The organism is Enterococcus sp. DIV2384, from assembly GCF_050534975.1.
GTDB lineage: Bacteria > Bacillota > Bacilli > Lactobacillales > Enterococcaceae > Enterococcus > Enterococcus faecalis.
The window spans coordinates 448,187-563,529 of sequence record NZ_CP172905.1 but is presented as its reverse complement, the minus strand read 5'-3'; the positions used below and the strand labels follow the sequence as shown (position 1 = coordinate 563,529).

Genomic DNA, 115,343 nt, shown 5'->3' with positions numbered 1-115,343 from the left:
GATTTCCTTGAGCTAAACCGTTCGCTAAACCTGACAAAATAAAAATTAACCAAGCAATCAAGACCATTACTAAGACTACAAGGACGTACCGTCCTTTTGAATACTTCATTTCATTAAATCCTAAAAACATGAATGGTTCACCTCTTTCTTCTTTTCGAAATAAACTATATCACTTATCAATCGATAAATCAATAATTATTTATCGATTGATAAGTGAATTTTACAAAAAAAATAGAGAAGTCTGTTTTTCAACAGGGCTTCTCTATTTTTTATTTGTGACTTTTCAGAACGCCATGTAGCATAAATTGAATAAATTTTTTGACATCGTCATCCACTGTTTTTCGCTGGTACGTTTTTTCAATACTTAATAATGCACTAACGTTATATAAAATAAACCGAGTTGCATCATCTACACTGATGCCCTCTTGTAAGCAATTGGTTTCAGGTTCACTTTCAAAAATAGCCGCAATATTATTGATATAGGTTTTTTTGAAAATTTGATACAGCGTACGATTGTAATCAGGGCCCATTTCTTGAAACATATCGTTCAACATTAAGAAAAGATTGGTCGGATGTTCATCTAACAAAACTTTGATTAATTGATAAAGTTTTTCTTCTACTGATGCATTTCCAGAAACAATTGGGACTAATTCTTCCTGAACACGGGACGTTAATTCTTCAATCACAGCTAAATACAGTTCTTTTTTATTTTTAAAATGGTGATAGAGATTCGGTTGGGTAATGTTCGCTTTTAAAGCAATTTCACGAGTGGAGGTATTTTTGAACCCCTTTGTCATGAATAATTCAGAAGCGACAGACAAAATAATTTGCCGTGTACGTTCTAAATCAGCTTTGCGTTTATTTGGCTTTTCCATGGTTTTCTCGCCCCCTGCTGCTTTTTATTTTAGCATATTCTCCGGCAAGAAACGAGAGACCTTTATACAAAAAACGAAAAATATACAATCAATGTGCCTACTATTTGGAGAAGAACCGCGCAATAATACCACCGCTGCAGATGTATCAGCCAGCCTTTTTCGCCCCCAAGATAAATCAACTACTGCAGTCCATAAAAAAACTATTAGCCAACAACCAAAAAAGCAGTGCCGATTTTGTCCATCGATTCTCTCTGAATACACTCAGTACAAATAAAGTATTTAGCACCAAAAACGTGCGCCGTAATTGCCGTACATTCCTCATTTTCCCCATTGATATATCTCCTTTTTCTATTTAGCATAGCAAAAAAAGAAGCAAATGAGAATGACTCATTTTGCTTCTTTTTCAACTTATTCAAAAACAAATTGATTTTTATAAAGTTCCGCATAGAATCCATCTTGTTCAACTAGTTCATGGTGGTTGCCTTCTTCAATGACTTCACCGTCTCGTAAAACAATAATCCGATCCGCATTTAGAATCGTTTTCAAACGATGGGCAATCACAAAACTGGTGCGCCCTTTAATTGCTTCGTCCATCGCTTTTTGGATTTTAGCTTCTGTTACTGTATCAACATTACTTGTTGCTTCATCCAAAATTAATAATTCTGGATTGGTAATAATCGTTCGTGCAATACTTACTAATTGCTTTTGCCCCGTACTGAAAAGGTTATTCTCTTCCGTAATCTCAGTATCATAGCCTTGCTCAAGATTTACAATAAATTCATGGATATTCGCTTGTTTCGCTGCTTGAACAATTTCTTCATCCGTGGCCTCTGGCTTACCAAAAGCAATATTCTCACGAATTGTTCCTGAAAATAGAACGGACTCTTGCAAAACAATGCCTACATGTGAACGCAAGCTATCTAAATCCATTTCACGAATGTCCACACCATCAAACGTCACGGCGCCTTCATTCACATCATAAAAGCGATTCATTAAATTCATAATCGTTGTTTTTCCTGAGCCTGTCGGTCCGACTAAAGCGACCATTTCACCTTTATCCACATGAATAGAAACATCTTTCAACACAGGCGTTTCTGGATTATAGCCAAAAACAACATGATTTAAAGCCACAGCTTTGTTAATCTCTTCTAATTTTTCGCCATTTTCGGGACGAATTTCATCTGGTTCATCAAACATCTCATTTAAACGACGAGCGCCTGTAACAGCTAATTGAATCATGCTATAACCTGAAGAAATTTGCATCAATGGTTGATAATATTGTTGGGAATATTGGACAAACATAACGACTAAACCTAGCGCAGCGGCACGATCAACAGAACCATTGATTGCTAACCAACCACCAAAGAAAATAACAATTGCCGTATTGACTAATGACATTCCTTGCATCATTGGGAAAAGTAATCCTGAATACACTTGACCTTTATACGTAGCTGCACGAACTTTTTCATTTTGCTCTAAAAAGCCGTCAATGGTTTCTTCTTGTAAGCCATTAGTGATAATCACACGTTGCCCACTAATTTTTTCATCCATATAGCCATTTAATTTACCCACTTCATCTTGCTGTAAATCGACATATTTGCGCGCCTTGCTAATCACAAAGACCGCAATTAAAATCGCAATCGGCGTAGAAGCAATTGTAGCCCATGCCAGTTCCACATTTTGACGGAACATCATGATTAAGACACCAACCAATAAGGCAATATTGGTTAACACTTGTAGCAACGCTTGGTTTAAACTGTTTTGTATGTTGTCTAAGTCACTAGTAAAACGACTTAAAATTTCACCATCTTGATGAGAATCAAAGAAACGAATCGTCAATTTTTCTAATTTGTTAAACAAACCAATCCGCATGCGGTTTGTCGATTTCCCCACGACTTGTGTAAAGAGAATACTATAAATGAAACTAGCGGCACTAGTTAAGACATAAAAAATGAGTAGTTTCCAAATGACAGAAACGAACGCACTTTTATCGTCTTTTCCTTGCATCACATTAACCGCATATTTCGCTAATTCCTGAATAGCTTCCCCAACGAATTGCGGCGCTTTGACTTGTAAATAAGTCGCTGCGAAAATTGCTAAGAAAATAAAGAGGAAAGAAACTTTGTAACGCTTTAAATAATGATAGAAAAATTTACTAGCTTTTATTAAATCAGTCATTAAGCTTCCTCCTTTCCTTTTTGAGTTTCATAAATTTCTTGATACACGGGGTTCGTAGCTGCTAATTCTTCATGCGTGCCTTCCCCGACTAAACGTCCATTATCCAATACTAAAATACGATCTGCATGGACAACAGAAGAAATTTTTTGGGCAATAACGATCGTGGTAGTCTCTTTTAACTCTTTATCCAACGCTTCTCGGACTAACCGCTCCGAACGAGCATCCAACGCGCTGGTACTATCATCTAAAATCAAAATTTTAGGTTCACCAATCACACCTCTTGTAATTGATAACCGTTGTTTTTGTCCACCAGAAAAGTTATTACTCCGTTCTTCGACGGGTGCATCATAACCTTCTGCTAATTTTTCAATAAATTCCTTGGCTTGGGCGATGCCTGAAGCCCGTTCCATATCCGCTTCAGAAGCGTCACGTTTACCATGGCGTAGATTTTGCGCAATCGTTCCAGAGAACAGGATTGCTTTTTGCAATACAAAGGAAACTGTTTTTCGTAAACTGTGTTCGTTCACTTCTCGTAAATCGACACCACCAACTTCAATCTTTCCTTCTGTCGGATCAAACAAACGTGGAATTAATTGTGCCAATGTAGATTTACCAGCGCCAGTTGCGCCCACAATCCCAATCATTTCACCTGGCTGAATAGAGAAAGAGATGTCTTTCAAGGTATCTTCTTCATCCCCAGGATAACGGAAAGATACGTGATCAAACTCAACACTACCAATTAACTCTTGTTCTGGGACTTTTTTGTAGGTAACATCTGGTTCTGTTTCCATCACTTCTTTAATCCGCTTAATGGAAACAGCGGCACGAGAAGTCATCATCATCATCATTCCGCCGATAATAATCGCCATCATGATTTGCATTAAATAGTTCATAAAGGAAGCGACACCACCGATTAAAGTTGGATCATCCTTGACTAAGTTACTCACAAAGAAAATCGAGCCTACAACGGCTAAGTTCGCCACCAACATAAACGCTGGAATCATCACAGCAAATAAGCTACCTACGATTAAGTTATGGGTGGTTAATTCTTCACTCACTTTTGTAAAACGTGACAATTGATTTTTTTCTTGAACAAATGATTTGACGACACGAATGCCTAACAAATTTTCTTTTGCGATACCATTAATCTTATCAATCAAGTTTTGAATAATCATGAAATGCTTGCCCATTTGCGAAAAGGACAGCATAGAAATCAAAATAACTGCGATGACAAGTGCAACAATCACCCACCATAGTTGTGGCAAGGTTAGCATCGCTAAAATAAAACTCCCGATAAATAAAAAAGGAATTCTAAAAAGTGTCTGCAACGCAATCATAATGACATTTTGAATTTGAGTAACGTCATTTGTTAAACGAACAACTAAGTTACCTGCTGAAAATTTTTCGATATTGCCAAATGAAAAGGTTTGGATTTTGCGGAAAGTTGCTTCACGAATGTCAGCACTGACACCTTGGGCAACTTTGGCAGAAAAAATTGTATTAATAACCCCTGCAACGAGTCCTAATCCTGCAATGGCAATTAATTGAATCCCTAAGTTTTTCATTTTGTCGCTATCGTCATTCATAATTGCTTCCAACACTTGTTGTAACAATTTTGGTTGCCAAAGTGCTGAGACAACCATTACGATCACCGCCAACAAGGCAATAACTACCGAGCCTTTGTATTTTTTGGCGTGTTGAATAATAAGGTCCATCTTATCCCTACTTTCTTAAAATAGTTCCCTGCTTCTTCAGTGTTGGTCTGCGAATTCTTCCCCATTACAAAAAAATCAATTTGCTCATTGACTTCACCAATTTAACACTGTAAAATAAGGCCGATTCATAATTTACCATTTTTAGTGGTAAAATACAAGCGAACAAGTTAATTTTTCACAAGTTTTTCCTATCATAAAGTGTACCTTCTTTTTGATAAACTTACGAAGATAACGTTTAATAGGAGCTAAAATCATGGAACCGAAATTATCAAAAGACACGATTATTGCAGCCGCATTTTCTTTGTTAGAAAAAAGTCCCACTTTAGAACAACTTTCTATGCGTAAAGTCGCCAAACAGCTTGGTGTACAGGCGCCCGCAATTTATTGGTATTTTAAAAATAAGCAAGCCTTACTTCAAAGTATGGCTGAAGCGATTGAAGAGCACTTTCAAGAACCTGCATTATGTGGTGAATGGTATTCTGACTTACTGGCCTTCATGGAAAACTATTATGATCTCTATCAACAATTTCCCTGTGCCGTAGCTATCGAAATCCAAACCGTCCCTGCCTATCCCCAACGATTACGCCATTTGAATCAAATGATGGGCATTTTAAGAGAAGCAGGTTTTTCACCAGAAATGACTCATTTAGCAGTAACGTCTTTACAACATCTTTTATTTGGGATGATTATGGACGCAACGGAGGAAAAACAGCTCGTTTCGCAAGTGTTGAACGGAGATGACTATTTAAAAGAACAAGTGTTGCACATGAAACAATATGTCTCCGACAATGAGTTAACGTACATGGAGGAAAGCATTCAATTTCGACACTCCATCCACCAAAAATCCGCCTTTATTCAAGCCGTTAAAACCTACTTAGATGGGTTGCAAGCAGACAACACCTCTTCATCTAAATAAAAAAAGCCCTTGGTCCGTCAGTCATTTCGACTGACGGACCAAGGGCTAACTTTTAAAATAAATATTGAAAACTACTTTGTCTATTTTGGTATTGGTAGCCAAGCCAAGGCTTTTTGAATCCATTCATCCCAGAACACCCAGTCATGTTCTCCTGGTCCAGTTTCAAAAGTGTAACTTGCCTGTGCCTGTTCCAACGCTTGAGCCATCTGTTGATTAGCAGAAAGTAACATATCTTGCTCCCCACAACAAAGGTAAAATTGGGGCATTTCTGTTTGGCTTTCTACTAATTGTTGTAATAAATACAGCGGATCGTGAATGGAACCTTCAATTTGATCTAACGGGCCAAAAATACCTTCCCAATAGCTTCGCTTACGGACTTTTAATAATTCCCCAAAACTAGTGGATGATAAACTAACTGCCCCAGACAAAGAAGCAACGGCTGCAAAAGATTCTGGTTTCGCTAATCCTAATTTCAAGGCGCCATAACCACCCATTGACAAACCAGCGGCAAAGGTTTTTTCTCGTTTTGTACTTAACTGTGGAAAGAGTTGATGACAAATTTTCGGTAATTCTTCTGAGATAAACGTCCAATAGTTCATATCGTATTGTGTGTCCGTATACCAAGCTAAATCCGTGGACGGCATAATGACAGCAATCCCCAAATCAGCGACATACCGCTCAATAGAGGTTCTGCGAGCCCAGACACTGTGATTCCCTCCCATCCCATGTAATAAATACAACACGGGAATATCTGTCAATGCTGCTTGGGTACTTGTGCCCACTTTTTTTACCGTTTCTTGTGGTAAAATTACGTTCACATTCACTTCCATTTCCAATACATTTGAATAAATATTTGCTTGTAAAAAGGCCATCTACTTTTCCCTCCAATACTCTTTCTATTAGTGTACCACTAAACCTTCGCTCGTTGCGCTTTTGCGAAAATATTTAACAAAAGAGCGACAACAACTAAGCCCGCACCGACTAAGTAAACATTATGCAGACCTGCATAGAGGATACCGCGTAATGGTTTTAACAACGCAGCTGGAATTAAATTTGCAGTATGTGGATTCACTAATTGATTCATGACATCTGCATCGACGTTTAACGCGCTCGCTTCCAATTTTGCAAACATTCCTGCGTTTAAAATCACACCAAAAATTGACACCATCACAGTCTGCCCAATTGTACGCACCAACGTATTAAACGATGTTGCAACCCCCATTTTTTCAGGCTCCACTGTACTTTGTGCGGTGACCGTAGTCGTTGTGATAGTAATCCCAAAACCAACTCCTAAGACAGAAGACACTACAAAGAAAAGCCAAAACGGAACGGCCATTGGCATTACCACTAAAAAGATGGCCCCGACTAATAGAATCGATAACCCAATCGTTAAGACTTTTTTCATAGCATATTTTTCCATGAAGCTACTTGCTATAAATGATCCAGCCATCCAAAGTAACGACATAGGCGCTAAAACTAAGCCACCAATTCCTGCACTTTTTCCTAAGACACCTTGCATCCACATCGGAATGTAGACATCAATCCCCATTAAGAAACCGCTAATAAGCGCTGCAATAAGATTTACTAAAACAAACGTTGGTTGATTAAATAAATGCAAATCAATCACTGGGTCTTGCGCGCGTTTTTCTATCATCACAAATGCTACAAAAAAGAGCACACTCAAACTCAAACAACCAAATGTTACTAATGTAAAACCATTATCGCTAATCATTTGAAAACCTAGCAATAACGTTAGCAGCACTGCCATCAAAGTAACGCTGCCCAAAATATCCATTGGCATCTTGGTCCGTTCCCGCTTTGGTTCAACTAAGAAAATACTAATCAAGCCCAATAAAACAAGTCCAATAGGAACATTAATGAAGAAAATCCAATGCCAACCGACTGTATCTACAATAAAACCACCTGCTAACGGACCAAAAATACTAGCAATTCCCCAGGCGGCACTGTTTAAACCTAAAATTTTCGCTCGCTTGTCCAATGTATACATATCGGCAATAATCGTTAACGCAACTGGTAAAATTGCGCCTGCCCCCACACCTTGAATTGCGCGGGCAATAATTAAAGTCAACATATCTTGAGCAAAGCCACACAACGAGGAGCCCAAAATAAAAATGATAATGCCAATCATGAAGACAGGTTTACGACCAATTTTATCCGCAAGTTTCCCATAAATCGGTGTTAACATCGCATTCGTTAATAAATAAATTGAAAATACCCAGTTCATAATTTCCATGCCATGTAACGAGCCGACAATCGTTGGCATCGCAGTAGACACAATGGTCCCTTCAATGGCTGTCATAAATGTTGCCACAAAAACACTCACCGTGACTAACTTAACATTTGTTTCTTTTGCCATTTGTTCACATCCTTTTCTATTCAATTGTCAATTTTCTAAATTGCTCCATAGCTATTCTATACAAAAAAGAACAAAATGTCTTAAAAAAATGCTTTTTCATAAAAAAATTATTACAAAAAAAAACAAGAAGTCAGCCAAGTATTGGCTGACTTCTTGTTTTTTTTATTTAATTATTCAGCTAAACTAGCTTTTAACGCTTCAACTTTATCTGTTTGTTCCCAAGGTAAATCAATATCTGTTCGACCAAAATGACCATAAGCCGCAGTTTGTTTATAAATTGGGCGACGTAAATCTAGCATTTCAATAATACCTGCTGGACGTAAATCAAAGTTTTTACGAACTGCTTCGATTAATTTACTTTCTGGAAGATCACTCGTACCAAACGTATTAATAGAAATAGACACTGGTTGCGCCACACCAATTGCATAAGCTAATTGGACTTCTACTTTTTTCGCCAAACCAGCAGCAACAATGTTTTTCGCGATATAACGCGCAGCATAACTAGCAGAGCGGTCAACTTTGGTTGCATCTTTTCCAGAAAAAGCACCGCCGCCATGACGAGCATAACCGCCATAAGTATCAACGATAATTTTACGACCAGTTAAGCCGGCATCTCCTTGAGGGCCACCGATTACAAAGCGACCAGTTGGGTTGATAAAGTATTTTGTTTCATCATCTAAAAGTTCATGAGGAATCACCTCATTGATTACTTGTTCTTTAATATCTTTTTCGATTTGTTCTAAGGTTGTTTCATCATCATGTTGTGTACTGATGACGATCGTATCCACACGTTGTGGTTGACCTTGATCATCATATTCCACTGTTACTTGAGATTTTGCATCAGGACGTAAGTAAGGTAAGACTTTTTCCTTCCGCAATTCTGCTAAACGGCGAACCAAACGATGACTTAACGCGATCGGTAATGGCATTAATTCCGGTGTTTCGTCAACAGCAAAACCAAACATTAAGCCTTGGTCACCAGCGCCAATATCGTCTTTTTCATCTTGATCACGCACTTCTAAGGCTGCGTCAACCCCTTGAGCGATATCAGGTGATTGCTCATCGATTGCTACAAGAACTGCGACAGTCTCTCCATCAAATCCATATTTTGCTCGTGTATAACCAATATCTTTCACAGTTTGACGAACAATTTTTTGGATATCTACATAAGCTGTTGTAGAAATTTCTCCAAATACTAGGACTAAACCAGTTGTTACGGATGTTTCACATGCCACGCGGGCCATCGGATCTTTCTCCAAAATCGCATCTAAAATTGCATCACTGACTTGGTCAGCTACCTTATCTGGATGTCCTTCTGAAACGGATTCTGATGTAAATAAATGTCTTTCTGTCATAATGTTATTCCCCCTAAATAGTTTCGGTTACAAGGCATCTTTAGTAAGTAACGACAATTACTTGCTAAATCCTTTCGGGAACTTGTAACAAAAACAGTATACCAGATATCTAAAAAAAAAGCTTAGGTTTTCAAGAAAATCATTAAATTACCTATATTTGCTTTTCCTATAACAAAAAACTTCCAGCCCCTTTCATCTGAGCTGGAAGTTTCTTGCTACTGTAAAATTTTCTCCGCGATAAAGTGTGTGTATTGCTCGCCACCTGCCACATTTGGATGAACTCGGTCATCATAAAACCAATCATCATGGGCGTTACTATAATTAAACCAGTCAATGACCGTTAAGTTATCGTATTTTTTGTCCATTTGACTAAGTAAACTATTCACTTGATTTTGCCATCTTCTAGTTGGGACGCGAACATTAATCCAATAAACTTTTCGATTACCTAACGCTTTCATAAATTCATCAAATTGTGCCTCTGTAAAAGGACCATTCGTACCTAAACTCACTAAAACAGTATTTTTAAGCATTTTCTTTTTGTCTAGTTCACCAATTAGTGAAATGCTACTATACAATTGACGGCCCACTTCCCCATCGATAATCATTTTAGGGAAAATATCTTGTAACCCGCTAGCACCATCTAGAATAACAGAATCACCAATAGTTGTGATTTCTAAATTCTGCGCTTTTTTTACTTGCTCTGGTGTGAGTTGTGTGGGTAGAACGTCTTGGCTTTCACTCGGTTTTGTACTACTTTCTGTGGACGTGCTACTATTTTTCGTGCCACTTTCTTGGACTTCTTTTTTACGTTCTTCAATTTTTTGCTGATTTTTCGCAATATTTTTTTCTAGTTGCTCTTGTTGCGCACTTTTAGCGTTTGCTGGAGCCACAATTAAACCGAATACTGCAATCACGCTAATCACTGTCATAAAGGCCATTGTCCCTTTTTCACGAAGGTCCCACGGTTTCCGTAAGAACTCAGTGAATTGAGTCCAGACATCCTTATAAGACAATCGTGTCAGTGGATGTTCGATAAAACGATAAGACAATTCGCTCACGACTAAAATTAATGCTATTTCAACCAATGAATGTAGAAAAACATGGTCCGATAAGGTCTTAATTTTGGCCTCATAAAAAATCATGATGGGGAATTGATACAAGTAAATGCCATAACTCCGTTTACCTATCCACGTAAAGACTGGATTCGTTAACCAACGATTCATATCTGCCCCTGGATGTGCAGTGACGGCCACTAAGACAGTGGCTGCCAAACTAATTAAAAACATGCCGCCATAATAAACAAAATTTGTATGATCTGATAATGTTAAAAAGGCTAATACTAAAAGAATTAAGGCACTTAAACCAGCGCCATTTAAGATTTTTTTAGAGGCTTCTGGAATTTCTTCTTTCAAACGTGTGCTTGGCCAAACATACGCCAATGCACTACCTAGTAAAATAGAAAAAACACGTGTGTCTGTTCCATAATAGACACGTGTAGGATCTGCGCCAGGAACATATAAAACGGCCATCAGCGTCACCGAAATTAAGGCGCCGATCAAAACTAAACTGAAAATTCGACCGCGCTTACGAACAAAGCGTTCCAGAAGAATAAAAAGTAATGGCCAAATCAAATAATTTTGCGCTTCAACTGCCAATGACCAAATATGTACAAATGGCGATTGTGTCGCAAATCCATCAAAATAAGAAAACCCTTTAAAAATTTGCCACCAGTTGTTGTAATAAAAAACACTACTAGCGACAACGCTGCGAATATTGTTTAATAAATCCTGCTGAAAGAGTGTAATATAACTAACTGCACTTAAAAGCATCACAATTAATGCTGGATACAGCCGTTTCATCCTTCGCACATAAAATCCTTTTAAATCAATGGTCTGATTTTCTGCCCATTCTTGCCGCAACAAGTCGTTAATAAGATAACCTGAAACAACAAAGAAAATCGGAACACCTAAGTAGCCACCTCGCATGACTTGGGGAAAAAGGTGATACAAAATCACGCCAATTACAGCGATCGTCCGAATGCCATCAAAACCTGTAATATAGCGTTTTTTCTTGCTATTTGCTGTCTGATTCATTTGTGCTTTCCAACTTTTCTATAAAATTATTCTTTTCCTTTATTTAAAGAAGCAAGTAACTTTAATATACGTTTTTTCCTAGGAAATGGCAAGCAAACTTTGTCTCCTTTAGGCTTTTTTTACAATTCAAAAAACCAACATTTTTTAAATTGTAAAAAAACAACCAAAGCTTATGAAAATCACTCATAAGCTTTGGTTGTTTACTCATATCGTTTTCGTTTAGATGAAGATGGAATCCCTAAGGCTTCACGATACTTTGCCACCGTTCGCCGGGATATTTCCATGCCTGAATCTTTTAATCGCTCGACTAATTTTTGATCAGATAACGGTTTACTTTTTACTTCTTCATCAATTAATTTTTGTAGTTGCTTTTTAACCATCGTTGTTGAGACATCCTCGCCATCTTCTTCTGATGAAAGAATACTTGTGGAGAAGAATGAGCGCAATTCAAAGACGCCAAACGTGGTTTCTAGATATTTTCCATTGACCGCACGACTAACTGTCGATTCATGAATAGACAAAGCATCCGCAATTTCTTTTAAAGTCATTGGTTTTAATGGCCGATCTGCTTCTAAAAAGAAGGCTTCTTGACGGCGCACAATTTCTTGCCCTACACGTAAAATTGTATCCCCCCGCTGATTCACTGCGCGCTCTAACCATTCAAATTCGTTTTTCTTATCCTTAATATATTCTTGGACTTCTTTGTCGTCAGTCTCTTGCATTCGTTTGAAATAATTTTCTTGAAAATTTAATGTCGGTCGACCAGCTTTGTTGGAAATCACCACTATTCGATCTTCCTTGATTCGGACAGTTAAATCTGGTCGAATATACAATTCCTCGGTCGCATCAAAAATATTCCCTGGCGCTGGCGATAACGTTTGTATATAATCAAAGATCAATTGAATTTCTGCTAATTCAATCCCGAATTTTTTAGCTAACGGGCCCCATTTACGACTCACTAAGGCATCAAACTCTTCCTCCAATAAAATATACGCTAAATTAGGCGCGGTATCGTCTCGTTCTGTTTGTAGCATCAAACATTCTTGTAAATTGCGTGCCCCCACACCTGCTGGATCTAGCTGTTGTAACAAAGTTAATGCATCTAGCATTTGAATGGCGCTTGCTTCGGTTTTTTCTGCCGCTTCTTCTAACGAAATCGTTAAATAACCATTCACGTCTATATATTCTACTAAAAACAAAACCAATGTTCGCAAGTATGTATCGCGGTAATTCAAATGAATTTGATCAATTAAAGACTCAAATAATGATAAATGATAGTCTGGAATTTGATTCATATAATTATTTTCTTCGTCTTGGTTGGTGTAAGAACGACTAGTTATCGGAAAATCTGTGGTGTACTGCGTATCTACTTGTAAATCAATCAATGGATTCTCTAGTGCTTTCGCTTCAACAAAGGCAGCGAGTTCTTCCGTGTTAAATTGTAAAATTTGAATGGATTGTTGAAGCTGTTGAGTCATGGCCAACTTCTGGACTTGTTTTTGTTGTTGGGACATTCGTTGCTCAAATTTCATTATTTTCGTCCTCCCTCTTGTAATTTTTGTCAATATCAGCTAAACTAGTATTCGTGCCGCGCCCTTAGTGTAGTGGATATCACGTAAGATTCCGGTTCTTGAGACGGGGGTTCGATTCCCTCAGGGCGCGTTATTTAAATATGTTGATTTATCAACGTTTCTGGACACTCTTTATTCATCTAAAGAGTGTTTTTTTCTTGTTTAGGAATGATTTTTCTATCCGTAGTTTTTTCAAATGTTGCTTGTGGCAAGCTCAATTGCACTTAACGCGACAACATTTGTTCTGCTTCAGCTACAAATCCAATAAGGTTAAAATTCCTCCGTTCCTATTGTAACGCATAACGTTTCCTTTTTCTATCAGCTAAACAAAGTATTACGACAAGTAAACACCTGCTTCTCTCTTAAAGATCCCTTTCTGATTATATAGTAAATTGCTTTTAATTTGTTAATTATTTTACCTAAAACTTAATACCCTAATTAAATAAAGAACCTGGGGCAAAAATCACTTTGGATTTTTATCCCAGGCTTAAAACCTGATAATTGGCGGGAACAGAACCGTTCAGCTCCGACCTCTAAAATACTTAATTAGAAATATACTACCAGCAATCACACCAATTATGATTACTAGCCAAAATAATCCACTTACAAGTAACAGCTCAGTTAAGGTCGTCTTCAGATTCTCCTCCTTTAAATGGCATCTGCTTTGTTTTGCTATGTAATTAATGACGAGATCAGACAACAGCTATCAAAAAAACGAACCAACACGTGGTCCGTTTTCATTCATTATTAAGCTTTTACGATGTTCGTTGCTTGTAAACCGCGTGGACCTTCTTCAGTATCAAAAGTTACTGCTTGGCCTTCGTCTAAAGTTTTAAATCCATCTGATTGAATAGCTGAAAAATGTGCAAATACATCATTGCCATCTTCACCTGTAATAAATCCAAAACCTTTGTCTGCGTTAAACCATTTTACTGTACCGTTGTTCATATATATTTCCTCCTAGTGCATAAAAATATGCAAGTTATTGCAAAAAATGTTGAGTGGCAAAAGGAGAAGTATAGTTTTTAAATATATAACTCAAATTACTTATCAAAATTGATTACTTAATTACTATAACATATTTATTAGAAATAAACAATGCCCACGACTTTCCCTTGGACTTTCTAAAATAATCAAAGATGCGCTTGACAAAGCCCTAGCAAAAAACACTCCTATTCTCTCTATTTCCAGTTAGTTTTATTTAACTTTAAATAATCACTACGCGCTAAATAATCAAATAGCGGAGCTAATCCTGGTGAAAAATTTACTTCCTCAAACCGCTTAATAAATTGTACGCCTTTAATTTTATTTGGTTCGTTCATCGTAACTTTTCCTTGGGCTTGTTTGGCAAAATAAAAATGTCCTTGCCAAACGATTGAATCAAAAACAAGTGGTCCAGTAAAAATTTCTTCAAGTTCAGTAATTTCCACTGCTAATTCTTCTTTCATTTCACGAATCGCACATTCCAGCGCTGATTCACCAAGTTCTTGTTTTCCGCCAGGGAAATTCCATGTGTCTGGCCGATCTTTTAAGATAAGAATTTCATCTGATTGATTTTTAAGAAGTACTCGCGAAAATTCTTTTTTCACTTCATTTAACCCTCTTCTTCATTTTTTATTGAGAAGCCACACTTGGCAACATAAAAATATAATGCAAAATACGATCCGCATACGACGGATTTTTTTCAAAGTCATTGACTTCTTCATTGACTAACTCCAAATCATCGGTAATCACTCCGGCAACGTCCATAAAGAGCATTTTACTTAATACCTCTGAGTCATTAACTGTCCAAGCATAAACTGCTTTTTTCTGTTGGTCAGCTTTTAAAATGAAGGTATCATTCAACGTAGTAGCTTCCATTGTATACAAATCAGCTTGTGTTTCTGGAAAAGTGAAATTATAGGGCAAAATAAAACTAACTTTTACTTTTGATTTGGCTTTTTTAAACGCTTTGATCACATTGTAGTCGAGAGATTGAACCTGATGGTTATTCTTTATCAAAGGACGTTCATATTTTTCAATAAAGTTAGAAAGAGCACCTTGACTATCTTGTTTAGACGTTTTAATTTCTACTAGTAATTTTTGTTTGGCTTGGTTTGCTTTCGCTAAATAATCATCAAAACTGGCAATTGGTGCTTCTTGGCCATTTTCTTTAACGGTCATTTTTGTTAATTCAGCCAACGTAAATTCTTGTGGCGTGCCATCAACGCCGGCGAGTTCTTGAAGGTTTGCATCATGCATCACAACAAATTGATGGTCTTTGGTTTCTTGAACATCAATTTCAATATAATCTGGTTTAAATTTAATGGTTCTTTCCATAGCAGGAATGGTATTTTGTACGCCATTACTATTGGTGACCCCTCGATGCGAAATAATCAAAGGTTTTGATTCTAATAGCCCTGTTAAGTAAACAGCGTTGAAAATTATATAGCCGCCAAAAATGGTGAATAGTCCTAGGCCCATTCCGATAGTCACTAATTTATTACGTTTCGTTTCTTTGTCAAAGGCAACTTTTGTCGTCGTTTCTACTTGAACATTTAATTGTGTATATAAGAAATTAATCAGTAATACTGAAAGCCAAGCATTAGAGACAAACTGTAAAAATTGGACAACGGTTAAATTTAAAATCCCACCTAGCAAGCTAATGGTATCGCTCAAGGTATCTAACTTCAACTGTAGAAGATAAAGTAACACATAAATAACATACGTTGAAACAAATACCGCGATCGTCACAAATGCAATATTACGAATAATGAACCATAATCGTTTGTTTGTCATTGACCAACTAGCCTTAACTGCCTCGCCCGCTTTTTTTCTCTCCAGAATCATTAATGGAAGCGTGTAAATGAAACGAATAGCTAAATACCAGACTAATAACCCAAAGGCCAGTAACCCAACCAAGTAAGGAATTCGTTGGGACAAAAATTCAACAATAAAATCTGGAATCACAAATTTCGTCAATAGATTACTTTGGAAAATCAGGTTACCAAAAGGGACAATGACAACAAAATAACCGAAAAAGAATAACCACGAACGGGCACCTTGCTTTTTAAGAACCTTAAAAGATGCCTTGGTAACTCCTTTAAAATGAAAGCGATGGTCTTGCCGTATTTGAAAAATCCCTAATAATAAAAAGGTAAACTGATAAAAAACTGCACCTAAAAAAAGTAACAACAAGAGAATTAATAACACCAGAGCAAGCGGCTTTTCTAACAGTAAATTCAGGTTATTAAACGAAAGATAAGGAATACCTTGAGTTTTTAGTGCGTTGGAAGTAGCCCAACTAAAAGCCCCACCCACCAATAATAATAAGACATTTAAAGTAAAAAATAACCATAAGTACTGCAAGATGTCTTTAAAAAATTGCCTTGTTCCATTTTTAAATGTTTGCCAAGCAGACATACAAACTCCTCCATTCTAAAAGTATCTGATTAAAGTTCTTCCATACGAATCCTAAATAAAACAACGGCAATCCAAATTGAAATAAATGATGGCAAAATAACAATAATGATTGCGACTGGCTCATCAATAGTTCCTTGTAACGTATTTTTTACTTCTGAAGAAATAATAAACTGATCAAAAATCACTTGATAAATAGTAACATAAATCAATACCCATTGAATATAATATTCAATTATTTTCATTAAAACGATGGGTAAAACAATTTTTTTCGTCGTTAAATTCAATAAAAAATATAACAAAAGACTCGTACTGATGATAACGACTATCCCTAAAAGAAATAACGACTCTAACCGCTGCCCTATTACGTTTGCAACGCCTATTGTTAATAATAAATACATAGCTACCGAAATTAAGATGCTCACACTTAGCATAACAGAAAACAAAAGTAATGCCTTAAGAAAAAGCCACTTATCAACTCTTTTATTTCCAATCAATAAACCTAAAAGAATCACCGACAAAAGTAAAATCAATTCAATCATTCGTTCCTCCTCCCAAAACAAATGAAAAAAAATTCATATGTTCGCGTTTATTTTATCAAACCAAAATGGATTTGTAAAACATTTCACATGTTATTTAATAAACGACTATTACTATAAAAAAGACAAGCCAAGTTTCCTTTATTTAGGAAACTTGGCTTGTCTTTTTATTCTTTTTACTTCATTATTTTTTGATAGTTTGCGAATAATTGATTCGCATCTCCTTCTCCATCAATTTTCTTGAGATGGCCGTTATCTATTTTAAACATAGATGGCACATGTAAAACTTTATTTTCTCGGATAAATGTTGACCATTCCTTCATGGTCTCTTTGTTGGTTAATTCTACATAGTAAACCTGTTTAGGTGCTTGTAATAGTTTCTCGAAATCCTGACAATCTGAACAGTTTTTCTTTTTTAAAACAACATAAAATGTTTCGCCAGAGTGTTTTTTTTTCTTGATACTCATTAAAACTTAATTCCTTTTTATGCGGAATAAATGTAAAACCTACCAACAAACTAAGTAACAAAATTAACAGACTGAACGAAATTTTTTTATTCATGTTTTTTCTTCCTTTTTAGTTTGTTTAATTTTTTCTTTTTTTATTTTTTGTTATGCCAAAGCTAATAGCCACTATAAGGACAATTAAACCTGCAATCATGTAAAGTGGATTTACTGTTGTATTAGTCATTGGTAAATGAATTCCTTTACTTGCTGATTTTCCAAAATTGACTGGGTTCGTTGGCGCTTGATGATTTGTAGGCGTCAACGGTTTCTTCGGTTTTAGCGGTTGTTTAGGTTCAGGTTTTTTTGGATCTTCTGGTGTTGGCGCAGGCGGCGTTACGGTTGGTTTGTTGGAGTGTAACACGTCTCCTTCATTGCCAAAGTTCAAGTCGGCTTGGTTGGGAATCCCACCTTGTTCAATATAAGGGGCTAATTCTTCGTCCGTTGCGTCAGCTTTAATTTTGGTTGTAATGGTCATGGTATAGGTATGTCCAGCTAAGTATGAGTAGCTGTCATCTTTTTTGTTCATAGTAAAGGTTACTTTGTTATTTTCTTGCGCTACTTTGCCGTTAGTTGTAACATCTTTGCCAGTTTCGTCAGTGACTTTCACGTCTGTAATGTCTAACACTTTATTAATTTCATCTACCATGCTGGCTTGGGTCCATGTGCTTGTTTCGTTGCCGAAAGCTGCTTTGACGTTCCATTTAAATTCTTGGTCGCGGTTGGTTAGATCTAAATGTTCTTGACCTTCGACGTCTTTAGTAATATTTGGATCAACTGGCGGTGGTGTTACGGTTGGTTTGTTGGAGTGTAACACGTCCCCTTCGTTGCCAAAGTTCAAGTCGGCTTGGTTGGGAATGCCACCTTGTTCAATATAAGGCGCTAATTCTTCGTCCGTTGCGTCAGCTTTAATTTTGGTTGTAATGGTCATGGTATAGGTATGTCCAGCTAAGTATGAGTAGCTGTCATCTTTTTTGTTCATAGTAAAGGTTACTTTGTTATTTTCTTGCGCTACTTTGCCATTGGCTGTAACATCTTTACCATTTTCATCAGTGACCTTCACGTCTGTAATGTCTAACACTTTATTAATGTCATCTACCATGCTGGTTTGGGTCCATGTGCTTGTTTCGTTGCCGAAAGCTGCTTTGACGTTCCATTTGAATGCTTGGTCGCGGTTGGTTAAATCTAAATGTTCTTGACCTTCTACATCTTTTGTAATCGTTGGATCAACTGGCGGTGGTGTTACGGTTGGTTTGTTGGAATGTAACACGTCACCTTCATTGCCAAAGTTTAAGTCCGCTTGGTTGGGAATCCCACCTTGTTCAATATAAGGGGCTAATTCTTCGTCCGTTGCGCTAGCTTTGATTTTAGTAGTAATGGTCATTGTGTACGTATGACCACTCAAATAGGCATAACTGTCTGCTTGTTTGTTCATTTCAAAAGTTACTCTGTTATTTTCTTGTGTTACTGTGCCATTGGCTGTAACATCTTTACCATTTTCATCAGTGACTTTCACGTCTGTAATGTCTAACACTTTATTAATGTCATCTACCATGCTGGCTTGGGTCCAAGTGCTTGTTTCGTTGCCGAAAGCTGCTTTGACGTTCCATTTAAATTCTTGGTCGCGGTTGGTTAGATCTAAATGTTCTTGACCTTCTACATCTTTTGTAATCGTTGGATCAACTGGCGGTGGTGTTACGGTTGGTTTGTTGGAGTGTAACACGTCCCCTTCGTTGCCAAAGTTTAAGTCCGCTTGGTTGGGAATCCCACCTTGTTCAATATAAGGGGCTAATTCTTCGTCCGTTGCGTCAGCTTTAATTTTGGTTGTAATGGTCATGCTATAGGTATGTCCAGCTAAGTATGAGTAGCTGTCATCTTTTTTGTTCATAGTAAAGGTTACTTTGTTATTTTCTTGTGTTACTTTGCCGTTAGTTGTAACATCTTTGCCAGTTTCGTCAGTGACTTTCACGTCTGTAATGTCTAACACTTTATTAATTTCATCTACCATGCTGGCTTGGGTCCATGTGCTTGTTTCGTTGCCGAAAGCTGCTTTGACGTTCCATTTGAATGCTTGGTCGCGGTTGGTTAAGTCTAAATGATCTTGACCTTCGACGTCTTTAGTAATATTTGGATCAACTGGCGGTGGTGTTACGGTTGGTTTGTTGGAATGTAACAAGTCTCCTTCATTGCCAAAGTTCAAGTCGGCTTGGTTGGGAACCCCACCTTGTTGGATATAAGGGGCTAATTCTTCGTCCGTTGTGCCGGCTTTAATTTTAGTTGTAATGGTCATTGTGTATGTGTGACCAGCTAGATAGGCATAACTGTCGTCTTGCTTATTTATTTTAAAAACAATGTTGTTGTTATCAGTAGTTAATGTTCCTTCAGCTGTTACATCTGTTCCATTTTCATCGGTGACAACGACTTTTTGAATATCTAACAATGAATTAATGTCATCTGTAATACTTGCTTGGGTCCAATCGTTTGTTTGATTACCAAAATCAGCTTTTACATGCCAATCAAAGGAATCATCCCGATTCGTTAAATCTAAATGTTCTTGATTTTCAATATCCTTAGTAATTTCTGGATCTTCTGGCGTCACATCACAGTCATGGGCATGGTCATTTTTAGGAATGGTTGCTTCAGGAAAGTCTTTAGCTACCTCACCTTGAGTCATTGATCCTGAGCTAACTACTGTATCGGCATCAATTGCTGTATTTTCTTTAACAGTATAATGAATGGTAATATTCCCCACATAGCCTGCTACACTGACAGCTGAAATGGTTTGTCCGTTAATTTGAACAGGCACATCATTTCCGGCATCATCCGTAGCCGTTGCTGATTGAATGTCAAATTGATCAGCAACTGTTAGCGAGGCATTAGCTGGCGCTGATTGTCCCACGCGATCTTGGACAATTTGTTTTAATTGTGCTGTAAAATCATCAATAGATTGGCTAGTAATAAAATCTTCTGGTGTGCTGGCACCTTTTTGTAGCTCTTGTTTTACAAAAGGACCAACTTCTGATTGGTATTTATCATAATAAGAATTAACTGAACTTAAAGAATCGACACTTTCCCAAAAGGCATTAATCATTTCATACCCTTCATTTGTAACTTCTTGATTCAACGCTAAAACTTCTTCTGCTGCACCTTGATAGTCATTACTATATTCCACAGATATATAATTGCTAGCTCCCCAAGTACCTAATTGATGATTTGGATCTGGATATTCATTAATTTTATCATTTGTATTGGTTTTGTGTAAGTAACCATCTAATCGAGTATTAGCAACTCCATCCGTTACTAACAAAAAATAAGTTTTTCGATTCGTTAAGTCACCATGTGTCGCATTATATTCATCTAAGGCTAATTTCATGCCTTGTGCAGTCGGTGTTCCACCATAAGTTCGAACATCTCCAAAATTTGACACAAATTGACTTTTATCAAATGTTAATGGTGTATTTACACGAACATTTAACTCTTTGTCTCCGTCATTGATTTTTGTCGTTCCATCAGGAAACATAAATTGGCGTCCACCACGATAAGAAGTAAGCATGACACGATCTTTGTCTGTTAAGCCTTGAACCACTTCATCAATCGCTGAGCGAACCATTGGAAAATTGTCTGAAAAGCTTCCGCTAGCATCTTCAACGACGACTAAATCGACTGGTTCCGTTTCCCCTGCAACGACTGGAAATGCAGCTTCCCCTTCTAATATTCGTTTACAATCGGCTAAGCTTTCATCTTGAACTTTCACCGTATTGGTCATTCCTTCTGTATCTCCTGCTTTAACCGCTCCTTCAGCTAAAGCCAATGTGGGACTGAAATTTCCCACAACTGTTCCAGCGACAATCACCATTGTCGATAATAATTTCGTTGCTTTCTTAAACATTTTAATCCTCCCTATTTTCTTTCGCTAGTGTTTGGGACACTTGCTTCTCTTTACTTCAACTACAGCTCCTTAAATCTTTCATCAAGTCGATGTGTCTCCTTGTTTTTGTGACACATCTCTTACTCAATTTCTGATTCTATCACCTTTATAGGCTAAAAATTGGCAGTATTCGGCTCTTGAAAACGTAAAATTTGTCTTTTAAAAATTAATGAAAAGACTATCTACTAACAAAGTTGGCTTTCACTTACTTTTTGACACCTGATTCCTTTTAAAAGTCTTTTTTTACACAAAAAAAGTAAAAGAACCTTTACAATCCTTTTACTTAATTGTTAGATGCTATTCATAATTTTCTTAGTTTTTTCTATAAGCTGAATAGTTTAGCCCGTTTATTTCAACAATATTTGACGTTAGTCAGCCGTTTCGTTATAGTTAAAGAAAAGGCTTTTTGGTAGGAGTGAATACGATGAATGAGTGGCCCCATCAGTTAATGATGCTTTTAACCCCACTTTTTGAGCTATGTATTTTAGGTCTGAATGTTTTTTCGATTATTGTTTTAGTTTGGGGTGTTTGTTTAGCAGGAAAAGATTTCATTAAAAGTGAACGACAAAATCAAAGCCGCTTTACCTTAACCAAAATGAATACGTTCATCAAAAACTTCCTTGGTAGCTACATTCTGTTAAGTTTAGAAATTTTAATTGCTGCTGATATTATTGAATCTATTGTCAAACCAACTTTTCAAGATATTTTGAAATTGGCAACCTTGGTGATCATCCGTACAGTTATTTCTTATTTCTTACATAAAGAAATTGAAGACACTATGACCGATATGGAACAACAAGAAAAAGAACCAGCTACCCCAAAAAATTAGCGGGTACGCTGGTTCTTTTTTTATTTAATCGCTTTAAAATAATGAAGTGGTTCGTTAGACAAACGCTGCATTTTACGTTTTTTATCTTCAATAATTGCTAAAATCTCGTCTGAAAAATTTTCTAAAATAACACGGCCACCTTTATAGGTGTGTCCACCCATTTCAGCAACTTCGCTGGCCGTTAAAATGACTTTACGATGCGCAATTTTTTTGAAAAATTCTTCAATTAAGTACGTCGGTAAGTAAAAATTATTTTGAGCAGAAAATGATTCCAAATAAATAAAATCATCGATGCTGATGAAACAATCATCCATCGATAAGTATTCAATTGATCTGTCTATATATAATTCACGCTTTTGTAAAATTTCTTTGACTTTTTTATTTAATAAATTCAATGATTCAATTTCTTTAACCAAATGTTCTAGTTCACGATAACGTACTTCTTTTCGCTCTTTGTAAGATGAATGTAAGGCGGCACTTGCTGTGACTATTAGCGCACCGACGATTACACCGACCATTCCGGCGATAAAAACAAACATATTTTTCCCCTCGCTCTTTTCTAATTTTCCATTTTAGTATAACATAATCCAAAAGTTTCGGATAAAAAATGACACAAAATTTTTCAAGCGACTTCGTTGACCTTTATTGACCAAAGAGGTATACTTTTCATAGGCATTCAAAGTGCTTTGTGATAGAATGACTTTAAAAGTTTCTTTATATAGGAGGATTTACTTATGAATTTAATTCCAACAGTTATTGAACAATCATCTCGCGGTGAACGTGCTTATGACATTTACTCTCGTTTATTAAAAGACCGCATCATTATGCTAAGCGGCCCTATCGATGATAATGTGGCAAACTCAGTGATTGCACAGTTATTATTCTTAGATGCCCAAGATTCAGAAAAAGACATTTACTTGTACATTAACTCTCCTGGTGGCAGCGTTTCTGCAGGCTTAGCGATTTTCGATACCATGAATTTCGTTAAAGCGGATGTCCAAACTATCGTATTAGGAATGGCGGCTTCTATGGGTAGCTTCTTATTAACAGCTGGTCAAAAAGGCAAACGTTTCGCTTTACCAAATGCGGAAATCATGATTCACCAACCACTTGGTGGCGCTCAAGGGCAAGCAACAGAAATTGAAATTGCTGCTCGTCACATTTTAGACACTCGTCAACGTTTAAATTCAATTTTAGCTGAACGAACTGGCCAACCTATTGAAGTGATTGAACGTGATACCGATCGTGATAACTATATGACTGCCGAACAAGCAAAAGAATATGGTTTAATCGATGAAGTAATGGAAAATAGTAGCGCCTTAAATTAAAAATAAAAAATGGAAACAGCGACAGTCGCTGTTTCCATTTTTTTATTTTTCAATGTATCCTCGTAATTCTTCTTCAGTAACACTTTCGTCAAAGATATGCTCACCAATGACGATCGTTGGCACAAATTGAATGTGCGCCGCATTGGCTTCAGCAATCACTGCGGAAACAAGCGTTGCATCTGTTTGTTCTTTTAAACCAAGATTTTTTTCAGCATACGTCGCTACTTCTTCTAAGGTTAAGTTTCCCCATTCATCTTGCGTAGCAAACATTTTATGCAATGCTGACAGTGCTTGTTCAGGCGCTGAATAGTCAATGTAGTGATGCATCACATTGCCGCGTTGTAAACTTTCTTTTTCTTTATCAAACAACTTAATGATACGTTCAACTTTACCACTTTTGACAGATTGTGCTAACAGTTCCTCAGACTCTTCAAACCATTTTCTGCAATAAGGACAGCGAACATTGATAAATTCTATCATTTTGACAGGGGCATTGCGCTCACCAATGTGAAGCCCTGTTTCTGTGTTAACTTTTGTTGCATCAATTACTGAAATATCCATAAAAAACCTCATCCTTTCAAACCTTTATTTCTCTTTTAGTATACCGTTTTTCAATAAAAAAATCATAAGACACGAATTCAAATTTTCTGAATTCGTGCCTCTGTTCACTTTTTTAACGATTAATCGAACGAGCCATTCTAGCAACAGTATGTCTTTTCCCGCGTATCGCATCAGAAAGCTCTTTAATATTTTCAATACCAACTAAGCCCATATTGGCATCGCCAATATGTTGAATATCTACGCCTAAAATTTTATTTCTAATGCCGATTGCTTGGATAACTTCAGGTTGAGCACTTTCTTGTGAAGTTCCAATGGCACTCATAACTAATTTTCCTTTTGAATGTGCAAAATCCACAACTTCTTTGACTTGTTGATCATCGATGCCCCAAACCGTACCGACTGCTGGGACTAAGACAATATCAGCGCCCGCTTCAATAAATTGTTCAGCTGATTTTAAACTGACCACTGGTTCATCTACGCCTGAACTGTGCATTTTTCCGGCAATAATGATGCCGTCAAAATGTTTTTTGGCTAAGGCCACGTTCTTAGCAATCAAGTCGTTGGTCACGCCAGTTCCTGGATTACCTGTCAATAAGATAAAATCCAAACCCAGTTCATTGGCTTTTTTGAAAGTAGCTGCTGATGCTTTTCTACCTGGTTCAATCGAAACTCTCGTTGAAGCTAAGTCTAAATTTTCATCAACAGGTTCGACATTCATGCCAATCGGTAAACCGACTAGTTCTTTCAAACGATGAACAACCTCATCATTAGGGACACATGTTTCCGCAGTATATTGCCCTTCATAAGCGGCTACTACAATCGGTTTATTAACATCGAAAACATTCAATAAAATCATGTCTGCGCCATATGCTTTTGACATTTCCGCACAAGTGATATCACCTGCTACGGATGGATGAACTACCACATTTTCCGATAAAATTACGCGCCCTTCGCTCGCTTTAATACTCTGAAACAGCTCTTCTTTTGACATCCGTTTGATTTCTGATGCATTTGCACTAATTAATCGTTGAACCATTTTGACCCCTCCAATAGTTTTTAATGTTTTAGTTAAAAACAGCAATAAGTAATCGCTTGCATTTTATTACATGCAACATTCGTGCCAACGTCGTTTCTTTAAACCACAGGTCAACACTACATTTCAGCGCTACACACTTTTTGCACACTTTATTTTTTTTACACGCTTAAAGAAAAAGTGAAGGATAGCACTTCAAACGGAAATGTTATTCTTCACTTCTGGAGCAGAAAAGTTACGCACTTTTTTCTCGTAATTTTTCTGCAAATTCATTAATTTTGCGAATACGATGATTAATACCTGACTTAGAAATAGCTCCTGAAGGAATCATTTCCCCTAGTTCTTTGAGACTAACTTCCGGATACTCTAACCGTAATTCTGCGATTTCCTGAAGTTTCTCCGGTAATGATGTCAGCCCTACTGTACTTTCAATAAATTGAATATTTTCAATTTGTTTTGAAGCCGCATCAATGGTTTTATTTAAATTCGCTGTTTCGCAATTTACTAAACGATTTACTGAATTCCGCATATCACGGACAATCCGGACATCTTCAAATTTCAACATAGAGTTCGTGGCACCAATTAACGTTAAAAAGTCGGCAATTTTTTCAGCACCTTTTAAATAACAAATATACCCATTTCGGCGTCCCAATGTTCGAGCGTTTAAGTCATAGTAATTCAACATCTTACAAATATCATTATTGTGTTCTTCATAAATTGAAAAAATTTCTAAATGATAGCGACTTGTTTCCGGATTATTAACTGAGCCAGAAGCCATGAAGGCCCCACGTAAATAGGAACGCATTTTTTGCGCGTTACCCATGATTTCATTTGACACATTGCCATTAAAAACGACCCCATCCATAATATCCAAATCAGCTAGAATTTTTTGTGTATCTTGTTTTAGACGCACAATGTAAACATTATTTTTCTTTAGTTTCATTTTTTTACGAACTAATAATTCTGCTTGTGCATGGTAATGATCTTTCAGCAATGAATACATTCGACGAGCAATTGCAGCATTTTCCGTTTGTACATTCAAGACAAACTGTTGATTAACTAAGCTAAGTGAGCCATTCATCCGAATTAATGCTGCTAATTCTGCTTTCGCGTGTTCTCGATGGACTTCTAAACCAGTTAACTCTTTTTTGACATCCGAGGCAAAAGACATCTAAGCTCCTCCTCTCTTGATTCTTTTGATTAATTAATATTTCGTTCCAAATACGATACGGAAAAGTTCTTCAACAACTTTTTCCCCATCATGAAAAACTCCGCCATCTCTTAATTCTAAAAAGTCTGTCGAAATGACTCGGCATCCTTCTTCACGTAATCCTTGAAAATCATGCTTTACTTGAACTAAATATTCATCATAAATTTCAGGATCCATGTAATTTTCTGGTACTTTTTCTGTGTTAACCAGCACTGTATCAACAAACTGCGCTTGTAGATGCTCGTTTAAGACACGAACATGATCTGCATCCGTAAAATGTTCCGTTTCCCCTTTTTGGGTCATGATGTTACAAATATAGACTACTTCCGCTGCCGTTTGTTTGATGGCTTCACCAATTTCTGTAATAACTAAATTAGGTAAAATACTTGTAAAAAGACTCCCCGGTCCTAACACGACCATGTCTGCTTCTTCAATTGCTTTGACGACTTTACGCGCAGCTCTTGGCTGTTCTTCTCCGTGTGTATTTGTTACAAACACATGGTCAATCGTCTTGCGATCCAGTGCAATTTTTGATTCTCCCACCGCCACTGAGCCATCTTTAAATACGGCATGTAACGTTAATGGCCGTTCTGATGATGGATAAATCCGTCCATCAACATGCATCATTTTTGAAAGCAATTGAATGGCTTCATACGTACTTCCTCTCATTTCTGAGACAGCAGCAATGATTAAATTACCGATTGCATGATTGGCAAAATGACTATCTGATTTATCAAAACGATATTGAAAAATATCTTCATATAATTGTGGCATATCTGACAGTGCCACTAAAACATTTCTTAAATCTCCCGGAGGTGTCATGTTATTAATAGATGAACGAAGCTCGCCACTACTACCGCCGTCATCAGCGACCGTTACGACGGCAGTAATATCAACACTTTGATTTCTTAAACTTTTTAAAATTACTGGCAAGCCTGTTCCACCACCAACAACCACGATCTTCGGTTTACGAATTCGATAGGTTTTCATTAAGAGCGATTAACCGTTTCTTTTCTTTTTAAGCGGTCGCGGTGGGTAATATTAACATGGTAATCTTCCTCTTTTAATTCAGCGCCAACACGTTCTGTCAATGCAACAGAGCGATGTTGTCCGCCAGTACAGCCAATTGCAATGGTGACGCTACTTTTACCTTCTTTTTTATATCCAGGTAAGACTGTTCGCAGTAAATCGATAAATTTTGTATAAAATTCATCTGTTTCTGGGAAGCCCATCACATAATCATAAACAGGTTGATCCATTCCAGTTAACGGCCGTAGTTCATCAATATAATGGGGATTAGGTAAAAAGCGAACATCCATGACGATATCTGCATCAATCGGCAACCCATATTTAAAGCCGAAGGACACCATTTCCACTCGAAATTCGTGTGTCTCTCTCGTTGCTAGTTCTTTATTCAAACGTTCCCGCAATTGACGAGGGGACAAGTCCGTAGTGTCAATGACCAACTGAGCATCCGCCTTGATTTCTTCCAGCATTGCACGTTCTTTACGAATACCTTCTGTCACTAAACCATCCATCGCCATTGGATGCGCACGCCGTGTCTCTTTATAACGAGAAACTAACTCTTCATCGGTGGCATCTAAAAATAAAATCGTTGTATCAATAAAATTAGTATTTTCAAGTTCGACTAACATATCCTGAATTTCTCTAAAGAAGGTCCGTGAACGTAAATCGATCACTAACGCAATCTTGGTAACTTTTCCAGATTCTTTAATTAATTCCCAAAATTTTGGGATTAAGCTTGGTGGTAAATTGTCGATACAGAAATAGCCCATGTCTTCAAAGCTTTGAACAGCGACTGTTTTTCCAGCGCCACTCATTCCTGTAATAATAACCAGTTGTAAATTTTCTGGCATATTCAACACTCCCTTCACTTGCATCACTATATTATAACACCCCGGGCGTATCAAAGAAAGCTTTTCAATCATTCTTATAAAGATTTCTATTCTTTCATAGAAAAACAGCATTGACAAAAATGTCAATGCTGTTTTAATTGCTGAATTATACTATATAACTCTGTGTTATTTTAATACAAACTTAATTTCTGTTTTATCAGTAAAATTAGCTTCAAACTCAAATTGTTTTACTTGTTCATTCACGGCTAACTTTTTCGTAATGTGTTCTTTAATTTGTTCATTTGTAGCTGTTTTGATTGACAATCCATCTAAAAGAGTCATGATTTTGTCTTGTGCTGCCTTACCTTCTAATTCTAAATCAGCAGATTCATCTTCATACGTTGCTTCAATTGTTCCGTTCGATTTTATTTCATAGGTGAACTCAATTTCATTTTCGTCGTATTCGATTTCTACGTCAATCTCTTGAAGACTGACAACAGTTGGTGTCGGTGTGGTTAGTTCATTGTCTGCTGTTTCATGGTCCCCACCAACTTCAGGAGTTACGGTTTCCCACTTAAAGGTACCAATTTTAGCTGTTGCTAGATAGGGATTATTAATGGTAATGACTTTCAATTGAAGGTCTGAATGGTTGGCGATATCTGTTAAAATCCCCAGAGCCTGATATGTATTTTGTGTAAAACGTGTCGCAATATTTTGCGCATCAATTGTGGAATAGCCTAATGTTTCCCAGGTGATTTGTTGCTTTAATTCCTGATGAACGGCTTGTACTGTCGCCGGCTCCAATTGAATGCCCGTTGCTTCTTTTAAGTCTTTCTTGGTAAAGCTCATTACTTTTTCATGGTCTGATTGTGAAATTAAGGTCGCTGCTTCCATTGTGTTACTATGTACAAAAGGTGTGATTCCGATAGCTAAGACCATTCCTGCTGTTAATAAACTTGTTGTTATTTTTTTGTTTTTCATTTAAGACTTCCCTTCGTGTTCATTGTTATTTTGTTAACAAACATAGTATATCTTTTAATTACACATTAAGTCAACATTTATTTTTAATTTTTATTAAAAAATATTTGTTATTTTATAATAAAAGAACCTTGTTTCCCATAAAAACAAGGTTCTTTATCTAATCATTAATGTTTATTTCAGAACACGTTTTAAATAATATCCTGTGTAACTGTCTTTGACTTTAGCAACTTCTTCTGGTGTTCCTGTCGCCACGATCGTCCCACCACCGTCGCCACCTTCTGGCCCTAGATCAATCACATGATCCGCAGATTTGATGACATCCAAGTTATGTTCAATCACTAAAACGGTATTGCCCGCTTCCACTAAACGCTCTAATACTAGAAGCAACCGCGCAATATCATCGGTATGCAAGCCTGTTGTTGGTTCATCCAGAATATAAAAGTTTTTCCCATTAGAATTTTTATGAAGTTCACTCGCTAGCTTCATCCGCTGTGCTTCCCCACCAGATAAAGTAGTTGCTGGCTGCCCCAATGTCACATAGCCTAAGCCTACATCCACAATTGTTTGCAATTTACGATGAATTTTAGGAATATGTTTGAAAAATTCTACGGCATCTTCCACCGTCATATCTAAAATATCAGAAATGTTTTTGCCTTTATAATGAACTTCTAACGTCTCAGAATTATAACGTTTGCCATGACAAACTTCGCAAGGCACATAGACATCAGGTAAAAAGTGCATTTCAATTTTGATGATACCATCCCCGCGACAAGCTTCACAACGGCCACCTTTGACGTTAAAACTAAAGCGACCTTTTTTATAGCCACGAACCTTGGCTTCATTTGTTTGGGCAAACAAATCGCGAATGTCATCAAAAACACTAGTATAAGTCGCTGGATTACTTCTTGGTGTTCGACCAATTGGACTTTGGTCAATGTCAACAATCTTTTCAATGGCTTCATAACCAGTGATGCTTTTGTGTTTCCCGGGTTTATTGGAATTACGATTTAATTTTTGGGCCAGCGCTTTTTTTAAAATTTGATTGACTAAAGTACTTTTCCCTGAACCTGAAACGCCTGTGACAGCAACAAATTCACCCAGCGGAAATTCAACACTGACATTTTTCAAATTATTTTCACTGGCACCAGTGACTTTGATCGCTTTGCCATTACCTTTGCGACGTTCTTTTGGCACAGGAATCACTTTTTTCCCAGAAAGATATTGTCCAGTCAATGAATGCGGATTTTTAGCAACCTCTTCCGGCGTACCAGCGGCTACAATTTCACCGCCCAGATGTCCAGCGCCAGGTCCCACATCAATCAAGTAATCCGAAGCCATCATTGTATCTTCATCATGTTCCACCACAATTAATGTATTGCCTAAGTCCCGCATTTTTTTCAATGAGTCAATCAAGCGGTCGTTATCTCGTTGATGCAAACCAATTGATGGTTCATCTAAAATGTAAAGGACGCCTGATAAGTTTGATCCAATTTGTGTTGCTAAGCGAATTCTTTGTGCTTCTCCGCCAGAAAGTGTACCAGCAGCTCGACTTAAGGTTAAGTAATCTAACCCGACATTTTTTAAGAAGGTTAACCGATCTTCGACTTCTTTTAAAATTGGCCGAGCAATCGTTGTTTCTTGTTCAGATAAAGACACACCTTCAAAAAATTGGACCGCATTTTTTATTGCTAATTCACTGACTTCACCAATGTGCGTGCCATTGATTTTTACAGCTAAAGCTTGCGGATTCAAACGATACCCTTGACAGCTTCGACAAGTCAATTCTGTCATGTATAACCGCATTTGATCTCGTGTAAAATCGCTATTTGTTTCATGATAACGTCGTTTAATATTTTTTAAAATCCCTTCAAATGGCACTTCCACATCACGAACACCACCAAAGTCATTTTCATAATGAAAATGAAAGTTTTTCTCGCCAGAACCATTTAAAATAATTTCTTGTTGGTCTGCAGGTAATTCTTCAAACGGCGTATCCATATCAATCCCAAAACTGGTGGCTGCTTGTTCCAACATTTGTGGATAATATTGGGAACTAATAGGGTTCCACGGAACAATGGCTCCTTCTCTCAAGGTTTTAGTGGGATCTGGAATCACTAAGTCTTTGTCCACTTCTAATTTAACACCTAAACCATCACAATCGGGACAAGCGCCAAATGGTGCATTAAATGAAAACAAGCGCGGTTCCAATTCACCGACTGTGAACCCACAATAAGGACAAGCATAATGTTCACTAAACAACATCTCTTCTTGACCAATCACATCAACAATTGCGTAACCTTCAGCTAAACGCAAAGCCGCTTCAAACGAATCAAACAAGCGAGAGCGAATACCTTCTTTCACAACGATACGGTCAATCACAATCGCAATATCATGTTTTTTATTTTTTTCAAGTTCTGGTGCCTCACTAACATCATAGGTTTCACCATCCACCCGCATTCTGACATACCCTTCACGTTGGATCATTTCAAACACTTTTTTATGTTGGCCTTTTTTCTTGACCACAACAGGCGCCAAAATTTGAATTTTTGTTCGCTCTGGTAGCTCTAAAACTTTATCAACCATCTGTTCAACAGACTGACTGGTAATTTCAATATGATCGTTAGGACAAATTGGATGACCTACCCGAGCAAATAACAATCGTAAATAATCATTGATTTCTGTGACCGTCCCCACCGTTGAGCGCGGGTTTTTACTTGTCGTCTTTTGATCAATTGAAATAGCTGGACTTAAACCATCGATGCTGTCAACATCTGGTTTATCCATCTGTCCCAAAAATTGTCGCGCATAAGCAGAGAGACTCTCTACATAACGTCGTTGCCCTTCTGCGTAAAGCGTATCAAACGCTAATGAACTTTTGCCAGAACCAGATAGTCCAGTTACAACAACCATTTTGTCACGAGGAATCGTGACATCAATATTTTTTAAGTTATGGGCGCGTGCACCATGAATCACAATTTTATCATTTGCCATATATGTTCTCCTTTTACTAAATCTCTTACGTCAAATCATTTCAAGTCATTCTATAGAGAAAAGATTAGTAAAAGATACGATGGTTCATCGTATCTTTTACTTAATCCGTTGGTTGACTTATTTGGCAGCTTTCAATTCAAGAATGGTATCTCGTAATGTGGCTGCAGTTTCGAAGTCTAACGCTTTGGCCGCATCTTTCATTTCTCTTTCAAGTTTCATTAATAAATCAGCTTTTTCTTGTCTTGATAAATCTTCATATGATTTATCCAATTGAACCACGGTTTCATCTTTATCAGCTGTTTTGGAAATAGAAATCAAATCACGAATTTCTTTAATAATTGTTTTTGGTTCAATACCATGTTCTTCATTATATGCTTCTTGGATTGCCCGACGTCGTGCCGTTTCATCCATAGCTCGTTGCATCGAATCGGTGATTTTATCTGCATACATAATGACTTTTCCTTCGGCGTTCCGGGCAGCCCGTCCCATCGTTTGCACTAATGAGCGTTCACTACGTAAGAAGCCTTCTTTATCCGCATCTAGAATCGCAATTAAGGAAACTTCTGGCACATCGATTCCTTCACGTAATAAGTTAATACCTATTAGAATATCAAATTCACCTAATCGTAAATCGCGAATAATCTCCGTTCTTTCCAGTGTTTTTATATCACTATGCAAATATTTAACTTTTAAGCCTAATTCTTTGAAATAGTCGGTTAAATCTTCGGCCATTTTCTTCGTTAAGGTTGTGACAAACACTCGCTGATCTTTTTCGATCCGTTCATGAATTTCGCCCACCAAGTCATCAATTTGACCCATAATTGGGCGGATTTCTACTTCTGGATCTAGTAAACCTGTTGGTCGAATGATTTGTTGAACAACAGTCTCTGTTTGTTCCATTTCATAAGGGCCTGGTGTTGCCGATACATAAACAATTTGGTTTACATGTTGTTCAAATTCTTCTAAACGAAGCGGTCGGTTATCAAGTGCACTTGGTAAACGGAAACCATAGTCCACTAACATTTGTTTCCGTGCTCGGTCGCCATTATACATTCCTCTAATTTGCGGCATTGTTACATGAGACTCATCGATTACAAGTAAGAAGTCATCTGGGAAAAAGTCCAACAGCGTATACGGCGGCTCTCCTTCTTGGCGACCGTCCATATGTCGAGAGTAATTCTCAATCCCTGACGTATAGCCCATCTCTCTCATCATCTCAATATCATAGTTGGTTCGCTGTTCCAAACGTTGAGCTTCCAATAATTTGTTTTCACTGCGAAGCACTTTCAAACGTGCCTCTAATTCTTCTTGGATCTGCGATATGGCATGTTCCATATGTTCTTCGTTCGTCACAAAGTGTGTTGCCGGAAAAATAGCTACATGCTCTGTTTCGCCGACAATTTCACCAGTTAACGCATCTACTTCACGAATTCGATCAATTTCGTCTCCGAAAAATTCAACACGTAGCGCATGCTCATCCCGTGAAGCTGGGAATATCTCAACCACATCACCGCGGACACGAAAACGCCCCCGTTGAAAATCAATATCATTTCGTTCGAATTGAATATCGACTAAGCTTTTTAGTAACTCATTACGATCCATTTCCATTCCCACACGTAATGAAACAACTTGTTGACTGTATTCCCGCGGATCCCCTAAACCAAAAATACAAGAAACTGACGCTACCACGATGACATCGTTTCGTTCCAATAAAGAACTTGTCGCTGAATGGCGTAGTTTATCAATTTCATCATTAATACTGGAATCTTTTTCAATATATGTATCACTTGAGGGTACATATGCTTCTGGTTGATAATAATCATAGTAACTGACAAAATACTCGACCGCATTATCTGGGAAAAATTCTTTAAATTCCCCGTATAATTGTCCAGCTAGTGTTTTATTATGTGCAATCACTAATGTTGGTTTGTTCACTTCTTGAATCACATTAGAGATTGTAAATGTTTTACCTGTTCCGGTCGCTCCAAGTAAAATTTGAGCTTTTTCTCCACCTTTGACACCGTCAACTAGTTCAGCAATAGCGGCTGGCTGATCTCCGGCAGGCTCATATTTAGAAGCCAAATGAAAGGTATTGGAAGTTTCTCTTTCGATCATTTATAACTCCCCCTCAAAGTGTTTAATTTCTCTTAAATTATCGGCCCATTCTGGCAGAATGTCCACTTATTAGTTTAACATACCGAACATATTTTCGCCACTTTTGCTGTTTCGGACTTCAACTGATCTTAATCTTTTGTTCTTGATTTCTATGTCATATTTTATAACATGAAATGTAAGGAAATTAGAGTTTTTTTCTCTTTTTAGCGTTCAAATACTTGTCAGCTTCCTATTTCTTACTATATAATTGTTCAATATGCAAAACTAGGAGGTATTTTATGAAAAGGAAACACTTTTTACTTTCTTTCTTTGTGATGATGGTAACTCTGCTAACATTCATTAGTGGCACTTCAGCACATGCAGAAGGAAAGAAATATACAATTGGAACGGATTTAACATTCGCCCCTTTTGAATTCCAAGACTCAAAAGGAAAATACATTGGTATTGACGTTGATTTATTAGATGCGATTGCCAAAGATCAAGATTTTGAAGTGGATTTAAAACCATTAGGCTTCGATAGTGCAGTCCAAGCGATTCAATCTAAACAAATTGATGGCATGATTGCTGGAATGAGTATTACGGATGAGCGAAAAAAATCCTTTGATTTTTCAGATCCATACTTCGATAGCGGTTTACAATTAGCGGTTAAAAAAGGAAACGACAAAATTAAATCATATGATGATTTAAAAGGCAAAACGGTTGCGGCTAAAGTTGGAACTGAAAGTGCCAACTTCCTTGAAAAAAATAAAGAGAAATATGACTACACCATCAAAAATTTTGACGATGCAACGGGTCTTTATAAAGCCTTAGAAAACGGCGAAGCGGATGCAATCGTTGATGATTATCCTGTATTGGGCTACGCAGTGAAAAATGGCCAAAAATTACAATTAGTTGGCGATAAAGAAACAGGCAGTTCTTATGGTTTCGCAGTGAAAAAAGGTCAAAACCCTGAATTAATCAAAAAGTTCAACGCTGGTTTGAAAAATCTTAAAGACAATGGTACTTATGATAAAATTTTAAACAACTACTTAGCGACAGGTGATGAAACAAACACACAAGACGCTGGCGAACAGATGAAAAAAATCACTCCTAAAAAAGAGAAATATGTGATTGCTAGTGATTCTACGTTTGCTCCGTTTGAGTTTCAAAATGCCCAAGGCGATTATGTCGGAATTGATGTAGATTTAGTCAAACGTGCAGCTGAATTGCAAGGTTTTACTGTTGAATTTAAATTTATTGGTTTTAGTTCTGCTGTCCAAGCTGTTGAATCTGGTCAAGCAGATGGGATGGTTGCAGGCATGACGATTACGGATGATCGTAAAAAAGCCTTCGACTTCTCTGTTCCTTACTTTGATAGCGGTATTCAAATTGCGGTCAAAAAAGGCAATGACAAAATTAAATCGTATGATGATTTAAAAGGCAAAAAAGTCGGCGTAAAAATTGGTACTGAAAGTGCTGATTTCTTAGAAAAAAATAAAAAGAAATATGATTACTCAATTAAGTATTTAGACACAACTGATGCATTATACAGTGCATTAGAAATTGGCGAAGTTGATGCCATGATGGATGATTATCCTGTCATTGGCTATGGGGTTGCGCAAAATCAACCACTAGCGACACCAATTCCTCGTGAAAAAGGTGGTTCTTACGGTTTTGCTGTCAAAAAAGGGCAAAATCCTGAACTACTTGAAATGTTTAACGAAGGCTTAAAAGAAATGAAACGTACAGGTGAATACGATAAAATTATCGGCACTTACGTGAAAGATGGCAACGAAGCCAAAGAAGAAACAGCTGACGAATCTACGTTTGTTGGCTTCATGCAAAACAACTGGAAACAATTGTTACACGGTTTATGGATGACGATTCTATTAACGTTGATTTCCTTCGTACTTGCTTTAATTGTCGGCGTTATTTTTGGGCTATTCAGCGTTTCACCAATCAAAGCATTACGTGTACTTTCAACTATTTATGTTGATTTAATTCGTGGAATTCCTTTAATGGTCTTAGCGTTCTTCATCTATTTCGGATTACCTGGTGTGCTGGGCTTTAATATCCCGGTCTTCATTGCTGGGATTATCACATTAACTTTAAATGCCAGTGCCTATATTTCTGAAATTGTGCGCGGCGGAATCAAAGCTGTTCCAGTTGGCCAAATGGAAGCTTCAAGAAGTTTAGGTCTTTCCTATAATCGGACAATGCAAAAAATTATTTTACCACAAGCGATTCGCATTATGATTCCTTCATTCATTAACCAATTTGTTATTTCATTGAAAGATACAACTATCCTTTCAGCAATTGGCTTAATCGAACTACTACAAACAGGAAAAATTATTGTTGCTCGGACATTACAAAGTACAATGGTTTACTTCGTTATTGCGTTAATCTACTTAATTTTAATTACTAGCTTAACTAAATTAGCGAAAAACCTTGAAAAGAAGGTGAACTAATATGACTGAAAAAATCTTAGTTGAACATTTAGTAAAAAAATATGGTGACAACACGGTCTTAAACGACATTAATGTTTCTATTAACGAAGGCGACGTAGTCTGCGTCATCGGTCCTTCTGGTTCTGGTAAAAGTACTTTTTTACGTTGCTTGAATCAATTAGAAGAAGCTTCTAGCGGAGACATTATTATTGATGGTGCGAACTTGACAGATAAAAATACGGACATCAACCAAGTCCGTCAACATATCGGCATGGTTTTCCAACATTTCAATTTGTTTCCACATTTATCTATTTTAGAAAATATTGTTTTAGCACCAACCGATTTAGGTCGCTTATCAAAAGACGAAGCGGAGAAAAAAGCGTTAGAACTTTTAGAACGTGTTGGGTTGGCAGATAAAAAAGATGCCTATCCAGATTCTTTATCTGGTGGTCAAAAACAACGTGTCGCAATTGCACGTGCGTTAGCGATGAATCCTGATATTATGCTTTTCGATGAGCCAACATCAGCTCTTGATCCAGAAATGGTTGGCGATGTTCTTGGTGTAATGAAAGATTTAGCAAAACAAGGAATGACAATGGTCATCGTTACTCACGAAATGGGCTTTGCAAAAGAAGTGGCTAATCGAGTAATGTTCATTGATGGCGGTAACTTCCTAGAAGATGGTTCGCCAGAGCAAGTCTTTGAAAATCCTCAAAACCCTCGAACAAAAGATTTCTTAGATAAAGTATTAAATATTTAAACAAAAGCACTTGGCGCGCGCTAGCGCCCAAGTGCTTTATTTTATGATTAAATTGTTTCCGTGACAGAGACAGATTGAACGTGCCCTTTTTCTTTTAAGAGATGGTGCAAGTTGGAATGCCAGAAATCTTCTTTGCCTACATAAGAAATCTTTGCTGTTACTGCCTCTTGTTCGGATTCCAAAGTCAATTCTACTAAGCGCTCCCCTTTTTCTAAAGAAGCTTGAAGTTGTTCATGCAGTCGGCTTTCTTTAATCATGGGTTCCTTCATTTTTACGATAAGCTGCAATCGTTTTAAAGGAGTTTTTCGTTTAAAATGGGCCAGAGCTAATACTAGCAAAGTTGCCACGAGATTGATAAACGCAATGGTTAAAAAGCCCATCCCAATGACTAAACCAATAATAGTAACATTCCACATCATTACTGCTGTCGTTAACCCAGAGACTTTCCTTTCTCTAAAAACGATAATCCCCGCACCGAGAAAGCCTACGCCACTAATCACTTGGGCGCCATATCGTGTAATATCCATAGAAATAATGGACGCCAAGGCGCTATTTTGTTTCACCACATCGACTAAAATATCCACCGATTGAATCTGTAAAATGGAAATCGTACAGGAGGCCAAACATAAAATGGCATTACTACTGATACCGAAGCCTTTTCTTTTAATACTTCTTTCTAACCCAATCAAAGCTCCAAAAACCACGGCTAGAGCCATCCGAATGACAACGTCGGTGAGAGAAAGTTCAATCATTTTTAAAGAATTCATCGCTTTCTCTCCTTTCTTGCAAGTGACTATTTGACTTATTTTGTATTAACTAATAAACGCAAGCCATTAAAAATGACCACTAAGGTACTTCCTTCATGAATAAGTACGCTAAATGCGATATTCGCAATACCTAAAAAGTTCAAGATAATTAACGTTGCTACCACTAACATTGAAAAAATAATATTTTGCTGCACAATTTTATTCAAGCGTTTTGAGACACGGTGAGCATAGCCTAATTTAGAAAGATCATTTTTCATCACTACCACGTCTGCAACATCGATAGCAATGTCTGTACCATCCCCCATCGCCACTCCGATGTCAGCATTCACTAAAGCGGGCGCATCGTTAATGCCATCACCAACCATCCCTGTCATTCCTACTTCGCGTTTTAATTGATCAACAATCGCTGATTTTTCCTCAGGTAAAACATTAGCAAAAACTTGGTCCACGCCTACTAAGCGACCAACTGCTTCACCCGTAAGTTTTGCATCTCCTGTAATCATTGTTGTTTCAATATTTTGTGACTTGAAATAGTGAATGGCGTTCATTGCTTCTTCATTAGGAACATCCATCAATGCCACTAAACCAATCACTTGTTCATTTTCGGCAAAGTACACTACCGTTTTGCCTTCACTCGCTAATTTCGTTGTTTGTTTCTCAATGATTGTTGGCACTTGTTCGAAACTAGATGGTTTACCAATTCTAAAAGTTGTGTCTGCAATGGTCGTTACTAAACCCACCCCGACAATATTTTCTACTTCTAAATTTAAAGCCGTTGTTTCTGCTTCAAAGCGATTAACAATCGCCGTCGCCAATGGATGATTGGATTTTTTCTCCATATTTGTTAAAACAGCTACTAATTCGTCTTGGCGATCTTCTAAGCCATCAACAAAAAGATAATCTGTGACCTCAGGTTTGCCTTTTGTTAGTGTGCCTGTTTTATCAAAAGCGAGTGCTTTCACTTCAGCTAAATTTGATAAGAATGAGCCACCTTTAAACAAAACGCCTTGTTTTGCTAAATTGGAAATTCCTGATAAAGTTGCCGGAACGGCACTCGCTGCTAATGCACAAGGGGAGGCAGCAATTAAGAAGACCAAGCCTCTGTAAAAACTTTCAGCCCAAGTCAATTGGAAAAGTAATGCGCCACCTAAAACAATTAGTGGAAAAACTGCTAAAACTAGTGTGACATATTTTGGTTCAAATCGTTTAATTTTGCTTGCAATTTCCGATTGATTTTCTTGTGATTGGTTCACGAGCTGTACGATTTTTGCAAAAACTGTTTCTGAACTATCTTTCGTTACTTCAACAACAATTGTGCCTGAACCGTTCATAGTACTACCAAAAACTGGGTCCCCACTATTTTTTTCTTTGGGAATACTTTCCCCATTAATAGATGATTCATCCACAGCGGTACTTCCTTCAATCACGACGCCATCTGTCGGAATTTGCGCACCATTGAGGACTTGCACGCGGTCACCAATCTTCAATTGTTCAACTGACACAGTTTGAATTGAGCCGTCGTCTGTTATCAGGCGAGCTTCTGTTGGATTTAAATTTAATAGTTTTGTAATTTCACGTTGGCTTTTGCCTTGGGCATAATCTTCAAGGAAATGCGCCGCCGCAAAAATCAAAATCAACAATGCTGATTCTTCAAAACTTCCCATTAATGCTGAACCAACTGCAGCTAAGGTCATTAACAAATGAATATTAGGCGAAAACTTTCGATTGTTTTTCGTATCCCGATACGTATCTCCAAAGCCTTCCCCAATAATATGATAACCAGCTAAAATAGCAGCTAACGAGAAAAGAATATTTTTCACTAAGAGCATGTTCCCTAAAAATAAACCGATAAAGAAAAGAGCCAATCCTGTAAAAAAGAGAATAACTGGAACGTTTTTACCTTTTTCTTCATGTGTGTGTGCACCTGTTTGTTTTGACATTGTTATGCGCCTCCTCATTAATGTTTTTATATTCATATGAATGTATATTCATATTATAAAACACTTGGGTGGTTTTGTAAAGACTTAAACACAAAGACAAGCGATGATTCTATTCGATAGGATCACCGCTTGTCTTTGTTGATTCTTTTTGTTGTTGATATTTTTCTTCTTGAATAGTCAATAATGATTGCGTTAAATTGACCCAATCAATCGAACGAGGTGGATCCAGCCAAACCATAACTTTACTCTGTTCTTCTTGATACAAGTTATTTAAATTGGTAATCACCACATCTGGTAAGGTATCTGATAACGGGTCAATAATTTCTACATTTAAATTCACATAGACGGATAAATTTTTTTTGATGAATTGGTTATACTCTTTTCCATAAGAAAAATCAATTAGGACCTTGGCTGGCTCTGCAATTAAATGAACCGGAACATGATTAATTAGCAACAATAGATAGTTAAAAAACAAACAGTGATTGGCTTTCGCAATTTTTTTATGTTTTGCTGTTAACCAACGAATATATTCAATTAAATAAAAATAAAATTCCGGATATGTTTGCTTAAAAAACTGTAAATCCATTTCAAAATCGTCAAACATATTAATCGGAAAGTAAATAACATTGAAATGAATAATTGCTAACCCTTCTTCTAGAGTATTCCTTGTTGACTCCTCTAAACAATTAAATGCTTTTTCAAAACTTCCAATGAAAACACGAGTTAGGCTTTCAATCGTAGGATCTTCGTGAATGACATATTTTTTCTCTAGTTTGCCATGCAAATACAAGAAAAAAACAATCGTATACGTTAATGATTTTGAGGCCAATGCCCATGCCACTTGCGATTTTTTTATTAGTTCCTCTGAAAATGTATTCAGTGCACGCGTATCGATCCCTTCCACCGCACGTCCTTCGTTGTTAATCATAATAGCTAAATAATGGAAAAAATTGCGTCGCTCATAGGTGGTGAAAGTATAGTTTAACTCAACAGACTGTAATACACGTTTCGCTTCATTATAAACTTTTACCGAATATAGTTCGGAAATTGGTTGATTGGAAAGCGTGAACAATTTATACAAAAAAAATGAAATTGCTTTTTGATTGCCGACAATTTCCCGTTTACTAAAATAGATCTGATACTCCTTTAAGGCTTTTTTTAGCCGCTGTAAGGTACTATACGCCACAGAGGTGCTGACATGATTACATTCAGCAAACTTTGTCAAACTATAATTTCCTCTAAAGTAAGACAACACTAATTTAAAAGAGAGCGATTCTGTTAAGTATTTCGTGAGCAAAAGTTTACTTGAATAGTTTCCATCAATTTCAAGTGTAACATCTACATCAGAAACGACTAAAGTTAAGCTGTCGCTTAACTTTAGATTGTCAATATCTGCTTTTAATTTTTCTAATGTTTTTTTGACTAAAAAATTCGACATTGATAATTCTTCGCGAAGTGCAATAAAAGTACCTGATAGCGTGGGACTTTCTTCTAAATGCCTTAGCAAGGAATAACTTCGTTGATCTTCTTTATTTAAAAAAATTTCATAATTCATCATTTATCAGTTCTTTCTCCCATAAATAGCCGTTCCTACTAATTCCCGTATGAAATTCAAGTAAAAAGTGTTTTGCCCCTCCGTTCCAGCACCGCCTGTGCTATTTGGTACAATGGTGATATGGCTAGCATCAAATAATTCATCCGTGAAAAATACTTGATGCTGACTTTTCTTGGAAGAAGGCCTTTCTTCATTTGTTTTTGGATTATTGGTTGTCACTTCTTTTTTACTAACGTCTTCGCTACTTTCTTCCGCTTGCGTTTCGCTAGTCATAGTACTTTCATTTGTTTCTTCCATTTTTTCTGGTGTGCCAGTATTCTCAATCGGATAAATTTCTTCTGTTGGATTGGTCGGATTATAAATTGGATTCCGTTCTTCTGCTGCTTGCACATTGGTTACTTGAAAAAACGAGAGTAACAATGTACTCCATAATAGTAAATGTTTGTATTTATCCATTTTTCTCACATATATTGCCAAATACTTTAGCTACATAACAAAACAAAAAATATAACTAGTAAAGTGGTATCAGACGATATTTAACAATACTCCTTCTTATTATTTCTTTTTTTGAGTTAGGTTTGTTGAATAAACTGCATGTTTGATAAGCAAAAACAAACAAAAACGTTGCCGATGATCAAATCAAAAATTAACTACTCTTTATATTTCTCTTTCGTTTTTTTCCTGTTTCTTTTTTCGCCAAATCAACCAGGCAATGATTAAAATCACTATCAATAATAGTAGTAAGCCAATCATCAAATATAAATTCGAATGATTTTCTTTTAAGGTGACATCTTTTTCATTTAATTCTTTGGCAACTTCACCATTAATTGTAAAGTCTTTTTCAAATTGCCATTGATTTCTAAAAGATATCGATTCATTGTTTATTGATTTTTTAAATGAGCCTGCAGCATCTTTATTCCCAACAACGGTCATAGACAAATGGTAATCTCCTGGCTTAAGTGGTTGCCCTTTTAGCGCAATGGGAACAGAAAAATTGGTATTTGGTGCAATTTGCATGTTTGCTTTTTCCTCTTTATATAAAACTTCTTCATGTCCCTTTTTGGTAATCTCTGCCGAAAAGGCAACTTGGTTAATATATGTTTTTTGATCATTTTGTAGATTGACTAAAATCACATTTCTAGCATTAATCTGTCCTGGTGAGACTTTTTTCAAAAGTAAATTCGGCTCAACCTTTTTTTTGTTTTGTTGCATCAATAATGCAACGACATACGAATATTCATTTTTAATGGATAACCCCTGACTCTTATCGTCTTGGCGTTTGCCTTCATCCGACGTTTCTTCTTTAAAAGTGATACCACTAGCTAACACTCCATCAAAGGGTGTATTAGGCATTTTGACGTTAATAGAAACCGTTTGTTCACTTTTCGGTTTTAAACGAACTGAGCTAGGGTATTGAACGTAGTCTTTTATATCAAACGCTAAACTTTGATCTTTTTTCCCCTTATTTTCACCATACTCCACGATTACATTTGAATTGGTAATGGCACTATTGATGGAAATACCTACCTTTACTTCTTTATCTGTATCATTGCGCAAGTTCACTTTCAACTCAGTTTCTTCATTTGGTGCTAGTAATAAATCAAAGTAAGTTTTTTCTTTATCTACTTGTTTTTCTGATGGAATAGGCGTAACCGCAAAATTAAATTCACTGGCAAAACCATTGCTAGGTACTAACGCTAAAAGAATTAGTAGTATCGGAAAAAAAAGAAATCGTTGTTTTTTTCTGTTCAAATTATTTACTCCTTTTCTATATGTAGTGAATAGCAGGTAACCATGTTCCCCGCTATTCTTCTTTTTAAAACTCGTTTAATTTCCTGGAGCGTCTGTCAACGTCCATGTTAATTTTGTGGCGTATTTTTCAGCGTATTTGGTTGTAGAACCTGGAACAGTTAACTCAATACTTTTAGCAGCTGTAGTTGCATCTGTTCCCCAATCAAATAAATAAGTTCCTGCACCGTTTCCTTTCGCTGCACTCATTACATCTGATTGACTACCATCTGAATTTAGCGTGATTGTGGCTGGGCCTGTTGGTTTGCCTGAATCTGAAGCAGTCACTACATTTCCGTTTTTAAACGTGATAGCTGCCCCAGTCAATTCTTTACCAGAAGTTGATTTAAATTGTCCTTCTTGTTTCACTTTTAATGACCAGCCAGCTTCGGTTCCACGGTTATCTGTTACTTGGACATAGTTAGGCCCTTCTTTGACTTCATCGGTTGCGCCTACTGTCTTGTATTTTTGGGTAGCAGCAAAATAAGTCTGATCCTTCGACGTGATTTTTTGAACACCGAAGTCTAGACTTGACGCATAATCAATTGACAACGGACCGTTTGTTCCTGGATTAGGACCTTCAGGATCTGTTGGGTCAATAGGATCAACTGGATTAGTTGGATCCGTTGGGTCAACCGGATTAGTTGGCTCTTCACTTGGTGTAAATTCTACGATACCATTAGATGTATAACTACCGCCATCTTCTGCAAAGGCTTGAGAAGTCATACCTAAGCTCCCTAAAATAAATGTGGATAAACATACTGTTGTTACTTTTTTCATTTTCTTTTCTCCATTCTTTTCTTTAATTTCCTGGCACATCTTCTAACGCCCAAGATAAACGAGCTTTAAATGTTCCAACTCTTTGATAAGCTACAGGAACATTGATTTGAATTCCTTGTTGTTTTGATTCATCAAGTAATGCTGTTAAATCTGTTTCACCTTTCTGATTACTTTCTAAAAGCGTAATTGCCTCATTTGTAATCTGAGAGCTTCCAGCAGTTGAAACGAAAGAAAAAACATCTGGCATTACAATTGAATCATTTGTTAACGGTTGCGTTTGCTTTAGTTGCAGGCGCCAATTATTTGCGTTACGTTCATCCACGACTTTGAGTCCTTCGGTGGGATGCCCAAGTTTAATTAGTGGTTGATTACGTATCTTTTCCGTACCAAAAGTAATCTGTTTTGGTGCCTCTTTAAAATATAGTTCCCCTAAACGATAGTAAAAATAAATATCTTTTGTTTCCTCTGTCATTGTTCCTTCCGCATTGCCCGAGTCTTTTGTAAAAACATAGCCAGAAATATCTAGGGGTTTTTCTTGATAGGGTGCACCAATTTTCCCTGTTACACTTTTAGGTGGAGCAATATCTTTACCTTCCGCGTCTTTATAAAAAACGGTTACTGTTTTTTCTGTTGGTTTAGGAATAGTAATCGTTACATTATTTGACTTTTGCAGTAAGGTTCCTTCTTCATAATAGTCAAAGTTCATAGTTAAAACTTTTTCGGGCGTATTATCTTGAAGGGTTGTTTTTAATTCAATAATCATGTCCTTCTTTAAAACTAGGTAGTCATTTAAAGCAATTGTTAAGTGATTCCCTGTTTGTGTCAGATCTTTGGCTGCTACCTTTTTACCATCAATCGTTAATGAATTTTCTTCATATGCTAATTCATCAGGTAAGTCAATGCTTACTTGCGGTTGACGATCTTCGATAAAGTCATTGTCAATATTCAACGTATTCCGTAGTCTCACCTGATCATTTTTCACTGCTTCAACAGCTGAGCTAAATTCCTGACCATTCACGCTAAGGGCTGCTTGTGACGTAACGTTGGTAGGAATTTGTGTCATTGCTAAAGCATTCTCTTGGTATTTGCCACCTGTGGATGATGTAAAGCCCCAATAAACCGTTGTTGCGCCAAATTGTGCATTTAAATCTGAAACTACATACGTATTCGTGCCCACACCTTCTAAATCATATGTTAATGCTTTGGCTGCGGCATTCCAATGAACAGTCAACATGCGCCAGGTTCCATTAGATAGATAGGTTGGCGCAACGGTGACACCTGAATGCTCCCCTGTATAGCTATTGTTATTAGCTTTCGGAGTGACAAAAGCTAAATGTCCATTTCCCTTATCTTGTGAAATTTCTCGGTCCATTCGGTTGGAACTACCAGTATTTTTATAGGTATCAAACTCAATCGATAAGGCATTTCTAACATAAGGTTGACCAGCTTTCGTGGAGTATGCACCGATTCCCATCCCAGGTGAACCAATGACTTCTTGAGGCGTTGTGGACATTCTAGGATCATTCGTTAAGGTAAAGGTCATACCATCACCAGCATTTGCATACTCGTTTCCTAAATACAAATAACTTTTAAAGGTAAAATCCGACAATAAACTGATTGGTTTTTTTGACCAAATAGCTCCTTTTTGTGATTTAACAGCTGGGTTTAGTTGTAATAACTTCCCACCTTCTAAAATACTTGTTGCATTTCCAATTGGCTCTTGAAATACCTTGTCGATTGGAATGATATTAGGATCATCAGGCAATGAAGTAGCGTATGGCGCAGCCAACATGCGCGGCTGTGGTTCAACTATCGCCGATTCCGTTGCACTGTTATCGTCATCCTTTTGTTGTTCGCTAGGTTCTAAAGTAGCCGTTGATTGGTCTGTTTCTGCTGGATGATTATCGGTTGTTGTTGTCGTTTCTAGGGAAGGTTCTTGCTCTAATGTTTCCGAGTGAGAAGGAGCGCTAGTTGCCTGATCATTGGCCGATTCCTCCACTATTTCCCGATTGACTTCGTTGATATTTGTCGAAGGATTACTAATCGCTTCGCTAGTAATAGGCGCAAGGATTAGTAAGAATAAACTACTTGCCAAAAAGACTAGGCTTTGTTTGTTTCGCATCTCTCTTCACCTCTACTTTTTAAATTCCTGGTACATCCGTCAACGTCCACAATAATTTTGTTTGATATTTCACGGCATCTTTAGGGGTTGACCCTGGTACTGATAGCGCAACATCTTTTGTAACATTAACATTGTGTACCGTATTGGTTTCATCGCGTTCTGCAACAACTTCTACTTTGCCCCAATAAGTAGCCCAGGTTCCTGCACCGGTTCCTTGCTTCGCAGCTGCCACTAGCGATGCGGTTCCTGGAACAAGGGCAATCTTATTTGTTGCCTCTGGTTTCACAACATTTTGCGCATTACTATTAACGGTCGGGTTAGCTAAAGAAATTTGCGCACCTGTCAACTGACTATTTAAAGTCGCCTTTGTTGCTTTAAATTGCTCCTTTTGCGTAACCGTTAAAGACCAACCACTATTGGTTCCTCTATTATCAGAAATTTGCACAAAATTTGGTGTTTCTTTTTGATTTTCTTGATATTGCTGTGCTCTTGCAAAATATACTTGGTCTTTATTCGAAATACGATTTTTCCCAAAGTCAAAACTTGAAGCATAATCAATAGACAGCGGTCCTTGGGTACCAGGATTGGGACCTTCTGGGTCTGTCGGATCAATTGGTTTGACTGGCTTTTCTGGATCGGGATTTTCTGGATCAACCGGCTCTGTCGGATCTACGTTCGGAATAAATTCTACTAAACCATTCGAACGATACTCTTTTGGCTCCTCTGCCTTCGCTTGTAAGGACCAACCAGCAACTGCAAATGTACTGCATAGAACGATTCCTGTGAATTGTTTTTTCATTGCTTTTCTCCTTTATTTAATTATTAGCGGGAGTATCTTCTAATGCCCAAACTAACTTCGTTGAATATTGTTGTGCAAGCTTTACAGATTTTCCGGGAACGAATAGTTGGACAGCTTCTTTATTTGTTGCTTCATTTGAACCAAAGCGATAAACCCAAGTCCCAACACCTGTTTCTTTTTTAGCGTTCATCGCTAGATTATTATTTACACCAGGTGTTAAGGAAATAGTACTACTGACTTCAGTAGGTTTATATTTTTCATCCACCATTGAGGCAGCTTCTGCCTTTGTAAACGTCAATTGAGCGCCGACTAGTTCTTCTCCAGTAGCTGTTTTAAATTGTTCAGGTTGGGAAAGCGTTAGTTTCCATCCTGCTAACGTTCCTCTTTTATCAGTTACTTGTACATAGGTTGGTTTTTTTGAACCATCTTTCATTTCATCTGGCGCAGCATAATACGTTTGATCTGCCGTAGAAATCTTTTGTGTACCAAATTTAAATTTTGACCCATAATCAATTGATAAGGCACCACCCGTTCCTGGCCCTGGAGGATCAATTGGGTCTACTGGATCAGTAGGATCGGGATTTTCTGGATCAACAGGCGGTGTGATTTCATTATCACCTGCTTCAAAAGTAATTGTGCCTTCTGTATTGTATTCTTTCGGAAAAGTTTCTGCTGCTGATGCGTTTATTGCTTGAAACCCTACGCCTAAAAGTATGGTTGCCGATGTAAGTAAAACAGTTTTTTTCATTAAATAAACTCCTTCTCTCGTTTCATTTTATTAATTAAATAAATGACTATCCCCAACAAACTAACTCCTATCAAGGAATACAGCGGATTTTCAGACTCGCCTGTTTTAGGTAAAACTGCTTGTCCAGAAGCAGCTAAATTGTTTCTTCCCTGTTCTTCTGATTGTTGGGTATACGCTACGTCATTTGACTCTTTTTCATTCTCATAAACGTAGGTACCATAGAAGCTCGCTTGACCATTTGATTCATAATTATTTTCTTCAGCCATAACGCTTTTTGTTTGCAACCCAATGATCAATAGCCCTAAACATACCAAACTAAACCTTTTTATGATTTTCATCTGAATTCCTCCTTCCCCATTTTCAACATTGACTGGCCCAGCCAATAAACATTATATAAAAGAAATATTTATTAGATTTTTTTATTTTTTTCAGACGCTTTTAAAAAATAAAATGGTTTTAGCTAAGAAAGCTTTAAAATCAACACTTTTAAAGACAAAAAAATAAACAAAAAAACTTCGAAAAATAATTTTCGAAGTTTTTTTGTTTATTTTTTTATTATTTTTATACTTCAACCGCTTCTAACAAAGCTAAACGTTCAGCAACTTCTGCTTCTGTTAAATTATGTTTTTTTACATAACGGTTGGCAGGATGCTGGCTACATTCTAATGAGCAGCCACCTAAATGTTTATGTTCATTTTCTTCTGAAGTTAAGATTTGACGATTACATTCTGGGTTTGCACAGTTAATGTAGCGTTCGCAAGGTGTCCCATCAAACCAGTCTTTCCCAATAACTTTTTTATCAACATGATTAATTTCGACACTGATTCGGTCATCAAAGACATACATTTTGCCGTCCCAAAGTTCGCCACGTGTTTCTGGATTTTTTCCATAGTTGGCGATACCACCATGCAATTGAGCAACATCTTCAAATCCTTCTTTTAATAACCAGCCAGAAAATTTTTCACAGCGAATCCCGCCAGTACAATAGGTAACAATTTTTTTATCCATAAATTGTTCTTTGTTCTCGCGAATCCATTGTGGTAATTCACGGAAGCTACGGATATCTGGGCGCACGGCACCACGGAAATGACCTAAATCATATTCATAATCGTTACGAGCATCGATTACAACAGTGTCTTCGTCTAATAAGGCTTCTTTAAATTCTGCAGGTTCCAAATATTTCCCCGTCATTTCTAATGGATCAACGTCTTCTTCTAAGTTCAACGCCACTAATTCAGAACGTGGGCGAACAAACATTTTGCGGAACGCCATTTCTTCTGCTGGATCAATTTTAAAGAATGTATCCTTAAAGCGCTCATCTGCTTGCATTGCTTCCATATACTTTTCTGTTTCTTCGACAGTACCAGATAACGTTCCGTTAATCCCTTCTGTCGCTACTAAAATACGGCCTTTTAAGTTTAATGATTTGCAAAAGGCTAGATGCTCTTTCGCAAAAGCTTCTGGATCTTCAATTGTTGTATATTTGTAATAAAGTAATACTTGGTATTTCATCTTGTTTTCCCCTTTTGTATAAAGTCATTCTATCCCATTATACGGTGAATGAAAAAGGGAAAGCGATTATTTTGCTTGTGTATTTACACACAATAAAAAAAGCCTGATAAACGGCGGGAACAGAACCAACTCCTTCGGAAATAAGCCGAAATTCTCCAAAAATTAAAGAGCAATTTTCGGAAATTTCTTCTTATTTCTCGGAGCTAAACGGTTCTGTCCCGACCTCTTCTATATACTACTCCTTTTCAGAAGTCGCGGCGAGTTGTTCTTGCAATTCACCTAAAAGTTCAATTTGAATATTTTGGATTTTTACCAAATTTTCTAGTTGATTATTGATAATATAATCCATTTTCTCATGTAATAAATTAATTTCTACTTCTGCTTTTAAGTTAATTTTATAATCATTATTCGCTTGTTCTCTATCACGGGCTTCTTGTCTGTTTTGACTCATCATAATAATCGGTGCTTGGATAGCTGCTAAACAAGATAAGGCGAGATTTAGCAAAATATAAGGATATTTGTCAAATGGTTGTCCCAATAAAGTGGTAGAGTTAATCACGATCCAAGCAATCAACACGAAGCAAAAGAAGCCAATAAACACCCAGCTACCGCCAAATTTAGCAATGGTATCCGCTGCTCGTTGGCCAAAGGTTAATTTCTTTTCCATCTTTTCATTCATATTATTGGAAATCAGCTTATCTTCTTTGATATGTTGAACCACCAATTCATTCAGTTGTTGGATTTTTTCAGAATCATTTGCGACCAATTGTTTCATGTAATCCAAACGATAATTAAGTAACTCCGCCAATGTAATCATCGATTCAGCTGTCAATTGTGGATTGTTTTGGAGAATAAAAGCTTGCGTTTCCTGTTCTATATCTTGAAGATAAATGTTTTTTTTCGTTGATTCACCAATAACAACTTGTTTATTTTTTGATCGCTTCATCTTCGTCACTCCCTTTGATTGTTCTTCCCTTTATTTTAATATAAAGTCTCTCAGAAGAAACCTAAAAAGGCTTTGGAGTGATCGTTGTTGCTTCTGCTTTAAAATTTAACAGTTAAATTGGTTACATCATGGAACAACGAACCAATTAATTCTTTGTATTTCGCTGGATTCACACAATTAGTTAGCAATATGATCCCAGTTTTCATATCTTTTGAAAATAAAGCTAGGGCTTGTTGACCCGCTTCAACTCCGTGTAAACGTAAATAATTATCATGAACATAGATGCCGCCATGATAAGAGCTTTGCTGAGAAGACGTCCATAATTTTTGCAAAAGTGCGGTGGAAACTAAATGTCCACTCGTTAATTGATGTAAGTACCAATACAAATCACCTGTCGTCATATCCACATTACCAGTCCCAAATTCATGGGCAAAACTAGCTGCAGGAATTGAGAGCACTTGGTTATATGAATTATCTTCTGTCCATTTATAACTTGTTGAATTATTGGGCTGTTCCAATAAGGTTTCATAGAAGCCAAAATTCTTTAAACCAGCCGTTTTGTGATAAAAATTATTAAATAATTCTTGATAGGTACGTTGATACATTTTCTCTAACATTCCTGCTAAAAGGACAAAATTTACTGGGGAATAATTGTATTTTCCTTTATTGACTTGAATGGTATTTTGTTTAACAAATTGAATAATTTCTTCATCGGTAACGATATCATTAGGCATTGCTGATAACTTCAAACCGCTTGTCATATTCAACATATCGCTAATCGTAATGTCTCCAGCACCTTGAACTTGCGGATAAAACGTAGCAAGTTTTGTATCTAATGTAAGTTTACCTTCTTCAATCGCTTTTAAGATCAAGGTTGTGGTAAAAGATTTTTGAATCGAGCCAATCTGAAACCTTGTGTTTGGCGTGTTGGCTTGTTGCTTTTCAAAATTGGCAAAGCCATATCCTTTATTTACTAAAACCTGACCATCTTTAATGATCAAAGCCGAACCAATATAATTTGTTTCTTGAATTTTTTGATCAAGTTCGCCACTATCTGGTGCAACTATTTCTTTCGTTAAATTCGCATAATTATCACTTCGGCGATCTTCTTCCAAGACCACTTTCGATTCTTGACTAACTTGTGAATCTCTAGTGAAAAAGAACGTTTTTATTAAATAACCACTACCACCAATCACCACCAACAAACACACTATAAAAAGCCAATTCACTCCTCCATGTCTTTTCTTTGCATGTCGTTTACGCATACCGCTTACCTCCGCCTATTCTATTAACAGCATTATCATACGCTATATTTTCATGAAAATTACAGATTTTAGTAAAATTTATAAAACTTTCAACTTTTATAAAAAACAGCTTGGCACCAGAATCAATCTAGATTCCAGTGCCAAGCTGTTTTTTATTTACTTTCTTGCCCCATCACAGCAAAGTAATTATCATCGTTATCTGCAAAATTAAAAACTAAGCCTGTTGGCAATTGAACCATTTCACCAACAGTAACGCCAGCCTCTTGCATTTTTTTATAGAGACCAATGATATCATCGCTAGCAAACATTAAAGAAGGGGTATTCCCCGCCACTTCTGGTGAATGTTTTTGAATAAAGGCCAAATCATATAAAACAATAATCGTCTCTGCTGATTCACTTGGCGCAATTTCTACCACCAATGTGCCGTCAACTTCCTCTCTTTCCTTTTCAACAAAGCCAAACGTTTGCCAAAATTGACTAGATTCCTCAACATTATTCACATATAACATAATCTTTACTTGGTTTGAAAACATTCCTTCACGTCCTTTTGAATTTAGTTAACAACTTATTATATACGTTCTTTTAAATAATTACTGCACTTTCGCTTAAAATCAAAATAAAAGTGTTTGAGCAAGACATTGCTCAAACACTTTTCGTTTTATTGATTTAGATATTTGCATCTAAGACAACGTCGCGATCATTTAAGACATCACGATCTAATTCATGAATACGAGCACTTGTTAACACGCCTGCAACCATACTATCGTTAACGTTAACAGCTGTCCGCGCCATGTCAATAAGTGGTTCAACTGAAATTACTAAACCAACAATTGCAACTGGTAAGTTCATTGCGCCTAAAACGATTAGAGAAGCAAAGGTTGCTCCGCCGCCGACACCGGCTACGCCAAATGAACTGATTGTGACAACTGCTACTAACATTAAAATAAATTGTAAACTAAAGACATCAATTCCAACAGTTGGTGCAACGATGGTTGCTAACATAGCTGGATAAACGCCGGCACAACCATTTTGTCCAATAGATAAACCGAAACTACCAGCAAAGTTTGCTGTGGCATCATCGACACCTAATGCTTTGGTTTGTGTTTCAATATTTAATGGTAAAGCTCCTGCACTTGAACGAGAAGTAAAAGCAAAGCTCAAGACTGGAAAAACTTTTTTTAGATACGTAACTGGGTTGACTTTTAAAGTAATTAAAATCAACATGTGAATGGCAAAAACAATAATTAAGGCCACATACGATGCCAACACAAATTTACCTAAGTTAATAATCGCAACAAAATCACTTGTTGCTACAACATTAATCATTAACGCTAACACGCCATAAGGGGTCAAGCGTAAAACTAAGGTAACAATTCGCATGGTAATTTTATATAAACTATCAATTAAATTTGCAAAAAATTCAGCTTCTTTTGGCGCTTTACGACGAACGCCTAAATAAGCGACACCAACAAACGCAGCAAAGATTACTACCCCAATGGTACTCATTGGTCGTGTTCCCGCAAAGTCAGCAAAGACATTTTTAGGAATAAATGAAACGATTTGTTGTGGAATCGTCAAATCTTGAATCGCATCTTGACGCGTCGCTAACTCGGCAATTCTTGACGTTTCTGCAGCACCTTGCGTGAATTTTGCCCCTTGAAGGCCAAACGCTAAGGTTGTTCCAATCCCCACCAAGGCAGCTACTGCTGTTGTTCCTAGTAAGGTGGCTAACACATTAAAGCTAATTTTTCCTAATTTATTGGATTCTTTCATTTTTGTAAATGCACCTACGATAGATACAAATACTAACGGAATTACGAGCATTTGTAGAAACGCTACATAACCATTACCTACAATTCCGATCCATTCCATTGATTGCGTAGTAATTTTACTGTCTGTACCAAAAGCAAATTGAATAATTGCACCTAAAACAATCCCCACGCCCAATGCTGAAAAGACACGTGTTGAGAATTTTAAATGTTTCTTTTGCATTTGGTAGAAACCGAATAACACAGCAATAAATGCAAGGATCACTAATACAGTGATGAATGTTGTCATTTTAGTTCCTCCCTATGTTTTTAATGACAAGTACATCAAAGGAAGTAAAGGTTCCCGGTACTCACTCTCCAGTAAATACCCTGAAAACAGCAGACTGTTTCCAGTGATAGTTCTATTGTACCTTATTTTATAGCAAATAGTGGGATAATTTGCTTACTTTTTGATAGAAAATAACCGTTGCGATAGTTTAAAACTATCACCAAGTGTTGTTTTACTAGTCACTGTAAAAATAATTTGTTTTTTGTCCTCTTTCTTTTAAGCTGACGTGGTATACTTAGTTCTAGGAGGTGTAAGCGTATGCAAAAAATTTGTTGGATCCTTTCTGTCAACCGTGATGGAGCGACGTTATTTGTGGGAAGCCCTGCAAATGCGGGTCCTTGGCTCTTTTCAAATAAAGAGCAGCAAAACATCAAAGCCTTTTTTCAACCAACCTATGAAATTGACTTTATCAGTTATGATGTTCTTTCAGAGGAAGTACCAGAAGCTGCGTTCATTTTGTACAATGAAATGCTCGCTCCCTATCTTCCCGAAAAAATCACCAAAGTTGGTCAGCCGATTGCTTATGTGGATATCGCTACAAAAAATTATGAACAGTTTAAAAAAGCTTTGGTTGCTAAATCTTCACAAGAATAAAAACAGCGTTTATAACGGAATCCGTTATAAACGCTGTTTTCAAAGTTTAAGCTTCTTCTGATTGTTGAAAATTCAATTGAACACCTGGACGATCCAGAGCAATTTCAGTTACTTCATAAGATAAACGTTCGACGATGCTAAATAAAGGACGCACAAGTTCATCGACTTCTTCTTGCGAAATATCTTCTTGTTTTTCAATTTTACGATCAATAATGTGATTAATTTGGCTAATCGCCCCTGATAAAACAAATTCGTCAAAGACAATTCGAAATTCTAAGCGAGCAACAAGTGCTGAGCTGTTTTCTGGATAATTTTCTTCTTCTACTTCAATTGGTGAAAAACTGACACGTAAATCTGTCTCTACTTCTGAATCAGGTACTCGCATATCATAGTGATACGCTTCAACAATTTCTTGTTGGCGTTTAATTTCCATTGTTTTTTCTCTCCTTTTTTAACAAGATATTCCCCTTTTAGAATATCCAATGGTTCTTTTCTCAAGTATACCACAAGTCCGAAAGTTGCCTAGACCAAAAAATACAGAAGGTCAGACTTTTTTGATAAATTGATTTTGGCAGTTTGAACAAGTGACTTTGATTGTTCCTCGTCCTTTCGGCGCACGTAATGACTGCTGACATTTTGGACATTTAAAATAACGATACTCTTTCTGAGTCAGGTGTCGCTTGCGAAAAGCATGAACCTTTTGCATTAGGCGTTGTTTTCGAAGAATAAACCGTTGATTTTCATTCAATCGCGGGTGAATATGTTTTGAAAAAAAGCGATAATACACGTAGGCGACTGTGATTAAAATCAATAACCGAACCCAAAGATAGCCAGTAAAAATATTGATGAGCGCCAGCACGACACTTGTTAGCAACAGCGTTCGATTCAATTCATCGAACCGGGCATAACGTCCTTGTAAAAATCGTTGCGCTTTTTTGCGCCAACGTAGAATGCGTTCAAACCAAATTTGGCCCATTTATCTTCCTTCTTTCGAGTATTATTTTTTGAATAAATGATTGATTTACAGAAACTTTCAATCAAAATTTACACTTACTAAGTCCAAATTTTGAACAACTGTCGGTTATTTTCGATGGTATACTTCTAGAGAAGTCAGGTCAACCGATGAATGACTTCGTTGATAATAGCTACCGCTATTTTATACAAACTTAAACTGTCGATGGATAGATTATCCGATTTTAACTTAGGGGAAGGTTAAAATCCGATTCTATAATTTAGCACTACACTCCTTTATTTAGTAGCAACTTTAGCCTATCTATCCACATTTTAAGTCAAAAAGAAGCAAGTCCGGACTTGCTTCTTTTTATTTATCTTTCTAATTCTTCAATTTTCTTCTCAATTAACGCCAAGACATATTGACACGCTTCAGGATCTTCGACAAAATCATATTTATCGCCATCAATTTGAATTTTAGGACTTTCATCATAGTCTTCGTACCATTGATCATAACGCTCGTTCAACATTTGATAGTAATCATACAACGTTGGATCTGTCTCAATTTGTTCATAAGGACGGCCACGTTTTTTGATGCGTTCTAACATTTTGGGAAATGAAATACGAATGTGAACTAACAAATCAGGTCTTTTTTTATGCGCAGCATAAGGCAATTCTTGGAGCATATTTTGTAATAAGTCATCGTACACTTTGACCTCTGTTTCGTTGGCACGACCTAAATCTGCATTTAAATGAAAAAGTAATGAATCTTCATAAATCGAGCGATCCAATACATTATTTTCATGCGTTAATGCTTGTTTAATACTATCAAAACGTTTATTTAAAAAATAAATTTGTAATAAAAATGCGTACTTTTCCGGTTCCGCATAAAATAAAGGTAATACCTCATTATCATCAACTGATTCGTAAAAGGCTTCTGAACCTAAACGGTTTGCAATTAAAGCTGTTAAACTAGATTTACCAGCGCCAATCGTACCTGCTAAAACAATCACTGCCATCGAACTCCCTACCTATTTTTTTCCATTTTATTTTTTATCTTCAACCAATTAAACATACCAAAAATTGAGTTAAAAGTATACATACAATACATAACAAATATCGCATAATCACCACCAGCGTGCGTCCCTGCTCGGAACCATAACAAAATTGAAAAAATATTTCCTAGTAGCCAAAACACGAATTGCGATTGATAACGTTTAATCATCAATAACATCCCTGTCGCTGAAACACTGAACGTGATTGCATCTAATGTTTGTTGCGCATCATTTACAAAACCTAACAAAATATATGCAGCTACGCCAATGAGCAGCCACGTGAAAAAGGCATACAACCACTGAATACCTTTTAAAACTTTTACTTCGGTTACTTGACCCGAGCCATCTTCGCTAGCCCGAAGCCAAGCATAAAGCCCTGTAATGTCCATAATAATATAGAAGCTTTGTAAAAGAACTTCCGCATATACCCGTGTCACTAACCCAAAATAGCCAATAATCACTGCACTGATTAACCCAAAAATGTAATTGCTGACTTTTCCTTGGGCAATTAAATTCACACAAATGATGCCGGCTAAACCACCTACTAACGTAATCCAATTCGATGGATTGATAGCAAATGCAATCAACTGTACCCCCACCATCAAAGCTAAAAACAAGTAACTTCTCGTTTCCCAACCTTTAAAATCATTCACCAAAAAATTCTTATTCACGACAAATTTCCGACCTTCCTAAAACCAAACTTTTCTCTGTTGACGTCTCAATAAGAGTACTCCGTTTTAAAAAACAAGTCAATCAGATTTTGGAATAAAAAGAAGATTTTAATACTATATATTGATTGGTAAAATAATAAAATACTACATATAGTTATTTCGCAAGCTTTCTGATATCCTTTATTGCCACAATATTTTCTTCATCTTGTTTTAATCTTCTATGTATTCATGGATTTGTTTCCATCTAATAATTCCTGCAGCAGAACCCTTTACGACGGTAGCGCTCCAAATTAATGTTGTGAAAGCGGAAGCAACCACACATATTCATGCTTCAAACACAGCCATCGTTCACTCTTTTTATTGATATGCTTAAAAATTGACGGCCTTATTTCTCGAATCTGGCCACTTATTAACTTATTACATGAAAACATTCGCCTAAAAAAGCAAAAAAAAAAACGACTAACCTAAATAATCGACCTACAAACAATTCCTTTCATTTGTAGGTCGATTATCTTTATTAGGTTTGATACGGATGTTTCGCCATTCCTAGTTTCCCTTTACTGATCATCTCTATTTATTTTTTTACTGTTTGCCAACAGCTCGTTGTCTGAAAGTACTATCCGTCCTTTGGTACTTTGTTCAAAGCTGTAAGCTTGCTCAAATAACGTTTGCTCTTTATTGGCAGTTTGTGTAAAAGTCAGCCCATAAGGTTGTCCTTCACTGTTTTTCGCCAAAGGAACAGTCAATTCAGGATATCCTGCCACAGCACTTAAACCCGTACCTTCAGAATCAATAAAGGCATATCCGTCTAATTGTTGTTTTTTTAGCAACGCATCAAACGTTTGCTGTGCTTTTTTAATGGTTGTTTGAATGATTTCTTTATCTGGTTGTTTCTTTTTAACATCTGCTTCTAATAAATCTTGCCCATACTTGGCACGAACCTTTTTATCTTGTTGATTATACGCAATTAGTTCCTCCAGTGTTTTAAATGGTAAGTCATAACGTTTCGCAAATTCTTCCAATGCAAACTTAAATTCATTGGAAATAACTTTCCCGCCATCAATCCCTTCCATGTCTGGTGTTACCGGAATCACTTCTGCTCCAGCTTTTTGGAGGGCCTTTTTAGCAGTCGCAAATTCTTCTTCAGCACTCGGCATTTCTAGCAAACCAATGCGTTGACCTTGTAAGTTATTTTTAGTAAATTTCGTTGAATCAATGCTCGGAACCGTGTCTTTCTTAAACGCATTATAGCCTTGCGCAGCATCAACGACACTTCGGGCAATCGGGCCAACTGTATCTAATGACGGTGCCAATGGCAAAACACCTTCGCCACTTACTGAACTGTGGGTCGGTTTAAAACCAACCACTGATTGATGAGAAGCGGGGGAAACAATCGATCCCATCGTCTCAGTGCCTAAAGAGAAGGCGCCGATATTCATCGTCACACTAGCCGCACTCCCAGAACTTGAACCTGAAGGTGTTATTTTGAGTGGCCCATAAGGATTAAGTGTTTGTCCATGTTTGGAACTATAGCCACTTGGTGCTTTCATTGACATATAATTCGCTAGTTCAGATAAGTTTACTTTTCCTAAAATCAAAGCTTGCGCCTCTGTTAACTTCTTAACTACTTCCGCATCTTCCTTAGGCTTGAACGTGCGTAAGGCATAAGCTCCTGCACTCGAAATCATGTTGGTCGTATTTATATTTTCTTTCAAAGTCACAGGAATACCATACAAAGGCTTTTTCGGTGTTTGAGAGGCTTGCTGGTCAAATGCCTTGGCTTCCTTAATTGCTTGCGGATTGATTTCAGAGATGCTGTTCATGCCATTATCTATTTGATCGAACTGTAAAATACGGTCCAAATAAAACGCCGTAAGTTCTTCATAGGTCAATGTTCCGTTGGCAATCGCTTGCTGTAATTCAGTGATATTTTTTTCAATAATCAACGGTGCTTTGGTCCGAGCTTTTTGTACATCTGTTTCTTTTAATTGGTCTTCAATCGTTTTAACGATTCTCTCTTGATTGTACATTGCTGGGGTTTCTGCCTCAGGAGTGAACTTTTTGAGTATAAACCAATACGCTGCAGCTCCTATTATGACTAACAAAACAGCAATTATTCCGATTACTTTTAAAAATTTAGACATTTTTATCCTCCTATACCATTTAAAGATTATCTTACTATGTTTATTTTTGCATGACAACTAACAGTTTTGTTCGTTAAAAAGACAAAATAAAGAGTAGGACATCCGTCAAAACGACCGATGTCCTACTCTCTAACGATTAAGATAGTCCGCTAAATGCGTTTGTTTTAGTCTTTTGTGAAAATTAAATACTGAGAATTTATTGTGTAATTCGTGTACCACTTTCTCCTTTGATTGCTTCCGAAGCTAATTCTAAAAGCCCGATAATCGCCTGGCGGTTTGGTTTACTTTCTGCAAAACTGATGGCCGCTTCCACCTTAGGTAACATACTACCTGGCGCAAATTGATTTTCTTCTATATATTGTTGCATTGCCGTAACCGTAACATCAGTCAAAGCTTGTTGATTTGCTTGACCAAAGTTAACAAAAACATGTTCTACTGCAGTTAATACCACAAAAACATCTGCTTCAATGAGTTCAGCCATTTTTGCTGCCGCAAAGTCTTTATCAATGACTGCATCTACACCATGATAGACTGGACCATCATAGGCAATAGGAACCCCGCCACCACCACAAGCAATTACGATTTGTCCTGCATCAACAAGTGTTCGCAAGCTAACTTTTTCGTAAATATCGACTGGTTTTGGTGAAGGAACTACCCGTCGCCAGCCTCGACCCGCATCTTCTTGATAGACGTTCCCAGTTTCCGCCATCAACTGTTTGGCTGTTTCTTCGTCATAATAACCACCAATTGGTTTTGTTGGTTTTGTAAACGCTGGGTCTTTCGGATCCACCACGACTTGTGTAATTAACGTAACAACTGGTTGTTCCCCTAAATTTCTGGCTACTAGTTCTTCATCAATTGCTTGTTGTAAATGATAGCCAATATAGCCTTGGCTCATTGCTGTGCATTCAGGAAACGGCACGACATCTTCTGGAGATTGACTCGTTTCCTCAAAAGCTAAGCGAATTTTGCCAACTTGTGGCCCGTTGCCATGAGCAATCACCACTTGATGGCCTTGTTCAATTAAATCAACAATGGATTTTGCAGCGGTTTGTGCTTTTGCCAATTGTTCTTTCGAAGAATTTCCTAACGCATTTCCACCTAATGCAATCACTATTTTTGACATCTATTTCCCTCCTAGCGCTTTGGTTCTTGTTGTGTGATACAATGAATATTGCCGCCCCCATAAACAACTTCTACCGTATTAACGCCGACAATTTTTTTATCTGGGAACATCGTTTGAACTTGCTCTAAAGCCAAACGATCATTTTCATCACCATACTGTGGCACAATCACGCCATCATTTGTAATTAAAAAGTTCATATAGGATGCGATACAAATATCGCCATCTTCTCGTGGCATGGTTCCTTCCACGAAATCAATTTTGAAGGAGCCTTTAATGGTTACATTTTTGACAGGACAGCATAATTTGTGGACTTTTAATTGGCGTCCCTTAGCATCAGTCATTTTAAGCAAACGTTGATACGCATCTTGTGCCGCTTCATAAAATGGGCTATTTTGATCTTCGGTGTAAATACAAGCCACTTCACCAGGTGCAATAAAACAAGCTACATCATCCACATGACCATTGGTTTCTTCTGGGTCAATTCCATCACCTAGCCAAAGAACTTTTTCAACATTTAAATAGTCGCATAATTTTTGTTCGATTGCTTCTTTTGAAAGTTGTGGATTTCGACCTTCACTTAATAAGCACATTTCTGTAGTCAAGACTGTTCCTTGTCCATCTACGTGGAATGAACCGCCTTCTAAAACAAAATCATCTGTACGATAAGAATCTACATGCTCAATTTCACAAATTTTTTGTGCAACCAAATCGTCTTGGTCCCAAGGGAAATATAAACCATCTACTAATCCCCCCCAAGCATTGAATGTCCAATCCACACCACGGATTTCTCCATGGTCGTTAATGACAAATGATGGTCCACAATCACGGACCCAGGCATCATTGTTTGACATTTCGTAAACCGTAATTTCTGGCGGCAATTGGCGACGGCAATTTTGAAATTGTTGTTGAGAAACCACCACATTCATCGGTGTAAACTGACTAATTGCTTTGGCCACATTAGTAAAAGCTTCTTGGACAGGTTTACCACCATCGCGCCAATTATCCGGTCTTTCTGGCCAAATCATCCAAACTTTCTCTTGTGGTTCAAATTCTCCTGGCATTCTAAAGCCATCTTGTTTAGGGGTACTTCCTACAATTCGTTTAGCCATTTTCTTTCGTTCCCTTCTTAATTTTTTTCACGTAAATAATTACTTCACCAAACAGAATAAAAATGATTGCCCCAATTGTGATTGGTAATTTTTCATTTAATGCTGCGGGACTAAAATCTAAAGGCACTGCTGTGAAAATCAGTGAAATAATAATCATAATCATTGGCAAAACCACTAAAACTTTTAAAAATCCTGGTTTTCCGTTAACTTTAAACGGACGTGGTGTATCGGGATCAATTTTTCTAAGCTTATAAAAAGCTGGGAAAACTGGGATATACGATAACAAGAATAGGACGACATTCAAGGAGAAAAAGGCCCAGAATAAATCTTGATTAGGTAAAATTGGTGCTAATACAATGACCACCGATGCCACAATGCCATTCATCAAAGCAGCCCCAATTGGCATGTCATTTTTCTTACTACGTTTTTCAAAAAATTTAGGCATGTCACCATTTTCAGCAGCATAACAAGCTGTATTATTGACTCCTAATGACCAAGAAATCATGTTGCCGAACAGCGTAAGAAGGAATAGGAAAGCCATCAACATAATGAACCAACCTTCTGTCGAGCCTGTCAATAGTTTAAAGCTATCCATCATACCACTGCCGGTACTAATTTGATCGGTGGGAATCGCTACCCCAATTCCAAAGGCTGAAAAAATATAAATGGCCGCAATGACTAACCCCGCTGCTACAATAGCTTGTGGAATTTGCTTCTTAGGATTTTCCATATCATCTGCAAACGTACAGATGACTTCAAACCCTAACAAATTAAAAATGATTACAGAAATAAAAGATAAACTCCTTAAGTCAAACGTTGGCAGCATTGATTTCAAGGTAAATTCATTGGCAACACCTTTCGTCAAGGCTACATACAACCCTAGCCCACCAATTAAGACTGCTAAAACCATCTTGATTACGGCAGCTCCATTTAGAATCCAGATACTGTCGCTGACTGGATAAAAACTAATCCAAACCACAATCCAAGTAAAAATTAATTCAACAATAATCATCATCGGTGTTGAAAACTTAATACCTGTAATTGTCGTTAATAGTTCTGGCGTCATAACGGCTAATGAAGCTAGCCACAATGGATAATTAATCCAATAATACCAAGAAACTCTGGCACCCCAACGATGACCATATGCTTTGGTCACCCAATCATAGATGCCCCCTTCACCAATATAAGTTGTTCCTAATTCTGATGAAATTAACCCATATGGCAATAGGAATGCAATTAATAAGAAAATCCACCAAAAAAACTGAGAATTACCAATTGCAGCAACAGGCGCCGCTGCTTCAGCAACGAAAACCACACAGATCACTGATAAAATGGCACTCGTTAAACTAAATTTCTTTTTCCCCTCCATGAAGACTCTTCCTCTCTTTATAAACTGTCCACTGATTCATTTTTTCAATCAGTGGACAGTTGGCCGTTAAATGCTTTGAGTGTCTAAGAAAACTTCTAGTTCTTTTTTCGCTTCTGCTTGCTTGATTAAATCATAAGGATTTTTTGCTTCATAATCATTCATAAGATATACTAATAAGCCACGAATAGATGTTAAACGGTTTTCTGCTTCATCGAAACAAATAGAATTTTTACCGTCAATCACTTCATCAGTTACTTCTTCCCCACGTGTTGCTGGTAAACAGTGCATGAATTTACAATTGGCACCTGCCCGATCCATCATTTCTTGATTCACTTGATATTTTGGATAGAAAACCTTCATACGTTCTTCTTCAGATAATTCCGCTTCGTACAAGCCATACCAAACATCCGTGTACAAGAAATCAGCGCCTTCAACAGAACTTGCATCATCTGTGACCAAAAAGCTACCGCCTGAAACTTCACAATTTTTTGCTAATTTCGCTTGATGCTCTTCATTTAATTGGAAACCTTCTGGACCGAAGTGAACAAAATTCATGCCCATTTTTGTTGTGATTAATCCTAAAGAAAAACAAACTTGTGTTGCATCTCCAACAAAGACAACTTTACAATCTTCTAATTTTTTGCCTTCTGGTAAATGCTCAACCATGGTACACAAATCACCTAATTCTTGGGTTGGATGATTGTAATCAGACATACCGTTAATGACTGGGATGGTAGCACAATTAGCTAAATCAACAATACTATGGTGACGTTCCACACGAGCCATCAAAATATCTACTAAACGTGACAATACGCGGCTGGTATCTTCAATCGTTTCATGTCCCCCTAATTGAATTTGACCAGGTGCTAAATATTCGCCATGTCCACCTAATTGTTCCATTGCAGTTTCAAAAGATACTCGTGTTCGAGTTGAAGATTGTTGGAAAATCATTCCTAAAGATTTGTTTTTTAACAGTTGCGGATAATACCCATTTTTAATCGCTTCTTTAATTTTTAATGATAAATCGACTAAATAGTGCATTTCCTCTTTCGTATATGTTTCTGTTGTAACGTAATCTCTTTTCATGATGTGTTCCTCCTAAAAGTTGTTTTTGTTTACACATCGACTTTACCAAGTTTAGCGAAGAGTTTACTATCCGCCAAAAGTCAGAAAACGCTTTCTTTTTTGGCGTAATTTTTCATTAAAAAAAGTTTATTTATGGTTATAAACCGTTGGTACACCAGGGGTTTATAAAAGTTTAGGCGGATTTCTCTCTAATTTCTGACCAATCATAGATTTGAAAATGGTATAATTATTTTGAAAAATCATTCACTTAAAATAAAAGATGAAAGGGGTTTCCAATCGTGACATTTGTTTTTATTTATAACATCTTGTTGATTATTTTATATTCGTTTACTTCAACCTTTACCTTAAATCTTTACTTGAAAAATAAACAACCGATTTTTTTATTGCTTCTCTTTTTAATGGTTATTTTTATTTGTGACAATGTGATTGTTTATATGACTGAGTTCATTAATTCGTTTGCAACCGAATATAATCAGACCTTTATGACCGCACCTTTTTTAAAGACCATCATTTTTATTTGTTGTAATTTTGCCTATCTGGCTATTATCAATACTATTAGTGGTCGTCCTTTTAAAAATTATCAATTTGTCTGGTTATTTTTAATTGGTTTATGGATGCTAGCTATTCCATTTTCACAAAATTCCGCCTTAAAAGTTTGGTTGTACTATTTACCCAATCAGCTATTTTTAATTTACCTTGGATGCTATGCGCTCTATCAATTACGAATAGATCCTTTATCAGCCCTTGCGAAAAAATATCTTCGTTTTATTGGTTGGCTAAGCATTGGTTTCGGTGTGGCGATTCTTTTGGAAGATACCTTCGTTATTTTTAACATTGACCAATATTCTGATATTGTCTTTAAAATTAACAACCGAAACGTTTCTGAAGATATTTATACAATCATTCTCTCGATCGCCATTATCTACTTCTGTAATCGTGATTTTCCTCTGTCGGTTCTTGAAAAAGACGCTGCTAAATTGGAAGAAAATCAATCAGATGAACCCGTACTTTTGGCGCCTTTTTGTGATGCCTATCAATTAACGCAGCGAGAACGAGAAGTGCTTTCGTTACTTTTAGAGTGCAAAACAAATCAAGATATAGCCAACGAACTATTCCTATCAATCGGGACAGTAAAAACACATATCCACAATATTTTCGTTAAATTAGAAGTAAGCAAAAGAGCAGAAGTTTTTGTCAGTTATCAACTTTTTTCTCAACAACAAACTGAACATTTAGCGAGATAATTAAAAAGGAAGCCTCTCCGTGATCGGTGGCTTCCTTTTTGATTAACTATTTTCTTGTACTTGTCGAACTCTCTTTTCAATTTCTTGAAAGTTAATAATTTTAGCTTGGCGATGAATTTCTTTTCCTTCATAGTATAAGATAATGGTCGGTGCAGAAAAAGCATTTAATTGTCCAATTATTTCTGGACTTTTATCAGCTTCTGCAATGTATGTAGGAAATTCATATTTTGTTGCAATTTTTTCGACAATCGGTTTATCAACTGTACAAACACTACAATTTTTTGCTGTCAAAAAGACGGCTTGTAGACGATTGTCTGTAATTTTTTCTTCTAATTCTTCTAATGTTGTTACATATTCCACTGAATAGCCCTCCTTGTCTTTTGTCTAAAATAACAGATTTACTAGCAAAATAACAACTTATTTGTTTGGCTAGGAATGCTTTAACAAAAAAGTTGTCGCCCATTTCATTAATGGGCGACAACTTTTTACTAATAACCGCTTATTTATTAAAAATTTTAGGCCCTTTGCGCATGTTTTTACGATCATTTTTGGGAGTTTCCATTTTTTTAGAACGGCCACCACCTTGTTTCTTTTTAATTAATTCTAACATTTTTTCTTTTTCATTCATTTAATCCACCGCCTTTGTTAATAACGTGACAGATTCAATGTGGGTCGTTTGTGGGAAATTATCCACTGGTTGAATTTCTTTTGCTTCATAGCCACCTTCTGTTAATAATGCAATGTCGCGAGCGAGTGTGGCTGGATTACAGCTGACATAAACAATTCGTTCAGGTTGCGTTTCAATTAATGTGTTTACTAATTGACCGTCTAACCCTTTCCGTGGTGGATCCACCACCACAACATCTGGTTGCAAGCCATTTTCAACTAATTTTGGCAATAATTCTTCCGCTAAACCAGCCGTGAAAGTGGCATTCTCAATGTTGTTTAATTTAGCATTATTTTCTGCATCTTTGACCGCTTCTTCAATTACTTCAATACCGTAAACTTGCTTTGCATCTTGGGCTAAAGTTAAGCCAATCGTCCCAATCCCGCAATAGGCATCCACCACAATTTCATTGCCTGTTAAAGCCGCATACTCTTTAACTTTTTGATACATCACTTCTGTTTGTTGTGGATTTACTTGATAAAATGAACGCGCGGAAATTTCAAATTTCAAATCAAAAATAGTATCTGTAATTTTTTCAGACCCATGTAATAAGATGGTTTCGTCGCCAAAAATGACATTGGTTCGTTTTGGATTTACATTTTGTACAATGCTGACTACTTCCGGAATAGCTTCCAAAATATCTGGCACAATTTTACTAATTGGGAATAATTTCGGTGTTCTCGTAATTAGAACAACCATCATCTCCCCAGTATGGTAGCCACGACGAACGACAATATGGCGTAAGTTCCCTGTATTATCAGATTCGTTATAAGGTTTTACGCTATATTTACGCATAATGTCACGGATTTTAACAATTGCTGCATCAATTTCTGGGTCTTGAATATAGAAATGTTCCATCGGAATTAAATCATGGCTATTTTTCCGGAAAAAACCTGTTTGTAGTTGGTTGTCAATTTTACGCACGGGAATTTGTGCTTTGTTCCGGTAATGCCACGGATCGTTCATCCCAATTGTTGGTAAAACAGGGACTTCTTGCAATTTAGCGACACGTTGCATAACATTTTCTACTTGTTGTGTTTTAAATGATAGTTGGGCGCCGTACGCTAAATGTTGCAACGGACTAATCCCGACTTTTGTAAAGTTTTCATCTTTCACGGGCACACGCTGTTCACTGCTTTTTAGGACAGTCAATACTTTCCCATAACCAAAACTTTTGCCTGTTTTTAAGACTTTGATTTCAAGTTTTTCACCTGGTAAGGCATTTTCAATAAACAATGGATAATGGTCCACTTTTGCCACGCCTAAACCTTCATGCGTCAAGTCAATGATTTCTACTTCAATGACGTCATTTTTCTTTACTGGATAATTTTTCATAAGTCGCTCCTTCTTTTTATACACTTCACTCATTCTAATGAAAATACCTAAGAAAAGCAACAACGAATTTTCATGGCGATTTAGCAATTCCGTTTGAGCTTTTTGGGTAAATAAAAGAATGAGATCCTTTCCCTTATTCAAAAAATAGCCAATGAAAGATCTTATCAACTAAATCTTTCATTAGCTATTCACGGACTACCTAGTGCTTTTCTTTTTCGGCAATCTTTCCATCGCCATCAATATCTTCGTCTGTTAGTCGTTCAACTTCTTTGACAAATTCTTTGCTGGCTTCGTTATATGCTTCTTCCTCTTCGTCTTCTGATTCTACGACAATCTCATCGCTACCAGTTAAGACAGAACCCATAATTGCATTGGACGGCAGTGCATCACCATTTGCAAAAATTTCAATGTGTTGATGCATATTTTTAAAGGTCATTGGAGCATCGCCTCCATATTCACCATCTAAATTAATCATCATTTTATTGTTCTTTTCTAACGTTTCTGCATGTAAATAGCTGGTCTTTGTATAGATTAGTCGATGATCTTCAACATGCTTTCCACCATTTAACATTAACGCAACTAAATGAAGAATCTCAAAAATATTGGCTGTTTTTACAATGATTAATGAAAACTTACCATCATCTAATTTAGCGTCTGGTACGATTTGCTCGAAACCACCCACCGAGTTAGTCAGACCTAGGAAAAACATTGATGCGTTGCCTTCGTATACACCTTCATCATATGTCATGCGCATTTTAATCGGCTTCACTCGCGGCAACATTTCGGCTCCTTTAGCTAAGTACGCTAAGTAACCAAAAATACTTTTCAACTCTGATGGAACTTCATAAGTCAGTTCCGTTAAATGACCACCCGCCGCAATATTGATAAAGTAATTTTTGCCGGCTTGGCCAATATCCATTTTGACAGTCTGATTTTTTTTAATCACTTCTGCTGCCTTAACGATATTATCACGAGGAATCTTCAATGCCCGTGCATAGTCATTCGTCGTTCCAGCAGGAATAATAGCCATTTTAGGGCGCCGCTTCAACGGAGCAATCCCATTCACGACTTCATTAATGGTCCCATCTCCACCTGCAGCTACTAGTAAATCAAATCCTGCCCGCGCAGCACGATGTGCTTCATTGCGTGCTGAATTTTCTTCTGGTGTGGTCGCAAATGCACTGGCTTCATAACCACATTCTTCTAAAATAGATAAAATATCGGCTAAGTTCTTTTTGATTAACTCTTTTCCTGACGTTGGATTATAAATCACTCTAGCTTTTTTCATGGTTTGCCTGCTACTTTCTTATCGTTTTGAAAGCTCTTCTTGCAATAACTTGTTAACCACACCTGGGTTTGCTTGTCCACGAGTTGCTTTCATAATTTGTCCAACAAGGAAACCAACTGCACGGTCTTTGCCGTTTTTAAAGTCATCAATTGATTGTTGGTTGTTGTCTAATACTTCGTTAATCATTGGTAATAATTGCGCTGGATCAGATAATTGAACAAGGCCTTTTGCTTCGACAACTTCTTTAGCGTCTCCACCATTTTCAATTAACTCTTTGAACACTTTCTTCGCAATTTTCGAGCTGATTGTGCCATCGTTAATCAAAGTAATCATACCCGCTAGATTTTCTGGTGTCAGTTTAGTATCGGCTAATTCAACTTTTTCACTGTTTAAGTAAGCAGAAACTTCGCCCATTAACCAGTTTGATGCTTGTTTCGCATCTGCACCGTTTGCTAAAGTTGCTTCAAAGAAATCTGACATTTCTTTCGTTAAAGTCAAGACCATTGCGTCGTATTCAGGTAAACCTAATTCACTGATATAACGGGCACGACGTGAGGCTGGCATTTCTGGCAAACTAGCGCGAACTTTTTCAATCCATTCATCATCAATTGAAAAACGAGGAACATCTGGCTCTGGAAAGTAACGGTAGTCACTTGAGCCTTCTTTAACACGCATAAGCAACGTTGTACTAGTTGCTTCATCAAAGCGGCGTGTTTCTTGTTGAATTTCGCCACCAGATAATAGGACTTTGGCTTGGCGTTTTTCTTCATAAGCTAAACCTTTTTTTACAAAGTTCATAGAGTTCAAGTTCTTTAATTCCGCTTTAGTACCAAATTCTTCTTGACCATACGGACGTAAAGAAATATTGGCATCACAACGCATAGAACCTTCTTCCATTTTCACATCAGAAACTTCTGTAAATTGGATAATTGAACGCAACGCTTCTAAGTAAGCATACGCTTCTTCTGGTGAACGCATGTCTGCTTCAGAAACGATTTCAATTAAAGGCGTGCCTTGACGATTCAAGTCTACATAAGAATAGCCATCTGTGCCGTGAATATTTTTCCCAGCATCTTCTTCTAAATGCACACGTTCAATCCGGATTTTTTTCTTTTTGCCTTCGACTTCAATTTCAATCCAACCATCATGTCCGATTGGTTGATCAAATTGAGAAATTTGGTATGCTTTCGGGTTATCTGGGTAAAAATAGTTTTTACGGTCAAAATGTGTTTCTTTTGAAATTTCACAGTTCAAGGCAAGTGCTGCTTTCATGCCAAATTCTAAGGCACCTTTATTCATGACAGGCAAAACACCTGGGTAACTCCAGTCAACCACATTTGTGTTGCTGTTTGGTTCTGCTCCGAAATGCGCTGGCGCAGAGGAGAAAATTTTAGAGTTGGTTTTCAATTCTACGTGGACTTCTAATCCAATGACAGTTTCAAAGTTCATTAATCGTTCCCCCCTAAAATGACTGGTTTTTTCGTATGGAAATCTGTCGCTTGTTCAAAAGCATAGGCTGCTTTATACATTGTATGTTCGTCAAAATGTTTTCCAATAATTTGTAAACCAACTGGCAAGCCTTCTGAGAAGCCTGCTGGAATGGACATGCCTGGTAGTCCTGCTAAGTTGACAGGAATGGTTAAAATATCATTCATATACATTGTGATTGGATCATTGATGTTTTCCCCTAGACCAAAGGCAACTGTTGGTGTGGATGGGCCAATGATTAAGTCATAATCCGCAAAGACATTCTCAAAATCTTGTTTGATTAGTGTACGGACTTGACCAGCCTTTTTAAAGTGCGCATCATAATAACCAGCACTTAAAGAGAAGGTTCCTAACATAATCCGACGTTTAACTTCTGTTCCGAAACCTTCAGAACGTGAATTAACATAGACATCTTCTAGATTTTGGACATTTTCGGAACGGTAACCATAACGAATACCATCAAAGCGTTGTAAGTTTGAACTTGCTTCTGAAGAGGCAATAATATAATAAACCGCTACGCCGTATTTAGAATATGGCAAACTAACTTCTTCCACCGTTGCTCCTAAAGATTTAAATGTTTCTGCTGCTTTTAATACCGCTTCACGAACATCCGATTGTACCCCTTCACCTAAGTATTCTTTTGGTAAAGCAATTTTCATGCCTTTGATGTCGCCAGTTAAATCTGCCGTAAAATCAGGAACAGAAACGCCTGCAGAAGTGCCGTCTTTTTCGTCATAACCACTAATTGCATTTAAAGCTAAGGCATTGTCTTTAACGTTTCGTGTCAATGGACCAATTTGGTCTAAACTTGAAGCAAAAGCAATCAAGCCAAAACGAGACACACGTCCATAAGTTGGCTTCAAGCCCACAATACCGTTGAATGCGGCTGGTTGGCGGATACTGCCACCTGTATCGCTCCCTAAAGAAACTGGGACTTGTCCGGCTGCGACAGCAGAAGCTGAACCACCAGAAGAACCGCCAGGAACTTTGGTTTGATCCCAAGCATTTTTTGTTTTCTTGAAGTAAGACGTTTCCGTACTTCCGCCCATGGCAAATTCATCCATGTTCAATTTTCCGACAGGAATCATATCTGCTTGATAGACTTTATCCATCACGGTCGCATCATAAATTGGGTCAAAATTGTGTAACATTTTTGAGCCAGCTGTTGTTAAAATATCTTTTGTGACAATGTTGTCTTTAATCCCAATAGGAATCCCAGCTAATGGATTACTTTCAGTGATGCCTTTTAAGTCAATCGCTTTGGCTAATGCCATTGCTTTTTCTTCACTAACTGTGATAAAAGAACCTAGTTGTTCTTCTGTATCTTGAATACGATTTAATGTTTCTTCGGTTAAATCAACTGCAGTGATTTCTTTTGAGACCAATAAATCATGTAACTCTGTTAACGATTTGTCGTATAATTTTTCCATTAGGCTCCTGCCTCCCCGTTATCCATAATTGCAGGCACTTTAATGTAACCATTCTCTGATTCCGGAACATTCCGCATTAATTCTTTACGGTCCATTCCTGGTGTCGCTACGTCTTCACGCATGACATTGATTGATTCATTCACATTTGAAGTAAAAGGAACCCCTGTTGTATCTACTTCTTCTAGTAATTCCACCATATCAATAATTTTATCTAGTTGATTGGTAAAGTCCGCTAATTCTTCTTCGGAGAAAGATAATTTTGATAATTTAGCGACATGTTTGACTTGTTCTTCTGTAATTGCCATAGATACCCTTCTTTCTATCATTTACTGAAATTTTCATTTTCAGATTAATCAATTGGATTGTATTTCTTTAAACAGCTTAGCACAGCTGTTCACTCTGTTCCTATTCTACCATAAAATGGTCGGATATTTTAGATGAAACCTTGAATTTCATTGATAATTTGTCGCTCGCAAAAATGATGGAAACATGTTATTATGAAAATGAAAAGAGAGATATGCAGGAACATACCTCTCTAGTAGCCACTACTAGTTATAAGAACTAGCGGCTTACTGAGTTATTGGTTTTATTTCAAACGCTTAACCGTTCAGCTCCTCAAAGCTTATGAACGGTTATTTTTGTTGTCTAAGACAAGCGCTAAGATACCGAAGATAATGGTCACAACAAGTGTTGCAAAACCAATCATCAGTCCTAGCGCTGCTTCAACGGACAAAAACATTGCTCCTTTCGTTAAAGTAAGAAGAATTGCGCATAAGCATCAACCTCCTTTCTCAACTCAGAAAGTTCTCGTTCATATAACTTTTATGACTAAAATAAGCATACCATCAAATTACTACATAAAATCTGACAACGTTAATTTTTCTTCTTAAAAATGACTTGCATCTAACGCATCGACCATTTCTTGTTCATTCCAAACGGTCACGCCTAAGCTTTCAGCTTTGGTTAATTTACTGCCTGCATCTTCGCCAGCAACCACAATGTCAGTTTTTTTCGAAACACTCCCTGTAACTTTTCCACCAAGATTTTCAATTTTTTCTTTGGCTTCTTCGCGAGTGTACTGCGTTAATTTTCCTGTTAAAACAACTGTTTTGTCTTTGAAAGGTGACTCCACTTCTGCTAATTGTTCTGTCCGGAGACCTTTATATGTCAAGTTCACTTGGGCTTTTTCCAGTTCAGCCATTAATTCATGAACTTCCTCATTTTCAAAATACGTCACAACGCTGTCTGCGATTGTTTCGCCAATTGAATCCAAAGCCACAATTTCTTCCGCGGTTGCACGACTTAAGGTTGGTAAATCACCAAAATGCTCCGCTAAAATTTTCGCCGCTTTCGCCCCCACATGGCGAATCCCTAAGCCAAAAATCAAACGTTCGACAGAGTTTTCTTTACTCCCTTGAATGGCAGTATAAATGTTGTTTGCTGATTTTTCTTTGATTTTATCCAAAGTCATTAATTGTTCTTCTGTTAAGAAATACAGATCCGCTACGTCTTTCACTAATCCTTTGTCATACATTTGTGCTAACACTCGTGGCCCCAAGCCATCAATGTTCATTGCGTTTCGTGAGACAAAGTGATTCAGCCCTTCTTTAATTTGCGCAGGGCATTTTGGATTAATACAACGTAACGCCACTTCCTCATCTAAATGCACCAACTCACTATGACAAATTGGACAATGTGTCGGCATTTCATAAGGCTGACTATCGGCTGCACGTTTTTCAACTAGGACTTGCGCTACTTCTGGGATAATATCGCCGGCTTTGTAAATAATAACATGATCATTTAAACGGATATCTTTCATTTGAATAAAATCTGCATTATGCAAACTTGCCCGACTAACCGTGGTTCCCGCGACTCGTACAGGAGCCATGACTGCAGTAGGAGTGACCACCCCCGTGCGCCCAATTGTCCATTCAATATCTTCCACTACTGTTTCTGCTTCTTCTGGTGGAAATTTGTAGGCAATCGCCCAGCGAGGTGCTTTGACAGTGAAACCTAATTCATCTTGCAACGCAAATTCGTTCACTTTAATCACAATTCCATCGATTTCGTATGGCAAAGTGCTCCGCTTTTCATGGTATTCTTCAATGTAGGCCCAAACTTCATCGATTGACTGACATAATTGCCGTTCGGGATTGGTTCTAAAACCAATTGCAGAAAGCTCTTCTAATGCCTCAAACTGCGTCTTCGCTTTCATTGGTCCAAAGTCAGCAACTGTGTATAAAAACGTATTTAAGTTCCGTTTTGCCACAATTTTTGTGTCTAATTGGCGCAAGCTTCCCGCCGCTGCATTCCGAGGATTGGCAAAAATATCTTGGCCATTTTCTTCACGTTCTTCATTCAATGCGACAAAGGATTGTTTAGGCATGTAGCACTCGCCACGAACTTCCACTGAAATGGGCTCCGTTAAACGCATTGGCACAGAGCGAACCGTTCGTAAGTTCTCTGTAATGTTTTCACCAACCGTTCCATCGCCTCGTGTTGCTCCGCGTACAAACACCCCGTTTTCATAACGTAATGAAATTGCTAACCCATCAATTTTCAACTCGCAACAGTAAGCAACGGGTTTACCAATCGCCTTACGAACACGTTCATCAAAAGCAAAAATGTCTTCCTTGCTAAACCCATCATTTAAACTATACATTGGAATGTCATGCGGAGCTTTTTCAAAACCAGATAAAACTTTGCCACCTACACGTTGTGTCGGCGAATCTGGCGTGATTAAATCAGGAAACTCCGTTTCAATATCGACTAACTCTTTATACAAACGATCGTAAACATAATCTTCTACGGATGGTTGATCTTTGACATAATATTCATGGGAATATTGATTGAGTTGTTTTCTTAATTCTTGCGCACGAGTTGTCGCCGCCGTTAATGTTAATGGTTGTTGTTCCATCGTAGAACTCCTCCTCATAAGTGTAATGCTCTTATCGTCTTTTTAACACATTTACACTAAGATAGAAAATAAAAAGAATTTAACTAATGATGATTTCTCATTAAATCGCTGACCTATTTTGCATGTTAAATTTTTTCAATAGGTGCAAATGCCGCTAACAACCGTTTTATGCCTTTTTCAGGGAAAGCAATGTCCAACTCTAAGTCTTTGGCCGAACCGCCTACACGAACGACTGTACCAACGCCCCATGCTTTATGTTGGACCTTATCACCTGCTTGCCAAGAAACTTTTTCGCCACCACTTGCCACTTTGTTACTAACTGATTTTGTAGCTGGCTGTGTATAAGCTGGTTTACTTGCGCTGGGCTTAAATACTTTAGGATCAAAGGTGCGCGCTGGAGCTTTCTGTAAATTGGCCGCCGCCCCTTGTTTCACTAAACGTTCCGCCTCAATTTCTTCTAAAAAGCGACTTGGTCGATTATATTGCGTGCGACCATATAATGTTCTCGAATAAGCATTCGTTAAAAACAGGGCTTCTTCCGCTCGTGTGATACCAACATAAGCCAAGCGCCGTTCTTCTTCCAGTTCACTTTCTTCTAGCATGGCACGTGATAATGGGAAAACCCCTTCTTCTAAGCCCATTAAAAAGACCACTGGAAATTCCAGTCCTTTGGCCGCATGCAACGTCATTAAGGTTACTTGTGAAGAGCTCTCTTCTAAATTATCTAAATCAGAAACCAAGGCTAAATCTGTTAAAAAATCCGCCAATTTTGTTTCTTCGCCATTTGGATCGTCGTTATTTTGCGCTTCAAAACGTTTATCAAATTCTTGTGTCACAGATAAAAATTCGTCCAAGTTTTCTAAGCGAGCTTGAGACTCTAAATTATTTTGCGCCATCAAAGCTTCCCGATAACCACTACGCTGTAAAGTTTCTTTCACCAATTCTGTAATCGTTAAATAGGGCACTGTTTTCGTTAAGTCTTGAATCATCATGCCAAAATTACCAAGCTCTTTACCCGCTTTTCCTGAAATATTTGCCAAATCAACATTTTGGGCAGCTTCCAGCAAAGCCCAACCATGCGTATCCGCAAATAGCCGTAATTTTTCAATTGAACTTTTACCGATTCCTCGTTTTGGTTCATTGACAATTCGTTCAAAGCTGATCGAATCATCTGGATTGGCAATCAAACTTAAATAAGCCAAGATATCTTTAATTTCTTTACGGTCGTAGAATTTATGTCCGCCCACCATGGTATACGGAATATTAGATTTCAAGAGCATTTCTTCCACTACACGGGATTGGGCATTGGTCCGATATAATACCGCAAAATCACCATAAATTCGGTCATTTTCCCGCATTTCTTTTTGGATTTGGCTCACAATAAATTGTGTTTCATCCCGTTCTGTGTCCCCGCGATAATAGACAATTTTTTCACCGTCTATATTTTCTGTCCACAGTTCTTTCTCGCGGCGGTTACGGTTATTTTTGATGACATCATTCGCAGCCGCCAAAATGTTTTTGGTGGATCGATAATTTTGTTCTAGCAAAATTACACTGGCATCTGGATAATCTTTTTCAAAATCCAAGATATTTTGCATATCCGCCCCGCGCCAACCATAGATACTTTGGTCGGCATCACCTACGACACACAGATTTTTGAAACGTGCAGCCAATAAATTGACTAAGGTATATTGTGCATGATTGGTATCTTGGTATTCATCCACATGAATATAGTGAAATTTATTTTGGTAGAAAGCCAACGTATCTGGTTGTTCATTGAATAAACGAATCGTATTCATAATCAAATCATCAAAATCCATACATTGGTTTTTGCGTAATTCTTTTTGATAGGCTTCGTAGCATTTTGCGACAATTTCTTCATATAAGGAACCTTGCATTTCAGCAACTTTTTCAGGCGTTTGTAATTCATTTTTGGCATTGCTAATCGTACCTAAAATTGAGCGAGGATCATATTTTTTTGAATCAATATTTAAGTCGTTTAAGATGCGTTTCATTAATGTTTTTTGTTCCGATGGGTCAATGATTGTAAAATTACGGTTGTAACCAATCTGATCCACATCACGACGTAAAATTCTTACACACATGGAGTGAAAAGTGGAGACCCATACATCTTCGCCACCCGTTTCCAGTAATTTATTTACACGCTCTTTCATTTCTTTAGCAGCTTTATTGGTAAACGTAATCGCCAAAATATTCCATGGATTTACTTCTTTTTCCTCAATTAGATAGGCAATTCGGTGTGTTAAAACCCGCGTTTTTCCACTACCAGCACCAGCCATGACTAACAGTGGTCCTTCTGTATGCAAAACGGCTTCTTCTTGTCGAGGATTCATTCCCTGAACCAAGGCATGTTTTTGTGTCATATTAAACGTCCTCTCTCTTTTTTCAATCTTATACAGTATACCAAAAATCCCTTTGAAGTTCTTTAGAAAAGAACAAAAAATCTTTTTCTTTTTATATGAAATTTTCTTGTAAATCAAGTCAAACCGCAGTACATTAGTAAGTAGTGATGGAGGCTAAAAATGAAATGAATAATGATGTACATGAAATTAAACAATTAGATGGTACCCGAATCGGCTTTATCCTTAAAGGCATCGTCGTCGGAATTCTGGTCGGCTTTGTTGTCAGCTTATTTCGCTTAGGCATTGAAAAAATTGGCGAACAAGTCGTTCATCTGTATCAAACGTTTCACGAAAAACCCTTTTGGATGATTCCTTGGTTCTTATTTTCTCTCGTGCTTGCTTATTTATTAGGACGACTGATTAAGAGCGAACCAGCAATTAAAGGCAGTGGCATTCCCCAAGTGGAAGGACAACTTCAAGGTCAATTAGAAATTCATTGGTTTCCAGTGCTTTGGAAAAAATTTATCGGTGGGATCTTAGCGATTAGTCCTGGGCTATTTTTGGGACGTGAAGGTCCTTCAATTCAACTAGGTGCAGTGGTTGGACAAGGCTATAGTCAATGGCGGCAAAGCACCAAGTCTGAAGAAAAAATTTTAATCAGTAGTGGTGCCAGTGCTGGTTTAGCCGCCGCTTTTAACGCACCAATCGCAGGACTTTTATTTGTTCTAGAAGAGGTTCACCATTCCTTTTCACCTTTAGTTTGGTTAACCTCTTTTTCTGCGGCCATTTCCGCTAACTTTGTTTCTTTGCATTTCTTCGGATTGCAGCCAGTTCTTTATATTGGTCCGGTTAAATCTTTGCCTTTAGAGTACTATTGGACATTAGTCCTGCTGGGCGTTTTGCTAGGATTATTAGGTTGGATATATCAAAAAACATTGTTGTCCTTACCAAAAGTATATGGAAAAATCAAAGGCCTTTCTTCTAATTATTATGGTTTTGTTCCTTTTATTTTGATTTTACCGATTGGTTATTTCTTTCCACATTTACTTGGCGGTGGGAATCAAATTGTTTTAGCTTTAGGCAATCAACCGGCCACGATTTGGGTTTTAGTCGGCTTACTGGTTTTACGTTTTGTTTTTTCAATGGTTTCTTACGGATCGAATCTCCCTGGTGGTATTTTCTTGCCTATTCTAACTTTAGGTGCCATTATCGGAACATTGTATGGTAGTCTACTTGTCCAATACGTAGGGATGGATCCAATTTTTGTGAAAAACTTTTTAATTTTTGCCATGGCTGGTTATTTTACTGCGATTGGTAAAGCACCGTTAACAGCGATTATTTTAGTAACAGAAATGGTCGGCAATTTTTCTCATTTAATGTCTTTAGGGGTTGTCGCTTTAGTTAGTTATATTACCATCGATAGTCTTGGCGGCAAGCCAATTTATGAAAGCTTATTAGAACGTTTGGTTCCTTCTAAAGTAAGTAATATTCGTGGCCACAAAACGATTATTGAATTACCTATCACTGCAGAAAGTTCCTTAGATGATACGATGGTACGTGATTTTGTCTGGCCTAAACAAATGTTGCTCACTTCCATTCGCCGTGGCGAATCGGAAATTTTAACACATGGTGATACTGTTATGCATGTTGGCGATGTGCTTATTATTTTGACCGATGAAAAACTCGCTTACCAAGTCAAGAAAGAAATTTATCAAAAAACTTTACCGAATGATTTAGTGAATTAAAGAAAGCTGCTGAACCTGAGTTCAGCAGCTTTCTTTTTTTCTTATGACTGTTTTTTAATTTTTTTGAATGTTTTTGACCGTTTTAGATTGATTAGCGTTTTCATTTGTGCTATTATATCCATGAAATGAGGGATGAAAATGCTTACGGAAGAACGACATCAAAAAATTTTACAATTGTTAGATCAAAAATCAGTCGTCAAATCACAAGAACTTGCTAGCTTATTCAATGCTTCAGAATCCACAATCCGCCGCGATTTACAAGAATTAGAAGACGCCAATTTGTTAGAACGCATTCACGGCGGCGCTAAGCGTATTCTTAATTTAGGCTTTGAACAAAACATGACGGAAAAATCAATCAAAAACACGCACGAAAAGCAAAAAATTGCTTCTTTAGCCGCTAGTTGTGTACAAGATGGCGATATGATCTATTTAGATGCTGGTTCAACCACGTTAGAAATGATCCCTTTTTTAGTTGGGAAACAAATCCATGTAGTGACGAATTCCGTGCATCACGCTGCAAAACTTAGCGATATGGAAATTCCCACTATTATGCTCGGTGGTACTTTGAAGCTCTCCACTAAAGCAATCATTGGTGCCACTAGTATGGAACAGCTACAACATTTTCGTTTTAACAAAGCTTTTTTAGGAACTAACGGCGCACATTTAGAATTTGGTTTAACGACGCCTGATCCCGAAGAAGCAGCGCTAAAAGCCTTGGCTATTCATCAAGCAGAAACAGCCTATGTTTTACTGGATCATACAAAATTTAATGAAGTAACGTTTACCAAAGTGGAAGAATTAGAGTCAGTTACTTTACTAACTGACTACTGCCCTGCTGAATCGCTTCAAGGATTCCAGCAAAAAACTATTTTAATGGAGGCAAACAAATGATTTACACAGTGACTTTAAACCCTTCTATCGACTTTATCGTTCACGTCGATCATCTACAAATTGGTGATTTGAATCGGATGACGAATGATTTTAAATTACCTGGCGGCAAAGGAATCAACGTTTCACGTATTTTAAAACGTATGGAAACAGAATCCACTGCCTTAGGTTTTTTAGGTGGTTTTACAGGCTCATTCATTGCCGATTGGTTGAAAAAAGAAGAAATCCAAACGAATTTCACTCCCGTGTCTGCTGATACACGAATCAACATTAAATTGAAATCAGATACTGAAACAGAAATTAACGGCTTAGGACCTGCCCTAACAAACGAAGAAATTCAAGAACTAAAACAAGCAGTTAGTCGTGTTCAGGCTGGTGATATTGTTGTTCTTTCAGGAAGTACACCTGCTTCTCTACGCAAAGGATTTTACGAAGAGTTAATCCAAATTGTGAAGGAAAAAGGCGCAGAATTTGTTATTGATACGACAGGTGAAGATTTAATGAACGCTTTGTCACAAAAGCCTTTAATGGTCAAGCCAAATAATCATGAGTTGGCAGAATTATATCATACAACCTTTACAAGTGTTGAAGATATTTTACCTTATGGACATCGGTTACTAGAAGAAGGAGCGCAACACGTAATTATCTCAATGGCTGGTGATGGTGCATTACTTTTCACAACAGAAGGTGTTTATCGTTCCAACGTTTTAAAACGTCCACTGAAAAATTCTGTCGGCGCTGGCGACTCAATGATTGCTGGTTTTATTGGCAACTTTTCAAAAACACAAGATCCTTTAGAGGCTTTCAAATGGGGTGTCGCTTGCGGTAGCGCGACCGCATTTTCTGATGATTTAGCCTCAGAAGATTTTATCCAAGAACTTATTCACGAAGTAACAATTGAAAAAATTTCAGAATAAATCCACTAAGGGAGGAAAATAGAGTGAACATTAATGATTTATTAATAAAAGATGTCATGATTATGGATTTACAAGCTACTGATAAAAAAGGCGCGATTGATGAAATGGTCCAAAAATTATACGATGGTGGCCGCATCTCTGACATTGACACTTACAAAGAAGGAATTTTAAAACGCGAAGCACAAACATCGACTGGTTTAGGCGACGGCATCGCTATGCCTCACGCAAAAAACAGTGCCGTAAAAGAACCGACAGTTCTTTTCGCTAAAAGTAAAAAAGGTGTTGATTATGAAGCACTAGATGGACAACCTACTTATCTATTCTTCATGATTGCTGCTCCAGAAGGCGCCAATGATACACATCTCCAAGCGCTTGCGGCCCTTTCTCGATTACTTATCGATCCAGACTTTGTTGGCAAATTGAAAGAAGCGGAAACTCCAGAAGCAGTACAAGCACTTTTCAAAGCAGCGGAAAATCAAAAAGAAGCGGAAGAAAAAGCAGAACAAGAACAAACAACACCAGCACCAGAAAGCAATCGTAAATATATTATTGCTGTGACTGCTTGTCCTACAGGAATTGCTCATACTTACATGGCCGAAGATGCGCTGAAGAAAAAAGCAAAAGAAATGGGCGTAGACATTAAAGTAGAAACAAACGGTTCAGAAGGAATTAAAAATCGTTTAACTGCTGAAGATATTGCTCGTGCTGATGGCGTGATTGTCGCAGCCGATAAAAAAGTAGAAATGAATCGATTTGATGGTAAAAAATTAGTCAATCGTCCCGTCAGTGATGGAATTCGTAAAACCGAAGAACTAATTAACTTAGCCATTAGTGGTGAAGCTCCTACTTTCCATGGCAGTGACTCGGCTGCAAGCAATCAAGAGGATTCAGCGGAAGGTTCAATCGGTTCTCGTATCTATAAAGATTTAATGAATGGTGTTTCTCATATGTTACCTTTCGTTATTGGTGGCGGAATTGCCATTGCTCTTTCCTTTATGATTGATCAATTTATCGGGGTTCCTCAAGATCAATTAGCCAATTTAGGGAATTACAATGACGTAGCTAGCTGGTTTAACCAAATTGGTGGCGCAGCATTTGGCTTTATGTTACCTGTCTTAGCTGGTTTTATTGCTTCTAGTATCGGGGATCGTCCAGGCTTAGTTGCTGGTTTCGCGGCTGGTGCATTAGCAAATGCTGGCGGAGCTGGATTCCTTGGGGCCTTAATCGGTGGTTTCTTAGCTGGTTATGTAGTGGTTCTTTTACGTAAAGTCTTCAAAGGCTTGCCAAAATCATTAGATGGAATTAAAACCATTTTATTCTATCCAGTTTTTGGTTTGATTATTACGGGCTTATTAATGTTAGTCATTAACATCCCGATGAAAGCAATTAATGATGCGTTAAATCATTTCCTACTTGGCTTAGATGGCACAAATGCTGCTTTACTTGGTGCCTTATTAGCTGGTATGATGGCCATCGACTTAGGTGGACCAGTTAACAAAGCTGCTTATGTTTTCGGTACAGCTACGCTAGCAAGTACTGTTGCAGAAGGTGGCAGCGTGGTCATGGCTTCTGTAATGGCTGGCGGAATGGTTCCTCCATTAGCAATTTTCGTAGCAACTCGTTTATTTAAAAATAAATTTACAAAAGATCAACAAGATGCCGGCTTAACCAATATTGTAATGGGACTTTCTTTTGTCACTGAAGGGGCAATTCCTTTTGCAGCAGCTGACCCATTACGTGTGATTCCAAGTTTCGTGGTAGGTTCTGCCTTTACTGGTGCGTTGGTTGGTGCGTTTGGTATCAAATTATTGGCACCACATGGAGGAATCTTCGTCGTCTTCCTATTAAGTAATCCATTACTATATCTATTGTTCATCTTAATTGGGGCGATTATTTCAGGAATTGTCTACGGACTTTTGAAAAAACCTGTCGAAGTACCTGCTTAAAAAAACAGCAAAAAAGCGATTCAACCATGGTTGAATCGCTTTTTTATTATTTTCTCTTTATCGCATAATTTTCTAAATACTCAGGATTTCCTTTGCTTCTGATATACGTATACACGCCCATCACAAAGGCCCCAAGGGTATTGGTAAATAAATCCCCCATCGTATCCATTAAAGCAGCACGCCCAATAAATGGTTGGCCGTTGGACATATTATAGCGTTGTAAGTTCATGTTCCCTAGTGAATCGCAGATAAATTCCCAGAATTCCCAGAAGACGCCACAAAGCCCTGCAAATGCAAACCCAAATAATAAAAATAACCACGGGGAAACATCGGCGTACTTCGTTTTCTTCAATAGGAAACCAGCAATACCATAACCAACAGCAGTTAACAGCATCGGACTAACAAAGTGTAAAATTTTATCCCAGAACGAAATGATTGAGATCATATGCAACGAGGTTCCTAGGAATACTGAAATAAATAAGAAAAACCAGTAAAAATAAACGATAGTCGGTGGCATAATAATTTTTAAAAATTTATTGACAAGATCCGGTAAAAAGATTAGACCAATTCCAAGTAAACATTCGATAACAAACGTCACACCTTGTTTTGTTGAATACTTAGCCGTAAAAAATTCCCAGAGATTGTACGTCAAGCATAAGATGCCAAACACCACTAATCCATATTTAATTTTCGAATAATTTTTATCCATTTTGACACACCCTTTCAAAAGTTATTTTATATGAAAAAAACTGTAGATGAAAGACACCTTCCATCTACAGTTTTAGAAAACTCTATCGAATGAAGAGCTTATTAAAAATGTTTATTTTTCAACAGCTGTTTCAGTAATTGTTTCAACAGCACGTTTCATACGAATATCGTGTTCTAACATGTCGTTGTTTAATACTTTACGTACTTGTGCTTCAGGCATGTTGTATTGTTCTGCTAAATCTTTCACTTCAGCATCGATGTCTTCTTGTGTTACTTCGATGTTTTCAGCTTTGGCAACTGCTTCAATCACTAAGTTTGTTTTTGTGCGTGTTTCTGCTTCGCCTTCAAATTGTTTGTGTAAATCTTCTTCTGTAGAACCAGTTAATTGGTAGTACATTTCAGGAGAAATTCCTTGGCGTTGCATGTTGTTTAAGAATTCATCCATTGAACGGTGAACTTCGTCGTGAACCATTACGTGTGGTAATTCAACGATTTCAGCATTTTCAACAGCTAAACGAATTGCTTCTTCGTCTTTTGCTTCTTCAGCTGCTGCTTCTTTTGCTTCTGTCAATTCTTTACGGAATTTTTCTTTTAATTCGTCTAATGATTCTACTGAATCGTCAACGTCTTTTGCAAATTCATCATCCAATTCTGGTAATTCTTTTGCTTTTACTTCATGAACAGTTACTTTGAAGACTGCTTCTTTACCAGCTAAATCTTCTGCTTGGTAATCTTCAGGGAAAGTAACGTTTACTTCTACTTCTTCGCCAGCTTTTTTGCCAACTAATTGGTCTTCAAAGCCTGGAATAAATGAATTAGAACCTAATTCTAATGAGTAATTTTCTCCTTTGCCGCCTTCAAATGCTTCGTCGCCTAAGAAGCCTTCAAAGTCGATAACTACAGTGTCGCCATTTTCAGCAGCGGCATCTTCTTTGATTACTAATTCAGCTTGAGATTCTTGTTCGCGTTTCAAACGTGCTTCCACATCTTCATCTGTTACTTCACGGTCTTGTTTAGACACTGTTAAGTTTTTGTATTCGCCTAATTTTACTTCAGGTTTTACAGTTACTTCAGCAGTGATAACCCAGTCTTCCCCTTTATTCATGCTTTCAACATCAATTTTTGGTTGTGCTACTGGTTCAATTCCTGCTTCTAAAACAGCCGCTTCATATGCTTCTGGTAAAACAGCGTTTAACGCATCTTCGTATAACGCTTCTTCTCCATACATACGGTTAAAAACAGTACGTGATACTTTTCCTTTACGGAAACCAGGTACGTTTAAGTTTTTTTTCACTTTATTGAACGCTTGCGTTAATCCTTTTTCGATTACTGCTTGTTCGATTGAAAAAGTTAATACACCATCATTAGTGCCTTTTTTTTCCCATTTCGCAGACATTTGTTTCCCTCCGAATAACATTTAATTTTATACATCAAACTTTATTTATGCATACCTTTAAATAGTACACTATCCCTAGGAAAATGTAAATATTTTAAGTGCTAAGAAGTGAAAGAAAGACTCGATTTTTAGCAAACTATCAGTTTTTTAATTTTTTCGGATTAAAAAAGCATAGAATTTCGAGAAATTTCCTTCTTAAAACACTAAAAGATTGTGAACAAAATATCTTGTTCACAATCGGATGTAATCGCTTTACTTTATGAATGGCCCATTATAGAATGTATGTACTCAATATTTACTCATTATATATTTTCGTCATTATACATATAATATCAAAAAAGGAGAGGATGGTTTTGAATAAGTTCGTCTGGGGAATCTTTTCTTGCATCATATCATGGCTTTTTTTATCGCTGACTCAACCTTTGATAGCTCATTCTGAAACACTGAACCCTACAACTCACGCCTCTACTTTTAGTGAAACATTTACTTCAGTTTCAACAGAACAACAAACAACTCAAGCAACCGATATCGTGGAACAAGAAACCGAGCAAACCCATGCTTCCTCTGAAAACGATGAACCTATGGCACCTACGCCAGCTAGTGTTTCTGTTGGTAATAGCACCTTAAAAAGTACCTTAAGCACGGGAACGTATAACCAAGATATTATCACACTTTCGTATGAATACAGTGTGACACTTATCGGCTTAGCAATTAATGATCGACCGATTATTGCTATTCAACTTCCTACAGAAATTTCAAGCCAGTTAGATAACGACACTCTAAAGCAACAAGATTTTCTGACTCTTTTAACAGGGACTGTCAGTTATCCAGGAACAGCCACTCAAGATATTCACAGTTCAACTAACGGCGTCAGTCTCTCTTATAGTAGCACTTATCATTCTGTTTATCTGACTTTTCCAAGTAGCACCTTGGTGTTACTTCCCGGAACCAAATGGTCTACCGCCATTTCGTTTGATGTGGGCGCACTTTATAAACGAGGAATTTCAATCCCTCCTGCTCTTAACGGCAAAGACTATCCGATTCGAGGAACCTTTACAGATGTCGGCACTGGATTAGGTGCAATTAATATTATTATTGGAAACAATACAAAAACAGGCGTAATTAGCAAAGCTCAACTTAGTTTAGGTAATTATCCCGTTCCTCAAGTCACACCAGCCAAACTAACTCAACCAAATCATCTGGACACTACTGTAACAGGGACTATTCAACAAGTGCAAGACCCAAACTATAGCTACTCTGTTCAATTAACCTTGAACCACCATGATGGAACCACTACCCCCATAGTGGTGAAGGGAATTTCTGTTGATGCAGCTGGAAATTTCTCGACCTCTTTAGCTTCACCATTAGAATATGGCGACATGCTCTCTACAATTGTCTTTGCTCGTTCCAAAACGTCAACCGACTATATTCAAAGCAGCCCCTCAGCTGACCAAAGTGTCAATTGGTCAATCCAACCAGTCACAAACGTAGTCGCCAATGCCGGCTCAACTCAACTTTCAGGTAAAGCTTCTCAAGTATCTAACGGAACCTATCAAGTTAAAGTACAAATAAATGGTGGTTCTATTTACACAACGTCCTTAGATTCCAATGGCCATTTTCAATTTGCTAATTTACCCACTTTCCAAGGGGGAGAAACGGTCAGCTTGTGGGTCCAAGGGCTCAGCAATCGCACTGGCCTGCCTTTGCTAACCAGTTCTACTGTTTCTCAAACAGTTGCTTATCCTGTGCCTCAACTAACGGTCACGCAAATCATTGAGCGGAAAAATGCACAAGGGCTCTGGGAAGCTGCAAACTCTGTCGTAAGTGGTCAAATCATTCGTTTTACGTTAACCACACGTTTAACCAATCAACCAGCAACGTGGATGAATCAGCAATTACGAGCAACGGTGCCTAAAGGACTGTCCCAACTTTCAGCTGCTACATTAACAAAACAATCAGCAGTAGGTTTAAGTACGCCAATAGCTGGGCTTCAACTTTTAACTGATAGTTCCACTGGTTTGCCGTATTGGAGTTATCACAATTCGCTGCCAGCAGATAATTTTACGGAAGCCAATACACAATTCACCTTACAATATACAGCAACGGTTACAGAAGAATGGATAAACCAATTTCTTTTATTTTCTAGCACGGTTACTGGCAATGATGGTGGCGGAACGCCAATTACGCCAATCACTAAGGAACAGTCTTTACCTATCAAAAACGGTACCCTCCGTTTTGTGCAGATGCCAACTACAGTTTCCTTTAAAAATTTACCTTTTCCCAGCAAACGAACCCTCTACTCACCATCGACCATTAGCGCTCCTTTCCTCATTGCCGATGGTCGTGTTGCAAAAACACCATGGCATTTGTTGGTAAGAGAGAGTCAGCCCATGCATTCAACTTCTACAAATAAAACGATCCAGCAAGCTTTCATTTATCGAAAAAATGGCAGTGATTTTCCTATCTCCTCTTTAGCAACCGAAGTTTATCAATACACCGCAACGGACGATAACAATGTAGAAATTCCTTGGAACCAACAAAATGGACTTTTTTTAAGCGTTGCTCCTGACCTTAATTTAACGGTCAAAGAATCTTACACTGCCGAATTACAATGGATTCTTTCTGATACACCCCTCTAATTAGGATTTAGCTTTTTTAAAAGTTAAAAATAAACAAGAAAGAAGGAATAAAAAATGAAAAAGATCGTGCGCATTTCAAGCATTTTGTTCGTTGCTACGCCTCTTATGCTTTTAAATAGTCCAAAAGTTGAAGCAGCTCAAGTCGCTTCTATTCAATCCAACGCTGATATTACGTTTGCTCTTGATAATACTGTCACGCCACCTGTCAACCCGACGAACCCTTCTCAGCCTGTGACACCTAATCCTGCTGATCCTCATCAACCTGGTACAGCCGGACCCCTTAGTATTGACTATGTTTCAAATATCCATTTTGGATCAAAACAAATTCAAGCCGGAACAGCGATCTATTCGGCACAACTGGATCAAGTGCAAAATAGTACTGGCGATTTAATTAGCGTGCCAAACTATGTTCAAGTAACTGACAAACGTGGTCTAAATCTTGGCTGGAAATTATCAGTTAAACAGAGTGCGCAATTTGCTACAAGTGATTCAACACCCGCTGTTTTGGATAATGCATCCTTGACCTTTTTAGCAGCAACACCCAATTCAACACAGTTACTTTCTTTGGCGCCATTAACGGTCCCAGTAACCTTGGATCCAACTGGTGCCGCCACTTCTCCTGTGGCGACTGCCGCTCTTTCAACAGGAATGGGCACTTGGACATTAGCTTTTGGTAGCGGAGCGACCGCTGCTCAAGGCATTCAATTAACTGTTCCTGCGACAACGAAAAAAGTTGCAGCTAAACAATATAAAATAACGCTTACTTGGATTTTGGATGATACACCACTTTAAAAGAAAACAAACAAGGTATTGCATGAAACAACTTCATGCAATACCTTGTTATAAAAAATTGTCAAAAAGGAGTGCACACTATGAATCAGCAGCTTTTTAAATGGCTCCATGCTATTAGCGTCATCATTTTTTTATTTTTTATTGGCTCTTATTCTGTAGAAGCAAGCGAAATGACTTTTTCTGTAAAAGCCATTTTACCCGACAATCAACGAACCAAAGAGACAAGTTATTTTGATTTACGTGTCGCTCCAAACCAAACACAAAAGCTACAAATCGAACTAACGAATCAAACAGCCAACGACATTACCGTGCTAGCTTCAGCCAATGCAGCGATTACTAATGATAATGGCTTGGCAGATTATTCTCATGCTGAAACAAAAAAAGATCCGTCTGCACCTTTTACTTTTAATGAGATTGCGCAATTGCCAAAAGAAATCCACCTACCTAAACACTCAACCAAGACTGTTGAATGTCAGCTTACTTTACCGGAAAAACCATTTAATGGGTACGTTTTAGGAGGACTCTACTTTGAACAAAAGTCAGATGAACAACCTGCTCACTCAGAAAACGGTGTGGCCATCAATAATCGTTTTTCTTATGTAGTCGGTGTCTTACTTAGTGAAACAGATGAACCTGTTCAGCCAGAATTATCTTTAAATGAAGTAAAAACCGATCAAGCTAACGGTCGTAACCGCGTATTAATGAATCTCCAAAACAAACAAGCGGCTATGATTAAAAAATTACAAGTCGATGCCTCTTTGTATTATGAAAAAGAAACCAAACCTCGCTACGAAAATCACCAAGAGTCGTTAACAATGGCTCCTAATACAAATTTTAATTATCGGATTGACTTAAAGGAACAACCTTTTGTTCCTGGAAATTATACTGTAAAAATCAAAGCAAACGATGGCTATCAAGACTATTCGTGGGAAAAACACTTAGTCATCCAAGAAAAAGAAGCTAAAAAATACAATGCTACCGCCGTCAACCTCCCACCTGAAAAACACACCAATTTCCCTTGGAAACTGGTGAGTAGCATCACGCTGGTTTTTCTATTCATTTTGGGAAGCACGATTTATTATTTCAAGAAAAAAATACGTGAATCGCAACAATAAAAAAGCACATCGACAATTGTCGATGTGCTTTCATAATCACTTAATTATTTTGTATATTCTTCAACTAATGCAACGACTTCTTCCATCGTGTCGCATTCTTTTAATGCGCGGTCAGCAAGTTCAGCCATTTTAGTTGTGTCTAGACGTTTCATCAAGCTACGTGTTTTAAGGATAGATGTAGCACTCATTGAGAACTCATCTAAGCCCATACCCAATAGTAATGGAACAGCTGTTTGATCGCCCGCCATTTCACCACACATACCAGCCCATTTACCTTCAGCGTGTGCTGCATCAATTACATTTTTAATTAAACGTAAGATTGATGGGTTGTATGGTTGGTATAAGTAAGAAACGCGTTCGTTCATACGGTCTGCCGCCATTGTGTATTGGATTAAGTCGTTAGTTCCAACACTAAAGAAGTCAACTTCTTTGGCAAATTTATCAGCTAATACGGCAGCTGCTGGAATTTCAATCATAATACCTACTTGGATATCGTTTGAAACTTCAACACCTTCGTTGACTAATTTTTGTTTTTCGTCTTCAAAGATTGCTTTCGCTGCTCTAAATTCTTTCAAAGTAGCAACCATTGGGAACATGATACGTAAGTTACCATGAACAGACGCACGTAATAATGCACGCATTTGTGTACGGAACATGCCGTCACCTAGTTCTGATAAGCTAATACGTAATGCACGGTAACCTAAGAATGGGTTCATTTCGTGTGGTAATGTTAGGTAAGGAAGCTCTTTGTCCCCACCAATATCCATTGTACGAACCACAACTGGTTTTCCTTCCATTCCTTCAAGAACTGCTTTATACGCTTGGTATTGGTCCTCTTCAGTTGGAAAGTCAGATGAATCCATGTATAAGAATTCTGTACGATATAAACCAACAGCTTCGCCGCCGTTTTTGTGTACGCCTTCTAAATCTTTTGGTGTACCAATGTTTGCAGCTAACTCAACATGTTTGCCGTCAGCTGTCACTGTTTCTGCATTTTTTAGTTTATCCCATTCTGCTTTTTGATCTGCATAAGCTTTTGCTTCTGCTTCAAATTCAGATTTTTCAGCATCTGTTGGGTCAATAATAACATCCCCAATGATTCCGTTCACTGCTAAAATATCGCCTGCTTTTACTTTGTCAGTAATTTCTTTTGTACCAACGATTGCAGGGATTTCTAACGAACGAGCCATGATGGCTGAGTGAGAAGTACGTCCGCCGATGTCTGTCACAAAGGCTTTAACATACGTACGGTCTAATTGTGCAGTATCACTAGGTGTTAAGTCATGGGCAACCACGATTACTTCTTCGTTAATCATTGAAGGATTTGGAAGAGTCACACCTAATAAATGTGCTAAGATACGTTTGGCAACGTCACGAATATCTGCTGCACGCTCTTGCATGTAAGCATTGTCGTCCATTGCTTCAAACATACCAATATACATATCCGTAACTTCTTTCAAGGCAGCTTCTGCATTGACTTTGTTGTCTTGGATATTTTGTTTGATTTGACCAACCATTTCTGGGTCAGATAAAACCATTAAATGAGCATCGAAAACTTGCGCTTCTGCTTCACCAAGGCTTTGAGCTGCTTTGTCGCGAATTGCTTGCAACTCTTCAGTAGATTTTGCTAAAGCATCGTCTAAGCGAGTTGCTTCTGCATCAGTATCTTCTACGGAAGTTTTGTTGAAAGACAAGTCAGGTTGAACTAGCAGGTAAGCTTTAGCAACAGCAACGCCATCACTTGCGGCAATCCCTTTTAGCATCTCAGACATTATTCAGCCAATCCTTCTTTTTGTAATGTTTCAACGATTGCTGCCATTCCTTCAGCTTCGTCAGCACCATCAACAGTGATTGTTACGTCAGAACCTTGACCAACGCCTAAAGACATAACGCCCATGATTGATTTTAAGTTAACAGATTTACCTTTGTATTCTAAGTTAATATCTGAGTTAAATTTGCTTGCAGTTTGTACTAATAAAGTAGCTGGACGTGCGTGAATTCCTGTTTCTGCTACAATGTGAAATTCTTTCTTTTCCATATAAATCGGTCTCCTTCGTAAATAAAAAATTTTTATGTTAGGGTTTTCCTTTCTTGATACGCTAAAATCAAACGTCTACTCGAAAAAAGACCCTTTCAGTTTCTAAGATTACCATTTTTTTCTATCTTACACAACACTTTTTGCTTAAATTTCGTGATGTTTTGCACTGACTATTCTTCCTCTTTTTGGTAACGATAAATGATTCGTCCATTTAACCCCGCTTCTCCAACAATTTCCGCGCGGTCAGGTAAAGAAATCCAAGCATCACGAAATTGGAAAAATTCATTTTGCTCCACGATTAATTCAGAGATTTCTCCAGCTTTTAATGAAGCAATTTTTTCTACAAAAGGATTTTCAGCCATTGATTTCACCACTCTTTCTCTTAAATATCAACTCTTATAGTTTACTTGAAAATGGCGCAATTGTCTGTAAAAAAATCGAATCTTTGTCTTTTTTTAAACAAGGTCTTTTACTTGATTCTCTTACAAAAAATGCTATAATAACCTCAAAGGTCAAAAATGGTCAAGTGGTTTTGTAGACAGAATTTATTCCTGCTATCTAGTACTTGGCTGGTTTGAGAAAAAATGGTTTGTTTACTAGAAATAATAGAACAAACAACTATTTTTCTGGCCTCAGTTATTTTGAAAGGATGTGTTTCATTCAATGATTTGTCAAAATTGTCAACAAAATGAAGCAACAATTCATTTATATGCAAATGTGAATGGTCAAAGAAAACAACTGGACTATTGCCAAAGCTGCTATCAAAAATTAAAAAATCAAGCGAATAATTCCCCTCAAAATATGGGACAAGACCCTTTTGGCTTTGGGAGTTTAGACGATTTATATCGTTCTCTTTCTCGCCAAATGCAACAAGGTAATCCTTATGAACAACAAACACCACCCACTCAATTTGGTGATGGTGGTAATGGAGGTCAACCCCCTCGCGGAGGCGCTAGCGCTGGTCAAGGTTTGCTAGGCGAGTATGGGATTAACATCACCGAAGCGGCACGCCAAGGAGATATCGATCCTGTGGTAGGACGTGACCAAGAAATTAAGCGTGTCATTGAAATCTTAAATCGCCGTACAAAAAACAACCCCGTTTTAATCGGTGAACCAGGTGTTGGTAAAACAGCCGTTGTCGAAGGTTTAGCCCAAAAAATTGTCGATGGCGATGTGCCCCAAAAATTATTGGACAAAGAAGTCATTCGTTTAGATGTGGTTTCACTTGTTCAAGGAACTGGTATTCGCGGACAATTTGAAGAACGGATGCAAAAATTGATTGAAGAAATCACTGAAGCTGAAAATGTCATTTTATTTATTGATGAAGTCCATGAAATTGTGGGTGCTGGTGCTGCTGGTGATGGCAATATGGATGCTGGCAATATTTTAAAACCGGCCTTAGCACGTGGTGAATTACAATTAGTCGGTGCCACAACTTTAAATGAGTACCGTATTATTGAAAAAGACGCTGCCTTAGAACGTCGGATGCAACCAGTCCAAGTAGATGAGCCAACCGTTGCCGAAACCATAACGATTTTACATGGTCTGCAAAAACGTTATGAAGATTATCATCATGTCAAATATACAGATGAAGCGATTAACGCAGCAGCAAACTTATCCAACCGTTACATTCAAGATCGCTTTTTACCAGATAAAGCGATTGACTTGTTAGATGAATCTGGTTCAAAAATGAATCTAACTATCCAACTCGTCGATCCAAAAACAATTGATAAAAAATTAGCAGAAGCGGAACAACAAAAACAACAAGCTTCCGCAGAAGAAGATTTTGAAAAAGCGGCTTACTATCGTGATCAAATCAATAAATTACAAGCAATGAAAGAAAAACAAATCAGCGATGAAGAAACACCCGTCATCACTGAAAAAGATATTGAAGCCATTGTGGAACAAAAAACTGGCATTCCTGTCGGTGACTTAAAAGAAAAAGAACAAACCCAATTGAAAAATTTAGCTGTTGACTTAAAAGCTCACGTTGTCGGACAAGATGATGCTGTCGATAAAGTAGCTAAAGCGATTCGTCGCAATCGTGTAGGCCTAGGCAAACAAAACCGCCCAATTGGTTCCTTCTTATTTGTTGGGCCAACAGGCGTTGGTAAAACAGAATTAGCAAAACAATTAGCTTTTGAGCTATTCGGTTCAGAAGATTCGATGGTTCGTTTTGATATGAGTGAGTACATGGAAAAACACAGTGTTTCTAAACTGATTGGTTCTCCTCCAGGCTATGTTGGGTATGACGAAGCTGGACAACTCACAGAAAAAGTCCGTCGTAATCCTTATAGTTTAATTTTATTGGATGAAATTGAAAAAGCGCATCCTGATGTTTTACACATGTTTTTACAAATTCTCGACGATGGTCGTTTAACAGATGCACAAGGTCGTACAGTCAGCTTTAAAGACACCATCATTATCATGACAAGTAATGCTGGAACAGGAGCTGTGGAAGCCAACGTTGGCTTCGGTGCTGCCCGTGAAGGTGTGACTAAATCTGTTTTAGGTCAATTGAACAACTTCTTCACCCCCGAATTCCTTAACCGTTTCGATGGTATTATCGAATTCAAAGCATTAAGCAAAGAAAACCTGATGAACATTGTCAGCTTGATGTTAGAAGAAGTAAATGGCTTATTAGCTAAACAAAAATTACACATTGAGGTTCCAACAGAAGTCAAAGAGAAACTCGTTGATTTAGGTTATGATCCTGCAATGGGCGCTCGTCCTTTACGTCGAACAATTCAAGAACAAATTGAAGACGGCATTGCTGAATACTATCTAGATCATCCTGAAAATCATCAATTAGTCGCAGCGTTAGATAACGAAGGTAAAATTATCGTAACTGGCGCACAAGAAGTGACTAAAACAGAAACTTCAACATCTGACCAAGCAGAATAATCAAAAATCCACACGCATTAATAACAATGCGTGCGGATTTTTTTATGCTTTTCACTTTTTATTTTCATCAAAAAAAACTATAATAGAAGAAAGATATTCGTATACTTGTTCCTCATAGAAAAAATTCAATCTGGAACTCCTGTACATAATTGGAAACGCTCTTTTGCAGCACACAACTATAATGAGGTGATAAAATGAAATTAGTGAATGTGACCAATAGCTACAAACAATTAGTAAATAAACAATTGGAAAACACGGATGCTTACTTTGTAAAAGTCTACTCAGCAGGAAACACGACCGCTGTCTATTCAGAAGCAGCTCACCATGTGGAAGTTCTGATTATGAATAAAAATCGTCGCATTCGTCCGACAGAAGTAAAAGAAATTTTAGCAAAACTGTTAAAACGATTACCTAAAGAGGCTTATGACCCAGATGAAATTTCTATCATTGAGTTAAACCATGTGACCGAAGTGTCTGTTCCATTAAAAGTTTCCCTCATGGAAAATTAAAAAAACTGCCGAAGTTTCCCCACTTCGGCAGTTTTTTTAATTTATTGTGACGTTATTTTTTTTACAAGCCTTTGATAATTTTTCGACCAGGCTTCCTCATTTGTCGGACTGACTAATTTATTTTCCTCGATTGCTTTTTTTCTTAAGTCATCCACTTCTTTTTTGAAATTTTCCCCCGATTTTTGAGCATAATCTTTTGAAAAATATTTTGATTGGCGAGAATAAGCCTTCAGTTTCGCATCTTTAATCTCTTCTTCTGTATCTGCAAAATATTCATCATAACGAAGATCGGTTATTTTCCCTGAATCTTTTAACGTAATAACAGTTAAACGTCCAGAAAGCCCCTCCCCAAAATCTTCTGTTAGACTTGTATAATGTTCTTTTGAAGGTTCTTTGATTTCCTTGGCTAAAGCCCTAGCAGCAGGAAGATAGCCATTATTAGCGCTATTGGATTGACCTTTGGCTGTCTGGAATGCGCCATCTAGGCGATTTTCAGCAACCATTTGATTTTCTAGAAAAGTCATCGTATTAACAACGGTCACTAACGATTGATCAGTTCGGGCGTTGTTCGCTTGAAAATTTGCATAGCCGGATAAACGTTTTGTCACTCCTGCCCATTCTTCAGAATAATAGTTTTTAGGTCCACGTTCATCAAATTCCACTAACTGAATTTGTTGATCCTTAACAACGACATCAATTAAAGCCGTATAGCCGCCATCAAACACGACTTCATGATGATAATAATCCCCTTGAACTTCCCCGATTTCTGGACGACCTGACCAATACATCTTTTGAGCTTTTTCTTCTGGACTAATTCCTGATTGTCCATTATTAGCTTCTACTGTAGCGCCAGAAACAGCATCAACTTCAAAGGTATGTCCATTACGCTCATAACTCACTTTGGCAGCACTCTCCTTCGGTTGATCATTCGTGTTTGTCTGCTCCTCCTGCTTTACAGAAGTGGCATTAGTGGCTGCCGAGGCACCACTCGTTACTTGGACTGCTTCTGCTTCAGTACTTTCTTTCATTTTTTCAGTTCGTTGATCTGGTTGGCACCCCATTAAAATAATCATTGAACAAAATAACCCGACAACTATCTTTTTAGTTTTCATTTTCCCTCCTTTTAAAACTCATTGAATTACCATTTAATTTTAATATAAGTAGAATGAAAAGTATAGCTAAGCAATCGTTTTTTCTTCATACGGCGATAAACTTAACTGTCCAGATAAATACTCCCCTAAATAGATTTCCTGTAATCTTTGGAAGCCTTGTTCTTGGATTTGCGTTAATAGCCAGTGCTCATCTTTTTTGATTAACTCTAGGACATCCATGTTGGCTTGACCGTCCACAATAATCGGATAACGAATACTTTCATCGCCATATTCGACGATTGTTAATTGACCATTTTGTTCTAAAACCGCCCGTTTAACAAGCTGGACTTCATAAATACCATTTGCTCGTAATTTAAACATTAGATCATTTGCAGAAATACCATTTTTCAAACATTCCTTCACCACAACCTGTCCATCCTTAATTAAAGTAATGGGTTTACCATCCACAATTTGTTTCACATAGCGATTGTGCTCTTTTGCAAATTTTAAAATTAAGACTAATAATGTCCACAAAATTAACACTAATACAAATTGGAGCACCGTAATTGAATCATTATAAATAACACCACCAATAATGCCCCCCAATACATAGTTTTGCACTTGGTCCATGGCCGATGTGGGCGCCAAATTGCCTTTTCCCATCAAATTAATTTGGACAATTAAACAAATAATACCTAAAGCAAATTTAATAATAATTGGACTATAAAACTGCATTAATTTTCCCTCACTTTACTTTATGATTTCAATCGTTGGTGTTAATAAATACGTTTCTTGTAACGTATAAGACTGCTGATCCGTACTTAAACTCATTTTATAAAACACTTCGTCAATTTTAACTATAGTTCCGTCAGCCAATTGTGTACCATTGACATAAACTTTTTCTGGAGAAACCTTTTTTTCCTGTGCCACTTGTTCGACAAAATGTACCATTTGTGAAGATTGTGAATGCTGATTTTGGTTCAGTTGATAATTGGAATATTGAACCCCTAAAACAAATAATAATGATAAAAAAATAATAATACTTAATTCACGATATTTCGTTTGAATTTGATGTCGCACATAAAAACTAAACACAATGACTAGCCCGATTAACAAAGCAAAAATAAAAAAATACTTTAAGTAATCATTTAAATTAGATTGGCTTTTTAAATACTCGATGCCATAAAAATTCATGTTCTTGTCCACTCCTTGATAGGTTAGTTATAATAAGTATTCTATCTCAAAAAAAACAATCACGCCTGCTTTAGTGCCTTATAAGAAGAAAAAGCTCAGCGCAATCATCTTGAGAATGACTGCGCCGAGCTTCAATCTTCTAAAGATTCAGCTACTGATTGATTACAAATTAATTTTACATCAAACTTTTCAGTTCAACATCTGGATATTTATCAGCAAACCAGCGTTCCGCAAATTGGTTTTCAAATAAGCGAAAGTCCCTTTTTATCAGGATTCATCATACAATAAATAATCTTAGAAAGCAATCCATTTCTACTACAAACCAACGCAATGTTCAACCTTTATTTTTCTCAATACACCTATTACTTCTTAATCATTAATTTTAGTAGGAAAATTGATTAGACAAGTATCACAAAACAAAAGTTGAAAATTATATGTTATTTAATGTGACTTTTCTGTTTTATCAATGGAACCTAATTTTAATCATTTCAATACATTCAGGATAGAAAAAACAACTACAGATATATAAGAAGCTATCGAAAAAATAAAACTCCAGTGTAAGTTTTTATACTTTTTCGTTGCTGTCTTTGCCAGATAATAATTTTGTTCAATCATGACTTCTTCAAAACTACCTTGAGGGATTTCAGATACTTTCATTTTATAAGATTCTGCATCTTTATAGGTAGCTACGTCTTCCCAAAAAACAATTCCGTTGCCATTTCTATAGCTTCTACGTGGAAAAATAACTAAAAATAAAAAAACATAAGCCACAAGTAAAAGTCCAATACTCGCTAATAAAAAAAGATTTTTCGATTTTTCAAATTCGAAAGGCATATTATCTTTAATTTGAGTATATAAAAATCCCATCAATACACCGTTTACAGTTATAAATACTGCTGATTTAGTATCTGCAAACTGTATATAATTGTTTAGATAGTCATTTTGTGAATAAACAAAGTCTTTTTTTGATGATGCCATGTAAATATCACTCCAATTCAGCTTTTTTTAAGTAACTCTTAGATAAATCATTATCATTAACATATAAACTAAAATATTTATTTTTGGTAATATTTCCTTCAGCTTTTATCTTACAAATCATATAATGCAGTCCATTAAAAGCAGTATGTCTCTTACATCGAAAAACAGCATTATCTTCATCCGTGAAAGCTTCCTTTGGGACTACATAGTCTAATTCTTCTTCTTTCGAAGCTTCAATACCAGAGTTTGAAACAGTCCATTCTACACTGTTAATTTTATGTAGCAACGACTGACTAGCTTCAATTTGATAAACTATATCTGTATCTTTTTCTAATGCTTTTTCTGAATAGTAAGGTATCCGCCTTTCGTTTTCTGATAAATAGTAACATTTTATTTGAAAATCTCCCTCATACGATTCAAAATGGGCTATTCTTTCTAAATATTTTGACCAATCAAAATTTTTCATTTTATAATTAAATGAATTGTGTTTCATAATATAATAGTCTTTTTCTTCAGAGCTACCTTTAATGTAGATATCACTGAGCAAATCATCTGGTAATTGCAAGTATGAAAAAACATTTTCTCCAACCATAATACTATTTTCAGAAGCCTTATTTTGGAGCTTAGATGACAAATCAGCATGTAAACTAGTCACAGTAACTTCATTAATATTATCAATGCCATATTTAGACCAAAGAACTTCATCATCATCCCCAAAATCTATACCAATTCTTATTTTTAATGATGATACACCTAAAACATTCTCAAAATATTTTTTCAAAATATTTTGATTCATGTATTGTATCACTGAAGCAGCATTTATAGCTTGAATTATTGCATCACTTTTTAAAAGTTTACTATGTCCAGTAAAAGCAAAAATTGCATCTCCTTGAAGTCGGTGGATATGACCACCAAAATATCTAATAATTTCAATTCCAGTTGAAAGAACAGCATTTTTTATTTTCTGAACAGTCTCTAAATCATATTTAAGTGCCAATCTAGTGGAACCTTTAATATCTAAAAAAATGGAGCAGATATACTGTGTCTTTGGAAGTAAACTTTCATCAATAAAATCTGGATGTGTTCCTATTTTCTCAGAAAATCTATTTGGTGGAAACTTAGCTATAGTAAGTGTTTCATTCTCTGGAACGATTATACTTTGAGAAGAATCCATATATCTACTATGAATTACAGATTTTTCTAATTTATTATCTAGGTTTTCTTTTCGTAAGTTTTTATAAAAAATTCTTTCAATATTATTATAATTATTATACAATTTAATTTTCATCCTTTCAGCTATACGAGCACATAGTTACAATAAAAAGCCTAATAAAGGCTTTTTATTATAAACACTCTAAATTTTAGTCAATTATCTCCAAAGGAGGTAAGCTTTCTACTAAATCCATTTATTGACTATAACATGATTAAACATTCCAACTAAATCTTTTTCTTGATAATACTGTTTGCTAAAGTAGTCACTCCTAGAATAGCTACGCTACCTAAAGCAGTTCCAACTAAATTTCTTTTTTCCTTTAAGCTACGACTATGTTCCATGCAAAATAAAGATTTATCTGATGGAACTTCTTTATTACAATTTGGGTACTTACAAGTCTTAATTTTCGATTCTTTCATTTTCAGTCACGTCTGTCCTTTCATTATTATAAGTTGCTATGAGCACTTCAATTTTTGTAGACAAATCATTAGTTAATTCCTGAATTCTTCCATCATCACCCACGTGAGCATTATCCAATAACCACGCAATAGTTCTTCCGCTTTCGTTTTCTTTCATTAACACTTGTTTAACAAACGAGTGATAGTTTGTCAGTGTTGCAAATAAAGATTGTTTTTCTCCCAAAGCTGTATACGCTATTAGGTTTAGTTGGACTGCAGAATTTAAATATCCTAAAGATGTTTGCAATAAATTATCAATTCTACGTGCATCTTTTGATTTTGTTTTTGAATCAATTAAAAGAGCTGCATCTTCGTGAATAGAAAGCATTAGCTTGCTAATTGTTTCATTAGCAATTTTGATAGAACTAATCAATAGCTCTCTTTTGTTCGATTCATTCTCTGAAGCTAATCCTTCAACAACTAATTGTCTGGATGAAAAAAATCCCGCATATCTATCATTATACTGACCCTTCTCTACCCTTTGTATAATTTGATTTAATCCCTCAATTTGCTCTGAAATTGATGCTAACTGACCTTGGATTGCTGATAACTCTGGTAGAACACCTAACTCTTTTACAATTTTCTTATCAAGAGTAACAAAACTTTTATTTTCCCCACTTAAATTATCCTTAATGACAGCATATGTTTCACCTGTTTTTTTTCTTACGCCAAATGACCATTCTCCAGAATCTATCTTTTCCTTTGCAAAATCAGGTATCCTAGCTACGTATTCTGTTTCTTTCTGATTAGACAAATTTTCAATCAAACTCATTTCTGAAATATTTGAAAATAAACTGTTTTTAATTTTTACCGCTATCGATTTTGAAGCTATTCTTTGCAATGGCAATAATGAATAAGATGTAAAATCATAATTGTATAAATTTTTATCGGTAACATTTACCAATAACGATGCGTCTTTAGGTAAACCAATTTCGAAATCTTTCATAATAACACCTACCTGATAATAAGTTGAATTACAAGCCACTAAGGTATTATTTAACAAGCTCCTTTAAATCTTGTTTCATCTTGGCAACTCTATTTTCATAAAACAATTCAAAATTTTCTATATCTAATTTGATATCTTCATCAATAAATAAAAATGAGTTATTCAAGTGATTGATTTCCATCCATTCTGACAAACTCTTATCTTTCTTCAAAATATTTTTTTCCTTGTTTAATAATTGTAAATTTCCAATTTTATTCCAATTATTACCAATCCTCTCAATTTCTTCTTTACTAAAATGGTTTTCCATAAATGTTTTATTTTGAAATTTTGATTTTGGGTGAATATGGTCAATATCGAAATTTTGATTGAAATAATCTAAATCTGGATAGAATAAAGACAATACAAAAAATGCGTCATCAGAACCACATTGTACTTCAAATAAGCCTTCAATTATTGCATCATCAAAAGAATAATTTTTTGTAGGATTGCTTTTAGCACTATTGATTATTTCTTTTAAAGGAAAGACACCAGAGGAAGAGTCATCAATTATTTTACGAATTTCTCGAAGGATACTATCTGATTGCCCACCAAAAATACGTTTCAAAAACACTAATAATAACCATTTTTTCATGAGTTGAGAATTGGCGTTTTGCGTGTTGGAATCTAAGAATCTATTTTTTATAACTTCATCCTCAAGTTTGTTTTCATAGATATAATAAACAATTGGTATAGCAGCATTTTTAGCAGGAAACGTTCTGTTTTCAAAACCCAATCTATAGAACATCTCAAAAGCATTAAGAATTGATTTACGAATCCTTTCCCAATTAGTTTTAATTTTATTAATTACATCTTCATTAAAATTTTTCACTCTACTCTTTATGTCATCTGCATATAAAACTAACATATTTTTCAAAATGAAGTCTATTGTGATAGAAAAATCACCGAACTGGTTAACTTCTCTAATTAATTCCTCAAAATTTTCCCTCGCATCAGACCAATGAACTGTTAAAAAAGACATCAACAAATCTGAAAAAGTAAGTTTCGTCCCGCCATCATTAGTTCGAATAAAAATATCTAATACCTTATCAAGATTTTGTTCATCTTCCAAGTAATAATTTAAAACTTTTTCTTCGTTGATAGTCTCATATAACAGATTTAATATATCTTTGGAGTATTCATTATTTTCTAAACCCACTTTTTCTAAATAAGAACATCGATTTTTTTCATCTGACAAGCCTAAAATACTTCCTACTTCAAACCAATATTTTTCACCTAATTTATTTTCTTTCTCTACTTTATCTCTACGTAAAAATTTGAATTCATATTCTTTATCAATTTTTGTTTCTTGCTTATAGGTATTTTTTATATTTAAGTATAACTTCATTGGAGGAAAATTGTCTTCATTGTCCACCCATCGTTTGTGATTTAATTTAACTGCATAGCTTCCTTTTAGTCCAATATATAAGCTGTTCAACCTCTGTTGTCCATCAATTACTGCAAAAAAATTGTCTGTTCGTCCCATAGAATTATAATATTCATTCATTTCTCCAAAACGTTGTTTATATTTTCTCAAAAAAGAATAAAATCTATAATTATTTTTTATTTCATCTGAAGTAATTTGCCATAACATTAACGAATTTATAGGATACTTTCTCATGATACTATCAAACAATGATTCTATCTGCTCTGGGCTCCATACAAATTTTCTTTGGATAGCAGGTAATAGATAAATATTTTTGTCTATATTTTCAATAGCTTCTTTGATAGTAATTAACGGTTGAAATCCTCTTTCCACCATATCATATCTCCTTGCATAGTTGACTTATTTTTTTATCTTTGAGTGTATTTTTTGAATTATCACAATAATAAAGAACAATATTTTAGAGAATACGGTTCCATAATCAAATAACAAATAAAATTACTCTATTTTATATTCCGTTCTTCTAAATTTTCCAATCATACAATATTATCTCAAACTTATAAGAAAAATCAACTTAAAATAGATATAAAAAACTCGTATAATCCATACTTTTCTTACTATTAACTTAAATTAATATTCACAGAAGCCCGACCACACTTCCTCTCTTCTAAAAATATATTCAAAATCTCCAGAATCGATTGTATGCTGCCTGAATTACATTCTAAGCGTTTCTAAAATATTAAGTATTAATTTTTTAAAACTCCTAAACAATAACACAGGCTATTTAAATTCCATACTACGTTATTTTAACACTACATATCTAAACAAAATAAAAATATAACTTTACCTATATATTCTAAATATGAAGATAGTTCTAGTTGATTTCAAAAAAACAAATAATTCAACTAAAGCAACAATGAATTATCACTATTTCGTTATATAAATATATCTAGAGCGTAAATTTTAGCTATTTTACTGAACCTAGATAGTGCTATTAAGTAAGAAAGATATCTCTTGCCGGCACTAAAAAATAAATACTGATATATCAATTTTTTACAGCCATTTTTATCAGTGTTTCTAGAAATAAACTATAAAGATTTTCTTATCTCGCACTTTTTCTTTTTTTAAGTTACTATTATACTAACAAAAAAACAAATAGAGAGTTGGAACATATAATGAATACTCACAAGATGCAATTTGGATGGATTATCGAAGCTCCTAAGTATTTGTCGATACTAACAAATCAAGATGGATTAGTTGCTATTGTTTCTGAATATACTACTTTTGGCGACAATCAATCATTATTAATTACGTTGTCAGAAACATCTGCTAAAGTGGCAGTAACTCCTCATTATATTTCTTCTTTAACGATTTCAACAGATAAAAAGATTAAAATAGCTACCTCGCCATTCTATGAACAACAAATAGTTGAAATTGAAAAAATGAATTCTGATGGTCAAATTATAGATTAATACTTCTCAAATCTTATTGACTATTAAAAATCATATGAAATATCATAACTTATAATACTTACAGTTTACAGAAATTAAAAATTCTAAACTATAATTATCAATTCATATTCTCTCTTCTAAACATTTATTATATTATTGTTATAGCATAAGTATTTATAAAATATTAAGTTTAAGGAGTAATAGACCATTGAGCAAATTATATTCCAATCACTCTCATCTATCTAAAGTTTTGAAACATAGCACACTGCCTATACTGATAACTAAAGAATTCGATTTCTTTAGATGCGTTGAATTCAATCAAAATTTTTATGAAAAAACTGCCAGCGAGCTGTTTCATGGCAATCTAAGAGATAGTAACTCATCAAATAGATATTCTCAATTATTTCCAAATCAAAAATTATCTTATTGGTCGGACACACCAGATACTTCCCGTAAAGAAATTTTAAAACATGGTTCTAGTAAAAATATAGTTACATTCTGGGCTTATGATGATTTGACAAGCACTTTTCCAACATTAGAAAATGAAGAACCTCTAATTATTATTGATGGAATACGATTCGGTTTTGAGGATATTTTAGAAAAATGCGACAATAATATTCCATTATCTAGTGAAGATAATATCTTGATAACCAAAATAAATCATGCAAAACCAGATTGTATAGCGTATAAGTCTATGGTAACTGGAACAACTAATTTCTTATTCTTTGAAAAAGGATTTAATAAGTTAGCTATTAAAGAAGTCAGACTTAAAATGGGGGAATTAAAAAGCAATGATTTAAATAGAATTATATGTGCGGCTACATCTGACTACTTACCTATTTTAGAAAGTTATGGAGAATGTTTCACCCCTATAGCACAAACTAAAATGAATGAAAATTATCTTAAATCCGCAGAGTACAAATCTCGTTCAAAAATTTATAATCACTAACTCTAATATTATAGACACAAAGGTTTAAAATTCATTAAACCCCGTTAGGAAATCCTAACTGGGTTTATTAAATAATTTTGTACTTTAAAGAAACGTTAAATAACTTAATCACCTCAAATTCATCAAAGTACTCGTTTTAATAGACTTCTCTATAAAATCTTCACTACTTAACGTCTGAACATATCTTTGAGTCATTTCAATTGAACTATGCCCCATATTTAAACTTAACGTATAAATATCTAATCCGTTCCGTAATTGCATACTTGCATAAGTATGTCTTAACGTATGACCTGAAAAACGGACACAATCTCTTATATCAATTTGCTTCTTTATTTCTTGCATAATCTGCCAAATACTTTTTTCATTCAATTTTTTACCTAGATTACTGATAATAAAAGGATTCCCTTCTAACGAGCCATATTTTCTTTTCTTAATTCGATAATATTTTATTATTTCTTTTTTGAGAATTGGACTGACAGCGACGGCTCTATCCTTATTATTTTTTGATTTTCTAATAATGATTTGATTATTCATAATGTCTTCATCTCGTATCTCGCAAACTTCGCTAATCCTCAACCCACATTCAATCATCAACATCAATATCACAACATTTCTTTGTGCTATATGTTTGTATGGGTGTTTTTTAGCAACTGTCAGCATTTGTTTAATTTCACAGTCATTCAAAGGATAGATTACTTTTCTTTGTTCTTTTAATCTTTCAATATCAACAAACGGATTATACTCAATATATTTTTCAATTAACATATAGTCAAATAACTTCTTTAATCTGCTAACACTGACATTGATTGTCGATGCTTGCATTTCTTTTTCTTGCATATCTATTATCCAGCTTTTTATATGTTTCTTTTCAAGCTGTGACGGTTTAACATTTATTGATTTGAAAAAATTTGCTGTGTTTCTTAATTTTGATTTATAATTTTTGATTGTTATTTTTGAAAAACCTCTCACTGTAATATCCATACAAAATTCTAAAATAATATCCTCCCAATTCATAGAAAAAAGTCCCTTCTTATCAAATTTTGATAAAAAAGGACTTCTTGCAAACCAACGCATCTTAGTAGATTTTTGCTAAAGATGCGAGCTTCAATCTTCTAAAGATTCAGCTACTGATTGATTACAAATTAATTTTACATCAAACTTTTCAGTTCAACATCTGGATATTTATCAGCAAACCAGCGTTCCGCAAATTGGTTTTCAAATAAGAACAATGGTTGGTCGAAGCGGTCCCGTGCCAAAATGTTTCGGCTAGAGCTCATGCGTTCATCTAAATCTTCTGGATTAATCCAGCGGGCAATTTTAGAACCCATTGGCGTCATTACCACTTCAGCATTGTATTCATTGGACATTCGGTATTGGAAAACTTCAAACTGCAATTGACCTACGGCGCCAATGATATATTCTTCTGTTAAATATGTTTTGTATAATTGAATGGCTCCTTCTTGAACCAGTTGGTAAATTCCTTTATGGAAAGATTTTTGTTTCATCACGTTTTTGGCAGTCACTTTCATGAATAATTCAGGGGTAAATGACGGCAACTCTTCGTATTGAACATTCATTTTCCCTTCATACAAAGTATCGCCAATTTGGTAATTTCCTGTGTCGTACACACCGATAATATCGCCTGCAACAGCTTCTGTGACGTTTTCACGGGCATCCGCCATAAATTGCGTCACGTTACTTAATTTGACTTTTTTGCCTGTTCTACCTAAAGTCACGTCCATGCCTCTTTCAAAAACACCTGAACAGATTCGAACAAAGGCAATTCGATCACGATGGGCTGGGTTCATATTCGCTTGAATTTTAAAGACAAAGCCTGAAAATTCTTTTTCGTAAGGACTTACTTCGCCACCCTCTTCTGTTTTATGCGCATGTGGCGCAGGCGCAAATTGTAAGAAGGTTTCTAAAAATGTTTGAACCCCAAAGTTTGTCAAAGCAGAACCGAAGAAGACTGGCGTTTGATCACCACGAGCGATTTTTTCCTCGCTAAATTCATCGCCTGCTTCTACCAATAACTCAACATCTTCCAACACTTGTTGATAAACGCTGTTATTGTGCAATGGTAAATCGCTTGGGATATCGCCATCTTTTAAAGGAATAAAACGCTCCCCGCCATTATTTTCTGGACGATATAATTCCACACGTTCATTATAAATATCGTATAGACCTTCTAGGCCTTTTCCCATACCAATTGGCCAGTTCATTGGATAAGATTCAATATCCAATAGTTCTTCCAATTCTTCTAAAAGTTCCAATGGTTCCCGTCCGTCACGGTCCAATTTGTTAATAAAAGTAAAAATTGGAATACCACGTTTTTTAACAACTTGGAAAAGTTTTTTCGTTTGTGCTTCAATCCCTTTGGCACTATCAATAACCATCACAGCACTATCCACGGCCATTAAGGTCCGATACGTATCCTCTGAGAAATCCTCATGCCCTGGGGTGTCCAAGATATTAATCCGTTTGTCTTGATAGTCAAATTGCATCACAGAACTCGTTACCGAAATTCCCCGTTGTTTTTCAATTTCCATCCAGTCAGATTTGGCAAAGTTCCCTGTTTTTTTCCCTTTGACGGTTCCAGCTTGGCGGATGGCGCCCCCAAATAATAATAATTGTTCAGTAATCGTTGTTTTCCCAGCATCCGGATGGGAAATAATCGCAAACGTACGGCGACTATCGACTGCTTCTTTTTGATTGATCGTCATAAAAATCTCCTTATCACTTGTGATGTTTATTTATTTATTTTCTTCAGCATAATTTTTGATTAACCTTTGCTAGTATATCATGTCAAGCCTTGAGAATAAAGAGCTGCTGTTGGCTGTTTTTTAAAAGGAAAACCTGTGACATTAGTCAAAACGACTGATGTCACAGGTTATTTTTAACGTCTTGGTTCGTCATCTTCCATTTCTTTACGGAAAAAACGACGATTTTCTTCTGGTTCTTCATCGACAGTTTCTTCATCGTAGAAATGAACGCGTAAGACTAGCAAACGTGTGCCTTCCATTTCTTCAGCAGTTAACTTAATATTGCCCACTTCAAAAGAAGGTTTTTCCCCTTCATCAGGAATGGTTCCTAATGCTGTAATTAAGTAACCTGCCATTGTATCAACATCGCTCATGTGTAAATCTGTTTCAAATACTTCATTAAATTCGTCAATTAACATGCGTCCTTGAACCAAATATTCATTGTCGGCCACTTGTGTATATAAATTTTCTACTTCATCTGTTTCATCGTCAATTTCACCAACGATCTCTTCTAGTAAATCTTCAAGTGTTGCTAAACCGACAACACCGCCATATTCATCTAGTAAAATCGCCATTTGGTTTTGTGTTCGTTTTAACTCATAAAGTAAATCATCAATAAAAATGGTTTCTGGGACAAATAATGGTTCTTGGATAATCGCGCCTAATTCAATGTTTTCAAAGCCTAAATTACGTGCAGCTTTTAGTAACGTTTTGGTATGTAAAATACCAACAATTTTATCTTTGTCTTCACTATAAACAGGAATCCGAGAATAATTTTCTCCTAAAATTAAATTGATGTTTTCTTGGACATCATCTTGGATATCAACCATGAATGCGTCTGTCCGAGGAACCATTACTTCTCGTGCCACTTTTGTATCTAATGAAAAGACACCTTGTAACATTTCTAGTTCTTCGTTTTCCAAAACACCTTCTGTTTCAAGCATATAGCGCATTTCATCTCGTGTCATCTTCGAATCAGCATCATCGAAAGTCATTGGTGTGATTTTGGATAATAAATCGGTCGAAGCCGATAGCAACCAAACGAAGGGACGCGCGATAACTCCTAAAAAGCGGACTGCACCAGAAGTCAATTGAGCGACTTCTTCTGATTTATTCATAGCAATTCGTTTAGGGTATAATTCACCAAATACAATAGAAACGTACGTTAACAATGCTAAGATAATGATACTGGCAAGACTCTTAGCTGCGGCGCCGCCACCTAATACAGGGGCCAAACGACTAGATAAAGTCTCTGCTAATGAAGCACCAGATAGGATATTAACCAAAGTAATCCCTACTTGGATTGTGGATAAAAAGTTATTGGGGTCTTGCAATACCTTAAGCAATTTTTGAGCTTTTGCGTCGCCGTCTTCCGCTTTTTGTTCCACACGATTCTTGTTAACAGATACGACTGCAATTTCCGCCGCTGCCAAAAAGGCATTGATAAACGTCAACACGACTAATAATAGAAGTTGCGCAATTAGCGACTGACTCTCAGGGTCAGCATTATTCATAATGTTCTCTCTCTCCTTAATTGTTGATAATTCCGAGGCTGTACTTTCGTACTCTTTTAACGTTCTTCCTCTTTTTATGGTTAGGCTTAGAAACAGACACAATCAGTATTATGACAGGTTATTTTCTATCCTAATCCATAAAATCATAGCACGAAAGATTAGCGGATTCAATCATTAACCGTTATTTTCTTTCGTATTTGTTTCATTCCCTAAAAGAACGGCATTGGTAACTTTTTCACTACGACCCGCTTTGACCATATCAATAACATAGTAGATAATGGTCCGGCAGATTGCGTAAAATGGGACACCGAGGAAAATACCTAGCAAACCTGCTAAATTTCCTGCTACCAATAAAATTAAAATAATCGTTAATGGATGGATTTTTAGAGATTTTCCGATAACGTTTGGATAAATAATATTTCCGTCCAATTGTTGAACCACTAGCACCACTAAACAACATAAGGCTGCTTTGACGGGTTCATTAAAGATGGTCACTAAGACAGCAGGCGCTAATCCTAGATAAGGTCCTAGATAGGGAATCAAATTCGTAAAGCCGGCAATGACACCAAATAAAAAGGCATAACGAACGCCAAGCAATGAATACCCAATAATCGTAAATGTACCGACAAATAAACATTCAATCGCTTGTCCACTAATATAACTGGATAAGGTTTGGTTCAATTGTCCTAAAAGATCCACAATATCATCTTTTCTTTTCTCAGGTAAAAAGCGTTGGATCGCTGGTACTAGCTTATCTCCATCTTTTAACATATAAAATAAAATAAATGGCGCAGTGACCAAAACAATGGTGGTTGACGCCACCGTTGATACGATTGAACCTAAGCTACTTGATAAACTACTTAAAAATTGTTGGATAATATTTGCATAAGAAATATCCATTTTTTCAATATAGCTTGTTAAATCAATTTGTTTAAAAATAGGTAACTCCGCAATCTCATAAATCCAGGTCTCCACTTGTTTAAAGAAATCCGGCATACTTGATGCTAAACTAGCTAGCTGATCTGCCAACTTAGGGATAATTGTTAATAAGATCAGAACTAATGCGATGATTAGTAATAAAAATACCAGTAAGACGGCATAAATTCGTTTCATTTTCGTCTTCATTAGTAGATTGACCACAGGATTTAGTAAATAATACAAAAAGCCTGCTACTAAGACTGGGGCAAACAACGTTGAAAAGAATGTCCCAATCGGTGCAAATAAGAAATTAATTTTCGAAGCAATAAATAATAGCATGGCCACGACAAGTAATTCAACTGACCAGAAAAATAATTTCGATTCTTTAAATCGATTAATCACATCGGCTCCTCCTTTATTTTTATTCAATTGTTGCTGTTTTATTTTATCACACCTTCCCCCCTCAGTCATTGAGAATACTTCATTGCTAGAACTTTTTCGTGGTATAATAAAATAGAAACAGATTCTGAACTTGGGGGTTTTTCTATGCATGTAGCTCAAACAAAAGATACCATGAGTGATCTTTATTTAGATGCTGTCCGGCTTCGTCAACGCGTATTCGTAGCGGAACAAGGGGTACCAGAAGAGATGGAAATCGATGAATATGAAGCACGTTGTATTCACTTTGTTTTGTACACGAACCATGTAGCTGTCGCAACTTGTCGCTTGCTTCCACTAGAAAATGGCGTTATGAAATTACAACGAATGGCCGTTGAAAAAGCTTACCGTGGCGCCGACTATGGACGAGTGATTATGGAAGCGGCGGAAACTTTTGCCAAAGAACAAGGCTACCACAAGATTACTCTAGGAGCACAAGTCACCGCTGTAGGCTTCTATGAACGTTTAGGTTATCAAAAAACAGGCGCACCTTTTATGGATGCTGGCATTGAACACTACGAAATGAATAAAGAACTATAACACCAATTAAATCGGAAAATTTAGAGCTTGGAGCATTAGCCATTTTGGCTAATGCTCCAAGCTCCTTTTGTGGGCTGTTTACATCGGCTATTTTTTTGATAGCTGTTGATAACGTTGATACCAGATATCTACATACTCGGGCGAGAAGGGGCCTTTTTCGTTATTAATCCAATCCACTAAAGTCTTGACATTTTCTTTTAAAATGAAGTCAATATCTTCTGGATAATCCATTAGTTTGCTATGAAATTCATATTCATCAACGTCTAGTAAACGTTTTTCACCATCTGGAAAAACCTTGATATCTAAATCATAATCAATATACTTCAACGCTTCGTCATCTAAAACATATGGCGAAGCTAGATTGCAGTAATACGAAACCCCCTTTTCTCTAATCATTGCTATTATATTGAACCAATATTTCTTGTGAAAATAAACAATGGCTGGTTCACGAGTCACCCACCGACGTCCGTCGGATTCCGTTACTAACGTGTGATCGTTCACACCAATTAAAGAATACTCGCTCGTTTTTAGTACCATCGTATCACGCCACGTTCGATGTAAATGTCCGTCATGTTTATAACTCTGAATGGTTACAAACTCGCCTTCTTTAGGAATTCCCATAATACCCCAACTTTCCCCAAATAAAGTAAAGCACTGTTACTTTTTGGGTGTTCATACATCGATATCAAAATAATTATATCATATCTTTTGAGTTTGCGTACATTGAGTTCACTTAAAGAAGACGATTTCTGAAAAAATTTAATTCAGATGACCAAATAGTTTAAATTCAGTATATATTTTCAGCTTAATTACTGGATTTTTTCAAAGACTGATACTGCGCTCTCTCTTAAAACCTGATTCAATTCTTCAACATTTGTTTTACCAGTTGTTTCAAGCCACGCAACGGCTGCTTCAGAACCTTGTTGAACAAATGGAAGCACGCCGTCTGCCCAAGTTGCGCGACCACATAAGACTCCATTAAACGAGGAACCTGCTTTTTTTGCAAATTTCAATGTTTCCTGAAACATCGTAGCACTAACCCCTGCACTCAAGAAAATAAATGGAAGTTGTGTTGCTTCACTTTGCATGTTGAAAAAGGCCTGTGCTTCATCTTGGCTATAAAGACTTTCAGTGCCAAAACCTTCTACAAAATTCATGTTCACAGGGACTTCTACTTTTAAAACATCAACATTATAGCGATCCTTTGAAAATTCTTTCATCGCTTCAATTACTTTGTGCGGTTTTACTTTAGCGTATTCTTTTGAAGCACTATCCGAATTGTTTGCATCATAAGAGACAATTTCTAAAAAGAATGGAATTTCTTCGGCTAAACACTCTGAACCAATCCGTTCTATATAAGCTTTCTTTCGTTCATTGATTGCTTCACTTTCGTCAACATCGTAATAAAGTAAAAATTTACACGCGTCTGCGCCCGCTTCTTTTAAACGCTTAACCGACCAAACATCAAGACTATCGGGTAACCGTCCTGGTGTCGAAGCATCGTAGCCCGTTTTTTCATACGCAAGTAACAAACCTGAAGTCTGTGCTCGATTTTCAGCAGCAGCTAGGCCATATTCTGGATCCAACAAAATTGCTGAAGTCTCTGGTGTTAAGCAACGAGATACTAATACTTTAAAGTCACTGATTTCTTGCGCAGTCACCTCTTTGTATTTTCCCATCATGCGTTTTAAGGCCCCACGTTGATCAATGGCTAGTGCTCCAATAATCCCTTGATCATCTACCAGATTTTCTAAATGTTTACGTTTTTGTTCACTAATTTTTTTCATTCTGTTCCCTCTCCTAATTGATTATTTAGTAACGTAGCAATTTCAGCTGGCGAACTTGCTTGTTTCAGTCCAGAAGTAACTTCTTCTCTTAATAAGAGGCGCGCAACAGAAGAGAGTAATTTCAAATGTGTCGTGCCAGCTTCGGCATCTGGAATAAACAGCGCAATCACAAACTCCGTTAATTGGTTGTCAAGACTCTGCCACTCAACACCTTGGTCCAAGGTAACGATGATAATGGCCGCTTGTTGAATCGTTGCTGCTTTTGCATGAGGTATCGCAAATCCATTCATCATCCCCGTTGTTCCTTCTTGTTCTCGCTCGTTCAGTTTATCGAAAACTTCCTGTGCGTCCTGAGCAACTTCCAATTCTGTTGATTTTTTTGCTAAAAAGTGAAAAACATCCTCTTGCGTTTGTAACTGTTGATTTAAAAAAATATGATTTTCTTTAATAAAAGCCATTCCATCCACTCCTAATTCCTGTTATTTCATTTTTTTGATAACGATTGCTCTTGTTTGGCGATTCTACTTTTTTGTACAAAACCTAGCAATAAACCGCCTACCAATGAACCAGCTAAAATTGCCAGAACCCATTGAACAGCGTGAGTAACAACTGGTAAAACAAGAAATCCTCCATGAGGTGCTGGCACTTGTACCCCAAACATATACGTTAGGACTGCCGCAATTGAAGATCCGAGCATCATAATTGGTAAAACCTTCAATGGGTCTTTTGCCGCAAACGGAATAGCGCCTTCTGTAATATGTGTGGAGCCTAAAATAAAGTTCACTAGCCCCGCATTGCGTTCATTTGTGTCAAAGTATTTTCCAAAGAATAATGTAGCAAAGCCTGTAATTAAAGGTGGCGCTATGCAGGCAGCAGAAACTCCTGCCATAAAAGAAGTATTTCCTTGAGCTAAGAGTGCCGTCCCAGTAACATAGGCCGCTTTATTAACTGGACCTCCCATATCAAAGGCACACATACAACCCACAATTATTCCTAAAACCAACGGACTGGAGTTTTGGAAACTAGCTAAAAAGCTCATCATTCCTTCGTTAACAGCTTTCATCGGATCTGCTAGTAAAGACATAGTGATACCAATAACTGCAACGCCAATGACTGGATAAAGGAAAATTGCTTTTAAACCATCTAATGATTTAGGCAAACCTTTAAATACTCTTTGTAATAAAAGAATGAAATACCCAGCAAGAAAACCAGATAATATCCCTCCTAAAAAGCCAGTGCCACCAGTGTTAGCAATCAAACCACCGACAAAGCCCACAACCAAACCAGGTCGTTTGGCAATCCCCTCTGCGATATACGCAGATAAGATTGGCACCATCATGCCCATTGAGGCATCACCAATACTTTTTAACATAGCAGCGGTAGCATTATACTGACTACTTTCTGGATCAAATGAATAAATGCCCCAAATAGCAAAAGAAAGAGCAATTAAAACGCCGCCTGCTACTACAAACGGCAACATGTGAGAGACGCCATTCATTAAGTTTTTATAAATACTATGTCCAACATTTCCTGAAGAAATCTGTGTTTCCTGTTCAAGTTCATCCACTGCTTGGTTTTCGGCCGCAATCGATCCTTTGCCTGCGAGCACTTCTTCAATTAAGCGATCTGCTTCTTTAATACCAACGCTGACAGGGACATCAATGATTCGTTTCCCAGCAAAACGTTCTGCTTGAACGTCTTTGTCGGCGGCAATAATGACTGCCTCCGCTCCTTGGATTTCTGCAGGTGTTAACTCGTTTTCTATACCAATCTGACCATGTGTTTCAACCTTAATCGTAATACCTTTACGTTTCGCCGCTTGTTCCAATGCCTCCTGTGCCATATACGTGTGCGCTATTCCCGTCGGACAACCTGTAGCAGCTATTAATTGATACGTAGCCATCTGTTTATTCCTCCTCTTGAATCTTTATTTGTTGCTCTAACTCCTGAACATCTGAAAAATCTGTCAATCCTTTGCGAAATGCTGTTGAACTACCTGCTGCAATACTTCTTTTTAAATTTTTTTCCAATGAAAGTCCTTGATGCCAGCCAGCTAAAAAGGTACCTAACATTGCATCCCCTGAACAAGCTGTATTCACAACCATTCCAGTTGGTGAATTACCTGAAAGAACCTTTTCATTATTTATAAATAAAGCCCCTTCACTACCTAAAGAAAGTAAAATATTTTTGGCTCCCCGCTTCAGTAATTCTTGTCCGTAAAAAATGTAATCGTCCTTAGTCTGCACTTCTGTATGAAACCACTCTTGAAGTTCTTCTTCATTTGGTTTCAATAAAAATGGTTGATAAGGCAAACAATCTAAAATTTCTTCATAACTACTGTCTAAGATTAAGAACACCTGCTTTTCAAAACAAATTCGGCTAATTTCAATCAAAATACTTGGCGAAACCCCTTGTGGTAAACTTCCTGATACGCACAAATAATCCCCTTTACGTAACTCTGAAATTTTTTTCAAAAAACGTTGTACATGTTCTTCAGATAATTTTGGTCCTTTATTGACTAATTTGTATTCCTTTTGATCTTGGGTAACTTTTGTAAACACATTGATTCTCGTTGTGCCAGCGACTTCGATAAAATCAGTGGTTATCTCTTTTTCTTTTAAATAATCCTCGACATAGTTCCCAGTGAAACCAGCTTTGACTCCCAAAGCGGTATTATCAATCCCTAACATCTTTAAAATTAGGGAAACATTGACTCCTTTCCCGTTTGCTTGAATATCATCTTCCTTCGTGCGATTCACGACAAAAGGAACTAGCTCTTCTGTTTCGATAAATAAATCAATGGCTAAATTTAATGTACATGTATAAATAGTCACTGTAGTTCCTCCTTTCTCCTCTTTATTATGTCTCAAAATACCATGTAAAGGTTTTCATTCTTTCGCAAAAATATAGAAAACATTTACAATTTCATAATTTCTCTAGCTTTTTTATTTTTTTTCATTAAAAATAGGCTTATAAATGTTTTTTTAGTGAAAGAAAGAAGGGCTAGCCATTATGGAACAAAAATTGAGTGAGTCAGAGCAATATCTCTGGCATTTTATCGAAACACATATTTTAGAAATCCCTGATTATTCCATTGTAAAATTAAGCGAACGAGCCAACGTATCAACTGCGACGATTGTAAGAACCATGAAAAAGAAAGGCTATGAAGGTTTCACATCCTTCAAGCATCACTTGAAAGATAAAGAAAACCAAAATATAAATTTTTCAGCATTAGAAAAAGTAGACCGAGGAATTCGGACGGCCATTTTAAAGAATGAAGAAGAAGTAACTCGCACGATTAACATGATTGAAATTGGTAATATCGAAGATGCGATCCAAAAAATCAAAGCTTCTCGACGGATTATTATCTTTGCTAGAGGTTTTTCAGAATT

Annotated in this window: 101 protein-coding genes, 1 tRNA gene, 1 pseudogene and 1 riboswitch (2 of these 104 running past the window's edge); of the genes and pseudogenes, 23 read left to right on the top strand and 80 right to left on the bottom strand. The window is 36.8% G+C overall.

Going from position 1 to position 115,343, the window contains the following annotated elements:
• From IGK54_RS02740 to erfC, 5 genes are all read right to left on the bottom strand, one after another.
• A protein-coding gene (locus tag IGK54_RS02740; protein ID WP_430603173.1) for an ABC transporter permease crosses the window boundary here: on the bottom strand, positions 1–130 show its beginning. Its footprint begins 950 nt before the window's first position; 130 of the gene's 1,080 nt are visible here — the first part of the coding sequence; its start codon is at positions 128–130; its stop codon lies off the left edge, out of view.
• 139 nt (positions 131–269) lie between these two features.
• Positions 270–875, bottom strand: coding sequence for a TetR/AcrR family transcriptional regulator (locus IGK54_RS02735; RefSeq protein WP_002355664.1), 606 nt, complete (start codon positions 873–875; stop codon positions 270–272).
• A 203-nt stretch (positions 876–1,078) separates the two neighbouring features.
• Positions 1,079–1,321 (bottom strand): hypothetical protein, encoded by a 243-nt coding sequence (locus IGK54_RS02730; protein WP_002398098.1) that lies wholly within the window; start codon positions 1,319–1,321, stop codon positions 1,079–1,081.
• Positions 1,284–3,053, bottom strand: a complete 1,770-nt coding sequence (erfD, locus tag IGK54_RS02725) for a multidrug ABC transporter ATP-binding protein/permease ErfD (protein WP_002358756.1) — start codon at positions 3,051–3,053, stop codon at positions 1,284–1,286. Before erfD ends, IGK54_RS02730 begins: the two co-directional genes overlap by 38 nt.
• Positions 3,053–4,768: a multidrug ABC transporter ATP-binding protein/permease ErfC gene (gene erfC / locus IGK54_RS02720; RefSeq protein WP_002355662.1), complete on the bottom strand. Its 1,716-nt coding sequence runs from the start codon at positions 4,766–4,768 to the stop codon at positions 3,053–3,055. The genes erfD and erfC overlap by 1 nt, the downstream gene beginning before the upstream one ends.
• Before the next feature lie 253 nt (positions 4,769–5,021).
• Between erfC and IGK54_RS02715 the strand changes: the two genes are divergently transcribed.
• The gene (locus IGK54_RS02715) at positions 5,022–5,684 is read left to right on the top strand and encodes a TetR/AcrR family transcriptional regulator (RefSeq protein WP_002358755.1); all 663 of its coding nucleotides are present in this window, start codon (positions 5,022–5,024) and stop codon (positions 5,682–5,684) included.
• 80 nt (positions 5,685–5,764) lie between these two features.
• Here the strand turns inward: IGK54_RS02715 and IGK54_RS02710 are convergent, their stop codons facing one another.
• The 5 genes from IGK54_RS02710 to rpoN form a co-directional block, all read right to left on the bottom strand.
• Positions 5,765–6,556 carry an alpha/beta hydrolase gene (locus tag IGK54_RS02710; protein ID WP_002355660.1) on the bottom strand — a complete coding sequence of 264 codons (792 nt, stop codon included), beginning with the start codon at positions 6,554–6,556 and terminating at the stop codon, positions 5,765–5,767.
• A gap of 38 nt (positions 6,557–6,594) precedes the next feature.
• Positions 6,595–8,061 carry an MDR family MFS transporter gene (locus IGK54_RS02705; protein WP_002355658.1) on the bottom strand — a complete coding sequence of 489 codons (1,467 nt, stop codon included), beginning with the start codon at positions 8,059–8,061 and terminating at the stop codon, positions 6,595–6,597.
• A 170-nt stretch (positions 8,062–8,231) separates the two neighbouring features.
• Entirely contained in the window at positions 8,232–9,416 is a 1,185-nt protein-coding gene (gene metK, locus IGK54_RS02700; protein ID WP_002355656.1) for a methionine adenosyltransferase, read from the bottom strand.
• A riboswitch (SMK box riboswitch) is annotated at positions 9,414–9,509 on the bottom strand. (Overlaps the previous gene by 3 nt.)
• 122 nt (positions 9,510–9,631) lie before the next feature.
• Positions 9,632–11,509: an acyltransferase family protein gene (locus IGK54_RS02695; RefSeq protein ID WP_430603171.1), complete on the bottom strand. Its 1,878-nt coding sequence runs from the start codon at positions 11,507–11,509 to the stop codon at positions 9,632–9,634.
• 200 nt (positions 11,510–11,709) lie between these two features.
• On the bottom strand, positions 11,710–13,041 hold the full coding sequence (gene rpoN / locus IGK54_RS02690; RefSeq protein ID WP_002366210.1) for an RNA polymerase factor sigma-54: 1,332 nt from the start codon (positions 13,039–13,041) through the stop codon (positions 11,710–11,712).
• A 58-nt stretch (positions 13,042–13,099) separates the two neighbouring features.
• Between rpoN and IGK54_RS02685 the strand changes: the two genes are divergently transcribed.
• Positions 13,100–13,171, top strand: a tRNA-Arg gene (locus IGK54_RS02685).
• A gap of 656 nt (positions 13,172–13,827) precedes the next feature.
• Here the strand turns inward: IGK54_RS02685 and IGK54_RS02680 are convergent.
• The 6 genes and pseudogenes from IGK54_RS02680 to IGK54_RS02655 form a co-directional block, all read right to left on the bottom strand.
• Positions 13,828–14,028, bottom strand: coding sequence for a cold-shock protein (locus tag IGK54_RS02680; RefSeq protein WP_002355647.1), 201 nt, complete (start codon positions 14,026–14,028; stop codon positions 13,828–13,830).
• 233 nt (positions 14,029–14,261) lie between these two features.
• Positions 14,262–14,669: an NUDIX hydrolase gene (locus IGK54_RS02675; protein WP_129222469.1), complete on the bottom strand. Its 408-nt coding sequence runs from the start codon at positions 14,667–14,669 to the stop codon at positions 14,262–14,264.
• Positions 14,670–14,694: 25 nt separating this feature from the next.
• Positions 14,695–16,482, bottom strand: a complete 1,788-nt coding sequence (locus tag IGK54_RS02670; protein ID WP_016614885.1) for a glycerophosphoryl diester phosphodiesterase membrane domain-containing protein — start codon at positions 16,480–16,482, stop codon at positions 14,695–14,697.
• Between the two features lie 29 nt (positions 16,483–16,511).
• Complete coding sequence (locus IGK54_RS02665) at positions 16,512–17,021, bottom strand: SA1002 family membrane protein (protein WP_142957340.1); 510 nt, start codon at positions 17,019–17,021, stop codon at positions 16,512–16,514.
• Positions 17,022–17,194: 173 nt separating this feature from the next.
• Positions 17,195–17,579: pseudogene (locus tag IGK54_RS02660) on the bottom strand (bacteriocin).
• Between the two features lie 24 nt (positions 17,580–17,603).
• On the bottom strand, positions 17,604–21,410 hold the full coding sequence (locus tag IGK54_RS02655) for an isopeptide-forming domain-containing fimbrial protein (RefSeq protein WP_430603168.1): 3,807 nt from the start codon (positions 21,408–21,410) through the stop codon (positions 17,604–17,606).
• Between the two features lie 463 nt (positions 21,411–21,873).
• Here IGK54_RS02655 and IGK54_RS02650 point away from each other — a divergent pair, with 463 nt between their 5' ends.
• Entirely contained in the window at positions 21,874–22,278 is a 405-nt protein-coding gene (locus IGK54_RS02650) for a DUF1622 domain-containing protein (RefSeq protein ID WP_010712028.1), read from the top strand.
• Between the two features lie 20 nt (positions 22,279–22,298).
• Here IGK54_RS02650 and IGK54_RS02645 read toward each other — a convergent pair whose 3' ends face one another.
• Entirely contained in the window at positions 22,299–22,817 is a 519-nt protein-coding gene (locus tag IGK54_RS02645; RefSeq protein WP_002355635.1) for a hypothetical protein, read from the bottom strand.
• Between the two features lie 195 nt (positions 22,818–23,012).
• Here IGK54_RS02645 and clpP point away from each other — a divergent pair, with 195 nt between their 5' ends.
• Entirely contained in the window at positions 23,013–23,606 is a 594-nt protein-coding gene (gene clpP, locus IGK54_RS02640) for an ATP-dependent Clp endopeptidase proteolytic subunit ClpP (RefSeq protein WP_002355633.1), read from the top strand.
• Between the two features lie 42 nt (positions 23,607–23,648).
• On the opposite strand, the gene IGK54_RS02635 is transcribed toward clpP, so the two are convergent.
• The 8 genes from IGK54_RS02635 to uvrB all read right to left on the bottom strand — a co-directional run bounded on the left by IGK54_RS02635 (position 23,649) and on the right by uvrB (position 34,353).
• On the bottom strand, positions 23,649–24,167 hold the full coding sequence (locus IGK54_RS02635) for a DsbA family protein (protein ID WP_010712027.1): 519 nt from the start codon (positions 24,165–24,167) through the stop codon (positions 23,649–23,651).
• Between the two features lie 112 nt (positions 24,168–24,279).
• The gene (locus tag IGK54_RS02630; RefSeq protein ID WP_010825043.1) at positions 24,280–25,203 is read right to left on the bottom strand and encodes a hypothetical protein; all 924 of its coding nucleotides are present in this window, start codon (positions 25,201–25,203) and stop codon (positions 24,280–24,282) included.
• Positions 25,204–25,435: 232 nt separating this feature from the next.
• Positions 25,436–26,371, bottom strand: coding sequence for a DNA-binding protein WhiA (whiA, locus tag IGK54_RS02625; RefSeq protein ID WP_002358736.1), 936 nt, complete (start codon positions 26,369–26,371; stop codon positions 25,436–25,438).
• 33 nt (positions 26,372–26,404) lie between these two features.
• Entirely contained in the window at positions 26,405–27,400 is a 996-nt protein-coding gene (locus IGK54_RS02620; protein WP_002355627.1) for a gluconeogenesis factor YvcK family protein, read from the bottom strand.
• Positions 27,400–28,287 (bottom strand): RNase adapter RapZ, encoded by an 888-nt coding sequence (gene rapZ, locus IGK54_RS02615; RefSeq protein ID WP_002355625.1) that lies wholly within the window; start codon positions 28,285–28,287, stop codon positions 27,400–27,402. The genes IGK54_RS02620 and rapZ overlap by 1 nt, the downstream gene beginning before the upstream one ends.
• A gap of 165 nt (positions 28,288–28,452) precedes the next feature.
• Positions 28,453–29,247, bottom strand: coding sequence for a YusW family protein (locus IGK54_RS02610; RefSeq protein ID WP_142957336.1), 795 nt, complete (start codon positions 29,245–29,247; stop codon positions 28,453–28,455).
• Between the two features lie 171 nt (positions 29,248–29,418).
• A complete protein-coding gene (gene uvrA / locus IGK54_RS02605; protein WP_002361280.1) occupies positions 29,419–32,238 on the bottom strand; it encodes an excinuclease ABC subunit UvrA in 2,820 nt (939 codons plus the stop codon).
• Positions 32,239–32,355: 117 nt separating this feature from the next.
• Entirely contained in the window at positions 32,356–34,353 is a 1,998-nt protein-coding gene (gene uvrB / locus IGK54_RS02600; RefSeq protein WP_002355618.1) for an excinuclease ABC subunit UvrB, read from the bottom strand.
• Positions 34,354–34,631: 278 nt separating this feature from the next.
• On the opposite strand from uvrB, the gene IGK54_RS02595 reads away from it, so the two are divergent.
• Both IGK54_RS02595 and IGK54_RS02590 read left to right on the top strand, forming a co-directional pair.
• Entirely contained in the window at positions 34,632–36,800 is a 2,169-nt protein-coding gene (locus IGK54_RS02595; protein WP_002361277.1) for an amino acid ABC transporter substrate-binding protein/permease, read from the top strand.
• Position 36,801: 1 nt separating this feature from the next.
• The gene (locus IGK54_RS02590) at positions 36,802–37,539 is read left to right on the top strand and encodes an amino acid ABC transporter ATP-binding protein (RefSeq protein ID WP_002355616.1); all 738 of its coding nucleotides are present in this window, start codon (positions 36,802–36,804) and stop codon (positions 37,537–37,539) included.
• Positions 37,540–37,586: 47 nt separating this feature from the next.
• Here the strand turns inward: IGK54_RS02590 and IGK54_RS02585 are convergent, their stop codons facing one another.
• The 15 genes from IGK54_RS02585 to IGK54_RS02515 all read right to left on the bottom strand — a co-directional run bounded on the left by IGK54_RS02585 (position 37,587) and on the right by IGK54_RS02515 (position 53,819).
• Positions 37,587–38,306, bottom strand: coding sequence for an MgtC/SapB family protein (locus tag IGK54_RS02585; protein ID WP_002361276.1), 720 nt, complete (start codon positions 38,304–38,306; stop codon positions 37,587–37,589).
• 35 nt (positions 38,307–38,341) lie between these two features.
• On the bottom strand, positions 38,342–40,246 hold the full coding sequence (locus tag IGK54_RS02580) for a heavy metal translocating P-type ATPase (RefSeq protein WP_002386153.1): 1,905 nt from the start codon (positions 40,244–40,246) through the stop codon (positions 38,342–38,344).
• Between the two features lie 109 nt (positions 40,247–40,355).
• Entirely contained in the window at positions 40,356–41,804 is a 1,449-nt protein-coding gene (locus tag IGK54_RS02575) for a helix-turn-helix domain-containing protein (protein WP_002358731.1), read from the bottom strand.
• Between the two features lie 3 nt (positions 41,805–41,807).
• Positions 41,808–42,257 (bottom strand): hypothetical protein, encoded by a 450-nt coding sequence (locus tag IGK54_RS02570; RefSeq protein ID WP_002363200.1) that lies wholly within the window; start codon positions 42,255–42,257, stop codon positions 41,808–41,810.
• Between the two features lie 201 nt (positions 42,258–42,458).
• Positions 42,459–43,553 carry a DUF916 and DUF3324 domain-containing protein gene (locus IGK54_RS02565; RefSeq protein WP_002361272.1) on the bottom strand — a complete coding sequence of 365 codons (1,095 nt, stop codon included), beginning with the start codon at positions 43,551–43,553 and terminating at the stop codon, positions 42,459–42,461.
• Between the two features lie 75 nt (positions 43,554–43,628).
• Positions 43,629–44,369, bottom strand: a complete 741-nt coding sequence (locus tag IGK54_RS02560) for a WxL domain-containing protein (protein ID WP_002355609.1) — start codon at positions 44,367–44,369, stop codon at positions 43,629–43,631.
• Between the two features lie 22 nt (positions 44,370–44,391).
• Positions 44,392–46,491 (bottom strand): lectin-like domain-containing protein, encoded by a 2,100-nt coding sequence (locus IGK54_RS02555; protein ID WP_430603164.1) that lies wholly within the window; start codon positions 46,489–46,491, stop codon positions 44,392–44,394.
• A gap of 19 nt (positions 46,492–46,510) precedes the next feature.
• On the bottom strand, positions 46,511–47,290 hold the full coding sequence (locus tag IGK54_RS02550; protein ID WP_002355607.1) for a WxL domain-containing protein: 780 nt from the start codon (positions 47,288–47,290) through the stop codon (positions 46,511–46,513).
• Positions 47,291–47,306: 16 nt separating this feature from the next.
• The gene (locus IGK54_RS02545) at positions 47,307–48,038 is read right to left on the bottom strand and encodes a WxL domain-containing protein (RefSeq protein WP_002361269.1); all 732 of its coding nucleotides are present in this window, start codon (positions 48,036–48,038) and stop codon (positions 47,307–47,309) included.
• Positions 48,038–48,421, bottom strand: coding sequence for an LPXTG cell wall anchor domain-containing protein (locus tag IGK54_RS02540; RefSeq protein WP_002386955.1), 384 nt, complete (start codon positions 48,419–48,421; stop codon positions 48,038–48,040). Before IGK54_RS02540 ends, IGK54_RS02545 begins: the two co-directional genes overlap by 1 nt.
• A gap of 178 nt (positions 48,422–48,599) precedes the next feature.
• On the bottom strand, positions 48,600–49,550 hold the full coding sequence (locus IGK54_RS02535) for a rhodanese-related sulfurtransferase (protein WP_002379122.1): 951 nt from the start codon (positions 49,548–49,550) through the stop codon (positions 48,600–48,602).
• Positions 49,551–49,785: 235 nt separating this feature from the next.
• Positions 49,786–50,496, bottom strand: coding sequence for a DUF1003 domain-containing protein (locus IGK54_RS02530; protein WP_010713876.1), 711 nt, complete (start codon positions 50,494–50,496; stop codon positions 49,786–49,788).
• Positions 50,497–50,594: 98 nt separating this feature from the next.
• Complete coding sequence (locus IGK54_RS02525; protein WP_010777421.1) at positions 50,595–51,761, bottom strand: serine hydrolase domain-containing protein; 1,167 nt, start codon at positions 51,759–51,761, stop codon at positions 50,595–50,597.
• A 152-nt stretch (positions 51,762–51,913) separates the two neighbouring features.
• Complete coding sequence (locus IGK54_RS02520; protein ID WP_002363195.1) at positions 51,914–52,294, bottom strand: VOC family protein; 381 nt, start codon at positions 52,292–52,294, stop codon at positions 51,914–51,916.
• A gap of 133 nt (positions 52,295–52,427) precedes the next feature.
• A complete protein-coding gene (locus IGK54_RS02515; protein ID WP_002355598.1) occupies positions 52,428–53,819 on the bottom strand; it encodes an L-cystine transporter in 1,392 nt (463 codons plus the stop codon).
• A 297-nt stretch (positions 53,820–54,116) separates the two neighbouring features.
• Between IGK54_RS02515 and IGK54_RS02510 the strand changes: the two genes are divergently transcribed.
• Positions 54,117–54,452: a hypothetical protein gene (locus IGK54_RS02510; protein WP_002366186.1), complete on the top strand. Its 336-nt coding sequence runs from the start codon at positions 54,117–54,119 to the stop codon at positions 54,450–54,452.
• Between the two features lie 46 nt (positions 54,453–54,498).
• Here the strand turns inward: IGK54_RS02510 and IGK54_RS02505 are convergent, their stop codons facing one another.
• The 4 genes from IGK54_RS02505 to pnuC all read right to left on the bottom strand — a co-directional run bounded on the left by IGK54_RS02505 (position 54,499) and on the right by pnuC (position 57,129).
• Positions 54,499–54,885: a DUF1149 family protein gene (locus tag IGK54_RS02505; RefSeq protein WP_002358717.1), complete on the bottom strand. Its 387-nt coding sequence runs from the start codon at positions 54,883–54,885 to the stop codon at positions 54,499–54,501.
• Between the two features lie 111 nt (positions 54,886–54,996).
• Entirely contained in the window at positions 54,997–55,428 is a 432-nt protein-coding gene (locus IGK54_RS02500) for a hypothetical protein (RefSeq protein ID WP_002398115.1), read from the bottom strand.
• A gap of 349 nt (positions 55,429–55,777) precedes the next feature.
• A complete protein-coding gene (locus IGK54_RS02495) occupies positions 55,778–56,422 on the bottom strand; it encodes a deoxynucleoside kinase (protein ID WP_002355594.1) in 645 nt (214 codons plus the stop codon).
• Between the two features lie 8 nt (positions 56,423–56,430).
• A complete protein-coding gene (gene pnuC / locus IGK54_RS02490) occupies positions 56,431–57,129 on the bottom strand; it encodes a nicotinamide riboside transporter PnuC (protein WP_002355593.1) in 699 nt (232 codons plus the stop codon).
• Positions 57,130–57,349: 220 nt separating this feature from the next.
• Here pnuC and IGK54_RS02485 point away from each other — a divergent pair, with 220 nt between their 5' ends.
• Positions 57,350–57,493 (top strand): hypothetical protein, encoded by a 144-nt coding sequence (locus IGK54_RS02485; RefSeq protein WP_002366184.1) that lies wholly within the window; start codon positions 57,350–57,352, stop codon positions 57,491–57,493.
• Between the two features lie 193 nt (positions 57,494–57,686).
• On the opposite strand, the gene IGK54_RS02480 is transcribed toward IGK54_RS02485, so the two are convergent.
• From IGK54_RS02480 to ptcA, 5 genes are all read right to left on the bottom strand, one after another.
• Positions 57,687–59,273: an amidase family protein gene (locus IGK54_RS02480; protein WP_048949571.1), complete on the bottom strand. Its 1,587-nt coding sequence runs from the start codon at positions 59,271–59,273 to the stop codon at positions 57,687–57,689.
• A gap of 196 nt (positions 59,274–59,469) precedes the next feature.
• On the bottom strand, positions 59,470–60,399 hold the full coding sequence (gene arcC, locus IGK54_RS02475) for a carbamate kinase (protein ID WP_002355590.1): 930 nt from the start codon (positions 60,397–60,399) through the stop codon (positions 59,470–59,472).
• An 11-nt stretch (positions 60,400–60,410) separates the two neighbouring features.
• Positions 60,411–61,508, bottom strand: coding sequence for an agmatine deiminase (gene aguA / locus IGK54_RS02470; protein WP_002364800.1), 1,098 nt, complete (start codon positions 61,506–61,508; stop codon positions 60,411–60,413).
• Positions 61,501–62,877: an APC family permease gene (locus tag IGK54_RS02465; protein ID WP_002355588.1), complete on the bottom strand. Its 1,377-nt coding sequence runs from the start codon at positions 62,875–62,877 to the stop codon at positions 61,501–61,503. The genes aguA and IGK54_RS02465 overlap by 8 nt, the downstream gene beginning before the upstream one ends.
• Before the next feature lie 66 nt (positions 62,878–62,943).
• Entirely contained in the window at positions 62,944–63,963 is a 1,020-nt protein-coding gene (gene ptcA / locus IGK54_RS02460) for a putrescine carbamoyltransferase (protein WP_002355587.1), read from the bottom strand.
• Positions 63,964–64,361: 398 nt separating this feature from the next.
• Between ptcA and IGK54_RS02455 the strand changes: the two genes are divergently transcribed.
• A complete protein-coding gene (locus tag IGK54_RS02455; RefSeq protein WP_016615336.1) occupies positions 64,362–65,207 on the top strand; it encodes a helix-turn-helix domain-containing protein in 846 nt (281 codons plus the stop codon).
• Between the two features lie 42 nt (positions 65,208–65,249).
• On the opposite strand, the gene IGK54_RS02450 is transcribed toward IGK54_RS02455, so the two are convergent.
• From IGK54_RS02450 to IGK54_RS02415, 8 genes are all read right to left on the bottom strand, one after another.
• Positions 65,250–65,567, bottom strand: a complete 318-nt coding sequence (locus IGK54_RS02450) for a thioredoxin family protein (RefSeq protein ID WP_002355583.1) — start codon at positions 65,565–65,567, stop codon at positions 65,250–65,252.
• Between the two features lie 139 nt (positions 65,568–65,706).
• Complete coding sequence (locus IGK54_RS02445; RefSeq protein ID WP_002355577.1) at positions 65,707–65,835, bottom strand: hypothetical protein; 129 nt, start codon at positions 65,833–65,835, stop codon at positions 65,707–65,709.
• Positions 65,836–67,209 (bottom strand): 23S rRNA (uracil(1939)-C(5))-methyltransferase RlmD, encoded by a 1,374-nt coding sequence (rlmD, locus tag IGK54_RS02440; RefSeq protein WP_002361260.1) that lies wholly within the window; start codon positions 67,207–67,209, stop codon positions 65,836–65,838.
• 199 nt (positions 67,210–67,408) lie between these two features.
• Positions 67,409–68,497 carry a diacylglycerol kinase gene (locus tag IGK54_RS02435; RefSeq protein ID WP_002355572.1) on the bottom strand — a complete coding sequence of 363 codons (1,089 nt, stop codon included), beginning with the start codon at positions 68,495–68,497 and terminating at the stop codon, positions 67,409–67,411.
• Positions 68,498–68,515: 18 nt separating this feature from the next.
• On the bottom strand, positions 68,516–69,946 hold the full coding sequence (gene gatB / locus IGK54_RS02430; RefSeq protein WP_002358703.1) for an Asp-tRNA(Asn)/Glu-tRNA(Gln) amidotransferase subunit GatB: 1,431 nt from the start codon (positions 69,944–69,946) through the stop codon (positions 68,516–68,518).
• Complete coding sequence (gene gatA / locus IGK54_RS02425) at positions 69,946–71,415, bottom strand: Asp-tRNA(Asn)/Glu-tRNA(Gln) amidotransferase subunit GatA (RefSeq protein ID WP_142957330.1); 1,470 nt, start codon at positions 71,413–71,415, stop codon at positions 69,946–69,948. Before gatA ends, gatB begins: the two co-directional genes overlap by 1 nt.
• Positions 71,415–71,720 (bottom strand): Asp-tRNA(Asn)/Glu-tRNA(Gln) amidotransferase subunit GatC, encoded by a 306-nt coding sequence (gatC, locus tag IGK54_RS02420; protein WP_002355569.1) that lies wholly within the window; start codon positions 71,718–71,720, stop codon positions 71,415–71,417. Before gatC ends, gatA begins: the two co-directional genes overlap by 1 nt.
• Before the next feature lie 317 nt (positions 71,721–72,037).
• Complete coding sequence (locus IGK54_RS02415) at positions 72,038–72,124, bottom strand: hypothetical protein (RefSeq protein ID WP_306173767.1); 87 nt, start codon at positions 72,122–72,124, stop codon at positions 72,038–72,040.
• Here IGK54_RS02415 and IGK54_RS02410 point away from each other — a divergent pair.
• The gene (locus IGK54_RS02410; RefSeq protein ID WP_002382998.1) at positions 72,090–72,305 is read left to right on the top strand and encodes a hypothetical protein; all 216 of its coding nucleotides are present in this window, start codon (positions 72,090–72,092) and stop codon (positions 72,303–72,305) included. The two genes, IGK54_RS02415 and IGK54_RS02410, sit on opposite strands and share 35 nt — an antisense overlap.
• Here IGK54_RS02410 and ligA read toward each other — a convergent pair.
• Both ligA and pcrA read right to left on the bottom strand, forming a co-directional pair.
• Positions 72,302–74,332 carry an NAD-dependent DNA ligase LigA gene (gene ligA, locus IGK54_RS02405; RefSeq protein ID WP_002358699.1) on the bottom strand — a complete coding sequence of 677 codons (2,031 nt, stop codon included), beginning with the start codon at positions 74,330–74,332 and terminating at the stop codon, positions 72,302–72,304. The genes IGK54_RS02410 and ligA overlap by 4 nt on opposite strands.
• Before the next feature lie 125 nt (positions 74,333–74,457).
• Positions 74,458–76,716: a DNA helicase PcrA gene (pcrA, locus tag IGK54_RS02400; protein WP_002413797.1), complete on the bottom strand. Its 2,259-nt coding sequence runs from the start codon at positions 76,714–76,716 to the stop codon at positions 74,458–74,460.
• 164 nt (positions 76,717–76,880) lie between these two features.
• Between pcrA and IGK54_RS02395 the strand changes: the two genes are divergently transcribed.
• The 4 genes from IGK54_RS02395 to IGK54_RS02380 all read left to right on the top strand — a co-directional run bounded on the left by IGK54_RS02395 (position 76,881) and on the right by IGK54_RS02380 (position 82,191).
• Positions 76,881–78,440 (top strand): ClC family H(+)/Cl(-) exchange transporter, encoded by a 1,560-nt coding sequence (locus IGK54_RS02395; protein ID WP_142957327.1) that lies wholly within the window; start codon positions 76,881–76,883, stop codon positions 78,438–78,440.
• A gap of 138 nt (positions 78,441–78,578) precedes the next feature.
• Positions 78,579–79,331, top strand: coding sequence for a DeoR/GlpR family DNA-binding transcription regulator (locus IGK54_RS02390; RefSeq protein ID WP_002381250.1), 753 nt, complete (start codon positions 78,579–78,581; stop codon positions 79,329–79,331).
• Entirely contained in the window at positions 79,328–80,245 is a 918-nt protein-coding gene (pfkB, locus tag IGK54_RS02385) for a 1-phosphofructokinase (RefSeq protein ID WP_430603159.1), read from the top strand. Before IGK54_RS02390 ends, pfkB (IGK54_RS02385) begins: the two co-directional genes overlap by 4 nt.
• A gap of 23 nt (positions 80,246–80,268) precedes the next feature.
• Positions 80,269–82,191 carry a PTS fructose transporter subunit IIABC gene (locus IGK54_RS02380; RefSeq protein ID WP_142957325.1) on the top strand — a complete coding sequence of 641 codons (1,923 nt, stop codon included), beginning with the start codon at positions 80,269–80,271 and terminating at the stop codon, positions 82,189–82,191.
• Positions 82,192–82,237: 46 nt separating this feature from the next.
• Here the strand turns inward: IGK54_RS02380 and IGK54_RS02375 are convergent, their stop codons facing one another.
• Both IGK54_RS02375 and tig read right to left on the bottom strand, forming a co-directional pair.
• Complete coding sequence (locus IGK54_RS02375) at positions 82,238–82,900, bottom strand: hypothetical protein (protein ID WP_002366175.1); 663 nt, start codon at positions 82,898–82,900, stop codon at positions 82,238–82,240.
• Positions 82,901–83,011: 111 nt separating this feature from the next.
• Positions 83,012–84,295 (bottom strand): trigger factor, encoded by a 1,284-nt coding sequence (gene tig / locus IGK54_RS02370; protein WP_002355556.1) that lies wholly within the window; start codon positions 84,293–84,295, stop codon positions 83,012–83,014.
• A gap of 263 nt (positions 84,296–84,558) precedes the next feature.
• Between tig and IGK54_RS02365 the strand changes: the two genes are divergently transcribed.
• The 3 genes from IGK54_RS02365 to IGK54_RS02355 are packed head-to-tail and all read left to right on the top strand — an operon-like array spanning position 84,559 to position 88,841.
• Positions 84,559–86,934 (top strand): hypothetical protein, encoded by a 2,376-nt coding sequence (locus IGK54_RS02365; protein ID WP_185938102.1) that lies wholly within the window; start codon positions 84,559–84,561, stop codon positions 86,932–86,934.
• A gap of 54 nt (positions 86,935–86,988) precedes the next feature.
• Positions 86,989–87,726, top strand: a complete 738-nt coding sequence (locus IGK54_RS02360; protein WP_353973743.1) for a WxL domain-containing protein — start codon at positions 86,989–86,991, stop codon at positions 87,724–87,726.
• Between the two features lie 35 nt (positions 87,727–87,761).
• On the top strand, positions 87,762–88,841 hold the full coding sequence (locus IGK54_RS02355) for a DUF916 and DUF3324 domain-containing protein (RefSeq protein ID WP_002386937.1): 1,080 nt from the start codon (positions 87,762–87,764) through the stop codon (positions 88,839–88,841).
• A 44-nt stretch (positions 88,842–88,885) separates the two neighbouring features.
• Here the strand turns inward: IGK54_RS02355 and ptsP are convergent, their stop codons facing one another.
• From ptsP to IGK54_RS02340, 3 genes are all read right to left on the bottom strand, one after another.
• Positions 88,886–90,613 carry a phosphoenolpyruvate--protein phosphotransferase gene (gene ptsP, locus IGK54_RS02350; RefSeq protein ID WP_002361251.1) on the bottom strand — a complete coding sequence of 576 codons (1,728 nt, stop codon included), beginning with the start codon at positions 90,611–90,613 and terminating at the stop codon, positions 88,886–88,888.
• Positions 90,613–90,879 (bottom strand): phosphocarrier protein HPr, encoded by a 267-nt coding sequence (locus IGK54_RS02345; RefSeq protein ID WP_002355551.1) that lies wholly within the window; start codon positions 90,877–90,879, stop codon positions 90,613–90,615. Before IGK54_RS02345 ends, ptsP begins: the two co-directional genes overlap by 1 nt.
• A 170-nt stretch (positions 90,880–91,049) precedes the next feature.
• Positions 91,050–91,241 carry a hypothetical protein gene (locus IGK54_RS02340; protein ID WP_002366170.1) on the bottom strand — a complete coding sequence of 64 codons (192 nt, stop codon included), beginning with the start codon at positions 91,239–91,241 and terminating at the stop codon, positions 91,050–91,052.
• Between the two features lie 301 nt (positions 91,242–91,542).
• Here IGK54_RS02340 and IGK54_RS02335 point away from each other — a divergent pair, with 301 nt between their 5' ends.
• Positions 91,543–93,783 (top strand): ATP-dependent Clp protease ATP-binding subunit, encoded by a 2,241-nt coding sequence (locus IGK54_RS02335; RefSeq protein ID WP_002408029.1) that lies wholly within the window; start codon positions 91,543–91,545, stop codon positions 93,781–93,783.
• Positions 93,784–93,977: 194 nt separating this feature from the next.
• Positions 93,978–94,292, top strand: coding sequence for a DUF1827 family protein (locus IGK54_RS02330; protein ID WP_002355547.1), 315 nt, complete (start codon positions 93,978–93,980; stop codon positions 94,290–94,292).
• A 41-nt stretch (positions 94,293–94,333) separates the two neighbouring features.
• Here IGK54_RS02330 and IGK54_RS02325 read toward each other — a convergent pair whose 3' ends face one another.
• From IGK54_RS02325 to IGK54_RS02295, 7 genes are all read right to left on the bottom strand, one after another.
• Positions 94,334–95,404 (bottom strand): hypothetical protein, encoded by a 1,071-nt coding sequence (locus IGK54_RS02325; protein WP_142957318.1) that lies wholly within the window; start codon positions 95,402–95,404, stop codon positions 94,334–94,336.
• Positions 95,405–95,470: 66 nt separating this feature from the next.
• On the bottom strand, positions 95,471–96,118 hold the full coding sequence (locus IGK54_RS02320; protein ID WP_002368017.1) for a DUF421 domain-containing protein: 648 nt from the start codon (positions 96,116–96,118) through the stop codon (positions 95,471–95,473).
• Between the two features lie 15 nt (positions 96,119–96,133).
• The gene (locus IGK54_RS02315; RefSeq protein ID WP_002355544.1) at positions 96,134–96,577 is read right to left on the bottom strand and encodes a DUF3290 domain-containing protein; all 444 of its coding nucleotides are present in this window, start codon (positions 96,575–96,577) and stop codon (positions 96,134–96,136) included.
• Positions 96,578–97,060: 483 nt separating this feature from the next.
• On the bottom strand, positions 97,061–97,555 hold the full coding sequence (locus IGK54_RS02310) for a Pycsar system effector family protein (RefSeq protein WP_048340628.1): 495 nt from the start codon (positions 97,553–97,555) through the stop codon (positions 97,061–97,063).
• A gap of 7 nt (positions 97,556–97,562) precedes the next feature.
• Positions 97,563–98,843 carry a nucleotide-binding domain-containing protein gene (locus IGK54_RS02305; protein WP_002384922.1) on the bottom strand — a complete coding sequence of 427 codons (1,281 nt, stop codon included), beginning with the start codon at positions 98,841–98,843 and terminating at the stop codon, positions 97,563–97,565.
• Positions 98,844–99,167: 324 nt separating this feature from the next.
• Positions 99,168–100,229 (bottom strand): hypothetical protein, encoded by a 1,062-nt coding sequence (locus IGK54_RS02300; protein WP_002388528.1) that lies wholly within the window; start codon positions 100,227–100,229, stop codon positions 99,168–99,170.
• Complete coding sequence (locus IGK54_RS02295; protein ID WP_002384918.1) at positions 100,219–101,970, bottom strand: DUF262 domain-containing protein; 1,752 nt, start codon at positions 101,968–101,970, stop codon at positions 100,219–100,221. Before IGK54_RS02295 ends, IGK54_RS02300 begins: the two co-directional genes overlap by 11 nt.
• Before the next feature lie 797 nt (positions 101,971–102,767).
• Here IGK54_RS02295 and IGK54_RS02290 point away from each other — a divergent pair.
• Positions 102,768–103,064, top strand: coding sequence for a hypothetical protein (locus tag IGK54_RS02290; RefSeq protein ID WP_010717480.1), 297 nt, complete (start codon positions 102,768–102,770; stop codon positions 103,062–103,064).
• 187 nt (positions 103,065–103,251) lie between these two features.
• Positions 103,252–103,992: a hypothetical protein gene (locus tag IGK54_RS02285; RefSeq protein WP_240185336.1), complete on the top strand. Its 741-nt coding sequence runs from the start codon at positions 103,252–103,254 to the stop codon at positions 103,990–103,992.
• Between the two features lie 108 nt (positions 103,993–104,100).
• Here IGK54_RS02285 and IGK54_RS02280 read toward each other — a convergent pair whose 3' ends face one another.
• The 4 genes from IGK54_RS02280 to IGK54_RS02265 all read right to left on the bottom strand — a co-directional run bounded on the left by IGK54_RS02280 (position 104,101) and on the right by IGK54_RS02265 (position 109,657).
• Entirely contained in the window at positions 104,101–105,066 is a 966-nt protein-coding gene (locus tag IGK54_RS02280) for a tyrosine-type recombinase/integrase (RefSeq protein WP_142957312.1), read from the bottom strand.
• A 74-nt stretch (positions 105,067–105,140) separates the two neighbouring features.
• Positions 105,141–106,715, bottom strand: a complete 1,575-nt coding sequence (locus IGK54_RS02275; RefSeq protein ID WP_002355543.1) for a peptide chain release factor 3 — start codon at positions 106,713–106,715, stop codon at positions 105,141–105,143.
• A 173-nt stretch (positions 106,716–106,888) separates the two neighbouring features.
• The gene (locus IGK54_RS02270) at positions 106,889–108,268 is read right to left on the bottom strand and encodes a hemolysin family protein (protein ID WP_002363168.1); all 1,380 of its coding nucleotides are present in this window, start codon (positions 108,266–108,268) and stop codon (positions 106,889–106,891) included.
• A 174-nt stretch (positions 108,269–108,442) separates the two neighbouring features.
• Positions 108,443–109,657, bottom strand: coding sequence for an AI-2E family transporter (locus tag IGK54_RS02265; protein WP_172759295.1), 1,215 nt, complete (start codon positions 109,655–109,657; stop codon positions 108,443–108,445).
• 75 nt (positions 109,658–109,732) lie between these two features.
• Between IGK54_RS02265 and IGK54_RS02260 the strand changes: the two genes are divergently transcribed.
• Complete coding sequence (locus tag IGK54_RS02260) at positions 109,733–110,164, top strand: GNAT family N-acetyltransferase (protein WP_142957310.1); 432 nt, start codon at positions 109,733–109,735, stop codon at positions 110,162–110,164.
• Positions 110,165–110,251: 87 nt separating this feature from the next.
• Here the strand turns inward: IGK54_RS02260 and bph are convergent, their stop codons facing one another.
• From bph to pfkB (IGK54_RS02235), 5 genes are all read right to left on the bottom strand, one after another.
• Positions 110,252–110,785: a biofilm phosphatase Bph gene (bph, locus tag IGK54_RS02255; protein ID WP_002355538.1), complete on the bottom strand. Its 534-nt coding sequence runs from the start codon at positions 110,783–110,785 to the stop codon at positions 110,252–110,254.
• Positions 110,786–110,973: 188 nt separating this feature from the next.
• Positions 110,974–111,951 carry a tagatose-bisphosphate aldolase gene (gene lacD, locus IGK54_RS02250; protein ID WP_002364816.1) on the bottom strand — a complete coding sequence of 326 codons (978 nt, stop codon included), beginning with the start codon at positions 111,949–111,951 and terminating at the stop codon, positions 110,974–110,976.
• Complete coding sequence (locus IGK54_RS02245; RefSeq protein ID WP_002358680.1) at positions 111,948–112,409, bottom strand: fructose PTS transporter subunit IIA; 462 nt, start codon at positions 112,407–112,409, stop codon at positions 111,948–111,950. Before IGK54_RS02245 ends, lacD begins: the two co-directional genes overlap by 4 nt.
• A 26-nt stretch (positions 112,410–112,435) precedes the next feature.
• Positions 112,436–113,854, bottom strand: coding sequence for a PTS fructose transporter subunit IIC (locus tag IGK54_RS02240; protein ID WP_113848692.1), 1,419 nt, complete (start codon positions 113,852–113,854; stop codon positions 112,436–112,438).
• Positions 113,855–113,858: 4 nt separating this feature from the next.
• Positions 113,859–114,785: a 1-phosphofructokinase gene (gene pfkB, locus IGK54_RS02235; RefSeq protein WP_002375928.1), complete on the bottom strand. Its 927-nt coding sequence runs from the start codon at positions 114,783–114,785 to the stop codon at positions 113,859–113,861.
• A gap of 178 nt (positions 114,786–114,963) precedes the next feature.
• On the opposite strand from pfkB (IGK54_RS02235), the gene IGK54_RS02230 reads away from it, so the two are divergent.
• Positions 114,964–115,343, top strand: partial view of a MurR/RpiR family transcriptional regulator gene (locus IGK54_RS02230; RefSeq protein ID WP_002363162.1) — the 5' portion only. The gene runs 367 nt beyond the window's last position; only the first 380 of its 747 coding nucleotides appear in the window; the start codon lies at positions 114,964–114,966; its stop codon lies off the right edge, out of view.

Bases quoted from the DNA above. Each gene is read 5' to 3' on its own strand.
- IGK54_RS02735 (WP_002355664.1), bottom strand. From the start codon at position 875: ATGGAAAAGCCAAATAAACGCAAAGCTGATTTAGAACGTACACGGCAA.
- IGK54_RS02730 (WP_002398098.1), bottom strand. From the start codon at position 1,321: ATGCGGAACTTTATAAAAATCAATTTGTTTTTGAATAAGTTGAAAAAG.
- erfD (WP_002358756.1), bottom strand. From the start codon at position 3,053: ATGACTGATTTAATAAAAGCTAGTAAATTTTTCTATCATTATTTAAAG.
- erfC (WP_002355662.1), bottom strand. From the start codon at position 4,768: ATGGACCTTATTATTCAACACGCCAAAAAATACAAAGGCTCGGTAGTT.
- IGK54_RS02715 (WP_002358755.1), top strand. From the start codon at position 5,022: ATGGAACCGAAATTATCAAAAGACACGATTATTGCAGCCGCATTTTCT.
- IGK54_RS02710 (WP_002355660.1), bottom strand. From the start codon at position 6,556: ATGGCCTTTTTACAAGCAAATATTTATTCAAATGTATTGGAAATGGAA.
- IGK54_RS02705 (WP_002355658.1), bottom strand. From the start codon at position 8,061: ATGGCAAAAGAAACAAATGTTAAGTTAGTCACGGTGAGTGTTTTTGTG.
- metK (WP_002355656.1), bottom strand. From the start codon at position 9,416: ATGACAGAAAGACATTTATTTACATCAGAATCCGTTTCAGAAGGACAT.
- IGK54_RS02695 (WP_430603171.1), bottom strand. From the start codon at position 11,509: ATGAATCAGACAGCAAATAGCAAGAAAAAACGCTATATTACAGGTTTT.
- rpoN (WP_002366210.1), bottom strand. From the start codon at position 13,041: ATGAAATTTGAGCAACGAATGTCCCAACAACAAAAACAAGTCCAGAAG.
- IGK54_RS02680 (WP_002355647.1), bottom strand. From the start codon at position 14,028: ATGAACAACGGTACAGTAAAATGGTTTAACGCAGACAAAGGTTTTGGA.
- IGK54_RS02670 (WP_016614885.1), bottom strand. From the start codon at position 16,482: ATGTCTGCTTGGCAAACATTTAAAAATGGAACAAGGCAATTTTTTAAA.
- IGK54_RS02665 (WP_142957340.1), bottom strand. From the start codon at position 17,021: ATGATTGAATTGATTTTACTTTTGTCGGTGATTCTTTTAGGTTTATTG.
- IGK54_RS02655 (WP_430603168.1), bottom strand. From the start codon at position 21,410: ATGTTTAAGAAAGCAACGAAATTATTATCGACAATGGTGATTGTCGCT.
- IGK54_RS02650 (WP_010712028.1), top strand. From the start codon at position 21,874: ATGAATGAGTGGCCCCATCAGTTAATGATGCTTTTAACCCCACTTTTT.
- IGK54_RS02645 (WP_002355635.1), bottom strand. From the start codon at position 22,817: ATGTTTGTTTTTATCGCCGGAATGGTCGGTGTAATCGTCGGTGCGCTA.
- clpP (WP_002355633.1), top strand. From the start codon at position 23,013: ATGAATTTAATTCCAACAGTTATTGAACAATCATCTCGCGGTGAACGT.
- IGK54_RS02635 (WP_010712027.1), bottom strand. From the start codon at position 24,167: ATGGATATTTCAGTAATTGATGCAACAAAAGTTAACACAGAAACAGGG.
- IGK54_RS02630 (WP_010825043.1), bottom strand. From the start codon at position 25,203: ATGGTTCAACGATTAATTAGTGCAAATGCATCAGAAATCAAACGGATG.
- whiA (WP_002358736.1), bottom strand. From the start codon at position 26,371: ATGTCTTTTGCCTCGGATGTCAAAAAAGAGTTAACTGGTTTAGAAGTC.
- IGK54_RS02620 (WP_002355627.1), bottom strand. From the start codon at position 27,400: ATGAAAACCTATCGAATTCGTAAACCGAAGATCGTGGTTGTTGGTGGT.
- rapZ (WP_002355625.1), bottom strand. From the start codon at position 28,287: ATGCCAGAAAATTTACAACTGGTTATTATTACAGGAATGAGTGGCGCT.
- IGK54_RS02610 (WP_142957336.1), bottom strand. From the start codon at position 29,247: ATGAAAAACAAAAAAATAACAACAAGTTTATTAACAGCAGGAATGGTC.
- uvrA (WP_002361280.1), bottom strand. From the start codon at position 32,238: ATGGCAAATGATAAAATTGTGATTCATGGTGCACGCGCCCATAACTTA.
- uvrB (WP_002355618.1), bottom strand. From the start codon at position 34,353: ATGATCGAAAGAGAAACTTCCAATACCTTTCATTTGGCTTCTAAATAT.
- IGK54_RS02595 (WP_002361277.1), top strand. From the start codon at position 34,632: ATGAAAAGGAAACACTTTTTACTTTCTTTCTTTGTGATGATGGTAACT.
- IGK54_RS02590 (WP_002355616.1), top strand. From the start codon at position 36,802: ATGACTGAAAAAATCTTAGTTGAACATTTAGTAAAAAAATATGGTGAC.
- IGK54_RS02585 (WP_002361276.1), bottom strand. From the start codon at position 38,306: ATGAATTCTTTAAAAATGATTGAACTTTCTCTCACCGACGTTGTCATT.
- IGK54_RS02580 (WP_002386153.1), bottom strand. From the start codon at position 40,246: ATGTCAAAACAAACAGGTGCACACACACATGAAGAAAAAGGTAAAAAC.
- IGK54_RS02575 (WP_002358731.1), bottom strand. From the start codon at position 41,804: ATGATGAATTATGAAATTTTTTTAAATAAAGAAGATCAACGAAGTTAT.
- IGK54_RS02570 (WP_002363200.1), bottom strand. From the start codon at position 42,257: ATGGATAAATACAAACATTTACTATTATGGAGTACATTGTTACTCTCG.
- IGK54_RS02560 (WP_002355609.1), bottom strand. From the start codon at position 44,369: ATGAAAAAAGTAACAACAGTATGTTTATCCACATTTATTTTAGGGAGC.
- IGK54_RS02555 (WP_430603164.1), bottom strand. From the start codon at position 46,491: ATGCGAAACAAACAAAGCCTAGTCTTTTTGGCAAGTAGTTTATTCTTA.
- IGK54_RS02550 (WP_002355607.1), bottom strand. From the start codon at position 47,290: ATGAAAAAACAATTCACAGGAATCGTTCTATGCAGTACATTTGCAGTT.
- IGK54_RS02545 (WP_002361269.1), bottom strand. From the start codon at position 48,038: ATGAAAAAAACTGTTTTACTTACATCGGCAACCATACTTTTAGGCGTA.
- IGK54_RS02535 (WP_002379122.1), bottom strand. From the start codon at position 49,550: ATGAAATACCAAGTATTACTTTATTACAAATATACAACAATTGAAGAT.
- IGK54_RS02530 (WP_010713876.1), bottom strand. From the start codon at position 50,496: ATGAAGCGATCAAAAAATAAACAAGTTGTTATTGGTGAATCAACGAAA.
- IGK54_RS02525 (WP_010777421.1), bottom strand. From the start codon at position 51,761: ATGCGTAAACGACATGCAAAGAAAAGACATGGAGGAGTGAATTGGCTT.
- IGK54_RS02520 (WP_002363195.1), bottom strand. From the start codon at position 52,294: ATGTTTTCAAACCAAGTAAAGATTATGTTATATGTGAATAATGTTGAG.
- IGK54_RS02515 (WP_002355598.1), bottom strand. From the start codon at position 53,819: ATGACAACATTCATCACTGTATTAGTGATCCTTGCATTTATTGCTGTG.
- IGK54_RS02510 (WP_002366186.1), top strand. From the start codon at position 54,117: ATGCAAAAAATTTGTTGGATCCTTTCTGTCAACCGTGATGGAGCGACG.
- IGK54_RS02505 (WP_002358717.1), bottom strand. From the start codon at position 54,885: ATGGAAATTAAACGCCAACAAGAAATTGTTGAAGCGTATCACTATGAT.
- IGK54_RS02500 (WP_002398115.1), bottom strand. From the start codon at position 55,428: ATGGGCCAAATTTGGTTTGAACGCATTCTACGTTGGCGCAAAAAAGCG.
- IGK54_RS02495 (WP_002355594.1), bottom strand. From the start codon at position 56,422: ATGGCAGTGATTGTTTTAGCAGGTACGATTGGCGCTGGTAAATCTAGT.
- IGK54_RS02485 (WP_002366184.1), top strand. From the start codon at position 57,350: ATGTATTCATGGATTTGTTTCCATCTAATAATTCCTGCAGCAGAACCC.
- IGK54_RS02480 (WP_048949571.1), bottom strand. From the start codon at position 59,273: ATGTCTAAATTTTTAAAAGTAATCGGAATAATTGCTGTTTTGTTAGTC.
- arcC (WP_002355590.1), bottom strand. From the start codon at position 60,399: ATGTCAAAAATAGTGATTGCATTAGGTGGAAATGCGTTAGGAAATTCT.
- aguA (WP_002364800.1), bottom strand. From the start codon at position 61,508: ATGGCTAAACGAATTGTAGGAAGTACCCCTAAACAAGATGGCTTTAGA.
- IGK54_RS02465 (WP_002355588.1), bottom strand. From the start codon at position 62,877: ATGGAGGGGAAAAAGAAATTTAGTTTAACGAGTGCCATTTTATCAGTG.
- ptcA (WP_002355587.1), bottom strand. From the start codon at position 63,963: ATGAAAAGAGATTACGTTACAACAGAAACATATACGAAAGAGGAAATG.
- IGK54_RS02455 (WP_016615336.1), top strand. From the start codon at position 64,362: ATGGTTATTTTTATTTGTGACAATGTGATTGTTTATATGACTGAGTTC.
- IGK54_RS02445 (WP_002355577.1), bottom strand. From the start codon at position 65,835: ATGAATGAAAAAGAAAAAATGTTAGAATTAATTAAAAAGAAACAAGGT.
- rlmD (WP_002361260.1), bottom strand. From the start codon at position 67,209: ATGAAAAATTATCCAGTAAAGAAAAATGACGTCATTGAAGTAGAAATC.
- IGK54_RS02435 (WP_002355572.1), bottom strand. From the start codon at position 68,497: ATGAAAAAAGCTAGAGTGATTTATAATCCAACGTCAGGAAAAGAGTTA.
- gatB (WP_002358703.1), bottom strand. From the start codon at position 69,946: ATGAACTTTGAAACTGTCATTGGATTAGAAGTCCACGTAGAATTGAAA.
- gatA (WP_142957330.1), bottom strand. From the start codon at position 71,415: ATGGAAAAATTATACGACAAATCGTTAACAGAGTTACATGATTTATTG.
- gatC (WP_002355569.1), bottom strand. From the start codon at position 71,720: ATGGCAATTACAGAAGAACAAGTCAAACATGTCGCTAAATTATCAAAA.
- IGK54_RS02410 (WP_002382998.1), top strand. From the start codon at position 72,090: ATGGTCACAACAAGTGTTGCAAAACCAATCATCAGTCCTAGCGCTGCT.
- ligA (WP_002358699.1), bottom strand. From the start codon at position 74,332: ATGGAACAACAACCATTAACATTAACGGCGGCGACAACTCGTGCGCAA.
- pcrA (WP_002413797.1), bottom strand. From the start codon at position 76,716: ATGACACAAAAACATGCCTTGGTTCAGGGAATGAATCCTCGACAAGAA.
- IGK54_RS02395 (WP_142957327.1), top strand. From the start codon at position 76,881: ATGAATAATGATGTACATGAAATTAAACAATTAGATGGTACCCGAATC.
- IGK54_RS02390 (WP_002381250.1), top strand. From the start codon at position 78,579: ATGCTTACGGAAGAACGACATCAAAAAATTTTACAATTGTTAGATCAA.
- pfkB (WP_430603159.1), top strand. From the start codon at position 79,328: ATGATTTACACAGTGACTTTAAACCCTTCTATCGACTTTATCGTTCAC.
- IGK54_RS02375 (WP_002366175.1), bottom strand. From the start codon at position 82,900: ATGGATAAAAATTATTCGAAAATTAAATATGGATTAGTGGTGTTTGGC.
- tig (WP_002355556.1), bottom strand. From the start codon at position 84,295: ATGTCTGCGAAATGGGAAAAAAAAGGCACTAATGATGGTGTATTAACT.
- IGK54_RS02365 (WP_185938102.1), top strand. From the start codon at position 84,559: ATGGCCCATTATAGAATGTATGTACTCAATATTTACTCATTATATATT.
- IGK54_RS02360 (WP_353973743.1), top strand. From the start codon at position 86,989: ATGAAAAAGATCGTGCGCATTTCAAGCATTTTGTTCGTTGCTACGCCT.
- IGK54_RS02355 (WP_002386937.1), top strand. From the start codon at position 87,762: ATGCAATACCTTGTTATAAAAAATTGTCAAAAAGGAGTGCACACTATG.
- ptsP (WP_002361251.1), bottom strand. From the start codon at position 90,613: ATGTCTGAGATGCTAAAAGGGATTGCCGCAAGTGATGGCGTTGCTGTT.
- IGK54_RS02345 (WP_002355551.1), bottom strand. From the start codon at position 90,879: ATGGAAAAGAAAGAATTTCACATTGTAGCAGAAACAGGAATTCACGCA.
- IGK54_RS02340 (WP_002366170.1), bottom strand. From the start codon at position 91,241: ATGGCTGAAAATCCTTTTGTAGAAAAAATTGCTTCATTAAAAGCTGGA.
- IGK54_RS02335 (WP_002408029.1), top strand. From the start codon at position 91,543: ATGATTTGTCAAAATTGTCAACAAAATGAAGCAACAATTCATTTATAT.
- IGK54_RS02330 (WP_002355547.1), top strand. From the start codon at position 93,978: ATGAAATTAGTGAATGTGACCAATAGCTACAAACAATTAGTAAATAAA.
- IGK54_RS02325 (WP_142957318.1), bottom strand. From the start codon at position 95,404: ATGAAAACTAAAAAGATAGTTGTCGGGTTATTTTGTTCAATGATTATT.
- IGK54_RS02320 (WP_002368017.1), bottom strand. From the start codon at position 96,118: ATGCAGTTTTATAGTCCAATTATTATTAAATTTGCTTTAGGTATTATT.
- IGK54_RS02315 (WP_002355544.1), bottom strand. From the start codon at position 96,577: ATGAATTTTTATGGCATCGAGTATTTAAAAAGCCAATCTAATTTAAAT.
- IGK54_RS02310 (WP_048340628.1), bottom strand. From the start codon at position 97,555: ATGGCATCATCAAAAAAAGACTTTGTTTATTCACAAAATGACTATCTA.
- IGK54_RS02305 (WP_002384922.1), bottom strand. From the start codon at position 98,843: ATGAAAATTAAATTGTATAATAATTATAATAATATTGAAAGAATTTTT.
- IGK54_RS02295 (WP_002384918.1), bottom strand. From the start codon at position 101,970: ATGGTGGAAAGAGGATTTCAACCGTTAATTACTATCAAAGAAGCTATT.
- IGK54_RS02290 (WP_010717480.1), top strand. From the start codon at position 102,768: ATGAATACTCACAAGATGCAATTTGGATGGATTATCGAAGCTCCTAAG.
- IGK54_RS02280 (WP_142957312.1), bottom strand. From the start codon at position 105,066: ATGCGTTGGTTTGCAAGAAGTCCTTTTTTATCAAAATTTGATAAGAAG.
- IGK54_RS02275 (WP_002355543.1), bottom strand. From the start codon at position 106,715: ATGACGATCAATCAAAAAGAAGCAGTCGATAGTCGCCGTACGTTTGCG.
- IGK54_RS02270 (WP_002363168.1), bottom strand. From the start codon at position 108,268: ATGAATAATGCTGACCCTGAGAGTCAGTCGCTAATTGCGCAACTTCTA.
- IGK54_RS02265 (WP_172759295.1), bottom strand. From the start codon at position 109,657: ATGACTGAGGGGGGAAGGTGTGATAAAATAAAACAGCAACAATTGAAT.
- IGK54_RS02260 (WP_142957310.1), top strand. From the start codon at position 109,733: ATGCATGTAGCTCAAACAAAAGATACCATGAGTGATCTTTATTTAGAT.
- bph (WP_002355538.1), bottom strand. From the start codon at position 110,785: ATGGGAATTCCTAAAGAAGGCGAGTTTGTAACCATTCAGAGTTATAAA.
- lacD (WP_002364816.1), bottom strand. From the start codon at position 111,951: ATGAAAAAAATTAGTGAACAAAAACGTAAACATTTAGAAAATCTGGTA.
- IGK54_RS02245 (WP_002358680.1), bottom strand. From the start codon at position 112,409: ATGGCTTTTATTAAAGAAAATCATATTTTTTTAAATCAACAGTTACAA.
- IGK54_RS02240 (WP_113848692.1), bottom strand. From the start codon at position 113,854: ATGGCTACGTATCAATTAATAGCTGCTACAGGTTGTCCGACGGGAATA.